Genomic DNA, 114,317 nt, shown 5'->3' on the forward strand with positions numbered 1-114,317 from the left:
GTACGTAGCGGCGGTTGCGCGTTCTTGCAGGCCTCGCGGCAACAGCTGCAGGCCGGAGCCACGCTGCAGCGTCGCTACGGGCCATGGCAGCGCCTGAGCGATGGCAGTTACTGGGCCTGCAGCAGCGATGCGCTGCTCGGGGTGCTGGTGGCAGCGGAAGAGGCCGCGGTGTGGTTGATGTGGCAACAGCCGGTTGCCACGCAGCGTCGCCACCGCAGCTGGTTGCGCTGAGCCGCGGTGGCGTGGCGGCACGATGCGCTCGGCTCGCTTACCATGGCCGGCATGACCGGTGCTTCCCTCAGTGTTGAAGCGGTGAGCGGCAACGCGGTGTTGCCGTACCTGGATGCGGTGGCGCAGCTGCGCATCGCGGTGTTTCGCGCATGGCCGTATCTGTACGACGGCGATGCCGATTACGAACGCGGCTATCTGGCGGCATATGCGGCCTCGCCACGAAGCGTGTTCGTGCTGGCGCGCGATGGCGATGCGGTGGTCGGCGCCTCCACCGGCCTGCCGCTGCTCGACGATAGCGATGCCTTCCACGCACCGTTCCGCGCAGCCGGCATCGACCCGGCCAGCGTGTTCTATTTCGGCGAGTCGGTGCTGCTGCCTGCGTACCGCGGGCGTGGCATCGGCCATGCGTTCTTCGATCGCCGCGAGGCGCATGCGCGGGCGCTGGGACGCTTTGCGCTGACCGCCTTCTGCTCGGTGGATCGTGCACCAGACGATCCGCGCAAGCCCGCCGATTACCGTCCCAACGATGCGTTCTGGCGCAAGCGCGGCTATGCGCCGCAGCCGCACATGCAGGTGCGGCTGGTGTGGGCAGAGTTGCAGTTGGGCGAGATCGACCACAGCTTGAGCGTCTGGACACGCACGTTGGCAGACTAGTCGCGCTTGCACCGTCTGCGTTGTCTGGCTGCGACCATTGCCCGCCCGCGTGTCTCCACTGCCGCCACAGGACCCAGCCCATGAATGCGCCGCTCACCATTGCCGTTGCCAAGTACCCGATCGGCCGCCCGGCGGATTTCGATGCGTTTGCCGTTCGCGTCTCGGCCCTTGTCGGCGAGGCTGCCTTGGCCGGTGCCCGCGTGGCGGTGTTGCCGGAATACCTGTCGCTGGAGCTGGGCGCGACCTTCGGCACGCAGATTTCCGCCGGCCTGCCGGAATCCTTGGCCGCCATCCAGGCCTTGCGCGCGCCATGGCTCGAACTCTTCGCCGGCCTGGCGCGCCAGCACCGGCTGCACCTGGTACCCGGCAGTTTCCTGCTGGATACGGGCCAGGGCCGCTACCGCAATCGCAGCGACTGGTTCACTCCCGATGGCCGCCACGGCTGGCAGGACAAGCTGCAACTCACCGGTTTCGAAAAGGCCACCGGGCTGATCGACCCAGGCGATGCGCTCAAGGTGTTCGACGTCGATGGCGTGCGCGCGGCGATCGCGATCTGCTACGACAGCGAATTCCCGCTGCCGGTGCGCGCGCAGTACGAGGCCGGTGCACGCCTGCTGATCGTGCCCAGTTGTACCGACACTGCCGCTGGCGCCACCCGCGTACGCATCGGCTGCCTGGCGCGCGCGCTGGAAAACCGCATGTTCGTCGCCCAGTCGGTCACCGCCGGCCAGGCGCCCTGGAGCCCGGCGCTGGATATCAATACCGGCGAGGCGGCGGTGTTCGCGCCGATGGACGTGGGCTTTCCGGATGACGGCGTGCTGGCACAGACCGCAGGCGAGACGGTGTGGGCGTATGTGGCGCTGGATTTCGATGCCTTCGAGGCCAGCCGCGCGCAGGCGCAGGTGGCCAACGACCGCGATTGGCCCGGGCAGTGGGCGGCGGATCTGGCGCGCGCCCGGCTGGCGGCGTGGGAGTGAGCCTGCGTCGATCGCGGCGGTGGAGTGGGCCAGGGACTGGCTTCAGCGCCACATCGCCTCTGTCCGCACTGTCACGCCAGCGCCCACCAATGCCGCGGTCGTGGTGTACTGGCTGTCTTCTCCCGTAAGATCGCCCACCCGCTCATGGCCAAGAAAACCCTGATTCCGCGCAGCGTCCGGCTTGAGTTCACGCCCGGCGCACTGGTGCACAGCAATCTCTCCGGCGCGGCGTTCACCGACGACTGGCTGTGGGTGGCCGGCGACGAAGCCTGCGCCGTGGACCGGTTGCGCAGGCTGCCGCCCGGCCAGCGCGAGACCTTGCGCTTCGGCCAGGGGCAGAGTTTTCCGCTGGCCGAGCTGCTGGACCTGCCGGGCGAAGACGCCGAGGAAGCCGACCTGGAAGGCATGGGGCTGTCGGATGGATATTTGTGGGTGGTCGGCTCGCATGGGTTGAAGCGCAAGAATGCCAAGCCCGGCCGCGACGACGCCGACAACGCCAAGCGCCTGACCAAGCTCAAGCTCGATGCCAACCGCCGCCTGCTGGCCTGCCTGCCGGTCGAACGCGACGACGATGGCACGCCGCGGCTGGTGCGGCAGACCGCCGACGGCCGCCGCGCATTGCGGCTCAAGGGCGATGCCAAGCACAACCAGCTCACCGAGCTGCTGGCCGACGACCTGCATTTCGGCCCGTTCCTGAAGATTCCCGGCAAGGACAACGGCTTCGATATCGAAGGCATCGTGGCCGATGGTCAGCGCCTGTTGCTGGGCCTGCGCGGGCCGGTGCTGCGTGGCTGGTCGGCGCTGCTGGAAATCCAGGTGGAGGCGCATGGCGATCATCTGCGCCTGACGCCGCTGGACGACGACGGCACCCTGCTGCGCAAGCACTTCCTGCAACTCGGTGGCCTAGGCGTGCGCGACCTGCATTACTCCGGCGACGATCTGTACCTGCTGGCCGGGCCGACCATGGTGTTGAACGGCGAGATCCGCCTATTCAAATGGCCGGACGCGCGCAAGCAACTGGCCGCCAACCGGGAACCGGTGCGCTTCCAGCACACGCTGCTGGAGTCGGCCGTGCTGCCGCACGGCACCGACAGCGACCGCGCCGAGGCGATCTGCAACCTGCCGCCGCAGCTGGCCGGCAAGACGCCCAGCTGGCTGGTGCTGTACGACGCACCCGGCCCGGCGCGCAGCGGCGGCGAGTGCGTGGTGTACGGCGACCTGCTGCGCAACCGCTGAACCGGCGGGCCGGGCAGGGCCGCGCCGCGCAAGGTAAAATCGGCCCATCCCACGTTTGCCCGAGCGCTCCATGACCTGCCGCACCCGCTTTGCCCCCAGCCCCACCGGTTACCTGCATATCGGCGGCGCCCGCACCGCCCTGTATTGCTGGCTGGAGGCACGTCGTCGCGGCGGGCAGTTCGTGCTGCGCATCGAAGACACCGACCGCGAACGCAGCACCCAGGCGGCCATCGACGCCATCCTGGAAGCGATGGACTGGCTGGGCCTGGACTACGACGAAGGCCCGGTCTACCAGACCCAGCGCATCGCGCGCTACCAGGAAGTGGCCGAGCAGCTGCTGGCGCAGGGCAAGGCGTATTACGCCTACGAGACCCGCGAAGAACTCGATGCCATGCGCGAGGCGGCGATGGCCAAACAGGAAAAGCCGCGCTACAACGGCGCCGCCCGCGAGCAGAACCTGCCGCACCGCGACGACCCCAACCGCGTCATCCGCTTCAAGAATCCGCTCGACGGCAGCGTGGTGTTCGACGACCTGATCAAGGGCCGCATCGAGATCGCCAACAGCGAGCTCGACGACATGGTGATCTTCCGCCCGGACGGCTACCCCACCTACAACTTCGCGGTGGTGGTGGACGACTGGGACATGGGCATCACCGAGGTGATCCGCGGCGACGACCACATCAACAACACCCCGCGCCAGATCAACATCTACCAAGCGCTGGGTGCGCCGGTGCCGCGTTTCGGCCACATGCCGATGATCCTGGACGAGGAGGGCGCCAAGCTCTCCAAGCGCACCGGCGCGGCCGACGTGATGCAGTACAGGGACGCCGGCTACCTGCCGCACGCCCTGATCAACTACCTGGCCCGCCTGGGCTGGTCGCATGGCGACCAGGAGCTGTTCAGCCGCCAGGAGCTGCTGGACCTGTTCGACATCACCGACGTCAATTCCAAGGCCGCGCGGCTGGACATGGCCAAGCTCGGCTGGGTCAACCAGCATTATCTCAAGACCGACGACCCGGCCAGCATCGCGCCGCAGCTGGAATACCAGCTGGGCAAGCTCGGCATCGACGTGGCCGATGGCCCGGCCGCTGCCGATGTGGTGGTGGCGCTGCGCGAGCGTGTGCAGACGCTCAAGGACATGGCAGAAAAGGCGGTGGTCTGGTACCGGCCGCTGGAGGTCTACGACGAGGCGGCGGTGATCAAGCACCTGAAGCTGGGGGCCGAAGTGCCGCTGGGCAAGGCGCGCGAGCTGCTGGCGGCACAGCGCGAATGGACCGTGGAGAGCGTCTCGGCCGCGCTGCACGATGCCGCCGCGGCGCTGGAGCTGGGCATGGGCAAGGTGGCCCAGCCGCTGCGCGTGGCCATCACCGGCACCCAGGTCAGCCCGGACATTTCGCAGACGGTGTACCTGGCCGGCCGCGAGGGTGCCTTGAAACGCATCGATGCGGCACTCATCAAGATAGGAGCGGCCTGACGCCGGAGCCTGTATGACCAAGCACACCCACGCGCAGGAGCATGCCTGCACCGAACCGCATCACCACGTCGACGACGCCAACAGCTTCGTGCGCGCGGTGGAGCGCGCCTGCAGCGAGCGCGGCCTGCGGCTGACGCCGATCCGCGCCAACGTCCTGCGGCTGATCGCCGATGCCGGCAAACCGGTCAAGGCCTACGAACTGCTGGACTGGGTGCGCGAAGGCAAGGGCGTGGGCGCCGATGCGCCGCCCACGGTGTACCGCGCGCTGGATTTCCTGATGGCCAACGGCTTCGTGCACAAGCTCGAATCGGTCAATGCCTTCGTCGCCTGCCATCACCCCAACAGCGCCCAGCATTCGGTGCCGTTTTTGATCTGCGATCGCTGCCATAGCGCGGTGGAGCTGGAAGACCGCGACGTGGTCTCGCAACTGGAAGCCCGCGCCAAGGCGCTGGGTTTCCAGCCGCAGGCGCAGACGCTGGAAGTGCATGGCCTGTGCGCCAAGTGTGCAGTGGTGGAGTCGGCGCTGCCGGCCTGACGCCAGCAGTGGCGCGTGGCGCGGCGTCGGCGCGTTGCATGGAGCCGGTGATACGCGCGCGCGGGTGCGGCAACAGGCCGGTGACCAGGCCCGGCATCGTAGTCGCCACGGGTGGATGAAGCGCGCGTGCCGGTGCGGACAGTCCAGCCCGCGTGTGCGTCGAACGCGCGGCGGCCGGCAGCGCATGGTCGTCGCGCCTGCATTGATGCATGCGGTTTCTAACGGCATGCGCGATTGGGGGCTAACTGCCGGATGCCATGCGCGCTACAGTGCAGGCAGCTGGATCGAAGGCCCCGTGCAATCCCCTTGACCCGCACGTCGGGCACCGCTCCCGGCTGCCGTCGGCGATATCGATCATGGCCTTGACCGTGGTCGGAAGACACATGGTCGAGGCCGCGCACATCACACTCCAGGAGCACTGCAATGCATCTGTCCGCCACGGTCATGTCGTTGACGATGATGGCCGCCACCACGCCGGGCCTCGAGGCCCCTGCCGACGACAAAGGCGCGCCGATCCGCGTGAACAAGGCCGGTAGCGCCGCATCGTCGGTGGGCCCGGCCGCGTATTTCACTGGCAAGGTGCGCATCGATGCACCGTTCCAGGCCGATGCGCCAGCGCGGGTCGGCGGCGCCACCGTGACCTTCGAGCCGGGTGCGCGCACCGCATGGCACACGCATCCGCTGGGGCAGACGTTGATCGTCACTGCCGGCGCCGGGCGTGTGCAGGAGTGGGGCAAGCCGGCGCAGGAGCTTCGCCCCGGCGATATCGTGTGGATTCCGCCGGGCGTCAAGCATTGGCATGGCGCCAACGCGACCGTGGCGATGTCGCATATCGCCATCGCCGAGGCCGTGGATGGCTCGCCGGTCACCTGGCTGGAGCAGGTGACGGATGCGCAGTACGCCGCCGATTGAGCGAGCCGCCCGCCGATAGCGCGATGCCGCGATGCGGGCGACGTGGCGGCCAGCGCACTGGCGCCGAGTGCGCGACCACCGCGCGGGGATGCGCGCCGTGATCCGCATGTGCTTGGCGCGCTGTCTTCGCGCAGGGCGGCTGGCCGTGCTCACGCCAGCTCGGTGGCCGTGGGCGTGCTGGCGCGCAGCCGCTGCGCATCGCGCGCTGGCGGCTCGCCCAGGATGCGCGCGTAGTCGCGGCTGAACTGCGAGGCGCTTTCGTAGCCCACCCGGAAGCCGGCATCGGCAGCGGTGAGCGCTTCGGCCACCATCAGCCGGCGCGCCTCGTGGACGCGCAGGTGCGAGCGATATTCCAGCGGCGTCATCGAGGTCACTGCCTTGAAATGCGCATGGAAGGTGGAACGGCTCATCGCCGACAGGTCGGCGATCTGCTCGATGCTGAAGCGCTGCGCGTAGTGTTCGCGCAGCCATACGATGGCCTTGGAAATCTGGTTGAGCCGGCTGTCGGCGACCGCCATCTGCCGGACCACCGCGTTGGCGGGATCGGCCATCAGGCGGTACAGCAGTTCGCGCGTCACCAGCGGGGCCAACGCGGCGATTTCGTGCGGCTGGTCGAGCAGACGCGCCAGCCGCACGGCGGTGTCCTGCAGTTGCGGCGTGCTGCGGTTGAGCAATAGTCCGGCGGGCGCGGCGTCGCGTTGCGGCTCGGCGAGCTCGGGATGGTGGATGGCCAGCTCGCTGAGGATTGCCGTGTCCAGGTCCAGGCAGAAGCACAGATACGGTTGCTCGGCGCTGGCTTCGATCACCGAGCCGACGATGGGCAGGTCCACCGAGGCCACCAGATACATCTCGGGATGATAGTGAAACGCCTGCGCGCCCAGCATCGCCCGTTTGCGCCCCTGCGCCACCAGGCACAGCATCGGCGTGTAGATGGTAGGGATGGACACTGTTCGGGTGGAGCTGCGCATGATCTGCAGCCCGGCGATCGGGGTGGCATGCATCCCGTCGGCAGGTGCGTGGCGCAGTAGCAGGGTGCTCAGCTCGGTCAGCGAAGACATGCGGAACCCGTCGATGGTCCAAGGCGGCCTGGCCGCGATGGGCCGATCGTACAAGAGCGCCGGTCATGCAGACGCCAAGGACCCACCGCCGAGCCGGGCACGCGGCCGGTGGCAGTCACCGGCGCGGCCCATGCAATGCCCGCGGCGGCGGTGATAGGGCGCTCACGTACGGGCCGTATCATGGTCTTCCCGCCAGTGCCTGCAGCGCCCAATGCCCGCCAAACCTTCGATCCTGCCGACGCCGACCAGCCCCGCCGAGTGGAAACGGCTCGAAGCCGCCGCCACCGCCGAGCTCGCTCGCCGCACCGAGCAGGCACATCTGCAGATCGTTGGGCTGTTGACCACGCACGGCCACCTGTTGAGCGATGCGCAGCGTCGCAGTCTGCACAAGCGGCTGCGGCGCGCCGGTCGCTGACGGTTCGGCGCGCAGGGATAGCGCGCGATCCTGATCCCTGCGCGTGGCGCAGCCCGTAGAGCCTGGCGCTCTGATCGAAGCGGGCGTGCTCGTCGCAGACGCCGGCCTGCAGGATGGGCCGATCCAGCCGGAGTTCCAGCTGCGACAGGATGCCTTCGCCTGTTCGGACCTGGCATGGATACGACAGGGCCGCGCGGCCGTCGGTTCAGTGTCCCAGGATGCGGAGTTTGAAGTTTTGCAGCGCGGCCTCGGTCGTTGGGTCGCTCATGTCGGCGACTTCCAGCGTCCACGCCCCTTGCGCCTGCTCGTCGAGAAACGCGTTGCTCGAGGTCAGGTCGACATAGAAACCGGTCAGGGCGTAGGCGCGCGCATCCAGCGCCGAAAACGGCGTGAGCACATAGCTGCGCGTACCGCTGGGCGACTGCAACACCACGCGTAGGTTGGTCGGGTTGCGATGCGATGTGGCAAAGGAGAGTTGCGCGCCTTCCACCTTCATCGCCTGTGTGATGTGGATGCGGTGTTTGGCCGGACGCGCAGGGCCGCCGATCTGGCTGGGAGCGACGGTCGATGTCACCCATTGGGTATCGCGCACGGCAGGCAACGGCGTGAAGTAGCGGGCTTGGTAGACGGCAGCCGCACCATCGGCCAAGCCGAAGCCGTACCAATTGCTGAAACGATGGCCGGCGGCATTGGTGATCCAGCCTGGATCGATCACGCTGCCCTGATAGACCGCCGGTGGTTGCCACGGATCGACCTGGCGTGCGGTCGTGGCCAGGATGTACTTGACTTCACGTGCGCTCAAGCGCGGATTGACGCTCAACATGAGCGCAGTGACCCCCGCCACCGTGGGAGCGGCGGCCGAAGTCCCTGTCATGAGCGCGCTGTAGTTGCACGTTGCATCGATGGGCGAGGTACTGGTGTCCAGTGCATTGACAGCCGGTCCGTTGCTATCGGCATTGGAGCCTTGATCGCAGCCGGCCAGGTCGGTCGTGACGATGGCAGGATCGTACGCAAACCGGCCCCGCAGCGGACCCAGCTCTTGCTCCGCGTTGGGAGCATACTGACGTTGATACCCGACAAGCCCGCCGATACCCGAGATCCAGATCGCCGACCCCGGCGACGAATAGACGGCGCGCTTACCTTGGGCATCAAGACTGGCAACCGCGATCGTGCCTGGAAGGTTTGCGAGAATCTCCAGGTTGGCCAATGCGCAACCCACTTTCAACGCGCGCGCAATGTCCTGACACAGGTCGATCGGGTTTCCGTCAGCATCACTGCCGAACAGATTGTTGAAGCTGTTGCCTGCAGCCTTGATGTAAACGCCGCCCAGGCCATGACGGGTCGAGCGCATCAATGCTTCCCACATGCGTTGGTCTTCGACGGGGAAGTCCTGATAAAACGGTGTAAAGCTGCCCCAGCTATTGTTGAAGACGTCGATTCTTTTCGACTCGGGTCCGTCTCCCCAAAAGTAGCGAACCGACGCCGGACCGGTTACCGACCACTCACCGAAGTCGAACCCGGCCAACGAAGCCTCCGGTGCGACGCCGCGCCCGCCGCGGCCATTCCATCCAACCGCTGCGATGATGCCGCCAACGGCAGTGCCGTGATCGTCCCCGTTGGTGGGAGTGGGGTCGTGCGAGCCGTCCCTGAAGCTGTAAGAGCCATTCGGAATCACGTTTGCTGCCAGGTCTTCATGGCGAATGTCCAGGCCGATGTCCACGACGGCAACCTTGACGTGCCTGCCACGGATGCCCAAGGCCTGCAGGTGATCCACATCCATGTCGACTCCTGGCACGGGGCGGCTATCGCCGATGACGGCCTGCCCGTGATTGGAGATGTGCCATTGGTATCGCAGCAGTGGGTCGCTCTCCTGGGAAGTTGCCGTTGCTGCCGCCAGGATTCGCGGCGGCTGTTGGCTGGGAAGCAGTCACGATGAAGCCACTGCCGATCAGCAGCGAAAGCGCGTGTTTGGGTGAAATACGCATGGGTGGCTCCAGTCAATGCCGGGGAAGGCTTGTCGATCACAGCAGTGCGCATGGCAGATCGTGGCCGGCTCACCTGCAGTGCAAGCCGGCCATGCTCGGCGGTCGCCGTCGTGGCGTTGAACGGTAGGGCAAGATTGCAGGTAGGGATCTGCGTTTGAGAAGGCAGCTACATTGGTTGCATGACCGATTGCGCCACCACCAGCGAGATCTGCACGCTACCGCTAGTGCCCTGCAGTCGGCTCAATGCCTGTTGCGTTTTCTCGATTGAGGGATAGGCGATCACCGCGCTGTGATCGATCGTGGAGGTGTAGACGATGCGTCCACCGGAGCTGCTTGCCAGCGCAGTAGCGCTGGTTGGCGTGGTGTTGGTCAGTCTGAGTTGCGGTTGCACGAGCACCACGCGTCCGTTGCGCTCGTTCACCGCCGCGGCGAGTGGACGTTCCGCGGCGGCTGTGGACGGGGAGGCCAGCGTGGACGCGTTGCGTGCAGCACTGCTGGACAGAAGGATCACGGCATACGGGCCGATCCGCGCGGCGACCTTGCCATCGATGGTCGCTGCGCTGGCGGTGCGCGCCTGTGCGGCAAGCCGGGGGGCAACGTCGGTGGGGTCATTGGCGACCGGGTCCGACACCACCGTGCCGGGCAGCATGCGGTACGTATCGCGTCCGGATTTGAAGCGCTCGCCAGTGGCCGCGGCGCTAAGCGCCTGCGCATCCATGTATTGGCCAGCGTAAGCGATACCGCAGGTAGCCAATGATGCGATCAATGCCGAGCTGAGAAATGTGGTCTTCATGTCAGTGCCCCAGGATGCGAAGTTTGAAGTTCTGTAGTGCTGCGGTGGATGTCGGCTCGGTCATGTCCGTTACTTCCAGGGTCCAGACGCCTTGCGCCCGCTCATCGAGAAATGCGTTGCTGGAGGTGAGATCGAGATAGAACCCGGTCTTCGCATAAGCGGCCGGGTCCAGTATCGAGAACGGCGTGAGGACGTAGCTACGCGTTCCGCTGGGAGATTCCAGCACCACGCGCAGATTGGTCGGAGTGCGATGCGATGTGGCAAGCGACAGTTGCACGCCTTCCACCTTCATGGCCTGGGTGATGCGGATGCGTTGTTTGGCTGGTCGCGCAGGGCCGCCGATCTGGCTTGCGGCAGCAGTGGAGGCGACCCATTGGGTATCGCGGACCGGGGGCAGTGGCTTGAAGTACCTTGCTTCATAAACGGCTGCGGCGCCATCGACCAGGCCGAAGCCGTACCAGTTGCTGAAACGGTGTCCTGCCGCATTGGTGATCCAGCCGGGGTCGATCACACTCCCCTGGTAGACCGCAGCAGGCTGCCAGGGATCGACCTGCCGCGCGGTCTTGGCCAGGATGTACTTGACGTCGCGCGCGCTCAGGCTTGGGTTTGTGCTCAATATCAGGGCCGCGACGCCGGAGACGGTGGGTGCAGCAGCCGATGTGCCGTTCATGATGGCGTTGTAGTTGCATGACGCATCGATCTTGGACTTGCTGCCGTCCAAGGCATTGTCGACCAAGGAGTCATCCACGTTTTCGCCCGCGTTGCAGCCGCTGAGATCGGTGGTGACGATGGCCGGATCGTAGGCGAACGGCGCCGTATCGGCGCCGAACAGCAGCGCCGCGTTGGGATAGAACTTGCGCTGACGTCCGAACTCGCCACCCAGGCCTGAAATCCACAATGCGGAGCCGGAGGACGAGTACGAGGCGCGATGCCCGCTGGCATCGACGCTGGCGACAACGATGGTGCCAGGCAGATTGTTTGTTGAGTCGACATTGCTCAGCGAACAGCCAACGTTCAATGAGCGCGAAAGTTCGCTGCAGATGTTGACGATGCGTCCATCCGCATCGCGTATGCGAAAACGCTTGAAGCTGTTGCCTGCGGACTTGATGTAGATGCCGCCGAGACCGCCGCGCGTCGAGCGCATCAAAGCCTCCCAGGACCGCTGTTCCTCGACCGGAAAATCGGGGTAGGACGGCAGCAGCGATCCCCAGCTATTGTTGAAGATATCGATGGTGCGCGCTTCTGGCCCATCGCCCCACCCGTAGCGGACGCTTGCATCATTGTTGGACGATGCTCGGGCCAGAAAGTCGAACCCGGCCAGCAAGGCGTCGGGCGCAACGCCGCGCCCGCCACGTCCATTCCAGCCGACCGCCGCGATGATGCCTGCAACAGAAGTGCCGTGGCCGTTATCCGGATCGACGGGCGTCGTGTCGTGGGATCCATCGCCAAAGTTGTACGACCCGTTTGGCAGGATGTTGTCGGCCAGGTCTTCATGGCGTAGCTCCAGCCCGTCGTCCACCACACCGACCCGCACGCCGCGGCCGCGGATGTTCAAGCCGTGCAGGATATCCACGTCCAGATCCACGTCGGGCACCGGACGTCTGTCGCCGATCACGGCCTGGCCCTGGTTGGAGAGATGCCACTGATAGCGATACAAGGGGTCGCTATCCTGGGATCTGGCGGAAGCGGTAATGGCATTGATTGCATTGCTGGTGGCGGCCGTGACCGGTGGTGTAGCCAGCGCCGAGAGTGAGCTGCTACCGATCAACAGGGCGCCGATCGACAGTGCGAGGGATTGCCTGCGAAAAGAGTTCATTCCGTTTGATTCCAGTCAAGGGTAGGCGCGGTCGAAGCGACACGGTCCTCCGTTCGGTCGATCGCACGATCGGCCGTTGCAGCTGCGCCACTCCCTCGGGACGCGCCTGAGGCCCGAGTCGTTGGAGCCGGAAGATGTGTTTTCGGTCGAAAGGCCCGGCGCGATCGCCCGGGTCAGGAAACGCTCGTCAGGCAACCTCGCCTGCAGGCGGGTTGCACCACAGGGTGGCCGCCGGCGTGCGGCGATGACGGGATGCGAGAGGAAGCAGTCCAGCAGCGGCAGCGACAGGAGTCATGTCCGTTTATCCCAAGAGAGCTACACAGCGCATCGGTCCGGCGATGGAGTAGATGCAGTTAGATGGTTTGTCGGCTCCCCTGTGCGCCGCGACGCAGCCGATGTTGACGATGCATCTGCAGCGTCAACGCCTCGATTAAAGATGGGGAAATCATGGCCTGCAAGGCACGCGACGTACGCCGCCTGCGTGACACATCGCGCAGTTTATGGCTGGCATGCAGATTTGTGCGGTGCATGCGAAGTTTTTCGCATAGATGCCGTCGAAGAATTTTCCAGATGCGATCGTATCGATCGAAATAACACATCGCGATGCGTCGTTCTGCTTCGCAGCGGATTCCGCCGAGACAGTGGCCATCACCTGACTGCACTGCACGCGTCGTACAGGAGCTGGCAGGCTCGCTGCGCAGGGTGTTCTGCGACCACTGCAACGACCGTCGCCGATGCCTGGTACAACACAAGGATGCATGGCGACAAGGGCACCGCGAGGCCTGTTGCAAGGCTCCGCGCAGTGGCATTGCGCCGCTGCGCGGGCCAGTCGCCGATGGACCTACCAGCGATACGCCACCGACATCTGGTACTGCCGCCCGGCGATCGGCCGGCCCATGAACACGCCGCCGGTGGCCGCGCCGGGCACCCGCACATTGCCTTCGGTCAGGCCCAGCGTATCGGTCACATTGCTGCCGCTGGCGGTCACTTCCCAGTGGTCGCCCACGTGCAGGTTGGCGCCGATATCCAGCATGTCGTAGGAGGGCAGGCGCTGGCTGTTGGCCAGGTCCGCGAAGCGGTCGCCGATGTAGGAATAGGTGGCAAACACTTTCAGGTCGCCGAACGGCAGCATCCAGTAGTAGCTCGGCGTCAGCCGGAACTGCCGCTTTGGCTGGCGCATCACCTGGTTGCCGGTGAACTCGCGATAGTTGCGATATTTCGCATCCAGCCACACGCCGGTGCCGGCCAGCTCGAAGCCACCGAACGGGCGGATGGCTGCTTCCACCTCCAGGCCGCGTGCGCGCGAATCGCCCACCGCAGTGAAGTTTTCGCCATTGGCCAGGAATGCCTGGAACGGCGAGTTCTTGAACGTGTTGTGGAACGCGGTCAGATACAGGTCGTAGCTGCTGGCGCCCGATTTCAGGCCCAGCTCGTACTGGTCCACTTCCTGCACGCGGTTCTGTCCATCGCGCAGATTGTCGAAGCCGGGAAACTTCACCCCGGAATTGACGCGCGCGAACAGGCTGTTGCTTTCGTTGAGCTTGAAGTTCAGGCCCGCCGTCCACGAGAACGCCTCATCGTCCTGATCGATGCGGCGGGTGGTCGCCAGCGCCAGCGATGTGGCGTTGTCGTAGAGCGTGGCCGGGTTGCCGTCCAGATCCACCGTGCGGGTGTCGTGCACATTGCCGGTGACGCTCTGGCGCTCGTAGCGCGCGCCCAGGTCCAGGCGCAGGCGTTCGTTGAGTTCCCATTCGTCGGCAACGAAGGCGGCGATGTTCTCGCCGTCGTAGTCGGCGCGCAGGTTGAAGAACGCAGTGCTGGTGAAACCCTGGCGCGTGGCCTGGCGGCCATCGGCCAGATCCACGTCGATGCGGCGCGCGTTGTTCTGTGCGGTGAGCAGCATGGTGTTGCCCAGGTACCAGGTGTCGGCCGAGGAATACTTGGCGTAATACGTGCCTACGGTCAGCGTGTTGCCGGCGAACAGCTCGCGGCTCAGGCGCAGATCGTTGGTGACCGAGTTCAGGCGCTTGTCCACCGACCACCAACCGGCTTCCAGCACTTGCTGATTGGGGTCGACCGCGCCGCCGCCGTTGCTGAATCTGCCACTGCCGGTGGTGCCGTAGCCGCCAATGAAGTCGCTCAACCGCAGTGGTGCGTCGCCGGTGAACAGCGCATAGGTCGGCGCGCTGCCACTCATCACGTTGAAGCGATCGGCGATGGTCCAGTCGCCCACTTCCCAATTCAATTCGCCGCCGAACACATCGATGTTGACACCGCGCCCGTCGGCCAGGTCGCGTTGCAGGCTCTGGCCGTTCGGGCCGACCAGCAGATCCACGTTGCGGAAATCGCGGCCAAGCAGGGTGCCGGTCTGCGCGTTCAGACCGGGAAAGCTGGACAGGTCGTTGCCGTTGTTGCGCGACAGCAGCGGGATCGCGGTGTAGAAGGCGTTGTTGTCGTCGGTGTGGCGCGCGTAGAACGACAGTTCGCCGCTGTCCCAGCGTTTGCTCAAGGTGGCACTGAACTGGCCGCCCTTGTCGGCGGAAAATTGCGGGTCGCGCACGCCATCGGTCTCGCGGAAGAAACCGCCTACGCTGTAGTACCAGCCATTGCCCATCGGGCCGCTGTTGAACACATCGATGCGGCGCAGCGCGTTGTTGCCGCCAGTCAGGCGCACGCTGCCTTCCGGTTCGTCCTGGCCCTTCTTCTGGATGAAATTGACCGTCAGCCCCGGCTGGCCGTTGGAGAAGATCGGGCTGGAGCCGCCACGCAGCACTTCCATGCGCTCGACGGTGTCATCCACCCGGAACAGCGTGGAATTTTCCAGGAACGACAGCGTGGGCGGCGGAAACAGCGGCGAGCCATCCAGTTGCATGGTCACGAATGGCGCATCGCCTTCGGAGGGCATGCCGCGCACGAAGATGTTGGCGCCGGTGCCGCCACCGCTGGGCTCGGCCCACACGCCCGGCACGATCTTCAACAGGTCGGCGGTACTTTGCGGGACGGCCTGCTGGATCTGCTCGGGACTGGCGGTGGTGATCGAAAAACTGGCATCGCGCTTGGCCAGGCCCTTGAAGCGCGCCGTTCCGCTGACGATCACCGCATCCAGCGTGGTGGCGTCGCTGCGCGGCTCGGCGGTGGACGTCTGCGCGTGCGCGGCGGGCGCAAGCAGGGCGCCGATGGCAAGGGACAGGGCATAGCGGGGCATCGATGCGGTCATGAAAGCTCTCCTGGGATGACGTCGCAGCTGGTGGCAATGCGCGCACGCGTGCACGCGTGCAAAGGGTGACCGCCAGCACATGGCGGGGTCAGTCGTGCGACATCGCGACACATGCCGCTCCATCGTTCTAACGGAGTTGCCTGCAAAACCTGTTGTGCGCTGCGGCACTCGGCGCGGGCGATATGCTCGCTATCGATCAACGCGGCAAGGCGCCAGGTAGCACCTGCGCAGTGCACGCGTGTCGCTATCGGGCTGCGTGTGGGGCCGTTCAGCGCGAACCATAACGGCAGCCGATGGATCCATCGCGGCGGCATGATCGGCTTTGCGCAGGCGCTGCCAGGCACCATGCAATGGCGCAGCGATGTCGCTGCACGCAGGCCGATAGGCAGGCGCGCTTGCGCCTGTTCTACGCCGCTGCGCGGACCGGTGCCGCCTCCCGGATCGGCAGGTTGATCAGTGCGGCCACCACTGCCAGCAGCATGTCGGCGTACCACATCCAGCTGTAATCGCCGAAGCGCTCCAGCGCCAGTCCACCCAGCCACGCACCGAAGAAGCCGCCGATCTGATGCGACAACAAGGTCAGCCCGAACAAGGTGCCCAGGTAGCGCGGGCCGAACAGTTTGCCGATCAGGCCGGCTGTCGGCGGTACCGTGCCCAACCAGGTGGAGCCCAGTGCTGCGGCAAACAGATAAAAGGTCAGCGGCGTCGGCGGCGCGACCAGGTACGCACCGATCAGCAGCGCACGGCTGGCATACAGGGCGCACAGCAACCACTTCATGCGCACGTATTCGCCGAGTTTGCCGGCGACCAGGCTGCCGGCCACATTGAACAGGCCGATCAAGGCGATCGACAGCGCCGACACGCTGGCAGGCAGGCCGCACAGGGCGATTTCCCCGGGCAGGTGCGTGACCAGGAACGCGATATGCACCCCGCAAGTGAAAAAGCCCAGGTGCAGGCACCAGTAACTACGATCGCGCATGGCCAGATGCAATTGCGCAGGCAAGCCGATGCCCTCGTCCGCGATCGAGGTGCGCACGTCGATCGCGGACGAGCGCCGTCGCAGCGGCCATGCCAGCGGCAATGTCAGCAATGAAATCATTGCCAGTCCGGTCATCGCCCTGGCCCAGCCGGCGGCGCCGATCATCGATTGCACCAGTGGCGCGAACACGAACTGACCGAGCGAGCCGCCGGCATTGATCAGCCCGGCCGCGAACGAACGCCGCTCCGGCGCAATACGGCTGGCCGTGGCGCCGATCAGCACCGAAAAACTGCCGGCACCCGCACCGGCGGCGGCCAGGACCCCCAGCGAGACGATCAGTCCCCAATCGCTGGCCATCCACGGACTCAGTGCCAGGCCCAGCGATAGCAGCACGCCGCCCACCAGCAACACCGGCAATGGACCGCGCGCATCGGCAATCGCGCCGAACACCGGCTGCACCGCACCCCAGACCAGTTGGCCCACCGCCAGCGCGAAGCTGATCGAGGCGATGCCGATCCCGGTCTGGCGATGGATCGGCTCCACGAACAGGCCGGTGGTCTGGCGCGCGCCCATGGTCAGCATCAGCATGGCCGAGGCGGTGAGCAGCAACCCCCACTGCGCGCTGGTGCGTGCGCTCGCAGACGTGTTCAAGCGGCCGCCCCTGCGTCCAGGGCCGCATCCAGCTGCATCAGGCTGGCATGCAGCTGTTTGGTGGACGCGCTACCGAACAGCGTTTCCAGCTGCGTTTGCGCGCGCTGCCAATGCGGTAACGCGCGCACCAGCAGCCCGCGCCCGCTGCGACTCAAGGCCACCACCTTCAGGCGCGCATCCTCGCCGCGACGTGACTGCACCCAGCCCGCTTCCAGCAGCGGCTTGAGGTTGCGGGTCAGCGTGGTCCGATCCATGCCCAACGAGTGCGCCAGAGCCCCCAGCGACTGCGGCTCGATGAGCCGGCGCAGGATCGAATACTCGTTGAGGCTCAGTCCCACCTGCGCCAACGCGTGGTCGTACACCTGCGAAGTGCGCCGTGCGGCGCGGCGCAGGTGGAAGCAGGTGCAGCGGCTGGTCTCGGACATGCGGTGCTCCATGCGGATACCCTGCACTTTGCGTGCATATGCACGTATTGGCAAGCACGGCTGGGAGCGAACCCGCCACACAGGTCGCGCAGGCACGGTGGTCGGCAGCGCGAGGCGGTGCGCTCGCCTGGCGTGCACCGGTCCACTGCCGCAGCGGAACCAGCGCCGTCGCCGCCCAAATCCGTCCCTGGCCGCCACGCACCGGGGCGCAAGCGGCATCGCCAGAAATGACGAGGCCGCCCGTGGGCGGCCTCGCTTCCAGTCGGCGGGGGAGAGAGTCCGCCGTCAGAAGAACAACCGCACGCCGAACGAGGCGTTGCGGCCAGGAAGCATCACATCGTCCTTGAGGAAGGACGTGTGCACGCGTGCATCCTGGTTGGTGAGGTTGTTGCCATCCAGGAACACTTCCCATGCGGTGCTGCCATGGTCCATGTGATACGCCAGGTGCGCATCGACGAAGGTGTAGCCGTCGGTCGGGGTTTCGTTCACGGCTACCTTGTCCTGCTTCAGGGTGCGGGTGGCGCCGATCGAGGCGCGCCATGCATCGGCATTCCAGCGCATCTGTGCGCCGACCCGGCCGGGCGCGATGCGCGGTAAGTTGCCGCCATCGCTCAGGCGCGCACGCACGGTGTCGCCGAACACGCGCAGGTCCCAGGCGCCGGTGTCGTTGTTGGCCAGGTGGAAGGTCGCTTCGCCTTCGAAGCCATGGAAGATCGCATCGGCCTGCGTCCACTGGCGGATCGGCAGGAAGTCGTTGTCTTCCTCGTTGAACCATTGGCCGCCGGTGTCGACGATGTAGACGAAGTCGTTGTAGCGGTTGTAGTACGCCGCCACCTTGGCATCCACCCAGTCGTTCTGGAAGTTCAGGCCCAGCTCGGCCTGGTTGGCCTTCTCGGTCTTCAGGTCGGCGTCGCCGATCTCGAAGGCGAGGGTGGCGATGTGCGGGCCGTTGGCGAACAGTTCTTCCTCGGCCGGTGCGCGTTCGGCGTGGTCCAGGTTGGCGGTCAGGCGCCACTGTTCGTTGAAGCGGAAGCTGCCGCTGGCCGAGAAGCTGGTCGGGGTGAAATCGCGGTCCACGCCGGTGTCGGTCTGGTACTTGACCTTGTCCACGCGTGCGCCGACCTCGGCGCTCACCCGTTCCCAGCTGTTGCGCGCCACCGCGAAGGCGCCGAGCGAGCGGGTATCGGTCTTGGGCACGAAGGATTCTTCGCCGATCGCCTGGAAAGTGGTGTCGCTGCCCTGCAGGCCGAACGCGGTCTGCCAGCCGCCGCCGAAGGTAAAGGAGGCTTCCACGCGGCCCTCGTTGGCGCGCTTGGTGAACACGGTGCCCACTTCGTCGCCTTCGAACTCGGTATGCGCGTAGTCGGTGTGGCCGAAGCTGTAGCGCAGCGCACTGCCTTCGCCCCATGGATCGGTGAGCCCGCCCTTGAGGTCGTAGCGGTCCTGCTGCAGCTTCAACGACACGCCGCGCTCGCCGATGGACGGATCACCCGGCTCGCCCGGATTGCCGTAGTTGTCGCGGAAGCGCGATGCGGACACGCCGACGAAACCCCAGTCGCCGGACAGCGAGGCGCCGATCGAGCCGACCTTGGAATCGATCCAGCTGTTGAGCTGGCGGCCCTGCGGCGTGTCGTAGTCGTTCTGGTTGCGGTACACGCCGTCGGCGTGGATCGACAGGCCGCTGCCGTTGCCGGCATCGACGCGGAACATGTCGGTATTGCCGTCCTTGTCGCCGCCGTCGAAGCGCACTTCGGCGCGCCCGCTGAAGCCGTCCACCGGGGTCTCGGCGATGCGCCCGTCGACCACGTTGACCACGCCGCCGATCGCGCCGGAGCCGTAGAGCAGGGTGGATGGACCCTTGAGCACTTCGATCTGGTTGGCCAAGAACGGCTCGATGGCCGGCGAATGGTCCTGGCTGACCGTGGACACGTCCTGGGTGGACAGGCCGTCGCGCAGCACTGCCACGCGCGGGCCATCCAGGCCACGGATGATCGGCCGGCCCACGCCCGGGCCGAAGTTGGAACTCTGCACGCCCGGCAGGCTGGCCACGGTTTCGCCCAGGCTCTCGCTGCGCACTTCGTCCAGACGCTCGCCGGCGAGTACCTCGACCGGGCGGCTCAGCTCGCCGGCGGCATCGCGCAGCGGGCTGGCGGTCACCACGACCTTGTCCAGATCCTTGATATGGCGGCCGCTGGACGGGCTGGCGTCGTGCCGCGTATCCGACGACGGCGGAGTCTGTGGATCGGGAGATGCCGGGGCATCCTCGGCCATGGCCAGGGCGGGCGTCAGCAGGCTGGTCAGTGCCAGCGACAGGGTGGAGCGGCGCAGCGAGGTAGCGAGGGAGGGGGACATATCGACCGAACTCTCGGAAATGTTACTGTATATCAATGGGATGGCGCAGCTTGCCTGCTGTGCCGACGGACAAGTCCCACGCTGCGCGATGCAGTGGTGCGGGCCTGGGACGAGGAAGATGTTATATTATTCCACGTCGCTGCGAGCCCCTGCTGGAAGTCATGCCGTTACGTACCCTTCGCCACTTTTTGGACCGCTTCGGTGCCACCGGCTCGCTGCTGTGCGCCGTGCACTGCGCGGTATTGCCGCTGGTGCTGGCCCTGGCACCGTCGCTGGGCCTGTCGTTCTGGCTGGGCGATGGAGTGGAGCTGGCCATCGTCGTGTTCGTCAGCCTGCTGGGCTTGTTCAGCCTGGTGCTGGGCTATCGCCGCCACAAGGCCTTGCACGCCCTGGCGCTACTGCTGCCGGGCCTGGCGCTGCTGTGGCTGGGCCTGCTGTACGACCCGCTGCATCATTCGGTGGTGCCGCATGCGGTGGTGATGACACTGGGCGGTGCGCTGGTCGGCATCGCGCACCTGGTCAACCTGCGTCTCAACCATGGACATGGCCATGTCCACGACGCCAGCTGCGCGCACTGACACGCGTTGAAGCACGGCCGCGCCGCGGCTTGCTTGGGCGCCGACATTCGCTGCGACAATGCACCCAGGTTCCGGCGGTCGTTGTTCCTTCCCCGGGGCCGGGCGGTCGCTGAAGCAGGGCGGAGCAAGCTGCGCCGCCCGCGGGCGACGTGATAGTCTTGCCGGCCTTGCGCGAGGGCGCCGCTCGGTGCAACCCTCGCCAGACCCGTGCCAGCACGGGAATTTGTATTCACATTCAGGAGTCGACGAAATGGGTAAGGGTGACCGTAAGACCGCCAAGGGCAAGCGCTACAACGCCAGCTACGGCAATTCGCGTTCGCACGCGGTGAGCAAGGTTGTCGTGGGTGCAGCTGCGCCGGTTGCCAAGAAGGGCGTGGTCAAGGCCCCGGCCAAGAAGGCTGTTGCCAAGAAGACCGTTGCCAAGGCCAGCTGATTCCAGCCCGCTTTGCGACCTGAAGAACGCGGCGCTTGCGCCGCGTTTTTTTATGTCCGAGGTCAGCGCAACATGCTGTTGGTCTGCCTGCTGGCGAGCCTGGAGCGAGGCTGCTCCGCGTGGACCCGCCGGCGCGTCAGCGCCACCGGCCGCCGTTGCGAATCGGCGCAAGACACTCGATGGTGGCTCGCGCCATGGCATCCATGGCTGCTGTCGGTGATGCATCGAGCACCGCCTGCGCGCCTCAATGGCGCGGCCTCGCTAGTGAGCTCGGCCCGCTGCCGGCACTGGCTGTTTGGCCGCCGGGGTCAGCAACTGTTCGGCCAGCCCGCGATAGATCGGCGTCTTGCACACCAGCCCGGATACCGCACGGGCGATCAGCACCGTGGCCAGGATCGGCAGCAGCATCTGGCCGGTGTCGGTGAGCTCCAGCGAGATCACCGCCGAGGTCAGCGGCGCCTGGGTCACGCCGGTCAGGTAGGCGCACATGCCCAGCAGCACGAAGGTGCGCGGGTCCACGCCGGGCATCAGCACCGACAGGTTGTGGCCGATGCCCGCGCCCACCGCCAGCGCCGGCGAGAACAGGCCGCCCGGGATGCCGGCCAGGTAAGACACCAGGTTGGCGAGAAGCTTCATCAGGCCGAATTCGTGGCCGACCACCGCATGCCCCTGCACCAGGCTGCGCGCCTGCTCGTAGCCGGTGCCGAAGGCGCCTTGCCCGAACACCAGCGCCAAGCCGACCAGCGCCAAGCCGCACACGGCGGCCAGCAGCACCGGATGGCGCCGCCGCAACGCACCCAGCCAGCGCGGCTTGCCGCTGACGCTGGCCAGCACCAGCCGCGCGAACACGCCGCCGAGCAGGCCGGCCACACTGCCGCACAACCCGATCGCCAGCCATGCACGGCCCAACGGCAGCGCCACCGCCACCTTGCCGAAATACGTGTAGCTGCCCAGCAGGCCCAGCGACACCACGCCACCGACGATCACCGCAGTGAGCAAGGTGCCGGAGAAGCGGTGCTCGAAGCGCCCGCTCAGTTCCTCGATCGCAAACACCACGCCGGCCAGCGGGGTGTTGAACGCCGCCGCGATGCCGGCCGCACCACCGGCCAGCAGGAAGTGCGAGAGCTCGCGCGGATCGTGGAAGCCGAACCAGCGCCCGAACACATGCATCAGGCTGGCGCCCACATGCACGGTGGGGCCTTCGCGCCCGACCGAGGCGCCGCCCAGCAGCGACAGGGTGGTCAAGGCGAGCTTGCCGACCGACACGCGCAGCGACAGGTTGCTGTCGCGAAACGCCGGGTCCGGATGCTCCAGCGCGGCGATGACCTGCGGAATGCCGCTGCCGCGGGTGGGCCGCAAGGCGCCGGAGGTGAGCCAGGCGAGCAGGGCGAAGATGCCTGGGGTCAGCAGCAGCGCCCACCAGATCGAATGCGCGGTGATGCGCTGGAACAGGTGGAAGGCGGCATCGCTGGCCTTGGCGAACACGATGGCGACCAAGGCCACCGCGATCGCGCCGCCCCACAATGCGGCGCGGCGACGCCAGCCTTCGCTGGACAACAACGGCCGCAGGCGACGCGGCAATGGGTCGGGAGCAGACATCGCGCCATTGTCGCACCGACGCGGCGGTGGCGGGTCAACGCGCCGGAGGTGGCTGCACGCGCAATGCCGGCAACAGTGCGGCCGGGTCGCCGTCGTTGGGCGCGGCCTCGATGCCCAGCAGGCGCGTCATCAGCGGATACACATCGACATTGTCCAAACCCGGCAAGGTCTTGCCCTGCGCCAGATCCGGGCCTTGCGCCACGAACACCGCGCGCATCGACGGCAGCGCCGGATCGAAGCCGTGCGAGCCGCGCATGCCCTGCTGCGGACGCTTGGCCAGTTTGTCCGGGAACAGTGCATCCCAGCCTTCGTGCATCTGGCACACGATGGGCGCAATGCGCGGGTGCGTGCCGTAATGCCAGCGCGCCGGCAATTGCGCCTTGCGCCAGCAGTCGTAGTGCGCATGCGCGCCGAGCAGGTGTGCTTCGGCCTTGGCCTGTTGTCCCGGCAGTGGCACGAAGCCGATCACCTGGCCGTCGGTGGTGGCGGTGGCCAGGCTGGGCGGCGCCATGGCCTCCACGCCGATGGCATGGCCGGGCGGCACCTCGGCCATGCCGTGGTCGGAGACCACGATGATGTTGGTGCGCGCGCGGGTGCCGTCGCGCTGCATGCCGTCCAGCAGCCTGCCGATGGCCGCATCCACTGCGCGCACGCTGTCGGCGTATTGGTGCGATTCCGGGCCGTGGTCGTGGCCGGCTTCGTCCACGTGTTCGAAGTACAGCGTGACCAGGCGATTGCGCTGGGCACCGTCGGCCTTGAGCCAGCCGCGCACCGCGTCCACGCGTGCGTCCAGGCTCACGCCTTCTTCGTAATGGCGCCACTGCGAGGGGCGCACGCCCTGGATCGCCGCTTCGCTGCCCGGCCATGACCAGGTGGCCGCACGCAGGCCGGCGCGCTCGGCGCCCACCCACAGCGGTTCGCCGCCCCACCAGCGTGCATCGCCCACCGCCTCCTGGTTGCTCAGCCAGAAGCCGCCCAGTGCCGGGTCGCGCATGCTGTTGTGCACGATGCCGTGGTGGTCGGGCCGCAGGCCGGTGATCAGCGTGTAGTGGTTGGGAAACGTCAGCGACGGATACGACGGCGTCATCCAGCGCGCACGCACGCCATCGCGCGCCAGCTGCGACAGCGTCGGGGTGATGCCGCGATCGAGCATGTCCGCACGCAGGCCATCGATGGAGATCAGCAGCAAGGTATGCGGGGCATCATTGGCTGCCGCCGTGGCGGCCGGCGGCGCCGATGCGCTGGCGGGCGGCGCCGTGGCGTCGCGCTGGAGGGGCTGGCTGGAACAGGCCGCGAGCAGGGCCGTGGCCGCCGCGGTGAACACAAGACGTCGTTGGATCATGCCGGCCAGTGTACGGCGCTGCGATGACGTCGCGAAGTCATCGCGAGTGTGCGCCGGGAGCGCCGGCGAACAGATCGCCCGCGCGTGCGATCGGCTGCGGCGACCAACCTTCCAGTTGCAGCAAGGCCTGTTTGGTCGGCAGTCCGCCGCCGAAACCGGTCAACGCCCCGTTGGCGCCGATCACCCGATGGCAGGGCAGCACGATCGGCAGCGGATTGCGCCCGTTGGCCGCGCCTACCGCGCGGCTGGCAGCGGGGCGGCCCACCGCCTGCGCCAGCTGCGCATAGCTCCAGGTCTGGCCGAACGGAATCTGCGCCAGCGTGTGCCAGACCTCGAGCTGGAAGGGCGTGCCCAGCGGCGCCAGCGGCAGGTCGAACCGGCGCCGCCCGCCATGCAGATAATCGAGCAATTGCTCGCGTGCCTCGCGCACCAGCGCGGCGTCCGGATCGTGCACCCAGCGTGCGCGTCCGGCGGCGTCGTAACGGTTCTGTGCGAACAGGATATGGCGCACGCCGGCCTGGTCGGCGGCCACGGTGAGCGCTCCGATCGGCGACGGGAAGATGTCGTAATGCACGGTGCTCATGGGCGGGATTCCTTGCGGTCGGCGGCGAGATGCCACAGGTGCAGCACGGCGTAGGCGCGCCACGGGCGCCAGGCCTGCGAGCGCGCCTCGGTAGCACGTTCGCTCAGCCGCAGCGGCGCGCCGAGCACCTGCTGCAGGATCAGGTCGCCGGCCGGAAACGCATCCGGGTGCGAGAGCGCACGCATGGCGATGTAGTGCGCCGTCCACGGCCCGATCCCGGGCAGGGCGACGCATGCGGCGACGAACTCGGACAGGCGCTGGCCGGCGCCGAAATGCAGCCGGCCCTGTGCGCAGGCGCAGGCCAGTGCGCGCAACGTGGCGGCGCGTGCGCCGGGCAGCCCCAGCTGTTCCAGCGGCGCCTCGGCCAGTTGCTCGGGCGTGGGAAAACTGCGATCCAGACCCGGCGGCATGTCGGCGTGCCGGCCGCCGTGGCGCTCCACCAGCCGCGCCGCCAGCGTGGCCGCACCGGCCACGCTGATCTGCTGGCCCAACACCGCGCGCACCGCGGTCTCGAAACCATCCCAGCCGCCGGGCACGCGCAGGCCGGGCCGGCGTGCGATTGCCTCGGCCAGCAGCGGTTCGGCCGCAAGCGTGGCGTGCACGGCCTGCAGGTCGGCATCCAGGTCGAACACGCGGCGCACGCGGCGCACGATCTGCGGAATCCGGCGCGGATCGGTGGCGCCGATGCGCAGCAGCAGTTCTGCGCGCTGCGGCGCCGGCGCGACCTCGATCGAGGTGGCGTGGCCGGGCGAGCCGATCACCCGCCGGTAGCTGCCGGCATCGACCTGCTCGATGCCGGGGATCGCCCGGCGCTGCAGAAATGCCAGCATCGCCGGCCAGTCCAGCGGCGGCCGATAGCTCAGGCGCAGCGTGAGTTCGCCGCCCGGCACCTCGGCGCGCTGCTTGCGCAACGCCGACGGCGGCATTCCGCAGCCTTCCAGGAACGCCGCGTTGAACCGACGCAGGCTGTTGAAGCCAGCTGCCAGCGCGACCTCGGTCACCGGCAAGGCGGTCTCGGTGAGCAACTGCTTTGCCAGCAGCAGCCGGCGCGTGCCGTGCACCTGGATCGGCGTGGCGCCGAGCTGCTGCACGAACTGCCGTTGCAGCTGCCGTGCGCTCATACCCACCGCATCGGCCAGGCGCTGCACCGGCTGCTCCTGCAACACGCCGTCGGCGATCATCGCCAAGGCGCGCTGCACGCTCTCTTCGCCCAGATGCTGCTGCGCCTGCGGCGACAACTCCGGCCGGCAGCGCAGGCACGGCCGGTAGCCGGCCGCGCTGGCTGCAGCAGCGGTGGGGTAGTAACTGACATTGGCCGGCTTTGGCGGCGGCGCCGGACACACCGGACGGCAATAGATCCCGGTGCTGCGCACCGCGGTGAAGAACAGCCCGTCGAAGCGCGCATCGCGCGCCAGGCGGGCGCGGTCGCATTGGGTCCGGTCGGGCGTGATCATCTGCATGGCGCAAGTCTATGCCCTTGCCACCGCACCGGCTGGCCGTTTTCGGACAGGATTGCGCAAGCGTGGCGTGCTCCAGATGGAGCATGTTCATGGCGCGGTCAAATCCTTGACCGCTTCAGCCATAGACTGAAAGTGATCTCCGTCGCGTTCCCACCCCCGCTCATGCTCAAACCGTTTTGCCTGTCACTTGCCTGCGTGTTCCTGCTGGTTGCCTGCGACCGCGGCGGTACGTCCGCCGATGCTGCCGAGGCGCAGCAGACCGGAGTGACGCAGGTCGGCGACGGCGACCATATGGTGTCGGTGGATACGCCCGAGCCGGTCGCGCCGCCGCGCCTGCATGCGCAGGTTGGCGAGGCGGGTTGGCCGAAGGCGGAACTGGAAGCGGGCCAGGCTTGGATCAGCTGCGCCACCGATTACGGCAAGGAGGCCGGCGATGGCACCTTACTGCCGGCGCTGGACCGCGCCAGCGTCGAGGCGGCGCTGGCGCCATGCCGCGAGACCGGTCTGGTGCGGGTACGCTACGCGGGCAAGATCAATGCCGGTTTCGCGGCGCTGGTGTGGCGGCTGGCCGCAGTGGCCGAGCAGTGGAAATTGCCGCATCGCATCCTGGACCTGGATTCCAGCGGCGGCCAGGTGGAAGCGGCGATCCGCGCCGGCGACACCATCGGCGAATCCAGCTGGACCATCTGGGTGCGCGAAGGCTCGATCTGCCACAGCGCCTGCGTGTTCGTGCTGGCGGCCGGCGACAACCGCCTGGTGGCGGGCAAGGTGGGCATCCACCGCATGATGCGGATCAGCTCCAAGGCGACCTCGCGGGCGGAGCTCAATCGCGAGCTGCGCGAGGTCTACGGCAACGTCAAGGATTATCTGGAGCGCAACGGCGTGGCGGTGGCAGTGGCGGATTTGATGATGACCGTGCCCAACCGCAGCCTGCGCCTGCTCACTATGGAAAAGTTGCGCGAATACGGCCTGGACGGCACCAATGCCGTGCAGGACGATCTGGAACGCATCCGCCAGATGCGCAAGTGTGGCGATGCGTTCGTGCGCCGCAAGGACGCGTTCCTGGTGGCGTTCGACCAGAAGTGCAAAGGCGAGGGTGCGGATCTGGATGCGGTCAACGCCTGCGGTCTGGCCCTGAAACAGCGCTTCGGCTTTCCCGATGCGGCCTGCCCGGAAGAAAGCCCGCTGGCCGAAACCGATGCGGCGGCCCTGCCGGTCACGCCGGCGCTGGATACGCAAACTGGGGCGCCGGCCGATGCCATGCAGCCGCCCGCGCCGGCCGCCGAACCGGCCCGGGATGCTGCACAGGCAGATCCTTCGACGCCTGCGCCCGCCGGCGGTTGAGGCCGCTGCAGCTTTCACGCGTATCGCACTGGGCGCTGCTTATGGTCGCCGCATACAACCGGGTCGGGGGGCAGTATGCGAGGCAAGACCAAAGGCGTTTTACTGGCGTACCTGCCATCGGCGTTGCTGGTGCTGGTCGGTTTCGGCGTGGCCGAACTGCTGCGTCTGGCCGCCGAGGCGATGCGCGAGCAATGGCCGGCCACGCTGGCGATGTGGCTGAGCCTGGCGGCATTGATCGCGGCCATTGCGCGCGCGTTCTGGGTGAGCTGGCGACTGTGGCGGCCGCGCGGCGTGGCGGCGGTACCACCGGCACCGGGAGGCGAGGCCTAGGGCAGTTGCCACAGCGACTGCACAGGTCTCGGGCCGATGCGGCAGCGGCTTGAAATCCTCACGTATCAGGCGCGCTCCAGCTCCTGCGCGCCGTCCAGGCATTGATGACTGCTGGCGATGTTTCATCAGCCACGCCTGCGCACCTCCAGCGGCAACTGCACTCGACCGTTCCCCGAACGCATTGGTCCTGAGTCCGCCACCCGTCCGATTCGACCGGCGATCTGCCGGGTGTGTCGCTCATTGCAGGTGATCGCACTCGTTGCTTGTTTTGCACAGGGCGCGGCATAGACTGCGCCACTGGTCGCACGGTGTGCGGCTCACCCTTTCATCCGATCCAGTACAAGGTGCTTGTCCATGCGTCGTCCTCGTTTGCTTGTTGCGCTGGTGTTCGCTCCAGCGCTGGTGTTTGCGCAACAACCGCAGCCTTCCAGCCGCGCCGCCACCGCAGCTGCGGCACAACCGGCACCTGCCACGCGGACTGCGGCCACGCCGCAACCAGCGGCTGCGGCGAACACGCCGGCAGCGCCGGCGCTGAGCCCTGCTCAACAGGCACAGGTGGCCAAGCAGGACGTGGAGATGACCCAGGCCGCCCTGCGCGTGGCGCAGATGGTCGACACCAACAAGGCCGACGCGATCTGGGATGGCGCCTCCCGCGTGGCCAAGACTGCGGTCAAGCGCGATGCCTTCGTGGCGCAGTTGGGCGGCGAGCGCGCGCGCCTGGGGGCAGTCGTCGGGCGCGGCCAGAGCTCGGTGACACGGGTGAAATACGGTCCTGGCGCACAGGTGCCCGAAGGGCTGTACGTCAACGTCAGTTTCCCGACCCGGTTCGCCAATGCGCCGCAGCCGGTGCGCGAGCTGGTGTCGTTCCGTCTGGACGAGGACAAGACCTGGCGTGTGGCGGGCTACAGCCTGCGTACGGCGGTGAAATGATGCGGCATTCGGCCAGGAGACGCGCATGCAAATGACGATCGAACTGCAGATGCTGGGCTGGGCCATGGTGCTCGGCCTGGTGCAGCTGCTGGCCGCCTCGGCCAGCATGACCGCCCAGCGCGGCACCAAGTGGAACGCGAGCGCCCGCGATGGCGACGCCAAGCCGCTGACCGGTGTGGCGGCCCGCCTGGACCGCGCATTCCGCAACTATCTGGAGACCTTTCCGATCTTCGCAGCTGCGGTGCTGGCGGTGAGCGTGGCGGGGCGTACCAGCGCGGAGACTGCACTGGCGGTGCAGCTGTACCTGTGGGCGCGCGTGGCCTATGTGCCGGTCTATGCGGTCGGGATTCCCTACCTGCGCAGTGCGATCTGGGTGGTGTCGTTCTGGGGCATCATCAAACTGGTGCGTGCGCTGCTGGGTATCTGATCCGACGCCGGCCGCGATGCTGGCGCTGTCTGGCCAGCGCTGGCGGCGCGGGTCGACGGGCTGCAAACACGCCTGGGCGATGCAGCGCTTGATCTGGATCAAGCGCTGCGCAGGCTGCCGGCTCTAGACTTGCTGCATCGATACTCATGGATGCACAGCATGCAAAAGGTGGATATCGCGATCGTTGGTGCAGGTCCGGTGGGTCTGAGTTTTGCGCGCGCGCTGGCTGGCACCGGCCTGTCGGTGCTGCTGGTCGATCAGCAGCCGTATGCGCAGCTGGCCGACCCCGCCTTCGATGGGCGCGAGATCGCGCTGACCCATGCCTCGCGCGCCCTGCTGCAGCAATCTGGCAGCTGGCAGCGATTCGCGGCTGAAGCAGTGTCGCCTCTGCGCGATGCGCGGGTCATGGACGGGCACTCGCCATTCGCGTTGACCTTCGCTGCGTCTGCGCCCGGCGCGGGCGATCTCGGCTGGCTGGTGCCCAATCACCTGATCCGGCGCGCGGCGTGGCAGGCAGTGCAGGGGCAGGCCGGGCTGGAGCTGCGTTGCGGTTGCAGCGTGCGCGCGATCGAGCATGGCGGCACCCGCGTGCACGTCGAACTGTCCGATGGCCAGCGACTGTCGGCGCGTCTGTTGGTGGCTGCCGACAGCCGGTTTTCCAGTACCCGGCGCCTGCTTGGCATCGGTGCGCAACTGCGCGACTTCGGCAAGACCATGCTGGTGTGTCGCATGCGGCATGCGCTGCCGCATCATCACGCGGCGTGGGAATGGTTCGGCTATGGCAAGACGCTGGCATTGCTGCCGCTGCATGGCCAGCGTGCTGGTGCGGTACTGACCTTGCCGCCGCGACGGATCGAGGCCTTGCTCGCGCTCGACGCCGTGCGATTCGGCGCTGCGATGACCGATGCGTTCGAGCACCGCCTGGGTCCGATGGAGCAGGAGGGCAGCCGGCATGCGTATCCGTTGATCGCCAGCTATGCACAGCGCTTCGTGAGCGCGCGCGCGGCGTTGATCGGCGATGCGGCGGTGGGCATGCATCCGGTCACCGCCCACGGATTCAACTTCGGACTGCAGAGCCAGGCACGCCTGGCCGAGCGCGTGCGTCGGGCGGCGGCCAGCGGGCGGGACATCGGCAGCGCCGCGCTGCTGCACGACTACGAGCGCGCGCATCGCTTCGCCACCCGCCCCTTGTACGAGGCCACCAATGCCCTGGCGGCGCTCTACACCGACGATCGCCTGCCGGCGCGGCTTGCCCGCAGTGGTGCGCTGCGGGCCGCGCACGCGGTGGCGCCATTCAAGCGGGCGATTGCTGCGCATCTGACCCAACGCGGCGTTTGATCCCATCACGCGATCGCGTTGAAACCATCGCATCGTGCGTCTCGCATCATGCCGGTCGGGCAAGGCGCGATGTCGCGTAGCAGGGACCGCTCACGCGCGATCGCGCGATGGGTTGGTCGATCACGCGCAGTGCCCGCAGCTTGCCGGGGGCGGGCGGCGTCAGGCCGATGCGTCCACCTGCGCAACGATCGCCTCGATCGCGGCCTGCGCATCGCCGCTGCGCAAGGCCTGTTCCAGTAGCGCAATCGCCCAGGCGCAGCCGGCCCTGGTCATCTCCGCGCGCCAGTCGCCGCACCAGCCTTCCACTTCGTGCAGGGCCAGCATGCTGCAGCCGCCACGCTCGGCATGGCCACCGCGCAGGGAGTGCTCCAACCAGAACGGCGTTGCCGAGCCGATGGCGATCGAAAACACATGGATGTCGTGCTCGGAGGCGTCGGCCGAGGGGGCGATGTTGCGCCGGCCGATCTCCACCACCTTCATTCGCTCGGCGCCGCGTCCGGGTCCATCGCCATCACGCGAATTTCCACATCTTCCAGCTGCACCACCTGGCCGGGCCGGATCTTGGCGGTCTTGCGCAGCTCCTGCGCGCCGTCGACGTTGACCGCACCGCTGGCTACGATCGCCTTGCCCTGGCCGCCGCTGTCGGCGAGGCCGGCCAGCTTGAGCAACTGGTGGAGCTCGATGTACTCGCCGTCGATGTCGAATTCCAGGATCTGCATGCTGCGCTTCTTGACCGAAAGAGGGCGATTATCCGCGTGCGGCAGCCGGCAATACCACCACCAAGCAGGGCCGCGATGCGCAGCGAAGATGGCCGTGGCGCGCTGCGGGTGCAGGCGCGCGCGCCGCCACCGCTTCCGCTCACTCGCGCCGGAAGCGCGCGATCTCCTCCAGCAGGCGGGTTGCACGGGTGATGCCGGGCCCGGCATGTGCGTCGTCCAGGCGATCCAGCCAGGGATGGCGCGCGCGCTGCAGACGCCGGTAGCCATACCAAGTGCCGACGATGCCGATCACCCCAAAGACCCCGTTGAGCAGCAGCCACCCGTGAGGCAGGCCGACACCGGTGAACCTGCGCCAGAGGCTATCGGCCACCGCCACCCACAGGACCCAAAACGCTACTCCCAGCCAGGGCGCCACCCGCGTGCGCCAGCGGCGCAACTGCGCCAGCGCCTGCTGGGTCTGCAGCAGCGGCCCGGCAAAGTCCAGCCGCGCCAGCAACTGCAGTTGCCGCACTGCCGACAGCGCCAGCGCCACGCACCACAGCTGCAGCAGTACGCCGCCGATGACCGCCGCGACGCCGTCGCTGCCGCCCCAGCTGTGTGCCACCACGCTGCCCAGCGCGACGGCGCACAGCAGCTGCGCCGATTGGCTCAGCCACAGCGGGCGCAGGCTGCTGCGCGCGGCGTGGCCGTGCAGCGCGCCACGCAGGTGGCCGATCTGCGCGGCCTGTTGGTCCAAGCGGTGTTCCAGGGTGGTCCAGGCGTGTTGCATGTCATCCAGTTCCATGACGGCTCCGGTGCGGTGGTAGGGTCAGAGGTCGGCGCGAATGCGCGCCTTCAGGCGGCTGAGTTTGGTGGCGACATTGGTCTCGCTGATGCCGAGCACCTCGCCGATCTCGCGGTAGCTGTGCTCGTCCAGATAGAGCAGCAGCAACGCACGGTTCAGCGGCGGTTGTTGCGCGATGAAGGCATAGAGCGCGTGCACCTGCTGCTCGTGGGCGGGATCGTGCGCCAGCGGATCGGCGATGCCATCGACCACCGCATCCAGCGCGACCGGTTCGCCGGGCATGCGGCTGCGGCCGCGCAGGTCGCTGATCGCCACGTTCAACGCGATGCGATACATCCAGGTGGAAAAGCGCCGGCCCGGGTCGTAGCTGGGGAATGCCCGCCACAGCTGGGCGGCGATTTCCTGGGCGAGCTCGTCGCGGTCGTCGCGGTCGCGGCAATAGCTGGCCGCCACTTTCAGCACGATGCCGCGATGCTGCTGCAGCAGGCTGCTGAAACGGGCTTGGAGGTCTGTGTCCAGGGGCATGGGGCAGGGCGTGAAGAGGAGAGAGGGACGGTTTGAAGGGATGATTCGCCGGCGCGGGCAAATCCTCACAACCTGAACGGACTGTCACGGCCCTTCGACAGCAGGGGGGGTAAGGGCGCACACTATGCTGCTTTGCGCCTGCCGGCTCCGTGCGGCGCCTCCGGAGTTACCCATGACCCAAGAATCTTCCGCGCCGCTGCTGTTTGCAGATCTCGGCCTCTCGGACGCTGTGATGAAGGCCGTTGCCGCCGTCGGCTACGAGTCCCCGTCGCCGATCCAGGCCGCCACTATTCCGGCGCTGCTGGCCGGCCGCGACGTGCTCGGCCAGGCCCAGACCGGTACCGGCAAGACCGCCGCGTTCGCGCTGCCGGTGCTGTCCAATGCCGACCTGAACCAGGTCAAGCCGCAGGCGCTGGTGCTGGCCCCCACCCGCGAGCTGGCCATCCAGGTCGCCGAGGCGTTCCAGAAATATGCCGAAGCCATTCCCGGCTTTCGCGTATTGCCGGTCTACGGCGGCCAGCCCTATGCCCAGCAGCTCAGTGCGCTCAAGCGCGGCGTGCACGTGGTGGTGGGCACCCCGGGCCGGGTGATCGATCACCTGGACCGCGGCACCCTGGACCTGTCGCAGCTGAAGACGCTGGTGCTGGACGAGGCCGACGAAATGCTGCGCATGGGCTTCATCGACGACGTCGAGGCCGTGCTCAAGAAGCTGCCCGAGCAGCGCCAGGTAGCGCTGTTCTCGGCCACCATGCCGCCGGCCATCCGCCGTATCGCGCAGACCTATCTGCAGGATCCGGCCGAAGTCACCATCGCCGCCAAGACCACCACCTCGGCCAATATCCGCCAGCGTTACTGGTGGGTGAGCGGGCTGCACAAGCTGGACGCGCTGACCCGCATCCTGGAAGTGGAGCCGTTCGACGGCATGATCATCTTCGCCCGCACCAAGGCGGCGACCGAGGAACTGGCGCAGAAGCTGCAGGCGCGCGGCATGGCCGCAGCCGCCATCAACGGCGACATGCAGCAGGCAGCCCGCGAGAAGACCATCGCCCAGCTCAAGGACGGCAAGCTGGACATCCTGGTCGCCACCGACGTGGCCGCGCGCGGCCTGGACGTGGAGCGCATCAGCCACGTGCTGAACTACGACATTCCGTACGACACCGAAAGCTATGTGCACCGCATCGGCCGTACCGGCCGTGCCGGCCGCAGCGGCGAGGCGATCCTGTTCGTCACCCCGCGCGAGAAGGGCATGCTGCGGTCGATCGAGCGCGCCACCCGCCAGCCGATCGAAGAAATGCAATTGCCCAGCGTGGATGCGGTCAACGACACCCGCGTGGCGCGCTTCATGAGCCGCATCAGCGAGACCCTGGCCGGTGGCCAGATCGAGCTGTATCGCGACCTGCTGCAGCGCTTCGAGGCCGAAAACAATGTGCCGGCGATCGACATCGCCGCCGCGCTGGCCAAGCTGCTGCAGGGCGATGCGCCATTCCTGCTGACCCCGCCGGTGCGTGCTGCGCGCGAGGACACCGCGCCGCGCGAGCGTCATGAGCGTGCCGATCGTGGCGATCGCCCGCGCTTCGAGCCCAAGTTCGAGCGCGGCCCGCGCGCCGACGGCGAGCGCGCGTCGCGTCCGCCGCGTGGCGACGTCGCCGGCGAGCGTCCGCGCCGTGAGCCGGCGCCGCGTGGCGAGCCGGAGTTCGGCATGGAGAGCTACCGCATCGAAGTGGGCCACAGCCATGGCGTGAAGCCGGCCAACATCGTCGGCGCGATTGCCAACGAGGCCGGCCTGGAAAGCCGTTACATCGGCCGCATCGACATCCAGGACGATTACTCGATCCTGGACCTGCCGGCCGACATGCCGCGCGAACTGCTGCAGCACCTGAAGAAGGTCTGGGTATCCGGCCAGCAGCTCAACATGCGCAGGCTGGAAGACGGCGAGGCGGCCGCAGGGCCGTCCAAGCCGCGCTTCCCGCGGGGCGGCAAGCCCTCCGGCCGTCCGAATGGCCCGGGGCGTCCGATGGACCGCACCGGCGCGCCGCACCGCAAGGGCCCGCCCAAGCCGCGCGGCGAGTAAGCGCGGGTCACATGCCGGCTGCGCCGCCGCCAGGCGCACGCGGCTGGTGCCGGAGATCGGCATGCACTGCGCGTGCCCCGCGGTTCCGAGTGCATCGGCCACATCCACCCCGACGGCTGATTGCGAGGTGGTATTGGCCGTTTCAGGCCGCCACCGGCAGTGGCATCGCGGGCTGGGTCCGTAGCGCATCGCCGGAATCACTATGTTCTCAATGACATAGCAGCGCCGGCGCGCCGTCCCTCGTCCCGAGGCGGTCGCACGGACCCAGGATCGACCGGCTCCGCCACCTGTACCCGCGTCCCGCCAAGCGGGCCCGGCCATACAGACTGCGCCGTGGCGGCCGCTACTGCCTACAGGCGCCCACTGGGCGCCTGAATCGCACTGGGGCAGTGAAGGACGTATGGCAATGGCACAGTCAGCGCGCAAGAGTGGTGGGCAGACCCTGCACCTGGTCCGCGGCTGGCTGACGTTGCCGCTGGCGCTGCTGATCGGCATGGCGGTGGTCATGGCAGTGGGCTCGGCGCTGGTGATCGAGATCCAGTCCGGCGCAACCGCCTGGATCGTTGGCGAAAGCCAGTGGTCCAAGGCCCAGCAGGAATCGGTCTACTGGCTGGAACGGTACCTGGGCAGCGGCGATCCGGCCGACCTGCAGGCAGCCTGCCGCGCGTTGGAAGTGCCATTGGGCGATCGCTCTGCGCGTATCGCGGTCGAGCAGCCGGTGATCGATTGGGACGCGGTGCATGCCGGCCTGGCCGCTGGCCGCAATGCCCCTGAGGACATGCCGCAGATGGTGCGGCTGTACCGCTATGGCCAGGGCGTACCGTATCTGGGCGAGGCGATTGCGCTGTGGAAGCGCACCGACGCCGACATCCTGCAACTGAGTGCGCTGGCCGACCGTGCCGCCTCGGCGCAGGCCACCGGCAAGCCGGACCCGCGCACGTTGCAGGCGCTGCGCGAGGAGTTGCACCTGCTGGACGCGCGCATGCGCAGCGACGCGGCCGAATTCCTGGTCCTGCTGACCCGTTGCGCGCGCCTGCTGCACGACGTGATGGTGATCTGCAGCCTGGCCACCTTGTTGCTGGTGCTGATCACCTGCGTGCTGGCGATGCGCCGCATCCGCGATTACCTGCTGTCGCACGAGGGCCGCTTTCGCACCGCGTTCCAGCAGGCCGCGCTGGGCATGGTCAAGTTCGACCTGCGCGGCCGCGTGCTGGACGCCAATGCGTCGCTGGCCAATATCTTGCGCTACCGCCCGGACGAACTGCCGGGCTGCACGCTGGCGCAGGTAATGCATCCGGACGACATCGTGCTGGATGGCCGCGGCATGATCGACTGGCCGCGCCTGATGCAATCGGGCGAGCTGCGCTTTCTGCGCGCCGATGGCGGGGTGATGTGGGGCCGCTGGAGCGCCTCGCTGGTGGAGCCTGGCCCGGAAGAGCCCACGCTGGTGCTGGCGGTGATCGAGGATGTCTCGCACGCGCACGAACTGGCCGACGAGGTCGCCTTCCACGCGCGCCACGATGCCTTGACCGGCCTGATCAACCGCCGCGAGATCGAGCGCCGCCTGCTGCGGCTGATCGAGCCGCCGCAATCGCCGCAGCTGTGCCATGCGTTGTGCTTCGTCGACCTGGATCATTTCAAGCTGGTCAACGACACCTTCGGGCATGCGGTCGGCGACAAGTTCCTGTGCCACTTCGCCGATGTCATCACCATGCAGCTACGTCCCGGCGATTGGCTGGGGCGGCTGGGTGGCGACGAGTTCGCGATCCTGCTGGCCAATACCGACCTGGTGCGGGCGCAAGCGCTGCTGGAGCGCATGCATGGCGTGCTCGGGCAGCCGTGGAGCCACCAGGACGGCCGGCCGCTGACGCCGAGTTGCAGCTTCGGCGTGGTGGAGATCCGCCAGGGCGCCAGCGACGTCAATGCCTTGATGACCGCGGCCGACCTGGCCTGTTTCGCGGCCAAGGAGGAAGGCCGCAACCGCATCCGTTGCCTGGACGAAAACGATCTCGCACTGGCGCGACGTCGCCACGATGGCGGCTGGATCAGCGCCGTGCAGCAGGCCATCGCCGAGGAGCGCCTGCTGCTGTATGCACAGAAGATCCAGGTGCTGAGCGACCCCGCACGGCTGCAGTACGAAGTGCTGGTGCGCATGCGCGCGCGCGACGGGCGGGTGCTGAGTCCAGGCGAATTCCTGCCGGCGGTGGAGCGCTACGGGCTGGGGCGCATGGTCGATGCCTACGTGCTGGAAACCCTGTGCGCGCAGCTGGCCGCCAACCCGATGCATGTGGCCACGCTGGACCTGTGCCACGTCAACCTGTCCGCGCAGTCGATCGCGCAGCCGGATTTCCTCGATTTCGTCTGCGCCCTGTTCGAACGCTATCCCGCGCTGGTGCCCAAGCTGTGCATGGAAATCACCGAAACCGCGGTGATCGGCGACCTGGAACATGCGCAGCGCTTCGTGCAGAGCGTGCGCGCGCGCGGCTGCCACGTCGCGCTGGACGATTTCGGCAGTGGCCTGGCCTCGTTCGGTTATCTCAAGCAGTTCACCGTGGACGTGCTGAAGATCGATTGCGGCTTCGTGCGCAACTACGCACACGATGCAGTGGACCGCGCGGCGGTGCATTCGATCGCCCAGGTCGGCCTGGCGTTGGGCATCGAAGTGGTGGCCGAGGGCGTGGAGTCTGAGTCGGATATTCCCGGCCTGCGCGAAGCGGGGGTGGGCCAGGTACAGGGATTCAGCCTGCATCGCCCGTGTCCGCTGGAAGAGCTGTTCGTGCCGCAGCCGCTGCTGATGGTGGGCGGCTAGGGCAGGTCATCGCCGTTGCCGGCGGGCCATGCGGCTCTTACGATGCCGGCAGCGGATGGGTCTGGGGAAAGCCTTTCGCGCCCGGGTGCGCTCCTACCCGAGGCGGCGGCGCGCGACGCATGGCAGTGAGCACGCAAACCTGCGTAGGAGCGGCCCAGGCCGCGAACGCGTTACCGACAGACGTCCCGACGCGTGCGGTTATCTCGGGAACGCACGCGTTGTTTGGGTAATGCGCCACTGCCGCGCAAGCCGGCACGCATGCAGGAAATGTGCTGGCGCCTGCAGCCGACGGCGCACGGCCACCGAGAATCGCCGATAATCGGCAAATGACCAACCGACTCAACAAACATATCGCCGATACCGGCTTCTGTTCGCGCCGCGAGGCCGACCGCCTGATCGGCGAACGCCGCGTCACCGTCAATGGCGTGGTGGCCGGCACCGGTGCGGTGGTGGGCGAGGACGACACCGTGCTGGTGGACGGCCAGCCGCTGCGCGCGCGCGAGGCCAGGAAACCCGGCGGCCGCAAACACGTCTATATCGCCCTCAACAAGCCGGTGGGCATCACCTGCACCACCGAGAGTTCGGTCAAGGGCAATATCGTGGAATTCGTCGGCCACGAGCAGCGTATCTTCCCGATCGGCCGGCTGGACAAGGATTCCGAAGGGCTGATCCTGATGACCAGCAACGGCAATATCGTCAACGAGATCCTGCGCGCGGAGAACCGCCACCGGAAGGAATACCTGGTGGCAGTGAACAAGCCGGTCACCGACGAGTTTTTGCGCGGCATGGCGCGCGGCGTGCGCATCCACAACGAAACCACCTTGCCGTGCCGCACGGCGCGAATCGCCAAGTTCGGGTTTCGCATCGTGCTGGAGCAGGGCTTGAACCGGCAGATCCGCCTGATGGCCGCCGAGTTCGGCTACCGTGTGACGCAGCTGCGCCGGGTGCGGATCGACAACATCAAGCTGGCCGCGCTCAAGCCCGGGCAATGGCGCAATCTCAGTGACGCCGAATTGCGCGGGCTGCTGCCGCAGCGCACCGATTGGTAAGCGTCCGGCTGGATGAACCGCAACAGCTGCGAGCAGCTGCCCGCTGGTCGCAGGCATGGCCCGGCCGATAGGGCGCCGGCATAGATGTCAGCAGCGCGGAGCAAACCGGGCATGCGCCTGCTGCTGCCGCACGCGTCGTCGTGTCGGCCCCCGGAGTGGCGGGCTGTCGGGGCGCGGACTCAGTCGACGATGTTCTTGGCTTCGGCGGTGCCCAGCAGTTCCGGGTGTACCACCTTGCGCCGCCGTTCCAGCACAGGATGCAGGAACACCGCGCCGAGGATGATCGCCACGCCGAGATAGAACTGCAGGGTCAGCTCGCGCTGCTCGCCCAGCAGCGCGATGGCCAGCACGATGGCATAGACCGGTTCCAGGTTGGTCACCAGCTGCACCGAATACGCGCTCAGATGGCGCAGTGCGACCAGGGCCAGGGCGAATGGCAGCAGGGTGCAGGCCAGCGACAGGGCCAGCAGCAGGATGCCATCGCGCAGGCCGGGGATGACCAGCAGATCGCCATGCAGCGATGGCAGCAGCAACGGCATCGCCGGCGCCAGCAGGGTCAGGGTCAACGTGCCGGCGCCCAGTTCCAGCGCGGTGACGGTGAGCGGATCGGCATGCGCGACCATGCGCTTGTTGAGCGAACCGAACAGCCCGACGAAGACGGCGGAGACCGCGCCTACCACCACGCCCGCACGCATGCCGTCCGGCACGCCGCCCACCACCAGCGCCACGCCGGGCAGCACCGCCAGGCCGAACAGCAATTCTCGCGGGCGGAACGGCCGCTGTGTCACCCAGGGCTCGATCACCGCGGTGAACACCGGCGCCAGCGCGATGCAGGTGGCCGCCACCGAGGCATTGGCCAGCTTGATCGCGCCGTAGAAGGTGAGCCAGTGCAGTGCGACCAGGGCACCGATGCCGCAATAGCCCAGCACCACCTTCCCGGACAGGCCACGCAGCCCGCGCCAGACACGCGGCCACAGCGCCAGCGCCGCGACCACGATCAACATCCGCCACCACACCAGCGGCAACGCCTGCAGCGTGATCAACTTGCCCAGGATCGCGGTGATTCCCCAGAGCAGGACGCAGAAGTGGATTTGCAGTTGCGCCTTGCGCAGGTCGGAGGTGGGCATGCGCCATTGTCGCCGAAAAGCATCGTACCGGCGCCGGGCGGCGCGGCAATCCTGCGGCGACAAGCCCCGCGCACGGAAGCCGCACCGAACCCGCTCTCCTGCCGGGCGAGGAGCTTGCCGCTGCAGGGGTCCTGCTGCAGGCGAACGAGGGACTGCAGCTTTCCCTTCTCCCGCGCGCGGGAGAAGGTGCCCCGCAGGGGCGGATGAGGGGGCGCCTCGCAAAGCTGTCACCGCCTGCGAGATCGAACGCGTCGCTACGCGCCTCCAGAAATGACACACCCAGTGGCTTGGCCTCCTCCCCTACAACCGTGCCGCAATGCCATGGGTTACGCACAGCACAAATCACCGCAAGCACGCCGCGCGGTCCGCCCGGCAGCAGCGACCACACAGAGCAAGGGCAAGCCGCAGACGCGTGCGGTCATCGCATCCGTCCTTAATCCGCCACGCACCATGGTTAAAAACGGTTGCCGCACGCACGTCAACGAGGTGCCTGATCTGCCGACAGTGCCTTCAACAGCGCCATCGCCGCTGCCGGATTGCGCTCCTTCGCCGCACTGATGAAGAACACGAACACCTCGCGCGCCGCACCGCGCGCGTTCGATGGGTGCTGGATGTGCGGCAGATCGTCCGGATCTTCCCCGCGCCGCCAGGCCTGGATGCGTTGGGCCCAGCGTGCGAGCGCAGGCGCGGGGTAACCCGCATGCAGGCGCGCCTGGCTGCGCATCAGTCGTGCGTAGACGAAGTCGGTGGACAGGTCGGCGAAGGATGGGTATTGGTCCGAATCGGTGAACACGGTCGCGACGCCATGGTCACGCACCAGCGCCAGCAGCGATGCATCCACCGCGTCCGGATCGCGGATTTCCAGCACATGGCGCAGCGTACGATCACCCGCGCGTCTGGGCAGCAGTGCCAGGAAGGCATCCAGATCGTCGGCCTGCAGGCGATGCCCGTGCTCGAACTGCCATACGAGCGGGCCCAGCGTGTCGCCGAGCTCGACAATCCCGCCGATGAAGTCCTCCACCTGGGCCTTGGTGCCTGCCAGTTTGCGCGACTGGGTGATGCGCCGCGGCGCCTTGGCGGAGAATACGAATCCCGGTGGCACCTCGTCGCGCCATTTCGCATACGTCGCCGGCTTCTGCGCGCCGTAATAGGTGCCGTTGATTTCGATGGCGGTGACCTGGCGGCTGGCGTATTCCAGCTCGCGCCGCTGCACCAACCCTTCCGGATAAAACATGCCGGCGCGCCACGGCGCGTACACCCAGCCGCCGATGCCGACGTGGATGCCCTCCAGGGCGAATGGGGTGGAAGCGAACAGATCGGTCATCGTGGTGGTACTCGCTGGCAGGGATGTGCACGATTGCGACGGCGCCGGGCAGCCCGGTCGCGGCCGCGGCTCATAGCCTTGCGCATCCGGACTGGATGGGACGTGAGAATGAGGGCACTGGGCGCGATTGTCCGCCTGTCACCGACCGCAGCGGGCGCAACCCTGGTCGCGCCCGCCATGGGCGGCGCTCCACCTGGTGCACACGTCACATCGCATCGCGACAGTGCAGGTGCCAGCGTCCGCACGCCGGCGCAGCCGGCTACCATGCCTGCAATGCCGCATGATACCGTATCGATGACCTGGACCACGCCCGATCTGTGTGACCGTTTTCCGGAAGCGAGCATCGCCGAGCCGCTATTTCGCCACTTTGGTGGGCGCGATGCGTTTTGCGGGCCTATCGCGACAGTGCGCTGCTTCGAAGACAACTCGCGGGTGCGCGAACTGGCAGCCGCGCCGGGCGAGGGTCGGGTACTGGTGGTGGACGGCCAGGGCTCGCTGAAACATGCCTTGCTGGGCGACCGGATCGCAGCGCAGGCGGTTGCCAACGGCTGGGCTGGCGTGCTGATCCACGGTTGCGTACGCGACGTCGAGATCCTGGGCAGCTTGGCGTTGGGTGTGCTGGCGCTGGCGGCCTGCCCGCGCCGCACCGAGCGGCGCGACCTCGGCGAGGTGGATGTGCCGGTGAATTTCGCCGGGGTGGCGTTCGTGCCGGGGCATTGGCTGTACGCCGATCGCAACGGGGTGCTGGTGACGGCGCTGCCACTGGCGCTGGACAGTGGCGGCGGGCTGCTCTGATCGATCCAGGGGGGAGTGGCAATGCGTGTGAACCAATGGCTGACGGGAGGCGTGCTGATGCTGGCGACCCTGGTGACAACGACGCAGGCAGCGGAGCTGCCGGCCGGCATGCAGCAGTTCGATGCGCAGATGGAGCGCGTGCGCAAGCAGTTCGACGTGCCCGGCATTGCGGTAGCCATCGTCAAGGACGGGCAGGTGGTGCTGGAGCGCGGCTATGGCGTGCGCGAGATCGGCAAACCCGAGCCGGTGCAGGCCGACACCTTGTTCGCGATCGCCTCCAACACCAAGGCGTTCACCGCGGCCTCGCTGTCGATCCTGGCCGATGAAGGCAAGCTCTCGCTGGACGACAAGGTCATCGACCACCTGCCGTGGTTCCGCATGTCCGACCCGTACGTCAGTGGAGAAATGCGCATCCGCGATCTGCTGGCGCACCGCAGTGGCCTGGGCCTGGGGGCGGGCGACCTGTTGTTCTGGCCAACCACCAGCTATACCACCGAAGAAGTGGTGCAACGGCTGGCCAAGGTACCGCTGAAGAGCGGGTTTCGCGATCGCTATGCCTACGACAACATCCTGTACGCGGTGGCGCAGAAGGTCATCGAGCAGGTTTCCGGGCAAGCCTATGACGCATTCGTGCAGCAGCGCATCTTCGCGCCGGTGGGCATGCGCGGCACGCGCTTCAATGCCGACCACCTGCAGCCCGGCGACCGGGCCGCGGTGGGGCACGCCAAGTACGACTTCACGCAATTGCGGACCGTGGCGCCGTTGACCTGGTCCAACAACTCCGGTGCCGGCGGTATCTATGCCAGCGCGCACGACATGGCGTTGTGGATGAAGGTGCAGCTGGCCGGCGGCGTGTTGCCGGATGGCCAACCGCTGTTCAGTGCCAAGCGGCAGCAGCAGATGTGGTCGATGATCACGCCGATCAACGTCGCCGAGCCCCCTGTGCCCGAACTGGCCGGCGCGCGCCCGAATTTTGCCGGCTATGGCGAGGGGTGGAGCCTGAGCGACTACCGCGGTCATCGGCTGGTGTGGCACACCGGTGGCTGGCCGGGCATGGTGTCGCGGTTGACCCTGGTGCCGGATCGGGCGCTCGGTGTGGTGGTGCTGACCAACCAGGAAGTGGGCGCGGCCTTCAACGCGGTGACGATGCAGGTGCTGGACGCGTTCTTGCAGGTGCCGCCCACCGACTGGATTGCGGCCTATGCGAAGGCGGTGGACAAGGCGGCCGGTGATGCCGACACCAGCTGGAAGCAACACCTGGAGGCACGCGCCGCACGCTCCACGCCGTCCTTGCCGCTGCGCGGCTACGCGGCCACCTATCGCGACCCATGGTACGGCGATGTGGTGATCCGCCAGGATGGCAAGCGGCTGCGCCTGCAGTTCTCCAAGACCGCACAATTGGTCGGCACGCTGGAGCACTGGCAGCACGACAGCTTCATCGTGCGCTGGGACGACCGCTCCTTGAATGCCGATGCGTTCGTCAATTTCGCGCTGACGCCCGATGGTGCGGTGCGCGAGATGCGCATGGAAGCGATCTCGCCGCTGACCGATTTCAGCTTCGATTTCCAGGACCTGGTGTTGACGCCAGTGCAGGCGAAGGCTGCTGCGCCGCAGTGATCTGGGTGGGATGGACTGCGCACAGCAGAGTCCTGTGTGCGGCAGCTGCACCGTGATCTGCGCCGATGCGTCAACTGCCCGGAATCCGTGGCCGGCCGCTGTATGGCGCTGGGAAATGAAACGACTTGCGCAAGCCGTGCCCACGCCTGATCGGGCAGGGCACGGAGCGTGCGGACTGGCGTTGGTGATAGAGATCGCTGGTGCCATGCCGCACCCCGGCTCGACACCGCTATCTGTGCCAGGCCACATTGGTGCATTGGCCTGAGGCCTGTGGCAGCTGAAGAAACGGCTGTGCAGCCCCCAGGCGGGCGCGGCCGGTGCCGGGAATCGGTATGGGCCATGCCCACGCTCCGCTTCTGAGCGCGCTGTCCATGTCGCCTGACCGCTGCTCGCTTGGTGCTGTCGCAATCCCGCGCAGCGGCAGCCAAGCGCTGTGCTTGCGCCCGGGACGGCGAGCGTCCGCATCCGGCAGGGCGCGTGCAACCTGCGCACACACGCCGCGTCCCCCGTCGGGCTACCGTCCACTGGCTAGGCTCGCTATGATCCGCGCACTTCTCAGGGACGTCGCCCGACGCATGACCACTCCGCAGATGTCGGTGTATTTTTTTCTGCAGGCCGCAGTGATCCTGCTCGTCTGTCGGTTGGTGGGCATGCTGGCCAAGCGGCTGGGACAGCCGCAGGTGGTCGGCGAGATGATCGCCGGCGTGATGCTGGGGCCTTCGTTGTTCGGCCTGATGGCGCCTGCGACGCAGGCGGCGCTGTTTCCCAAGCAGACCATGGACGTGCTGTACGTGTTCGCGCAATTCGGCGTAGGCCTGTACATGTTCCTGGTCGGCACCGATTTCCGTGGCGATCACTTCCGCGCGCGCTACCGCAGCGCGATGAGCGTGTCGCTGGCCGGCATCGCGGTGCCGTTCGCGCTGGCCTTTGCGCTGTGTCCGTGGCTGCTCACCGTGGAAGGCCTGTTCTCCGACAAGGCCAAGCTGATGGAGGCGTCGCTGTTCCTGGGCGCGGCCATTGCGATCACGGCATTTCCCATGCTGGCGCGCATCATCCACGAACGCGGTCTGACCAATAGCCCGCTGGGCACGCTGGCGTTGACCGCCGGTGCGTTCGACGACGCGGCAGCCTGGTGCATCCTGGCCGTGGTGCTGGCCAGCTTCGGCGGCAGCTGGGGGAGCGCGTACCTGGCCATCGGCGGCGGCGTGGCGTACGCGGTGTTCATGATCTTCGTCGGCCGGCATCTGCTGAGCCGGCTGGCCGACCACGTAGTGCCGGGCCAGCCGCTGGGCAACGGCGTGCTGGCGGTGATCCTGATGCTGTTCTGCGTCAGCGCCTGGGCGATGGATGCGATCGGCATCCATGCAGTGTTCGGTGGCTTCCTGCTCGGCGTCTGCCTGCCCAAGGGCGCGCTGACCGAGAAGCTGCGCGAGATGATGCAGCCGTTCGTGGTGGTGTTGCTGCTGCCGTTGTTCTTCACCTATTCGGGCCTGAAGACCCAGCTCAGCGTGCTGCTACAGCCGCAGATCATGCTGGCCGGTGTTGCGATCCTGCTTGCCTCGTTCGTGGGCAAGGGCGTGGCCTGCTGGGCCGCGGCGCGTGCCACCGGCGAGAACAACCGCGACGCGATGGCGATCGGGTCGCTGATGAACGCGCGCGGGTTGATGGAGCTGATCATCATCAACATCGGCCTGCAGGCCGGGGTGATCGAGCAAGGCCTGTTCTCGGTGCTGGTGCTGATGGCGATCCTGTCCACCCTGATGGCAACGCCCTTGTTCAACTGGATCATGCGCCGGCATGCCCACGTGAGCGATGCGGTGCCGAGTCTGCAGGGACGTTGAGTCCGATCCTGCCGCCCGACCGCACACGCCAGACGTGTGCGGACCCTCCGCAATCGAGTCGCCCCGACGGGCTGCAGAACACGCCCGCGCGCAACCTTGGGCAGGCACCGATGCCGATCCATCGGCTGCAGCTCGCGCAGATGGGCAGCGTGCTGCGCCTGTCCACCACGCATCGAGTGGTGCAGGCGGCGATCGATTACCAGGCTGTGCTGCAGATCATCGCCGATGCGAGCCATCGACCACTTGTCACAGGAACTGGCAGGGTGCCTGGATGCAGCGCACTCGATGCGACCGAGGTCGATCGATCGCGCGCGCGCGCGAATGATCTTGCTGCGAAGGGATGGAGCCGTGGGTGTCGGTCCACCGGCTCAGCCTGCTCAGGCGGCGTCCGGGATTGCAACACGGTGACCTGGCACCACGCCATCCAGTCGGCAGGACATCACCCCGGGCACTGCGGCGTGACGCCCGATCGGCTAGCCTGACGGCCCGGTAGTAGCGAAGTACGTGCAATGTTCCGCTGGTTCGAATCCCTGATCGACATCTTTCCGCCCATCGAGCGGGAGATGCCGCCACGCAATGTGTGGCGGTTCTATCTGCATTACCTGCGGCCGCTATGGCCGATCCTGCTGGCCACGCTGATCGCCGGGCTGTTGCTGGCGCTGGTGGAAGTGGCGATGTTCGACTTCCTCGGGCGCATCGTCGACATGCTGGCGGAGCGACCGGGAGCGGACTTCTTCCGCCGGCATGCCGGCGAATTGCTCTGGATGGCTGCAATCACGCTGGTGGCGCGGCCGCTGTTCACCGGGCTGCACAACCTGCTGGTCAACCAGGCCATCGTGCCCGGCCTGAGCAACCGCTCGCGCTGGCTGATGCACAACTACGTGGTGCGGCAGAGCCTGGGTTTCTTCAACAACGATTTTGCCGGCCGCATCGCCAACCGGGTGATGCAGACCGGCACCTCGTTGCGCGAGTCGGCGGTGCAGATGGTCGATGCGCTCTGGTACATCGTGGTCTATACCGGCAGCGCGTTGTGGCTGTTCGCCCAGGCCGACCCGTGGTTGATGGCGCCACTGCTGATCTGGCTGGTGGTGTATGTCGCGTTGATGGCGTTCTTCGTGCCGCGCATGAAGGCGCGCGCCTGGGTGGCGTCGGACGCGCGCTCCAAGGCGACCGGGCGCATCGTCGATGGCTACACCAATATCTCCACGCTCAAGCTGTTCGCCCACGCCGGCCGCGAAGAAGCCTACGTACGCGATGCCATCGACGAGCTGGCGGTCAAGCACCGCCGGCAGACGCGGGTGACTACCGCGATGGACACCGCCATCGCCATGGCCAACGGCTTCCTGATCGTGGGTACCTGCGCATTGGCGTTGTGGCTGTGGAGCCGTGGCCAGATCAGCGTGGGCGCGATCACCCTGGCCACCGGCCTGGTGATCCGCATCCACAACATGTCCGGCTGGATCATGTGGACGGTCAACGGCATCTTCGAAGATATCGGCAGCGTGCAGGACGGCATGCAGACCATCTCCCAGCCGGTGCAGGTGCAGGACGCGTCCGATGCGGTGCCGCTGCGCGTGACGCAGGGGCAGGTAAGGTTCGAGCAGATCCATTTCCATTACGGCAAGCGCGGCGGGGTGATCGCCGGGTTGGACCTGCAGGTGCGCGCAGGCGAGAAGATCGGCCTGGTAGGGCCCTCCGGCTCCGGCAAGTCCACCCTGGTCAACGTGCTGCTGCGGCTATACGACCTGGAACAGGGACGCATCCTGATCGACGGGCAGGACATCGCGCAGGTCACGCAAGAGAGCTTGCGCGGGCAGATCGGACTGGTGACGCAGGACACCTCGCTGCTGCATCGGTCGATCCGCGACAACCTGCTGTACGGCCGGCCGCAGGCCAGCGACGCGCAGATCCTGGATGCGGTGCGCAAGGCGCGCGCGGAAGGCTTCATCGAGACGCTGGTGGACGGCGAGGGGCGGCGCGGCTTCGATGCGCACGTAGGTGAGCGCGGGGTCAAGCTGTCCGGCGGGCAACGCCAACGCATCGCCATCGCCCGCGTGCTGCTCAAGGACGCACCGATCCTGATCCTGGACGAGGCGACCTCGGCGCTGGATTCGGAAGTGGAAGCGGCGATCCAGGACAGCCTGGACGCACTAATGGGCGACAAGACGGTGATTGCGATCGCGCACCGGCTCTCGACCATCGCACGCATGGACCGGCTGGTGGTGATGGACGCCGGACGCATCGTCGAGACCGGCACGCATGCGGAGCTGATCGCGCAGGGCGGGCTGTATGCACGCCTGTGGGCGCGGCAGACCGGTGGATTCGTTGCCGCGGATGCGTGACGGGACGCTGTGTGCGAGAGCCGCGTGACTGGCGAGCGCAGATTCGCAACTCGTCAGAAGGACGTTAGCAACTGCGGCGGCAAGCCCCTCTCCCGACGGGAGAGGGGTTGGGGTGAGGGTACGGGCGAAGCCACTTGGTGTGTCATTTCTGAAGGCGCGTGGCGACGCGTTGGACCTCGCAGGCAGTGACGACTTCGCGAGGCGCCCCTCATCCGCCCCTGCGGGGCACCTTCTCCCGCGTGCGGGAGAAGGAAGAACTGGAGTCCTTCGTTTGCCTGCAGCGGCAAGCCCCTCTCCTGCGGGAGAGGGGGTGGGGTGAGGGTACGGGGCGAAGCCACTCGCCAGTTGTGCCACACGAGGCTTCGTCCGTACCCTCATCCGCCCCTGTGGGGCACCTTCTCCCGCGTGCGGGAGAAGGAAGAACTGCAGTCCTTCGTTCGCCTGCAGCGGCAAGCCTCTCTCCTGCGGGAGAGGGGTTGGGGTGAGGGTACGGGGCGAAGCCACTCGCCAGTTGTGCCACACGAGGCTTCGTCCGTACCCTCATCCGCCCCTGCGGGGCACCTTCTCCCGCGTGCGGGAGAAGGAAGAACGATTCATCACTCGATCGGCTGATCCAGCATCAGTTCGCGCGCAAAGCGCACCGGCGGCGCACCATAAGACAGCATCTTGTCGTGATATTCCTTGAGGTTGAACTTGTCGCTCAGCTTCTCCTGCACCGCCTTGCGCGTATCCAGATGCTCCTGCACGCCGACGAAGTAGGTCGGCAGCTGCGCCGACGACAGCTGCGCGCGCACCCATTTGCCAGCCGCCTCGCTTTCCTGCTGGAAGGTGTCGTGGGTCATCAGGTGCATCGCCTTGTCGCGATCCCAGCCGTCCACATGCACGCCCTGGTCGAGGATGGCATTGGCGATGGTGCGCAGGTAGAACTTCAACTGCACCAGGTGGAACAGCGGGTCGTTATCCAGATAGCCCTGTTCCTGCATCATGCGTTCGGTGTACACCGCCCAGCCCTCGGCGAACATGCCCGAGCGCAGCACCGCGCGCAGCGTGGATGGGAACTTGGCCGAATGCCAGCCCTCCAGGTAATGGCCCGGCGTGCCTTCGTGGATGCTCAGCAGGTGGATCATGCGGGTGTTGTATTCGCGCAGGAACGAGTCGACCTGCTTGTCGTTCCAGTCGTCGGGAATCGGCGACACCGCGTAGAAGGTCTTCAGGTTCTTGTCGAGCGGGCCGGGCGAATCGCAATAGGCCACCGCCACGCCACGCTGGAATTCCGGCATCAGGATGATGTCCACCGGCGAATCGGGCAGCGTCATCAAATCCTTCTGGCGCACGAATTCGGTGGACTGCGCCAGCGCCGCCTTGGCCTGGTCCACCACCTTGTCGCGCGCGGGCTTGTCGGCATAGGCCAGTTCCAGCGCGGCCTCGATCGCGGCCTGCTGCTGCACGTCAGTCGGCGTTTCGGGCAGCTTGGGAGCGCCGGGCTTGTCCTTGAGCACGCTGCGCGCAATGCCATACATCTGGCCCCGCACGCGCTTGAGTTCGGACTCGGCACGCTGCTTGATGTCGGCACGCGACAGCGACGACAGCAGGGCGAATTTCAGCTTCTGGTCGTACTTTTCCGCGCCGACACGGAAATCGCCCTTGGCGTTGGGCACCAGCACGGTGTCCAGCCAGGTCTGCTGCTCGGCGACTGCCTTCTTCAGGTTGTCGATGGCCGCTTGCGCGCGCGCCGCTTCGATCGGGCCCAGCTGGCTGATGTTGGGCGCGATGAAGGTGTCGACGATGCTGAGGATGCCCTTGTTCTGTTTGGCCACCGTCTCTGCATGGATCTTCGGCACGCGTGCCGGGTCCAGGTTGGCACGCGCCTGCGCGAAGATGCTGGGAATCTTTTCCATGCGCTGCGTGGCCGCGCTCAGGCGCTCTGGCAGCGGTGCGAATTCGCGCGCCATCAGGCCATACAGGGCGCTGCCGGCCAGGCTGTTATAGACCTGCGGGTCCCAGGCCCAGCTCTGCAGCACCTCGGTGTTCCAGATCTCCGATTGCAGCTGGTTGCGCAGGATGGCGGCGTCCACCTGGTTCTCGCGCGACAGCTTGGCGACATCGACCGCATCCAGTTCGTTCAACAACGTCTTGTTGGCTTCCAGGCTGCGCTGGCGGCCGCCGTCGCTGAGGTCGTCGATCTGCGCGTCGAAGCGGTGGTCGCCAGTCTGCGTGGCCGTGACCGGCGACAGCTGCATCCAGGTGTCGAGCGCACGCTTGGAGAGCGCGGCGAACCGCGCATCCGGGGTCTGCGCATCCTGCGCGCCGGCAGCCGGGGGAGCGTCGGCGCGCGGGGATTCGGGCTGCTGCTGGCAGGCAGCGAGGCCGGCAAGCAGGGCAAGGACAAGCAGGCGTTGACGCATCGTGGATCCTGGATGAGAGCAAACCGCCAGCATAGGCATCTGTGCGCCCGTTCGCATCCGCCATTGGTTTAGAGTGGCCAGCGAGCGGTCCCCGACCCGATCAGGCGGGCGCGACCGCACGCTGGTGCCGGGACGGCGCTGTCGCTGGCCGCACGCAGGGCCGGAGGCGCATCGGCAACGGTCCATGAGTCACGCCCGACTCGCACTGTTTTCCAAGGAGGAAACCATGCAGTACGCCGGCAGCTGTCATTGCGGACGCATCGCGTTCGAGCTCGAGACCGATGCGCCGATCACCGAAGTCTACGATTGCAACTGCTCGCTGTGCCGCCGTCGCGGCGGGCTGCTGTGGTTTGGTACACGCTCGCAGCTGCAGTTGCAAGCGGCCGCGCAGGAGATGGGCAGCTACCGCTTCAATCGGCAGCATATCGCCCATCACTACTGCATGGACTGCGGCATTGCGCCGTTCAGCGAGGGCGCCAATCCCAACACCGGGCAAGCCAATATCGCTGTCAACGTGCGCTGCATTCCCGACCTGGATCTGTCCACGCTGAGCGTGCAGAAGGTCGATGGAGCGCGCCTGTGAGGCCCGGCATGCCGCGTTACGCGGCGCTATTGCTGATCGGGTGGATGGTGGCGGGCTGTGCGCGGCCGCAGGGCGACATGGCTGCGGACGGGGACGCCGCGGCACCGCCGGCGCCGGTTCCATCCGGTGCGGCATTGGCCTACGAACACGATGTCCGCATCGAACTGCCTGTCGATCAGATCGGCGAGCGCATCGCCGCGGTGCGTAGCGCCTGCCAGAGCGCGCAATACGGCAGCTGCGCATTGCTGGCGGTGGAACAGAATGGCGGGCGCACTCCTGGCGGCAGCGTCAGCGTGCGGCTGGTGCCCGAGGGCGTCGAGCCGATGGTGCAACTGGCTGGCCAGCAGGGCGATGTGGCCGCGCGCAGCACGCGCGCCGAGGATCTGGCCGAGCAGATCGCCGATACCGGCCTGGCGCAGGCGCGGTTGCAGAAGGAACATGCGCGCCTGCTGGAGCTGCAGCAACGCCGCGATCTGGCGGTGGGTGACCTGCTGGCGGTGTCCAAGCGCCTGGCCGACATCGAGGCCGAGGCGCAACAGACCCAGCAGGAAGCCGCGCAACAGCAACGTCGCGTGCGCACCCAGTTGCTGACGCTGCACTTCAGCAGTACCGGGGGCGAACAGGGCAGGGGTGAGATCGCCGAGGCGGCAGCCGAGTTCGGCCAGGTGTTCGCGGCCAGCGTGGCGTTCGTGATTCGCGCGGTGGCGGCGCTGCTGCCGGTGGGCGTGGTCGCCGCAGTGGCCGGCTGGCTGGCGCTGCAGGCCTGGCGCTGGCGTCAACGGCGTCGCAGGATGTCGTAAACACGCGCGAGGCGATCTGCAACGCCACCGAGAGGGCGCCTGCGCATCGGGGCCACGCAGGATCGCTGCGACGATACCCGGCGTTTCAAGCGAATGTGCCGCCTGCACCTGCAGGCGGCGCGAGGCAAGCGCGGTCGAAGTCGCCGTCGCATGCGGCATGGTGACGCGCGCATGCGGCGATGGCCACGTGCGGTGCTCAGCCTTCGTCGTACTCGTATTCGACAAACACATCCAGTTGCAGCGCCAGCTCCTGCACTGCGTCGCGCACCTTCTGCGCGGTGGCTTCGTTGCCGGCATCCACTTCGAACTCGTGGCTGCCCGGACCTTCGTCGTCCGACAGGCCGGCCGAGCTGGAATCGTCGTCGTCCAGGTGCGGCATCAGGTCGTCGACCTCTTCCACGTGCTCGATGCCTTCGATGCTCTGCAGCAGGTTGGCGATGGCGCGCGCGTCGTCGTCGGTACCGGTGATACGCAGGCGAAGAGTGGGCATGGACGTGTCCTGGGGATTGGGGACCCCAAGCCTAGGCAGCGCCAGGACAAAACGAGGTGATGGCGCCGCCGTCTCCGTTCACGGCGAATGCGCCAGCCAGGCATCGCTTGCGGCCTGTTCTGCATGCAGCAGGCGCTGCGCTGCGGCGCGCAGCATGCTCGGCACGATGTAGTGGTGATGCACGTGATGGATGGACGCCATGTACACGCGTCCCAGCCAGTTGCGGCAGCTGACCTGGGTGGCCATGGTCAGTGCGATGCGATGCTCGCCAATGCGACGCAACCCGATCGAGGAACGAAAACGCAGGTGCTTGTCGTCGGCACCGAGGACGACCTGGACCTGCTGCCCATCGGCATCGCTGCGTTGCGCCAGCACCGGAAAGCGCCCGGCAAACAGCTGCGTTGCAGACCGATCGAGCAAGGACGACACCGGGCAGCCCAGGCGCGAGGTGCGCAGCCCCAGCGGCTTGACCATCAGGTTGCGTAGCCGCATCAACCCGCTCACCCCGCTCGGCGGCTGATCCACGAACGCCTGCAGCAGATCGCAGAGCACGCCCTGCAGGCTGTCGCTGCGCAACCGGCGCGTGTCCAGCTGCAGCTGGTGGCTGTCTTCGAAATGCACGGCGCTGCCCAACTGGCCGTGCAGCAACGCATCGGCAGGCAGGCTTGGCAGCGGACGGATCGGCGGTATGCCCAGACGGGTAGCCACGAAGCCCGGCCCAGGAGCGTGCGGCAAGGCCTGCCGCAGCCGGCCGCTCCAACGGCGCACGCGGCTGCAGGCGCGTTGTTTCCAGCTTTCCGGCCTGACATGCAGCGACAGCGACACGGTGGGAATATCGCTGTCAGCAGGCGGCGCAGCCTGCAGCAGTGCCGTCACCGAGGCCGGCAGCAGTTCGGTGAGGCTGGCGATGGTGGCCTGGCCCTGGCTGACCAATGCCTGCTGCGCGTCGCTCAGCGCGCCGCCGGTTTCGTCCGGGTGGCAGGACAACGCAAAGAAGGCCGAATGCGCGGCATCGCCCTGCGCCGGTGCGAACTGATGCCAGGTGCCGCCGCCGAAGCGCACGGTGAACAGGCTGTCGCCGGGCAGGTTCACATGACGCAGCGCGCGGATGAACGCATGCGGGTCGGCTTGGATCTGCTGCGGCGAGGCGGTGGAAAAGCGCAGCTGCGCACCGCCGCTTCCGGTGATGGCGGTGAATACGCGGTTGCCGGCGTGGCAGTGGAACGGGTGTCCCTGAGGGCCCACCGAAAACGAGAACAACGAGGTGGGGTCGCCATGACGCAGGTCCGGTGCCGACAACTGCGCGGAGGGTTCGTCCAGCGCGTCGTGATGCGCCGGGTGCTGCCGCTGCCGTTCCACCGTCTGCGCGATCAGGCTGTCGCCTGCGCCGGGATCGAGCTGGGCGATCAGCATCACTTCCACCGGCCGGCCGCCGCTGTACGAGGGCAGCGCGACGCGCGGAAAACTGCGGTCGGAAACAATCCGTTGGTGGTCCATGGCAACTCCTTGCGGCGGGAGGCGGGCGTCAGCTGGATTTCTTGGCCAATCGGCGCGATTCGCGCTGCAGCGGGCCGGCGACCGGGCAAACCTCGAAGGCAAACCCGCTGAGCGTATTGACCATGTTGTCCGGGGTCAGCCGGTACACCACGAACTGCCCGCGCCGCTCGCTGCTGACCAGGCCGGCCGCCAACAGCACCGACAGGTGGCGCGAGATGGCCGGGGCGCTCATCGCAAAACGTTCGCCGATCTGACCGGCGGTCAGTTCCTGCGCGGACAGGTAGGCCAGGATTTCCCGGCGCGGGCGCGAGGCGAGGGCTTCGAAGATGCGGTCGGCGGACATGGTTGTGCTTAGATTATTAACGAATTAGCTAATTAATGATCTTGATGAGTGCGGCTGTCAAGCGATTTCTCCTCGGCCTGCTGCCCGACGTCCCGAAAGCGCCTTTCCCTGCGGGGCGAGAGGGCACAGCTTGCGCGCCACTGGCGCGCGTGCCTTGGAGCGCCCGCGCCGCAAGCCTGGGCCGGGGCGCGGAGCAGGGGGGATACGGGGCGAGGCCACACGCCTACCCTGACTCCACTAGGCTTCGCTCTCACCCTCATCCGCCCCTTCGGAACACCTTCTCCTCCATGAGGCAGGACACTGTCCCGCGGAGAGAAGGGACAGCGGGATGTTTCACGCACCGCCAGGATTTCAGTGCTGCTTTAATCCGCTGCCGATGCCTTACGCGAATTCCGACGCCCCCGCAGTTCCCGCACGCTTTCGCTCGGCGGCAATGTCACCAGCTCGGCGGGCAGCGCCGGCATCGGCGTGCGCTCGTCCAGCGCTTCGCGCTTGAGCCAGTCGATGAACACCGCGGCCGCGGGGCTGGGCTCGCGATGGCTGGGATGCACGATGTAGTAGGCATAGCGCGCCTTGAGCGTGGGCCCGGGCAGGCGCACCAGCTCGTAGCGCTGCAGATAGGGCTGGGCGATGTGCTTGCGTGCCAGTACCGCGCCCAGGCCGTAGACGGCGGCACGCATGGCGTCGGTGCTGTCGTTGAAGGTGTGCATCGGCGGCAGCGTGGTGCCGCGCACCTGCGCGGCGCGGAACCAGTCGCGCCAGCCCTGCGGGGACATGTCGCTCAGTAGCGGCAACTGCGCGATCTGCGCGGCGGTACGCAGCGCGGCCACTTCCGGCAGCGATGGCGATGCCACCGGAAACAGCTCGTCGTCCATCAGGTGATGCGAGGTCAGGCCCGGCCAGGCGCCCTGTCCGTAGCGAATGCCCAACTCGGGGCCGCCTTCTTCGAAACGGGAGAACGCCGGGTCCGACTGCAGGTCCAGGCGGATATGCGGATGCGCGCGGCAGAAGCGCGGCAACCGCGGCAGCAACCAGCAATACGACAGCGAGCGCAGCGTGGTGACGCGTAGCGGAATGGCGTCTTCGCGCGGATGCAGGTTGCCGGCCACCGCCGCGATCTCGGCCAGTGCGGCGGAGGCGGCATCGGCCAGTTGGCGCCCCTCGGCGGTGAGCTTGACCCCGCGCGGCAGCCGCTGGAACAGGGTGACGCCCAGCAGCGCTTCGAGCTTGCGCACATGGTGGCTGACCGCGCTGGCGGTCAGGTGCAGCTCTTCGGCCGCGTGCGCGAAATTCTGGTGGCGGGCGGCTGCGGCGAACACGCCCAACGCGGGCAACAGGGTGGGGCGCAGATTCATCGCAGACATGAGTCAGATTTGTGGCTGACTGCGATACTACGCGCTTGTCGCGCCTGCGGCCGCAGCCGATGCTGCACCCTCCCATCGCGACGATCGTGCCATGCCTGCGTACCTGCCGGATGTTGTCCTTTGCCTTTGCAGAACACGGCATGCCACCGGGGCGCGGCGATGAGCGCGCAGCCGTCGATGCAGCCGGCCGTCGCTGCGCGTGACTGGCGCACTCCGCTGGAGCTGGCGTTCCTGGGGGTGGTCTGGGGGTGCTCGTTCCTGTTCATGCGCGTGGCCGCACCCAGGTTCGGCACGGTGGTGCTGGTGGAAATTCGCCTGGCGCTGGGCGCGCTGGTGCTGTTGCCGTTCCTGTGGCTGGCGCGCGAACGCTTCCCGCTGCATCGGTGGCCGATGCTGGCCGCCATCGGTGTGTTGAACTCTGCACTGCCGTTTCTGTTGTTCGCCTGGGGCGCGCAGCACGCGCCCGCCGCCATCGGTGCGATCTGCAATGCGATGACGGTGTTGTTCACCGCGCTGATCGCGTTCCTGTTCTTTGGCGAGAAGATCGGCACGCGCCGCGCGCTGGCCTTGCTGGTAGGCTTTATCGGCGTGCTGGTGCTGGCCACCGGCAAGTCGGCCGGCCTGAGCGTGGGCCCGGCCGCACTGGCCGGTGCGACGGCCTCGCTGTTGTACGGCATCGGCTACAACCTGGTGAAGCGCCACATGGGCGACCTGCCACCGGCGGCATCGGCGGCCTCCACGCTGGGCTGCAGTGCGTTGCTGCTGGCACCGTTGGCCTGGTGGCAGTGGCCGACCACGCCGGTGCCGGCAGTGGCCTGGGCCTGCGCGACCGCGTTGGGCGTGGTCTGCACCGGGTTGGCATTCCTGATGTACTACCGGCTGATCCAGCGCATCGGCCCGGCGCGTGCATCCACCGTGACCTACTTGGTGCCGGTGTTCGGCGCACTGCTGGCGTGGTCGCTGCTGGGCGAACCGCTGACCTGGACCATGCTGGTCGCCGCAGTGCTGATCCTGGGCAGCGTCGCCTTCAGCCAGCGCGCCCGTTGATAACAGCGAACAAGGCCCGCGCGCGCGGCACTCGGTACCCGCTGGGGAGAGGACCAATTGCCACTGCGGCTCCGAAAGCGTGGCGAGCAGTCATCAGGCGAGTGCAGGCGTCGCGGAGGAATCGGAGTGTGCGAGTGGTACATGCCAATTCCGAGCACCGGCCGCGCAGTAGTCTGTTAGCCGCTCCAAACCGTACATACCCGCCTGACGACGGCTCGCGACCTCTCTGAACCGCGCCAAGCCACGCGCCGCCGCGTTCACGAATCCCCAATCCCGACTCCCGAATCCCGATTCACCCAGCAGGCGGCGTCCGCACCGGCAGCGGCACGTTACACAGATCGATATGCCCGGCCGGGCGCTTGTAGAAATCGTCCTTGCGGTTGCGGCGCGCCTCGGCCACCTCGCGGAAGGTGGGGCTGTCGGTGCGCAACAGCTGCAGCGGCGTGCGTTCGGGTGCCGGCACCTCGCTGGCCAGGCGGATCGCGCGGATCGGTGAGCGTTGCGCCGCATCTGCATAGAAGCCCATCGGGTCCGGCCCACGCGGGATCACGCTCAGCAACTCCATGCTCTTGACCACGCGGCCGACCACGGTGATGTTGCGGTCCAACTGGCGCGGCGATTGCCCGGTGACCACATACAGTTCGGCGCCGATGCTGCTGTCTTCGTCGTTGTTGCGGCCTGCGCCCAGGGTGCCGTAGCAATGCGCCAGCCAGGTCTTGCCGCTGGCGGGGTCGCGCCCGACCGGGAAGCCGTCGACGAAGCCGACCTGCGGTGCCCAGCCATCGCTGTCGGGCAGGCGCTGAAACTCCAGGCCCTGCGAAGCGCGTTCGAACTCGGCCGGCAGATGCGTCCTGGCCGACCCGAGCGATTTGGCCTTGCCCGGCGTCTCGCCATCCGGGTCGCCGAACTGCACCACGAAATTGTCCTGCGAGCGATAGATGCTCAGTCCGTCCCAGAAGCGCTCATGCGCCAGCGTGCGGATATTGGCGACATGCTGGGGTGCGAACTGCGGCGCCAGTTCGATGATCACCCGCCCGCTGTCCAGTTCCAGGTACAGGGTGCGCTCGGGATCGAGCACGCGCCATGCGCTGGCCGGCGAACTGTCCAGTATCTGTTGCGGGCTGCGATAGGCCGCGTTGGCGGCGGCGGGCAGGAGCAGGGCGAGCAGACAGGCGGAAGCAGCGGTGCGCAGCGGCATGAAGGCGACCAGTCGGGAAGATGCCCGATTCTTGACCAATGCGCGCAAGGACGCAAAGCGCGGTTTCGCAGCGTGCGCCATCGGCGGCATGCGCACAGCGGATGCCGGTCCAGACATGCCTGCTTGCGGCGGGGTCGGGGTCGGTGCCACGCTGGCGCTGCAACCGTATCGGTCAGCGCGCCGGCTTGCGTTTGACGTAGAGCTGCTTGCGCACGCGTGCCACGACTTCGCCATCGCGGTTGTGCACCTCGTTCTCGAACCAGCGCAGGTGCTTCTCGCCGCCGGCGGTGGCCTCGCGCAGCTCGCTCAGCATGCGGTCGTCGATGACGAAGTCCGCGCTCACCGTGCCGCGGCCGGGTTTGACGAAGTCGATGCTGCCGGCCTTGTCCCAGACGTAGTAGTCGCGGCCCAGGTTCTGCATCACCAGCAGCATCCAGAACGGGTCGGTCATGGCGAACAGGCTGCCGCCGAAATGGGTGCCGACGTAGTTGCGGTTCCAGGGCCGCTGCCGCAGTTCCACCCGTGCGAAGCGATAGTCGGCCGAAAGCACGGTGACGTGGATGCCGGCGAACAGATACGGCGGCCAGAGGTTGATACCGAGCTTGAACAGTGGGGCGCGCATGCGGGCCGGAATCCGTGGCGGGGCGGGATGCGCAGCATAACATTCGCATGCGTATGGTGGGCCCGCCGCCAAGGGGCGTAGGAGCGGCCCGGGCAGCGACAGCGCGTTACCACGGATGCGTCGTCACGACCGCGCCTGTCGCGTCGCGGCCGGGGCCGCTCCTACGCATGCAGGAAGTGGCGCGTGCCCGGACCCGCGATCGACACGCTGCAGTGCCCGTGGCGTCAGAACACCAATGCCGACATCTTGCGGCGATAGCGGCCTACCAGGTCTTCGTCCTCGATCACGCGGAACGCGTCGATCAGGCTGCGGCGCGGCAGGTTGTCGTCGAAGCTGCGGTCCTGGCGCAGCATCTCCAGGAACTGTTCCAGCGCCGCTTCGTCGTTGCCGTCGAGCAGATGGCGCACGCCCAGCAGGTGACGTGCGCGCAGGTCGACGCCGTTGGCATCCACGCTGGCCTGCAGTGCGCCCGCGTCCGGCGCATCCTTGAGCACGTTGGCGAAGCCCAGCCGGGCCTTGGCACGCACCGCGCGGTCGTCGGTGGCCAGATTGGCGGGCAGCGCATCGATCAGCTGTTCGGCCTCGGCGGTATCGCCGGTCTTGAGCAAGGCCAGCGCCAGGTCCAGCTTGAGTTCGTCCTTGTCCGGCTCGGCGGCGATCGCCTCGCGCAGCGCGGCGGCCTGCGCCTGCGGGTCCAGCGGTGCCGCGGGCAGCGGCGCTTCGGCAACCTGCGGCTCGGCCGGCAGCACGCCGTGCTGGGTCAGGAATTCGCGGATCTGGCCCTCGGGCATCGCGCCCGGGAAGCCGTCCACCAGCTCGCCGCCCTTGACCAGGAATACCGTCGGCACCGAGCGGATCTGGAAGGCGGCGGCGATCTGCTGCTCCTTGTCCACATCGACCTTGGCCAGCTCGAAGGCGCCGTGGTAGTCGGCGGCCAGCTTCTCCAGGATCGGCGTCAGGGTCTTGCATGGCCCGCACCAGGTGGCCCAGAAGTCCACCAGCACCGGTGTCGTCAACGATTTCTGCAGGACCTCGGTCTCGAAGGTGTCGGTGGTGACATCGAATACATGCGGTTTGTCGGACATGGGTTTCCTGGAAGTGAGAACGCAACAGTGGACCGTAATGGTGGCAAACCCGGCCGACACAAGGCCGGGGCAGGGGGTTCACGCCACGTCCGCCCGGCCCGACAATGCCGCGTCCTGGTGGCGCACGGCGCCCCGATGCGGAGCAGCACAATGGGAAGTACCGACGGCGCGCAGCGCTACCTGGGCCTGGTCGCGGCGAGCGTGTTCGTGCTGGCGGTCGCCGGCTTCGGCGCCACGTTGCCGGGCTATCTGCAGGCCAGCCACCCGGTCGCGTTGCTGGGCGCCGCGGGGGTGCCGCATGCCCTGGGCTTCAACTTGCTGGCCTTCGTGCTGGTCGGCGCGCTGGGCATGGTGACGGGGGTCAGCCTGTTGGCGCGCATGCCGCCCAGGGCCGGCTGGGGCCAGCGCGTGGGCGGACAGCTGGTGGTGTTGGCTGGCCTGGCCTTCCTCGGCATGGGCATGTTGCCGCTGGATCCCACCGACCTGGATGGCCGCGCCAGCCAGGCGCATGCCACCGCCTGGCTGCTGTGGGCGGTGGCCTTCGTGCCGGCCATGCTGCTGATCGCCGCCGCGCTGCTCAACGCCCCCGGCACCCGTGGCCTGGCCTGGCTCAGCCTGGCCGCCGGCCTGCTGGTGGCGGTGCTGGCATTCGGTCCGCCCGGGCTGCTGCGGCAGGCCATCGCCCAGCGCCTGGCCTTCCTGGCCTGGGTCGGCTGGCTGGCGGCGGCGGCGTGGGGTTGGCCGGCCAAGTCGCCCGCGCTGCGGTAACGGTTTGGAGCACCTGCTGCACTGCGGTACCCTGTACCGCTTTGCACCGCCCGAGCATCCGCTCCCAATGTCCACCGTCGAACCGAACGCCTACGACCCGCAGCAGGTCGAATCCTCCGCCCAGCAGTTCTGGGACGCCACCCGCGCCTTCCAGGTCGACGAAACTTCGGACAAGCCGAAGTTCTATTGCCTGTCGATGCTGCCGTACCCGTCCGGTGCGCTGCACATGGGCCATGTGCGCAACTACACCATCTCCGATGTGGTCAGCCGCTACAAGCGCATGACCGGCCACAACGTGATGCAGCCGATGGGCTGGGACGCGTTCGGCCTGCCGGCCGAAAACGCCGCGATCAAGAACAAGACCGCGCCGGCCAAGTGGACCTACGCCAACATCGACCACATGCGCGGCCAGCTGAAATCGCTGGGCTACGCCATCGACTGGTCCCGCGAGTTCGCCACCTGCACGCCGGACTACTACGTCCACGAGCAGCGCATGTTCACCCGCCTGATGCGCAAGGGCCTGGCCTACCGCCGCAACGCGGTGGTGAACTGGGACCCGATCGACCAGACCGTGCTGGCCAACGAGCAGGTGATCGACGGCCGCGGCTGGCGCTCCGGCGCGCTGGTGGAAAAGCGCGAGATTCCGCAGTGGTTCCTGCGCATCACCGATTACGCGCAGGAACTGCTGGACGGCCTGGACCAGCTGGACGGCTGGCCGGAGTCGGTCAAGACCATGCAGCGCAACTGGATCGGCCGCTCCGAAGGCCTGGAAATCCAGTTCGACGTGCGCGATACCGACGGGGCCGCGCTGGACCCGCTGCGTGTGTTCACCACCCGCCCGGACACGCTGATGGGCGTGACCTTCGTGTCGATCGCTGCCGAGCACCCGCTGGCGCTGCATGCGGCCAAATCCAATCCGGAACTGGCGCGCCTGCTGGAAGAGCTCAAGCACGGCGGCGTGTCCGAAGCCGAGCTGGAAACCCAGGAAAAACGCGGCATGGCCACCGGCCTGACCGCGGTGCACCCGATCAGCGGCGAGCAGGTGCCGGTGTGGGTGGCCAACTTCGTGCTGATGGGCTACGGCACCGGCGCAGTGATGGCCGTACCCGGCCACGACCAGCGCGATTTCGAATTCGCCAACAAGTACGGCCTGCCGATCGTGCAGGTGGTCAAGCTGCGCGAGCCGCGCAACGACGAAGAGCAGAGTTGGGACGCCAGCCAGTGGCGCGACTGGTACACCGACAAGAGCCGCGCGCTGGAGCTGATCAATTCGGCCGAGTTCGATGGCCTGGATTTCGGCGGTGCCTTCGAAGCGCTGGCCGAGCGCTTCGAGCGCAAGGGCCAGGGCCAGCGCCGGGTCAATTACCGCCTGCGCGACTGGGGCGTGAGCCGCCAGCGCTACTGGGGCTGCCCGATTCCGGTGATCTACTGCGCCAAGTGCGGCGCGGTACCGGTGCCGGAAGACCAGCTGCCGGTGGTGCTGCCGGAGAACGTGGAGTTCGCCGGGACCGGTTCGCCGATCAAGACCGACCCGACCTGGCGCCAGACCACCTGCCCGGACTGCGGTGGCCCGGCCGAGCGCGAGACCGACACCTTCGACACCTTCATGGAATCGAGCTGGTACGTGGCGCGCTACACCAGCCCGAACGCACGCGACATGGTCGACCGCCGCGCCAACTACTGGATGCCGGCCGACCTGTACGTGGGCGGCATCGAGCACGCCATCCTGCACCTGATGTACTTCCGCTTCTATCACAAGCTCATGCGCGACGCGCGGCTGGTGGACAGCGACGAGCCGGTGACCAACCTGCTCACACAGGGCATGGTCATCGCCGATACCTTCTATCGCGACGCCGACAACGGCGGCAAGGACTGGATCAACCCGGCCGACGTGGAGATCCAGCGCGACGAGCGCGGCCGCGTCACCGGCGCGGTGCTGATCGCCGATGGCGAGCCGGTGCACATCGGCGGCACCGAGAAGATGTCCAAGTCCAAGAACAACGGCGTGGACCCGCAGTCGATGGTGGCCAAGTACGGCGCCGACACGGTGCGGCTGTTCTCGATGTTCGCCGCACCGCCCGAGCAATCGCTGGAGTGGAACGAGGCCGGCGTGGACGGCATGACGCGCTTCCTGCGCCGGCTGTGGGTGCAGGTGCACAAGCATGTGGGCGAGGGCGCTGCTGTTGCGCTGGATGCTGCAAGCCTGAGCGCCGAACAGAAGGCCGTGCGCCGCAAGACCCACGAAACCATCGGCAAGGTCGGCGACGACTATGGCCGCCGCCACAGTTTCAACACCGCCATTGCCGCGGTGATGGAGTTGTCCAACGCGCTGGCCAGGTTCGACGACGCCAGCGACCAGGGCAGGGCGGTGCGCCAGGAGGCGCTGGAAGCGATGGTGCTGCTGCTCAACCCGATCACCCCGCATGCCAGCCATGCGCTGTGGCAGGTGCTGGGCCGCGGGCAGACGCTGCTGGAAGACGTGCCGTTCCCGCAGGCCGACGCCAGCGCGCTGGTGCGCGACGCGCTGACCCTGGCGGTGCAGATCAACGGCAAGCTGCGCGGCACCATCGAGGTGGCGGCGGACGCGGCGCGCGAGCAGGTCGAAGCGCTGGCGCAGGCCGAACCCAATGCGGCGAAATTCCTCGACGGGCTGACGATCCGCAAGATCATCATCGTGCCGGGCAAGATCGTGAATATCGTGGCAGGCTGATGCCGGCGCCTGTCGGTGCGGCTACCACCCGGTAGCGCACTGCACAGGCGTGCGCCACGCGTCGGCCCGTCCTCGCCGGTGCCGCGGCATCGGTAACACCGGCGCGTGGCAACCTGCAGGCAGGCGTGCGTGATGCGTCATTGCCCCTTGGCGCGGCGACGCGCGGGCGGATCGCTGCGACAGTTGCTGGCGATCGACCGTCATGGCGCGTGGCGACGCGCCGCCGGGTGTCCGTCATGGTCCCGGTGATCCATTGCAAGGGCGCGTGGCGACGCGTTTGCCATCCCTGGGCACCGCGTTTTTTCGCGGCGCCCTATCAAGCCCCGTTCACGCGGGCTGCGTCAGGCTAGCCGCCTGTTGCCGCCACCGGGGCGCTCCTCCAGACTGTGCCCATGATCCGATTTCCTACTGCCTTCGCCGCCTCCCTCGTGCTGGTTTCGAGCCTTACCGCCTGCGGCTTTCATTTGCGCAATTCGCTCGCGTTGCCGCCGGACACTCCCGCGGTGAAGGTGCAGTCCACCGTGCAGTACAGCGAGCTGGCCAAGCTGCTGCGTCGAGGTCTCAAGGCCGCCGGTGCCACCGTGGCCGACGAAGATGCCAAGACCGGCTTTGCGCAGTTGCAGGTATTGTCCGAACGCTGGGGCGACCTGCCGATCGCCATCGACAGCCAGGGCCGTGCGCAGGAATACAGCCTGCGCTACGCCGCCATCTTCACCCTTACCACCGCCAACGGTTCGGTGCTGGTGCCGCAGCAGGTGATCGAACTCTCGCGCGACTACGTGTCGCCGCCGGTGGACGCCACCGGTACCGCGACCGAGCGCGAGATCCTCGCCGACGAGCTGCGCAAGGACATGTCCGCCTCGATCCTGCGCCGGATCGACAGCGTGGTGCGCGCGCGCGTGCAGCGGGGCGAGGGCCTGGAAAGCACGCCGACCGCGCCGCTGCCGCCGGCCACCACCCCGCCGGCGCAGCCGTCCACGCCCGAGTCGAGCGTGCCGGCCTCGCTGCCGCCCGTCTCTTCGTCGAATAATTGAGCCGGTGGTGGGCAGTCCTTCCGCGCAGTTGCCGGGCAGCCGCGCCCGGTGTCCGGAATCGGCCTGTGCGGAACGCGGGTGGCAGCTGCCGCATGGCGATGACGGCATGTCGATCGCTACCGCCGCCGTCCTGTCGCTAATGTTTGACTTGCACGCGCATTCGTAGTCATGGAACTTCGCCCAGAACAGCTGGCCGGCCAGTCCAACCAGCCCTTGCAGCCGGTCTATCTGATCGCCGGCCCGGAAACCTTGCGCGTGCTCGAAGCGGCCGACGCCGTGCGTGCCCGCGCGCGCGCCGAAGGCATCAGCGAGCGCGAGGTGTTCGATGCCGATGGCCGCGAGTTCGACTGGAACCAGCTCGACGCCAGCTTCAACGCGCCCAGCCTGTTCAGCCCGCGCCGGCTGGTGGAAGTGCGCCTGCCCAGCGGCAAGCCGGGCAAGGACGGCGCCGAGGTCATCACCCGGTTCTGCGCCAACCCGCCGCCGGACGTGGTGCTGCTGATCACCGCCAACGATTGGAGCAAGGCGCACCAGGGCAAGTGGGCCGATGCGGTGGGCCGTCTCGGCACCATCGCGGTGGCCTGGGCGATCAAGCCGCACGAACTGTCCGACTGGATCGAACGCCGTCTGCGCAGCCAGGGCCTGCGCGCCGACGCCGCCGCGGTGCAGCGGTTGAGCGAACGGGTGGAAGGCAACCTGCTGGCCGCCGCGCAGGAAATCGACAAGCTCGCGCTGCTGGCCGACGGCAAGACGCTGGATCTGGACGCGATGGAATCGCTGGTGGCCGACGCGGCGCGTTACGACGTGTTCCGGCTGGCCGAGACCGTGTTTTCCGGCCAGCCGGTCGCAGCGGTCCGCATGCTGGCCGGCCTGCGCGCCGAGGGCGAGGCGGTGGCTGCGCTGATGCCGATCCTGATCAAGGAGCTGCTGCGCACCGCCGCGCTGGCCAAGGTGCAGGCCAACGGCGGCAACCTGGCCGCCGAAATGAAATCGCAGGGCATCTGGGAATCCCGCCAGGCCCCGTTCAAGCGCGCGCTGCAGCGCCACCCCGAACCACGCCGCTGGGAGCGTTTCGTCGCCGAGGCCGGGTTGGTCGACCGCATGGCCAAGGGCCGTGCCGACGGCGATGCCTGGGTCGGCCTGGAACGCCTGCTGGTCGCGGTAGCCGAAGCGCGCGCGGTGAGATTGCTGGCGTGAGGGCGGGAAGAGCCGGGGGAGCCGGGACCGGGGACCGGGGACCGGGGACCGGGGAAGGGCAGAAGCAACCGCAGCAGCAACCGCAGCAGCCGCAACGCGATCAGCGTGCGGCCTTCGGCGTTACGCCTGGCTCGTCCGGGTCCCCGGTCCCGGGTCCCCAGCCCCCATTCGAGCAAGGGCTAGCGCAGCACCAGCAGCCCGACCAGCGTGCGGCTGCCGATTCCGCATCCCACTCTCCCGGGTCCCCGGTCCCCGGTCCCCGGTCCCGGCTCCCCCAGCTCCATCTTTACTACGGAGGCACCTTCGACCCGGTCCACCTGGGCCACCTGGCCATCGCCTGCGCCGCGCGCGACGAACTGGACGCAGTCCTGCACCTGGTGCCGGCCGCCGATCCGCCGCATCGCCCCGCACCCGGTGCCAGCGCCGTGCAACGCGCGCAGATGCTGGCACTGGCGCTGGCCGGCCAGCCCGGCCTGGTGCTCGATGAGCGCGAGTTGCAGCGCGCCTGCGCCGGTGGCGCGCCGTCGTATACGGTGGAGACACTGCGCGAGTTGCGCGCAGCGCTCGGCCCGCAAACGCCGATCGCCTGGTTGCTGGGCGCCGACGCCTTCGTCGAGTTGAGCCAATGGCATCAATGGGAAGCGCTGTTCGGGCTGGCGCATTTCGTGATCGCCGCGCGCCCGGGCACTGCGCTGGATCTGGCCCACGCCCCGGCACTGGCAGCGGCGGTGCAGGGCAGGTGGGCGGCTCGCGTGGACGAACTGGCCACTTCACCGGCCGGCCGTCTGTGGCGGCTGCGGCAGCCGTTGCGTGGCGAGTCGGCCAGCGCAGTGCGTGCCCGCATCGCCAGCGGCGCCGATTGGCAGGCGCTGGTGCCGGCCGCCGTGGCCGGTTTTATCGGCCAGCACGGCCTCTACGGGTGTGCCCGCCCGGCTAGCTGAACACGCGCTCGCCCGGACCGGCCTATAATTCGCGCCAATTCCATCGAGTTGCCGCTTTGACCAGTCCAGCCCAAGTCATCAAGACCTCCATTCCGAATCCGCCGCCGTCCGTGCCGGCCCTGTTGGCCACCGTGCGCGACGCCGTCGAGGAACTGAAAGCCAAGGACGTGGTCGAGATCGATGTGCGCGGCAAGTCCAGCGTCTGCGATTACATGGTGATCGCGTCCGGGACTTCGACCCGTCACGTCAAGTCGATCGCCGACGAAGTGGTCAAGTTCGCCAAGCGCCTGGACGTGATGCCGCTGGGCGTGGAAGGCGAGCGCGAGGCCGAGTGGGTGCTGGTGGACCTGGGCGATGTCGTGCTGCACGTGATGCTGCCGCGTGTGCGCGAGTTCTATGCGCTGGAACGCCTGTGGACAGTGGGCGACCAGCGCCCGGACGAAGCGTCTTCTGCCGATTCCGAGTAAGCGATCCACCAAGTCATCGATCCTCCATGCCCAAAACTACGGCTGCATCTCCTTCCAACGCACCCGCGTCCACGGCATTGCAGCAACTGAGTCGGCAATCCGGTGATGTCGGTGGTCGGGAAATGTCGCCCGCCCGCAAGCGCTTCGACCGGCTGTTGCGTGATCTGCAGCGCCATCGCACCGAGCTGCATGACTGGCGCGAGGCGGTGGAGCAGTGGCGCGCACGCTATCAAGCCGAAGTGCTGCCGCTGTTCGAGCAACAACGGGTGCTGGAGATCGAGCAGATCCATCTGCTCGATCGCATCGATGCCACGGTCAAACTGAGCAGGATCGATCGGGACTTCGTGTCCGATGAGATCTGCGATCTGGCCGCTCCGCTGATCGAGGCCGGTCATGTCGAGCTCAAGCCCGTCTACGAACGCCACAACGAGGTCGGCTTCGACGAGGAGCTCGATGAATCGGATGCGGTGATGAAACAGGTCATCGGTCAACTGTATGGACTGGATCCGGAGGAGCTGGCCTCGGTCGATTCGCCTGATGAACTCTTCGAACGCATCAATGCGCGCCTGGACCAGGCGCAGGCTGATGCCGACGCTGCCGGCGAGCACGCCAAGCAACCAGGCGCCGGTGAGCGGCGGCGTCGCCCAGAGAAAAAAACCGCCAAGGCCAAGGCCCAGGCCGAGCCGCCGCCGCTGCGCGAGCTGTATCGCAAGCTGGCGAGCAATCTGCATCCGGATCGCGCCAGTGACCCGGGCGATCACGCCACGCGCACCGAGCTGATGCAGCGGCTCAATGCCGCTTACAAGGGCAACGACCTGCTTGGCCTGCTCGAACTGCAGGCGGAGATCGGCCTGCTCGATGCCCAGGGCGTGGACGCGATCAACCCGACGCGTCTGAAGGAGTACAACCGCGAGCTTGACCGCCAGTGCAAGGAACTCAAGTACCAGCTGACCCAGCACGCAATGGATTTCTGCTACGCCTACGATCTGGATCTGCCGACGCAACCCAAGCCCGAGGGGCTGGACAAACTGTTGACCAAGTTCAAGCGTCAGGTCGCCAACGAGGTCATCTACCGGCAGCAGCAGCTGCGCGAGATACGCGAGTTGAAAGACACAAAGGCGATCAAGCGCTGGATCAAACTGCAGCGCGACAGCGTCGGGTTCTACTGACTGCCGCTGCAGCTAGGTGGCCTACCCGCGGTGGGTAGCCGCTGGCCTGGACCAAGCCATGGCGTGTGCGACGTTGTGACAGGAATGCAGACGCCCGTTGCCTGAGCGTCTCGACGTGGGCAAGCGTTGCCGGCAGAACGCCAGCGGGGCGGCCGCTGCCTGAAGGGTGCCCGGCCTTCAGACAGCGGCCACTGCCTTACAGCGGTCCGCGCTCCCACGGCCCGGTGATCGCCAGGGTGATGCCCGGGGTCTGGATGTTGACGAACAGGGTGCGCGCCAGCGGGTCCCAGCAGGCGCCGCAGAACTCGGTGTCGCGGTAGTCGCCCTCGGCGATGGTCTTGCCGGCGTCGGCGATCTGCTGCGAGGTCAGCTGCACGTTGTTCTTTGCCAGGTAGAACGACTCGCCCTGGCGGGTCAGGCCCAGCAGGCGTGCGCCGGGGCCGTATTCGTCCGGGCTTTCGCCGCCGTCCTCGCACAGCACCACGCCGCCGCGTGCGCTGACGGTGACGTTGTCCGGGTTGTGCGCGGCCAGCTGGTTGCCGCTGACGAACAGCGCGCTCAGGCGCTGGGTGAACAGGTCCAGCACCCACACCGCGCCATTGCCGTAGCCGCGCCGCCCCTGCGCATCCACCCCGGTGCTGGTGTCGACGATGAACAGCTTGCCGTAGCTGTACCAGATGCCCTCGCCGCGGCTCATGCGCAGCGCGCCATCGGCCCAGGCCTGCGCGAACGGGCCGCTCAAGGTGTCGTTGGCGCCGATATCGGCAAAGCCTGCCGGCGCGGCGATGCCGTCCAGATCCGGTTCTTCGATATCCACCCATTCCAGCTGGAACTGCTGGCCGATGCTGGCCACGGTCAGATCGGCGTTGCGGCGCCCACGCACGCGTGCGGCCTGCAGGCGGCCACCGTTTTCCAGCGATCCGTTACGCCTACGGCGGTCGTTGGGAATGAAGCGGTACAGCCCGGCCTTGTTGCGGTCGTCCTCGGTGAGATAGACGATGCCGGTGCGCGGGTCGATCGCCACCGCCTCGTGGCTGAAACGGCCCAGGCCCACCAGCGGCCGGCCGGTGGTGCGGTGGCTGTCCGGGTCCACTTCGAACACGTAGCCGTGCTTGCGGCCGGTGCTGGACACTGCATTGGTCTTGATCTCTTCGCAACTCAGCCAGGTGCCCCACGGGGTCGGGCCGCCGGCGCAGTTGACCAGGGTGCCGCCCAGGCTCGGTTCCAGGCTGCCCCAGCCGCGCCGGCCGTAGCTCAGCGTGGTGGTGCCGCCGCCGGCCTGCTGGGTGCCGCTGACGATACCGGTGTCGTACATGGCGGGCGCGCGGAACGGGCTGCCGGCGCCGCGTTCGTGATTGCGGATCAACACGTATTCCAGGCCGCGCAGCGGGTCGCTGCCGGGGCGCCAGTCGGGCCGGCGCAGGCCGACCACGGCCATGCCGTCGTGACGGTCGGGGCAGGGCTGGCCATCGTCCATGCGGTCGCCGCTCCAGCCGAACGAGCGGTAGCTGAAACCGCGCGGCAGCTGCAGCAATGGCAGCCCGGTGCTCTGGTCGGCTACCGGTGCCAGCGGGCCATAGCGGCTGGGAACCGGGGCAAGCCGCGCCGACGGGACGCTGGCGGCCTGCGCCTGGCGCGATTGCAAGGCACTCAAGCTGCCAAGGGCACCGGCGGCCATCACGGCGGCGCTTCCCTTGAGAACCTGGCGGCGGGCGGGATCGAAAATCGGCATCGAACGACTCCTGCGGGCTGGGTGGTCGAGCGACACTAATTGCCGGCTGTAACCACACCATGACACCCGGCGACAAACCGTCGCGCGATGCCCGGGCTGTGACGCGGATATCATGTCGCGATGAAATGCCGATTGATCGCCACTGGCGAACGCGCCCCGTCGTGGGTGGCGCAGGGGTTTGCCGAATATCAGAAACGTCTCTCGCACTGGATGCCGCTGGAGCTGGTCGAGATCGAACCCGGCCTGCGTGGCAAGGGGCGCGACGGGCAACGTGCCATCGACGACGAAGGCCGCCGCGTGCTGGCGGCGTTGCCGAAGAACGCGCATGTGGTGGCGCTGGACGTGCCGGGGCGCCCGCTCAGCTCGGAGCAGCTGGCCCAGCGCATGGAGCATTGGCGCAGCCAGGGGCGCGACCTGGCACTGCTCATCGGCGGCCCGGAAGGCCACGCCGCCGATGTGCTGAAAAGCGCCAGCGAAAGCTGGTCGATCGGCCCGCTGACCCTGCCGCACATGCTGGTACGCCTGATCGTGGCCGAGCAGCTGTACCGCGCGGCCGCCATGTTGGCCAATCATCCCTACCACCGCGCCTGAGTGGCCGGCGCGCGGTGACGCTGCGCATGGCTGCAGCAGCGCGTCGCAGGTGCCAGCTCGTCAGGGCGGTCGGGCCGCGCGGGAACGATCATCCACTCTGATTGCAGGTGGCCATACGCCCGTCGCCGGTCACGCATCTGCATTGGCGACGAAGCAACAACCGTTGCGCGCCTTCCGGCGGTTTCGGGCATGACGCGATCGCGGCATCGTGATCGGAAGGACGTCGAGGCTGCGACACCAGCGTCAGTGGACGATCGCTCGCTGCGTCGCCGTCAGGATCTGCGCCGTCGCAGTGAGCTTGTCGTTGGCGCTCGCTCCACACCACGACCTTGTGCAGGGGATGGGGGGGATGGCTTGCGCAGCGCCCGAAGAGGCGGCGGCCCGGGAACCGGGCCACCGCAGTGGACCGCTCATCAGTTCAGCGAAAAACTCACCGGCACCAGACCGTAGGCCTGCACCGCCTGGCCGTTCTGCATCGCCGGCTGGAAGCGCCAGCTGCGCAGCACCTGGCTACGCGCTGCCAGGTCGAGCGCGCGATGCCCGCTGCTGGTCTGCACGCTGACCTCGGTGGGACGCCCGTCGGTGCCGACCAGCACCCGCAGCAGCACCGTGCCCTGCTGTCCCGCACGCAGCGCCGCCACCGGATAACTCGGTGCCGGCGAACTGAGGTACTGCAGTTGGCCTGCCTCGACCGGTCCGCTGCTGGGTGTCGTTGCCACCGGTGCAGTCTCGCCCACCGGATCGGCTGCGGCAGGAAGTGCCACCGATGCGGTGTCCACCACCGGCGCTTCACTGATCACAGGGGTCTGCACCTGCACAGTCACCGGCGTGGACGGGACATGCGTCTTCGGAGTGAACTCCACCTCGACCGGAATCACCTTTGGTGGCTCCGGCGGGGTCTCGATGGTGATCGGCATGACCCAGCGCGGTTCCGGCGCGGGCTGCGGAACCGCCCGATACGACAGCGGAATCAACAACAAACCGCCGGCCAGCAAATGCAATGCCACGGCGGTACTCATCGCCAGGACGCGCGAGACATCGATGCCTGTGGGACGGAGGGAAACCTGCGATTGCGTGCGAACCATCATCCACCTCCAGAACGGAACTGCGGAAAGGACCAGCGCGGCCCGGACGCACTACACCATCCGGTAGCGTAGGTTTACCGCAGCGCGCGCGGCTGCACAAGCACGGCGCGCATCGCCGAAGGATGCGCCACCCTGCCAGGGATGCCGGAGCGAGTTCGCCCTCATGTCGATCCCGCTGAGCAGCCGGCGTTCGAGGCGGCATTACACACGAGTACTGGCACGCAAACGCCCAGCCGAAGCCGGGCGTTGTTGGAGAAAAGCCCAGCCCGTGACCGGGCTGGGCAAACGACGCTGACGGGAGAGGGCGTCAGTAGTCGTACGACACCGAGAACATGGCATAGCGCGGTTGGGTGAAGAACCGGCCGATGTCATAGGTGTTGGAGAGCGTGAAGGTGTCGTCTTCCCAGGTGGAATCGACCTGCAGCGGCTTGCGCTCGTTGAAGATGTTGAAGGCCTGCAGGGTCATGGCGAGCTTGTTGTCCGCGAAGGCAGGGCGGTAGGTCAGGCCGAGGTCCACGACCTTGGTCCAGGGCAGGCGCCCGGCATCGCCGGGACGCGACGGCTGGCCATTGCAGGTGTGGTACGCCGAGCCATAGCCCACCGGATCGCCGGCATCGGAATCTTCGCTGATGCCATTGATGCTGACATAGCCCAGGCAGGACTTCGGCGTGCCGGACAGCACGCGGATGTTGCCGGCGATCAGCCATTCGGGGGCGATCTGGTAGGAGCCGTAGATCTTGATCTGGTGCCGTCGATCGTTGGCCAGGTAACCGCCCGAATACCACATCAACGCAGCCGCATCCCAGTCCTGCGTCTTGGACACATCGGTCTGGCCGATATCGGACTTCACCTGGCCTTCGGTGTTGCCGAAGTTGCGCGACCAGGTGTAGTCGATGCGGCCTTCCCATTTGCCATCGAAGGGGTGCTGCAGGAACAGGTCCACCGCCATGTAGGTGCGCTTGGCCTTCTTGTCGAAGCCCCAGTCCGACGGCGACATCGACACCGAGGTGCGGCCGGAGCCGTCCAGGTTGGCCAGGCTGAAGGAATTGGTTTCGCCGGGATTGAAGATGATGCAACCGGGCACGTTGACAGTGCCGGGATCCACGCCGATCGCAGTCAACTTGGTGCGCATCCGGTCGGCGTCGCAGACGTCGTCGATGGCGGCCCCCAGCGAGCGATAGGTGGCCTTGGCGCCGGTGACCCAGCTGTCGCCCAGCGTCTTGTCGAAGCCGAGCATGAACTCGTCCTGGTACATCGACTTCAGGTTGGTCGCGGCGATGCCGGCCGCATCCGGTGCCTGACCGCATTCCAGGTTGGACGAGACGATATTGCCCGAGCAGGAGAATCCGGCGCTGGGATCCACCGCCACAGGCGTCCGTCCGGTGGGGTTGCCCTGCGCATCGATGCCCGAATAGGTGAAGTATTCGCGCGTGAACGTGGATGGCGATGCGCCGCGGATCGCCACGCTGTTGGGAAGCGCAAGGTAGTAACGGCCCGCGTTGCCATAAACCTTGAGCGAGGAGTCGCCGAACACGTCCCAGCTCAATCCCAGGCGAGGCGCCCACTGATCGCCGCTGGTGACATACGGAGCACCGACGTCGTTGAAGTTGGTGAACTTGTCGTTGCGGATGCCTAGCGTCAGCAGCACGGTGTCATTGACCTGCCATTTGTCTTCCAGGAAGTAGGCCTTCTGCTGGACAGACATGCTGGTGGCGGTGTTGAACACCGATTGATAGACGTAATACCCGTTGCCGCCAGCCGGGCCAACGCCCAGCGATGCGCTGATGGGAGAGGTCGGACGCGAGGAGCGGCCGTAGATCCAGCGGTAACCGGGGCCGGTGGTGATGACGCCTTCGTTGCTGGCATTGAAATACATGTTGTCCACACCCGCGGTGAGGGTGTGGCTGCCCAGCACGTATTCCAGGTCTATGCGCAGGCCACGGGTGGTGTTCTCGCCGTCGCGGGCCTGGCTGGACGTCTGGTTGTTGCGGATCTCGCCGCCACCGGTGATGGCCGGATCCTGCAGATTCGTACCGGTCAGCAACGGAGCCGTGCTGGGATTGTTGCGGAAGTCGGTCTGACGGCTTTTGCCGTAGGTGGCGCTCAGGGTCAGGTCATCGGTGAGATAGCTGGTGTACTTGCCGATGTAATAGCGGTCGTTGACCTTGACCGTATCGGCGAACGCGCCGTTGGAGTCGCCGTCGACTCCGGCGTAGCCGGAAAAATCGGTGTAATAGCCGGCCTCGCGGTAGTTGTTCTTGACGCCGGTCAGTTCCAGGATGTTGTTGTCGTTGATGTTCCAGTCGATCTTGGCGTAGACCTTGGGCTCGTCGATGCGGTAGTTGTTGCGGCCGATGACCGGGTCGTCCCGACGCGCCGTGGACACGCCTTCGCTACGTTCCTGTTCGGCAGCCACGAACACGAACAGCCGGTCCTCGATCAGCGGTCCGCCGGCATAGGCGGTGTAGACCATGTTCCAGAAGCGGTCGTCCCTGCGGCTGCGGTACAGGGTGCCGGGCAGTGTCGGGTCGCTGTATTCGTACCCGTCTGGCGGCGCGGTATCGGGATACATCACGTTCTTGTCGGTGCTGGAGAGCGACTTCGGGCGCCACAGGGTCTGCGCACCGAAATGCCACTCGTTGGTGCCGCGCTTGCCGACCTGGCTGAGCACGCCGCCGGCCGAACGCCCGTAGCGCGCGCTGTAACCGCCGGTATAGGTTTCCTGCTGGTCGATGGCGCCGAACGGAAGGGTGACCCCGCCGATATTGGAAGCGGGTTGGAGCTGAGGTACCCGTTGAGGTAATAGGCGTTTTCGGTGATGCCGGCGCCGCCGAACGAAATCGCATTGCCGAAATAGCCACTGCCCTGCACGGCACCTGGCGACAACAGTGCGATGGCCTCGCCCGAGCGCGCCAGCGGCAAGCGCTGCAGTTGTTCGGCAGTGATCACCGTGCGCGAGGCGGTAGCGGAAACATCCACCGGCGAGATGTTCTTGCCGGTCACCGTGATGGTTCCCAGGGTGGCGGTATCGCCGGACGCATTGCTGCCGAAGGACACATCGGTGCCGGCGCCGACGCGCAGGGCAATGTTCCGTCGCGTTTCTGCGGCCTGGCCTACGCGCTGCAGGGTGACGGTATAGGTGCCTACCGGGAGATTGCCGATCGCGTAACGACCATTGGCGTCTACGGTCGCCGTCCGGGTGAAGCCGGTGTCACTCTGCGCGGTGACGGTGGCGCCGCTGTCTGCGGGCGCGCTGCCGTAGATGCCGGCAGTGGTGCTCTGGGCGGCAGCAGTGCCGGTGGTCAGAAGGCCCACGGCGCCGCTGAGTGCAAGCGCCAGCACGCTGATACGGCACAGGCGTGCATGCGATGGCGGGCGGGAGGGGAGCTGCGAAACAAGGCGGGCGGTCATCATCTCTCTCCAGATGGGCACCATCACGAATGTGACGGTGCGCTGACAATCGATGCTAGAGAGTGGTAGCGCTCGCTTAAAGAATATTTTCCTTAAATTTCATTTTTTTTAAGCAAAAAAGCCAATTAGTGCCTATTCATGATGTTGTAATGTGACTTGGGGCACTTGCAGGTGACCGGCGTTTTGCATCACTTGGTGATGATGGGCCAAGTGGCCATTGTCTGCCACGCAAAAAAAAAACTGCCCCCCGGAGAGGGCAGTTCGAGGACGGCAATGACATGGTGGAGCCTGGCGACAGCCTCAACGTCCCAATTCGAACGTCACATCCAGGTTGACCGACAGCGTGCTTTCGCCCGGAGACACCGGTGTGTCCATCTCGGCCTTGGCCGAGCGCATCGAGGCGGCCATCATCATCGGGCGCACGCCGCCGCCACTGCGTCCTTCGGAGACGCTGACGATGCGGCGTACCTTCAGGCCCAGCGACTTGGCGTAGGTCTCGGCGCGGGTCTGGGCCTTCTTCAGTGCGGCCACGCGGGCTTCGTCGTACACCGGTTCGGGCTGGTCGATCGAGAAGCTGGGGCCGTTGATGTCGTTGGCGCCATTGGCGACCAGGGCGTCGAGCACCTTGCCCAGCTTGGCGATGTCGCGCACCTTCAGGCTGACGGTGTTGCTGGCCTGGTAGCCGTTGATCTTCGGCGCTTCGTTTTCCTTGTAGGTGTACTGCGGGCTGAGATTGATGCCGCTGGTCTGCACGTCCTTGTCGGCGATGCCGGCGGCCTTCACCGCGCTCATGACCTTGCTCATCTGCTCGGCGTTCTGGCGCAGCGCGGCGTTGCCGTCGGTGGCCTGGGTGACTACGCCGGCCGACAACGTGGCGACGTCCGGTACGCGCTTGGCCTCGGCCTCGGCCGAGATGTTGAGCAGGGTGCCGTCATTGGGAAGGGCGTAGCTCGGCGCGGGTTGGGCGTGGGCGGTCATGGCGGTTCCGGCAGCGAGGGACAGGGCCAGCAGCAACGGCTTGAAGGTGGTACGCATGGGATCTCCTTGTCTGTGCTGCGAGCGTGTTGGGAGGTCGATGAACATGTTGTGAGTCGCACGTGGCACAGCGGCAACACCCCTGCGCGAAGCAAGCGGGCGAGGACGGGCAACAGGTATGCTGGGCGGATGCTCTATCTCGCCTCCCGTTCGCCCCGTCGACAAGAACTGCTGCAGCGCCTGGATGTGCCGTTTCAGACCCTGGAACTGGACGTGCCCGAGCTGCGCGCGCCGGGCGAACCGCCCGACCGCTACGTGCAGCGCGTGGCGCTGGACAAGGCGCGTGCCGGCCTGGCGCAGGTGCAGGCCAGCGACCCGGATGCGATCGTGCTGGGCTCCGATACCGAGGTGGTGCTGGGCGAGCGGGTGTTCGGCAAGCCGGCCGATGTGGACGATGCGATCGCCATGCTGCGCGCGTTGTCCGGACGCACCCACCAGGTACTCACGGCGGTGGTCCTAGTCTGCGCACAGCGCGCCCCGGCGCAGGCGTTGGTGGTGTCCGAGGTGACCTTTGCCGCCCTCGACGACGCGCAGATCGCCGCCTATGCCGCCTGCGGCGAGCCGATGGGCAAGGCCGGCGCGTATGCGATCCAGGGGCGCGCGGAACGTTTCATCACCCACCTGTCCGGCAGCTATTCCGGCGTGATGGGATTGCCGTTGTTTCATACCTCGCAGTTGCTCACAGCCTTCGGAGCGCATTGATGTCGGAAGAGATTTTGGTCAACGTCACCCCGCGCGAGACCCGTGTGGCGGTGATCGAGAACGGCATGCTGCAGGAACTGCATATCGAGCGCGGCTGGCGCCGGGGCGTGGTGGGCAATATCTACAAGGGCAAGGTGCAGCGGGTAATGCCGGGCATGCAGGCGGCCTTCGTCGAAGTGGGGCTGGAGCGCGCGGCGTTCCTGCACGCCAACGACGTGGTGCGCCCGGTGCCGGCACCGGCCAGCGTGGTCGACACCGAAGAAACCCCGCTGCCGCCGCCGCCGGCCACCTCGGTTCCCATCGTCGAGCTGTTGCGCGACGGCCAGGACATCGTGGTGCAGGTGGTCAAGGACCCCATTGGCACCAAGGGTGCGCGCCTGACCACCCAGATCAGCATTCCCTCGCGCTATCTGGTGCTGCTGCCGCAGTCCAAGATCGTCGGGGTGTCGGCGCGGATCGAGGACGAGGCCGAGCGGCTGCGCCTGAAGACCATCGTCAGCGAGGTCTCGGCCCAGCATGGCGGCTTCGGCTACATCATCCGCACCAACGCCGAGGGCCAGCCGGCCGAGGCGCTGGCCGAGGACATCGCCTACCTGTCGCGAGTCTGGAACGTGGTCGAGCGGCGCGGCCGCGAAGCGCCGCCGTGCAGCATCATCTATGAGGACCTGAGCCTGCCGCTGCGGGCGGTGCGCGACCTGATCCGCAAGGACGTGGAGAAGGTCAAGGTCGATTCCAACGAGACCTTCGTGCAGCTGCAGGCCTTCGTGGCCAAGTACATGCCGGTGCTGGCCGAGCGGCTGGAGCTGTACACCGGCGACCGGCCGATCTTCGACCTGTACGGCGTGGAGGACGAGATCGGGCGCGCCTTGAACAAGCAGGTGCCGCTGAAGTCCGGCGGCTACCTGGTGATCGACCAGACCGAGGCGATGACCACCATCGACGTCAATACCGGTTCGTTCGTGGGGCAGCGCAACCTGGAAGAAACCGTGTTCCGCACCAACCTGGAGGCGGCGCAGGCGGTGGCGCGGCAGCTGCGGCTGCGCAACCTGGGCGGCATCATCATCATCGACTTCATCGATATGGACGATGCGGAGCACCGCCGGCAGGTGCTGCGCACGCTGGAGAAAGCGCTGGCACGTGACCACGCCAAGACCACCGTGTACGAGTTCTCGCCGCTGGGCCTGGTGGAGATGACCCGCAAGCGCACCGTCGAAAGCCTGGAGCGGCAGCTGTCGGAAACCTGCGGCCACTGCGGCGGGCGCGGCACCATCAAGACCGCCGAAACGGTGACCTACGAGATCTTCCGCGAGATCACCCGCGCGGTCCGCCAGTTCGATGCCGCCCGGTTGCTGGTGATCGCCTCGTCCAAGGTGGTGGCACGTATCACCGACGAGGAGTCGGCGGCGGTGGCCGAGCTGGAAGAGTTCCTCGGCAAGAGCATCCGCTTCCAGTCCGACGACCAGTATCTGCAGGAGCAGTTCGATGTGGTGCTGCTGTGAGGCCGGGATTAGGGAGTCGAAATTCGGGATTTGTAAAAGCCGGCGCCGTCATGATGTACGGCAAGCAGGGACGTTGACGTTGCCGTGCTTGGACAAGCTGTGACCAATCCCCACTCCCCAATGCCCAATCCCCGCCCCTGATGCCGACCCCGCTGCGCCGCCGTCTGCGGCTGTTCCGCCGCTATGCGATCACTGCCGCCGCGCTGGCGGTGGTGGCGATTGCGTTGCTGGTCGGTGCGGCCAGTCAGGCGTTGCCGCTGGCGGAGGAGCATCCGCAGCAGATCGCCGATTGGTTGAGCCAGCGCGCCGGGCAGGCGATCGCTTTCGATCGGCTGGACACCGAATGGACGCGGCGCGGGCCGTTGCTGCGGCTGGATGGCCTGCGGATCGGGCCGCATGGCGAAGTGCGGGTGGGGCAGGCGGAAGTCCTGCTGGCGCTGTATGCCGGGCTGTTGCCCGGGCATTCGCTGACCGAAGTACGCCTGCGCGGGCTGGCGCTGACCCTGCAACGCAGCGACGACGGCGTCTGGTCGGTGCAGGGCTTGCCGGCCGGGCGGCGTTCTGACCCGTTGGAAGCGCTGCGCCGTCTCGGCGAGATCCAGGTAGCGGAGGCGCGTCTGCGCGTGGCCGCGCCGTCGATCGGCGTGGACACCACGCTGCCGCGCATCGACCTGCGCCTGCGCGTCAGCGGTTCCACGGTCAAGGTGGGGAGCCGCAGCTGGATCGATCTCGAGCGCGCGCCGCTGACCACGGTGCTGGAGTTCGACCGCGACAGCGGCGACGGCAGCGCCTATGCGCAGGCCGATCCGGCCGACCTGGCGGCCTGGGCGTCGTTGCTGCAGCTCGGCGGCATGCGCCTGGATGGCGGCGGCGGGCGGTTGCAGGCCTGGGCGCAGCTGCGGGCACGCCGGGTGACCGCGGTCACCGTGGATGCCGATCTCGCCCAGCTGCAGTTGTCCGGTACCGCACTGCCGGACGAAACCGCCCGCCGCACGCTGCGTTGGGAGCGGCTGCAGGCGCGTGCGCGCTGGCAGACCATCGACGGCGGCTGGCGGCTGGATGCGCCGCTGCTGCGGCTGGGTGATGCGGCAAACCTGCAGCGCCTGGATGGGCTGAGCGTTGCCGGCGGGCGTCGCTATGCGATGGCCGTCCGCCAGGCGGATGTCTCGGGGCTGATCGCCGCCGCCGCGCTGAGCGACCAGCTAGCGCCGGGCCTGCGCCGCTGGCTCACCCTGGCCAGGCCGCAATTGCGGGTGGCCGACCTGCAGCTTGCCGGCGAGCAGGGCGGGCCGGTCCGCGCGCAAGGCCGCATCGACGAGCTCGGCTTCCTGCCGGTGGGCAATGCGCCGGGCATCAGCGGCCTGCGCGGCCGTATCGATGGCGATGCGCAGGGCGGCGAACTGGAAACCGCGCCCGATGCCACGGTGCGCTTCGACTGGCCCACCGGCTTCGGAGTGGTGCATCAGATCCAGCTGGCCGGCAAGATCGTCGGCTGGCGCGAGGGCGCCGGCTGGCAGGTGGCCACCCCGGCGTTGCGTGTGCAGGCCAGCGACTACGGCGCCAACGTGCGCGGCGGGCTGTGGTTCCAGAACGACGGCAGCCGCCCGCGCATGCAGCTGGCCGCGCAGTTGGACGAGGTGGCGCTGCCGGTGGCGCGCAAGTTCTGGATCCGCTCCAAGATGAGCAAGGCCGCCATCGACTGGCTGGACATGGCCGTGGCCGACGGCGTGGTCACCGGCGGCACCGGTCTGGTCAGCGGCGATCTGGACGACTGGCCGTTCGACAACAACGATGGGCGCTTCGAGGCGTTCGGGCACATCCGCGATGGCGTGATCCGCTTCCAGCCGGATTGGCCGGCGATGGAGCAGGTGCAGGCCGATCTGAGCTTTATCGGCAACGGCTTCTCGTTGCAGGGGCAGGGCGATCTTGCCGGCACCCCGATCGCGCAGCTGGACGCGGGAATCCCCAGCTTCAAGACCTCCGAGCTCTACGTGCGCGCCTCCACCCAGGCCGACGCGGCGCAGCTGCTGGGCATGCTGCGACAGAGTCCGCTGGAGCGCCGTTATGGCGACACCTTGCGCAACCTCACCGTGTCCGGCCCGGCGGCGGTGAGCTTCGACCTGCTGCGCCCGTTGCGCACCAAGGGCGTGGGCGGGCATCTGCAGGGCACGGTGGCTCTGCAGGGCGCAAAGCTGGCCGATGCGCGCTGGAACCTGGCCTTCGACCAGGTCAGCGGGCAGGCCGAGTACCGCGACAGCGGCTTTGCGGCCGAGCGGTTGAGCGTGCAGCACCAGGGCCGCAGCGGTGAGCTGGCGCTGCGTGCCGGCGGCTTCGTGCAGGACCCGGCGCAAGCCTTCGAAGCACGCCTGAATGCCACCCTGGACGCCAAGGAGTTGTTCGACCGGGCGCCGCAGATGGAGTGGTTGCGCCCCTACGTGCATGGCAGTGCGCCATGGCAGGTGGGGGTGGACGTGCCGCTGCCCACGCCGGGCCAGCCGGATGCGCAGGCGCTGCTGACGCTGCGCTCGGACCTGGTCGGCACCACGCTGGATCTGCCGGCGCCCCTGGACAAGCCGGCGACCCGTCCGCTGGACACCCAGGTCAAGGTGGCCTTGCCGGTGGGCGATGGCGACATCGATGTGGCCTTCGGCAAGCTGGTGGCGTTGAAGGCCAGCAGCCATGGCGACCAGACCGGCGTGCGCGTGGTCATGGGCACCGATACGGTGAGCGAGCGCCCGCCCGCCAATGGACTGGTGGTGACCGGCCGCACTGCCTCGCTGGATGCGATCGACTGGATCAGCCTGGCGCGTGGCAGCAGCGATCAGGACATGCCACCGCTGCCGGGCCAGCCGGTACCCCCCAAGAAAGACGCAGTACCGTTGCAGCAGGTGGATGTGCAGGCCGACAAGCTGCTGATGATCGGCGGCGTGTTCCCGCAGACGCGGCTACGGCTACGCCCGACCCGCGATGCGGTGGCGGTGACCCTGGACGGCCCCTCGCTGGCCGGGCAGCTCACCGTGCCCAACGCCGAGGGCGGCACCGTGCAAGGCAAGCTCAGCACGGTGCGCTGGCAGCCGGTGGCCGATGCGCCGACACCCGCCGTGCCCGAGCCGGGCGACCCGCTGGCAGGTGCCTTGCCGGAACCGGCACGCCGCGCGGTGGCCGAGTTCGATCCGGTGTCGATCCCGCCGCTGGCACTGGACATCGACGATCTGCGGGTCGGCAAGATGACCCTGGGCGCGGCGATCCTGCGCAGCAGCCGGCTGACCGATGGCATGCAGGTGGATCAGTTGCAGCTGCGCTCGGACGACCAGAGCATCGGCCTGACCGGCGCGTGGCGCGGCAAGGGCGAGGCCGCCAGCACGCGGCTGTCCGCTCGCGTGGACAGCCGCAACCTGGGCAACCTGCTGCAGAACCTCACCCTGGGCGGACAGCTGCGCGGCGGCGAAGGCCAGCTGGAGCTCAACGCCGGCTGGCAGGGCTCGCCGACCGGCTTCGCGCTTGGCTCGCTGGACGGCAACCTCAAGGTGGACATCCGCAATGGCCAGTTGCTGGAAGTGGAGCCGGGTGCCGGGCGTGTGCTCGGCCTGCTCAGTGTGGCGCAGCTGCCGCGCCGGCTGATGTTCGACTTCCGCGATTTCTTCTCCAAGGGGCTGGCCTTCAATACGCTGGATGGCGAGGTGCGCTTTGGCGAGGGCTTCGCGCGTACCGATGCCATCCGCATTGCCGGTCCGGCCGCCGATATCGCCATCCGCGGGCAGACCGATCTGCGCGCGCAGACCTTCGACCAGACCGTGGACGTCAACCCCAAGGCCGGCAACCTGCTGACCGTGGTTGGCGCGGTGGCCGGCGGCCCGGTGGGTGCGGCGGTGGGCGCTGCTGCCAACGCGGTGCTCGGCAAGCCGCTGGGTGCGATCGGCGCCAAGACCTATCACGTCACCGGACCTTGGAAGGACCCGCAGGTGGATGTGGTCGAACGCGAGCGTGATCGCGAACGTGCGCCGAGCAAGCCGGCGCCTGCCGGCAAACCTGCTACGCCTGCTGGACAGGCGCGCTGACGCCACCTGGCGCTGTAGTGCAGCGTGCGCGGATGGTCTGACAGGGGTATTCCCAAGCGATACGGAGCTGGGCTGCCGAGCTGCCGGCCTGGCTGCCAGCACGACCGGCCGGTCCGCCACCGGCCGCCTCGCACGCGCCTCGATGCGCAGCGTCTGCTCAGTCGCCTGCCGCGTCCTCGCCGCTGCCGGCGCGGGTGAACATCGGCAGGCGCAGGCGGGCACGGTGGCCCGGTTGCGGCGTCTGGTCTGCTCCGGCGACGCCGCGGAAATAGCCGCGCTGCCACTTTTCGCGCGCCGCCGCCGATTGCGCGTCGGGCAGTTCCTGCAGAAAGCGGGTGCGGCTGTGTGTCCAGTCGGCATGCTGTTGCGCCAGCTGCGGCGCTTCGGACAGCGGCTTCCACTGCGGTTGCACCTGCTCGATCAACTGCCGCTGCAGCGGGAACAGATGGCAGAACGGCTCGCCGGCCGCAAAGCGCACCTTGCCGGGCCGGGTGAAACGCCAGTTCATGGTGAAGGTGGAGGGGCTCCAGTCGGTTTCCACCAGGCCGCTCAAGGCGCCGATACCATCCTTGGGCCGGTTCAACGGGCCGGTGACGAACAGGTCGACCCCGCTGTCGGTGCGGAACAGGCAGGGCACATGGAAGGTCAGCACGCCGTAGCCGAAGTGGCTGATCGCCGGCGCGGCGGTACCGGCATCGGCGCTGATGGCAATGGCGTCCAGTCCATCGCTGCCATCCCACTGCGCCTGGAAGCCGGACTGGCACAGCAGCTCCCAGCCATGCGCATTGGCGATCGCCAACGGCAGGCAACGGTAGGCGTAGCGCTGGTCGGTGGCATCCATCCAGTCGCGCGCGTGCGGGGCAGGGCGGATGTCCAGCGTGTGGCCGTCCAGGACGTGGGCGATGAGCTTCATGCGCAGGCGCAGCGAAAGGAACGATCCGGCGATGATAGCGGCGCGCCCGATTCAGCCGGACGACTTGTCTCCCCGGCGCGCGGGCCCCATCCTGATCGCATGACCGATAACGCTCTCACCCTGGCCGAAACCCGGCTGCTGCTTCCTTCCGGCTTGGACGCCGGCCATCTGGACCGCACCTTCGGCGCCCTGCTGGGCCCCGGTATCGACTTCGGCGACCTGTATTTCCAGCATTCGCGGCGCGAGAGCTGGAGCGTGGAAGACGGCATCGTCAAGGACGGCGCGCATTCCATCGAGCAAGGCGTGGGCGTGCGAGCGATCGCCGGCGAAAAGACCGGATTTGCGTACTCCGACGATATCCAGCGCGACACACTGCTGGAAGCGGCGCAATCGGCGCGCGCCATTTCGCGCGATGGCGGTGCGCACCCCAGCCGCGCGCTGGTGCGTGGCAATGGCCGTGCGTTGTACCCGGCCACCGACCCGATCGACGACATGGACAGCGCCACCAAGGTGGACCTGCTGCGCCGCATCGACCAGTTCCTGCGCGCCGCCGACCCGCGCGTCAAGCAGGTGATGGTGAGCCTGTCCGGCGGCGTGGATACCGTACTGATCGCGCGCAGCGATGGCGTGCTGGCGGCCGACGTGCGCCCGCTGGTACGGCTGAACGTGCAGGTCATCGTCGAGCACAACGGCCGCCGCGAGTCCGGCTACTCAGGTGGTGGCGGCCGCTATGGCTATGCCGAACTGTTCGCCGATGGCCGCCCGGAAGGTTTTGCGCGCGAGGCCCTGCGCCAGGCGCTGGTCAATCTGGATGCCATCCCCGCACCGGCCGGCGTGATGCCGGTCGTGCTCGGTCCGGGCTGGCCCGGCGTGTTGCTGCACGAGGCGGTCGGCCACGGGCTGGAAGGCGATTTCAATCGCAAGGGCACCAGCGTCTACGCCGGGCGCATCGGCGAGCGCGTGGCCTCGCCGGGCGTGACCATCGTCGACGACGGCACCCTGGACGGGCGTCGCGGCTCGCTCAACATCGACGACGAAGGCACGCCCAGCCAGTGCACCACCCTGATCGAGGACGGCGTGCTGGTGGGCTACATGCAGGACAGCCACAACGCCCGCCTGATGGGCGTGGCGCCCACCGGCAACGGCCGTCGCGAATCGTTCGCGCACCTGACCATGCCGCGCATGACCAATACCTACATGCGCGCCGGCCAGCACGATCCGCAGGAAATGATCCGCTCGGTCAAGAAGGGCATCTATGCAGTGAATTTCGGCGGCGGCCAGGTCGACATCACCAGCGGCAAGTACGTGTTCTCCGCCACCGAGGCCTACCTGATCGAAGACGGCAAGGTCACCGCGCCGGTGAAGGGCGCCACCCTGATCGGCAACGGCCCGGAAACCATGCAGAAGGTGCGCATGATCGGCAATGACCTGGCGCTGGACGAAGGCGTGGGCGTCTGCGGCAAGGACGGCCAGAGCGTGCCGGTGGGCGTGGGCCAGCCGTCGCTGCTGATCGACGGCATTACGGTTGGCGGAACGCAGGCCTGAGATGCGGGGATTTGGGAGCCGGGATTCGGGATTCGTAACGGCAGGAGCGGGGCCCCATGTGGCCGTGCCCTGTGCTGCGTCGGGCTTGATACCGGGAATCGGGATCGGAGCATCGGGAGGCGCAGCGGTAGAGGCGCGTAGCGTCCTCGGTGCTCAGGTGTCGCCTACCCAGCTTGCTGATGCTGGACGCATGCTGCCGCGGTTGGCTGCGGCGGAGGCGCTGGTTGAGCTGCTCCGCGATTGTGGCCGCCAGGCGCTATTCGTCGTCTTCCAGATTCTGCTCGTCGTCCAATCCCGAATCACCACTCTCCAATCCCTGCGCTCGAGACAGATCGCGCAGCACCTGGAACAGCTCGCGATAGGCGCGCGGGGGTTTGTTCTTGGCGCGTTCGTGGATCGCGTTGCGCACCAGCTGGCGCAGTTGCTGGCGGTCGGCGTCCGGGTAGGTTTCCAGCAGTTCGGCCAGCGCGGTGTCGCCTTCGGCGAGCAGGCGTTCGCGCCAGCGCTCGACACGGTGGATCGCGGCCACTTCGCGGCGCGCGGTGTCGCTGTTGGCATCCAGCGCCTCGCGGATCGCGTCCAGGGTTTCGTCGTCCTCGCGGCGCATGTGCTTGGCCAGAAACGCCAGTTGCCGCTTGTGGGCGATATGCGAGGTGATGCGCTTGCTTTCTTCGATATGCGGAATCAGCGATTCGGGCACCGGCAGCTTGGCCAGCTGGGCCGGCGTGAGCGCGACCAGCTTTTCGCCCAGCGCAAAGATCTCCAGCGCTTCGCGCCGCTGCTGGCTGCGGCTGGCGCCGCGAAATTCACCGGTTTCTTCATCGCGTCCGCGCATCGCCACTACATCCCAAAACTTGGTTGATAAACATCTCCGGCCATGAACGGCCGGGTTCTTGCGGACGGATCCGCATCCAAATCAGACAGTCCGGCCAGGGATGGCCGGGTTCTTGCGGACGGATCCGCTGCCAAAGGATAAAGCATTGAACGCACTTGCCCCCGAAACCCGTGTCACCGACGACAGCCTGCAGCGCCTGGATGCGCTGACCGACATCTCCCAGCGCCTGCTCGAGCGCGCCCGCGCCGCCGGCGCCACCCAGGCCGAGGTGAGCTGCAGCGAAGAGCGCGGCCTGGATGTGAACGTGCGCCTGGGCGAGGTGGAAACCGTCGAATCCACCCGCGACCGCGGTATCGCGGTGACGGTGTATTTCGGCAAGCGCAAGGGCAGCGCCAGCACCGCCGATCTGCAGGAGGCGAGCCTGGAAGCCACGGTGGCACAGGCCTGCGCGATCGCGCGCTATACCGAAGACGATCCGGCCGCCGGCCTGGCCGACCCGGAGTTGATGGCGCAGGCGTTTCCCGAGCTCGACAGCTGGCACCCGTGGGCGCTGGATGCAGACACCGCGGTGGACCTGGCCTTGGCCTGCGAAACCGCCGGGCGCGATGCCGATGCGCGCATCAGCAATTCCGACGGCGCCTCGGCCAGCACCGGTCTCAGCCTGTCGGTGTATGCCAACTCGCATGGCTTCGTGGGTCGCGAGCGCGGCACCCACCATTCGATCAGCTGCGCGCTGATCGCCGGGCAGGGCGACGGCATGCAGCGCGATGGCTGGTACAGCAGCGCACTGGCGCGCGAAGACCTGGAGGCGCCGGATGCCATCGGCCGGCATGCCGCCGAGCGTACCGTGGCGCGGTTGCAGCCGCGTTCGCTGCCCACCGGCCCGTTGCCGGTGCTGTTCGCGCCGGAAGTGGCGCGCTCGCTGGTGGGGCATCTGCTGGGCGCGGTGTCCGGCGGCGCGCTGTATCGCCGCGCCAGCTTTCTGCTCGACAGCGTCGGCACCAAGCTGTTCCCGGACTGGTTCAACATCGAGGAACTACCGCATCTGCGCCGCGGGCTGCGCTCGGCCGCATTCGATGGCGAAGGCGTGGCGACGCGGCGCTCGGCCCTGATCACCGACGGTGTGCTGCAGCGCTACGTGTTGGGCAGTTATTCGGCGCGCAAGCTGGGGCTGCAAACCACCGCCAACGCCGGCGGCGTGCACAACCTGCAGGTCAGCGCCAACGCCGGCGATCTGGCATCGATGATCGCCGGCATGTCGCGCGGTCTGTTGGTCACCGAGCTGATGGGCAATGGCGTGAACCCGGTGACTGGCGATTACTCGCGCGGTGCCGGCGGCTTCTGGATCGAGGACGGCGCCATCGCCTATCCGGTGGACGGGCTCACCATCGCCGGCAATCTGCGCGAGATGTTCGCCGGCATCGAAGCGGTGGGCAGCGATGTCGATCCGCGCTCGCACGTCAGGATCGGCTCGGTGCTGGTCGGCAGGATGACGGTGGCTGGCAACGAATGACCGAAGCCATGCGCCAACGCCCACCCATGACGATGGCGCAGCCAACGCCAGGACCGGTAGTCCTGCGTCGATAGAACAGCGCACTTTGCGGCAGTACACATTTCGGCGCGGATCGGCCGCTCTCCGCCATTGGCACGGTGCACCTGTGAGGCTGTGCGCTGTGGTGGCTGGTGTGTCATGGCTGCTACCGGCTGCGGCGCAGATGGTGAGGCGGGATAGGCGGCTGCGCTCTGCGTAGCAGGCCCGGAAGGCAGTGGTGCTGGGCAATCGGGCCGTTGGTGGCGAGCGCGCTGCTGTCGGTGTCGATGCTGGGGATCTGGCGTCGGGTGGTTGGTCCGACCGATCTCGATCCTCATCCGGATGCTGCTGGCGGCGGTGGCGTAATGCACTTGCGACAGCAGCAGGTGGCGACATTATCGCTCCCGCTACCGGCCGCCATCACCCCGCCTCGCCGCCGGCGTGAGCGTGCGGCCCGGGCATCCGTATCGCGCCGAATGCAGGGATGAAAGCGGGACCATGTCTTCCCACACTGGTGGCTGGCTGAATCGTTGTTATAGTCCGCCGCACCACAATCATGTTTGGGGAGACAGATGAGCGAATTCGAGACACACACCGCACCACCGCCGCCGCCGATCGGAACCGGTGCACCGTCCGGGGAGCGCACCCTTGCCCTGGCAGCGCATCTGCTGGGCATCCTGACCTATTTCATCGGTGCCCTGGTGATCTGGCTGATCAGCAAGGATGCGAGTCCTTCCAAGCCGTTCGCCACCGATCAGGCCAAGGAAGCGTTGAATTTCCAGATCACGGTGACTCTGGCGATGATCGTGGCGGTGGTCATCGCCACGGTGACGTTCGGTCTGCTGTTCTTCCTGCCGACCCTGGTGTGGATCGCCAGCCTGGTGTTCTGCATCCTGGCCGCGGTCAAGGCCAACAACGGCGAGCACTACCGCTATCCGTTCGCGCTGCGCCTGATCAAGTAATCGCGCACTGCGTAAATACAAAGGCCCGGCAGCAATGCCGGGCCTTTGTCGTTTCAACGCCTGTGCACTCAGTTCTGCGCCGGCGTGTTTTCGGCGAAGTACTCGTGGCTGTCGGCATTGGTGATCGCCTGCGCCGGGTTGCTGATGGCCAGGCTACGCGCCCCCGATTGTCCGTAGACGCGGTCCTGGGTGCCTGCCACCACGGTGAAGTGGCTGGTTTCGTGCACCAGCGTGCCGGCCTTGGAGTCGGTACCGGTCGTGGCCGCACTCCAGAACGCGTTGCACACGTGGATCTCGTACGGCTGGTTAGGATAGACGTAGGCGAAGGCATCGGCCAGATCCGCCTCGCAGCTGCAGTTGATCGTCAGCTGGCCGTTGTTCTGGTCCAGTGCGTTGTCGATGTTGACGAAGTTGGAGCTGACCCGGCTGTAGCGCGAGGCGTTGTAGGCACCGAACCAGGTGGTGTAGCGCGCGCCGGTGCTGCCGGCATTGAGATAGTTGCGTGCGTTCTGCGAATAGTTGCGTGCGGCAGTGACGGCGCTGGCGGCCTGGTTGGTGCGGGTGGTGCTGCAGTTGAGGTAGTTGATGCCGTTGACCACGGCGGTCGGGCCAATGGCCAGCTGGCGCTGCACGCCGCGATTGACGCCGTCCAGCCAGACGGTGAGCGGGGTGCTGGTGGCCACGGCCGGCTGACCGTTGGCGGCCTTCATCAGGCTGCCGTCCGACAGCGAGGCGTACTGCAGCGACGAGCGCACCTGGATGGTGTAGTTGCCGCTGGTGGACAGGTCGTAGGCGCCGGCGAGATCGACCTGGCCCTTGACGCTCTGGCCCGGCTGCAGAATGGTGAAATCCGCGGCCTTCGGCAGGCCACGCTTGACCAGACGTCCGGTGTACTTCACCGGCGCGCCGTCACGGCTGACTTCCAGGATGCCGTTGTCCAGCGACTTCAGCGGTAATTGATAGGTCGGCACGCGGGCGATCTGGCTGCCGTTGTTGGTGACCGTGACGGCGATCTTGCCCTGGTGTCGACCGGCCTGGTCGGCCACTGGCGACAGTTCGATGGTCAACGGAACCGGGCCGCGCAACGACTGCGCCTGCGCCGAACCGAGCACGCCAACGACGGCGAGCGTGCCTGCTGCAAACGATGCAAGAAAAACATTCTTCACCAGTGACTCTCCTTGGTCGGGGGACGCCCGCGAGCGCGGGCGATCCAAACCTAGGCAGAGCGAGCGGGCGCGACAAGTCGTTCAATTAGCGATATTTTTGGATGTCGTGCATCGGTTATGCCTGCTGATACATCACCGATGCAGATAATTCAGCAATAAAGCGTGCCGGAGGTCATGAAATGCGGTTGGTTATGTGTCGCCTGCTGACACAAATGCTGGCGACCAATATGTCGTTTTGTGACCAGGCTCGCCTGTTGCATGAATGAACCCAGGTGATCGACCGTGCGGTGGCGCACGGAATGCGCAAAGGTGTCGTGTAACGCGAACTTGGGGGTGCATGCGGCACACGCTGTCCATGCGCTGGCAGTGGCGTTGCCGTGATGTGGCACGGAGCTATGCATTGGATGCCGCCACACGGCATGAGTACCGGGCAACGGCGGGCCGAGGTGCGCTGGGGCGTCTGGCATACCGCGTACGGCGACGCTTTCGGCCTCGGACTCCCGGCACGTGCAATCGCGGCCGGAATCAGGCGCTCAATCCGCTTTGGATGCAGCGATGGTCGTCAGTCCTGGCCTGTTTGCATGCGCACCCGGGCGGTAGGCGAAGGTGGGAGCGGCTGTCGGTGAGTGTGGGAAGGGCCGGGAAGCGTGACCTACGAATGCACGGCATGAGATCCAGGCAACGGCTGCCCCGCATGTCAGGAACTGGCGTCTTTGTCTGTTGCGCATGCAGCCACTTCCAACCCCTCTGCGCGATCAACCGACAACAGACTGGCGCAGCCGCGATTCGGAATCGGCATGTGTCGCTCAGCACTGCTGCCCTTGCACCGTCAAGCGCCTGGCGGCCGGTCACACGCTCGGTCAGCCGCGCCTAGTGCGCGCGATCCACCGCAAACCGGCCCAGGGTCGCCAGGGTTTCGCCGGGCGCACCATAGGGCTGCAGCACGTCGTGCATGCGTGTCGCCAGCTCGGCCAGCTTGGCCTTGGCACCGTCCATGCCGAGCAGGGCGGGGTAGGTGGATTTGGCTTGTGCGGCATCCTTGCCTGCGGTCTTGCCCAACTGCGCCGAACTCGATTCCACGTCCAGGATGTCGTCGCGGACCTGGAACGCCAGCCCCAGCGCTTCGGCAAAGTCGTCCAGGCGCTGCTGGTCGGCCGACGCAGCTGCACCACCGAGGGCGCCCATGCGCACTGCCGCGCGGATCAGTGCGCCGGTCTTGAGCGCATGCATGCGCTGCAGCGCGTGCAGGGATTGCACCTGGCCGGTGGCGTCGATATCCAGCGCCTGGCCACCGCACATGCCGGCGGCGCCCGCGGCGGTAGCCAGACTCTGCAACCAGCCGACCCGCAGCTCGGCGCTCACCGGTGCCATGGCCAGCAGTTCGAACGCACGGGCCTGCAGGGCGTCGCCGGCCAGGATCGCGGTGGCTTCGTCGAAGGCGATGTGCACGGTGGGCTGGCCGCGGCGCAGGGCATCGTCGTCCATCGCCGGCAGGTCGTCATGCACCAATGAATAGGCGTGAATCAGCTCCACCGCCACGGCGGGCGTGTCCAGCAGGTCTTCCGCAGCGTCGAACAACGCGCCGCTGGCGTACACCAGCAGCGGCCGCATGCGCTTGCCGCCGCCCAGTACCGCGTGCCGCATCGCCGCGTGCAAACGCTGCGGCGGTCGCGTTGCCATGGGCAGGCAGGCATCCAGATTGCGCTCGGTGCGAGCGATCCAGTGGTCGAACACGCTGGACCTCACCTCAGCCGCCGTCCTGTGCGGGCGGTTCGAAGGGTTCGGCGAGCTCGGGACGTGCGGGGTCGGTCAGCATGCGCACGCGCAGTTCGGCGTGTTCCAGCGCCTGTTGGCAATCGCGGTACAAGCCGATGCCGCGTTCGTAGGCGCTGAGCGACTGCTCCAGGCTCAGGTCGCCGACCTCCATTTTCTGCACCAGTTGCTCGAGCTCTTCCAGCGACTGTTCGAAGCGGGCAACCGGGGACGTTTCGTTCAAGGACTTCTTGGCCATCGTGGAAGTGTGCGGGGCGCAGCCAGGGCGGTCAATTCGCCTGGCTGCTTGCCTGCCAGTGCAGGCTGGCGTGGTTGTCCTGCAGCCAGGCGTGCAGGGCGCCCGAAACGATGCGATCGCCGGCGGCCAGCACTTGCGCACCGTCGCACAGGATGGGCAGGCGCTCGCGTTGCCACGGCGGCAGGTCCGAGGCCTGCAGCAGGTGCTTGAGCCGATGCGAGTGACTGCGCTGCGGCAGCACGATGCGCTCGCCGCCGTGACGGGCGCGCACCAGCAACGGGTGAGCGAAGCGCAGCGCTTGAGGCGCGTGCAGGGCGAGCTCTGCACCATCGGGCAGCTGCAAGGGCTGGGCGCCGTCCCAGTACGCGGACCACTGCGCTGGCCAGGTTGCCGTGGGGCGGAGCAGATACAGACACTGGCGCCAGCGTCGCACCTGGACTTGCTGCCAGGCGAAGCAGGCCTGGCGGTCGGGCGCGGGGAGGTCGATCTCCCGCAGCAACGCTGCCACGCCTTGCGCAGGGAGCGGCGGCGCGCCCGCCGCGTTCGCCCAGGCGCGCAACAGGCGCGGCTGGCGTGCGGCGGGCTGCGCCGCGAGCAATTGCAGATCCAGCGCGCCACGTCGGGTGAGCAGGGCCGGCAGCAGCGCCAGATCGTCGTGCAGCAGCAGGTCGCCGGCGTCGGCGCTCAGTTGCGCGCTGCGTGCCAGGGCCTCGCTGGCCTGCGGCCACCGTTGCTGCAACACCGGCAGCACGGCGGTGCGCAGGAAATTGCGGTCGTAACGTGGGTCGGCGTTGCTGGAATCGTCGATCCACCGCAGGCCGTGCGCGTGTGCGTAGGCATGCAGCTCGGTGCGTGCGTGCGCCAGCAACGGGCGCCACAACGTGCCGGCGGCGAATGGCCGCTGCGCGCGCATGGCCGCCAGCCCATCCGGGCCGGAGGCACGCAGGGCGCGCAGCAGGAAGGTCTCTGCCTGGTCGTCGCGATGATGCGCCAGCGCCAGCCATTGGCCGCATGCAAGGGCGTCGGCAAAGGCGGCGTGGCGCGCCTGGCGGGCGGCCGCTTCCAGTCCCAGGCCGCTATCGCGTGCGACCTGCACGTGCACGATCTGCAGCGGGACGCCCAATGCGTCGCAGGTCCGCTGGCACTGCGCCGCCCAAGCATCGGCATCGGCGTGCAGGCCATGATGCACGTGCAGCGCGCGCAGGCCGTGGTCGCGATAGGCCTGCATGGCGGCCAGGGCATGCAGCAGCACCGTCGAGTCCATGCCGCCGCTGTAGGCGATGAGTACCGGGCCGGGGGGTGTTACAGGCAGCAGTGACAGCGTGGCAGTCATCAAGGCCTCGCGCTGCGCAAGGATCCCATGGTGCAGACGACACGCGGCCGGCCGGCGATCGATTGCATCCCGCGGGCTGGCTGAGTCCGCACACCCGCCTTGCAACGACGTGCACCGATGGCGTGCCGGCCGCCGCCAATGGCCAAGCACCGATCCGCCCATCGCGCGGCGCGCGCGCCTGTCCGTTGCCGCACTCCGGCCGGCATCTCAGCGCCTGCCCGCCGCCTCGAACGTGGCCGGCTTGGGCAGTTCCACCGGTACCCCGGCGGCATCGCAGGTGCCGGCCTTGCACAGGCGTTCGCGCAGCCGCGGGGTGGCCTGCACGATCACGTGGTAGATCACGTTCTCCTCCAGCGTGCCGCGGAACGCGGCGCTGCCCGGGCCGGTGGCCCAGATGCCGACGTCTTCGCCGCCGTGGGTTTCGGACTTGGTCGCCACCAATGCTTCCTGCATGTAGCCGGGCGCTTCGGTGTCGACGTGGGTCAGGTCCGGGCGGCCGGATGCCGGCTCGCTGCTGCTGGGTTCGTGCGGGTATTTCTTGGAGCCGGCCGGCTGCGCGTTGCTGGCGCCGGTGTAGCCGGGGCCATTGGCGTAGCTGAGCGTGGTGTAGGGCTGGCCGGCCATGTCGGTGGCCAGCTGGGTGCGGTCGCCTTCCTCGCCGCCGGTACCGCGCACCTTGCCCAGAATCGGGTTGCCGCGCACCGGATAGCCCACGAAATTGAGCGTGTGCGAATGGTCGGCGGTGACGATGATCAAGGTGTCCGGCGGTGCGGTCTGCACGGCAGTGCGTACCGCATCGGACAGCGACACCGTTTCGTCCAGCGCGCGATACGCGTTGCCGGCGTGGTTGGCGTGGTCGATGCGGCCACCTTCGACCATCAGCACGAAGCCGTTGGGGTCGCGCGACAGCGACTGGATGGCGGTGCGGGTCATCTCGGTCAGGCTGGGCTCGCCCTGCGGGGTGCGGTTGCGGTCGTGGTCGAACTGCATGTGGTCCGGTTCGAACAGCCCCAGCAATGCCGGTGCGCCGGCTGCGGCCTGCAGCTGCTGCTGGTTCCAGACATAGGCGCCCTGCGGGTGCGCCTGCTTCCATTCGGCGACCAGATCGCGCCCGTCCAGGCGCAGGCCGACCTTGTCGTCGTACTCGGGGTCGCGCTCCTGCACGGTCTGGAACTGGCTACGGCCGCCGCCCAGCACCACCTGCGGGCCGCGGCCGTAGCGGGCGGTGGACAGCAGCTGCTGGGCGATGTCCTGGCAGCCGGCAGCGCGCGCGGCCTCGGGCAGGTCGGTGTCGTTTTCCCAGTTGCGCTCTGGCGAGTGCGCGTAGGTGGCCGCTGGGGTGGCATGAGTGATCCGGGTGGTGGTGACGATACCGGTGGCCATGCCGGCGCTGTCGGCCAGCTGCAACCAGCTCAGCAGGCCCTTGTTCAAGCTGTCGGCGCAGTCGCTGCGGCTGCCGCTGCTGACGCCGATCGCGCCCATGTGCGACTTCACGCCAGTGGTGATGGAGGTCATGGTGCCGGCCGAATCGGGGGTCTGCGAATCGGTGTTGTAGGTCTTGCTGAAGGCGGTGGCGGGGAACTGTTCCCACGACAGCAGATTCTCTTCGCCCGGGCCGCCCTTGCGCTGGCCATCCAGGATGCGCGCGGCCGCCACCGTGGTCAGGCTCATGCCATCGCCCAGGAACAGGATCACATTGCGTGCCTTGCCTGCCATCGCGCCGTTGCCGGCCGCACGCGCCGCGCCGGAGCGGTACCACCACTGCGGGGTCTCGCCGGCTGGATGCGTCACCGGCGGCACGTCCACCTTGATCGCAGCGGGTGCGGAGGCGATAGTGCCGGAGGAGGCGCAGGCGGCCACGCACAGCGTGGTCAGGGTGGCGAGGACGGGCAGGCGGTAACGCATCGGGTTCGAACTCGTGACTGAATCAGTGTCCATTATGCCGGCCCGTGTCCGTCGCACAGATGACACGCCGCTGTTCCAGTCCTGGCCTCGCGGGCAAGGCGCCCCTGCGATAAGGTGCATGCACTCTCCCCCCGGATGATTCGACGACATGAGACTGGTTGCGGCCTGGTTGCGCATTCCGTTCTGGCAGCGCGTGGTGGCCGGCTTCGTCCTGGGCGCGCTGGCTGGCTGGGCCATGGGGCCGGCGGCCGAGGTGTGGTTCGGTCCCCTGGGCGATCTGTACGTCACCTTGATCAAGATGATCGCCGTGCCGCTGGTGTTCTTCGCGGTGATCAATGCGATCTCCTCGCTGCACGGGCAGAAGTCGGTGGCGGCGCTGGGCGGGCGCACCTTCGTGTGGTTCGTGATCACCGCGGCCTTGGCCGTTGGCGTGGGGCTGGCGGTGGGCACGCTGCTGCAGCCGGGCGCCGGCCACTTCAATCTGAGCGTGGACTCCAGCTGGAAACCGCGCGATGTGCCCAGCCCGATCAAGGTGCTGCTGGACGTGGTGCCGTCCAATCCGTTCTACGCGCTGACCGGCATCGGCACCAAGACCAATGCCGCCGGCGAAACCGTGCTGGCGGCCGGGCGCGGCTCGATCCTGCCGGTGATCTTCTTCGCCGCGCTGTTGGGCTTTGCGATGGTCAAGCTCGGCGAGCGCGTGGCCGATGCCCGCAAGCTCACCGCGCAGATGAGCGACATCATGATCCAGGTCACGCGCTTCGTCCTGGAGATGACCCCGCTCGGCACCTTCGGCCTGATCGCCGGGCTGGTCGGCAGCTATGGCTTCCAGAAGCTGCTGCCGTTCGGCAGTTTCGTGCTGGCGCTGTACCTGGCCTGCGCGATCCACATCGTGGTGGTCTATAGCAGCCTGTTGCTGGTGCATGGGCTGAATCCGTGGAAGTTCTTCCGCGGCGCAGCGCCGGGCATGCAGGTGGCGTTCGTCAGTTCGTCGAGCTTTGCCGCGATGCCGGTGGCGATGCGTTCGATCACGCATAACCTGGGCGTGAGCAAGGACTACGCCGCGTTCGCGGTGCCGCTGGGCGCCAGCATCAAGATGGATGGCTGCGGTGCGATCTTCCCGGCGTTGTGCGCGGTGTTCATCGCCCAATACACCGGCGTGCCATTGACCGCCAACCAGTATTTCGTGGTGCTGATCGCCTCGGTGCTGGGCAGTTTCGGCACCGCCGGCGTGCCGGGTACGGCAGTGATCATGGCCACGGTGGTGCTGAGCGCGGCCAACCTGCCGCTGGAAGTGATCGGGTACCTGTATGCGATCGATCGCGTGCTCGACATGATGCGCACCATGACCAACGTGACCGGGCAGATGCTGGTGCCGGTACTGGTGGCCAAGGAAACCGGCCTGCTCGACAAGACCGTGTACGACGCCGCTTCCACCAATGTGGGGTTGGAAGATCCGCCGGCGGACAGCGCCAAGCCGCTTCGCTGAGCGCGGCCGATGACGGTTGGATTTCCCGTGCTGCGCGAGCGCCTGGCGCAAGTGAACGAGCTGGAGATGGTCGACGGCGTGTTCGTGCAGCGCAGCCTGGCTGCGGATCCGTTCGAGGACCGCTACCTGCAGGTGCGCCGGCAGGAAGGCCGGGTGTATACCGATGCCCAGGTCCGCAGCCTGCCGCATCCGGGCGGCACGTTGGGTGCCAGCCTCGAATGGCAGGTGCGCGCGCTGTCCAGCGCGTTGCTGGTGCAACACCTGCGCACGCAGGCGGGCGAGGGCGCCATCCTGGAACTGGGCTGTGGCAACGGCTGGCTGTCGCACCTGCTGGCACGGGCGCTGCAACGCGACGTCTGCGGCGTCGACGTCAACCGCACCGAGCTCGCCCAGGCCGCACGCGTGTTCGGCCACGAGCAACGTCTCAGTTTCGTCGCCGCCGATATCCAGACCGTGGCGCTGCCACGCGATGCGTTCGATGTCATCGTGATGCCGGCCTGCATCCAGTATTTCCAGGATCCGGCCGCCTTGGTACGTCACCTGCTGGCCCAGCTACGCGATGACGGCGAACTGCATATTCTCGACAGCCCCCTCTATGCGGATCGACAGCGCGCCGCCGAGAGCGCCGCGCGCAGCCTGCGCTATTTCACCGGGCTGGGTGTGCCGGCGTTGGCCGGGCAGTACCACCAGCACACCTACGCCACCTTCGACCCATTCCAGGTGCACTGGCTGTTCGATCCGCGCCGGCCCGCCGCGCGACTTGGGCGATTGCTCAGACGGCGACAGCCGCACTTTCCCTGGCTGTGTCTTCGCAAGCAGGACAACGTGGGGCGGTGACTGGACGGCGGCGTCATCGCGCCCGTATCGCCTCCATCACCGTGCTGGCTTCAGGCACCTTGTGCTGGGCAACTGCGCCGACGACCATGAAGAATGCCAGTACGCCGACGAACGGCCAGATCGTGTGGCGCACGCACACCCACCACCAGCCCTGAACCTGCACGCCGCGCATCCGTCGATACAGGCCCCCCGCCAGCGCGGCGTCCACCAGCAGCTCGGCCATCAATACCGGTGCCGACCACACCACCCAGGCCGCAGCAACCACCGCGACTGCGGCGGCGGCCAGCAATGCCACGATCGCCAGGGCCGGCAATCCAGCATCGCCATCGATGAAGTCCGGAAGCGCGTTGTCGCCCGAAATTTCCGGGGCCGATGCTGGTGGCGCGCTCCATGCGCCGGAACTACCTGCGCCTGCGGAACTGCCCCCGTGTCCGGCCCAGGCGGAAGGATCCTGCGCGGCGTCACCGCCAAGGTCGACGCAGTCGCCCACCAGGTCGCCGTCCATATGGCGGCGCCAGTGCACCCACATCCACATCAGCAGCAGAAACAGGCTGTAGGCGGCAAGCGTCGCCATCGGATAGCGCACCACCATCGCGTCGACTCCGGCATTGCGTAGCAGGAACGACGCCAGCAACCCACCGGTGGCGGTGAGCAAGACAATGGCGCCCATCTGCAACCGCGGCCATCCGTCGCGTTCCAGTTGCTGGCGTGCATGGTCGATGTTGAATCGTCTTCGTTGCGATCTCACACATTGCTTCCTGCTGCGGGCAACCGCTTGCCCGGATGCCGAGAGTAAGTGACTCTCGAGGGTGCCTGCACACGAACCGATCAAGCCGCGCCTGCTTCCGGCCGCGCATTGCTGGCCGTCAAAGGTTTGATGGGTCCGAATCTGGCAAGTTTCGGATACCCGGTCATGGAAGGCGCATCGCCGGCATCTCGTTGCCAGTACACACTGTCAGCTGGGAGAAGCCACGGCGCGGGCCATGGCCGTCCTCTTTTGCCAATGCATCGGGAGATGCGTGCCATCCCTCCATCGCACGCGCACATGGCACACTTTCCAGCCCATCCCCCAGCGAGAGCGTGCAGTGATTGGCCAACAGCGTGATCTGACATTTCGTTTCCTGGCCGAGCCCAGCGACGTCAATTTCGGCGGCAAGGTGCACGGCGGGGTGGTGATGAAATGGATCGACCAGGTCGGCTTTGCCGCCGCCAGCGGCTGGAGCGGGCATTACTGCGTGACCGTGGCGGTGGGCGGTATCCGCTTCGTGGCGCCGGTGCGTATCGGCGATCTGGTCGCGGTGTCGGCCAAGCTGGTCTACACCGGGCGCAGCAGCATGCATTTCGCCATCGACGTGCGTGCACGCAGCCCGATGGGCGGCGACTCGCGCCTTTGCACCCACTGCATCATCGTGTTCGTGGCGATGGACCCGGACGGCGTCACGCCGGTGGAAGTGCCTTCCTGGCGGCCGGATACGCCCGAAGATCAGCGCCTGGCCGAGTACGCGCTCAAGGTGATGGAGCTGAGCAAGGGCATCGAGGACACCATGGCCCATTACAAGGCCGATGCCTCGGGTTAATCGATAGGCCGTGAGTCAGGGGCCATCCGGCCCGGTGGCAGGCACGTGGTGGATGCATCGCGTGGCCCGGCCCGCCTGGCCGTACCGACAGCTGGGCGCCAGCGATGGCAGAGGGCATTGCCACATGGCAGTCACATGACCGGTGTCGCGCCTGCATTGCGCCACGCAACGCATAAAAAAGGCCGCGGGAGTGCCGCAGCCTTCTATCGTCGACGCAGAGCGCCCGGGACGTTACAGCACCCGGCGCGCCTGGATGAACTTCTCGCTCCAGTAGCCGCTGGCGAGCGAATCCACGCGCACGTCCTTGCCGCGGCTGGGCGCATGCAGGAACTTGCCGTCGCCGACCACCAGGCCGACATGATCGATGCGGCCGCGCTTGCCGAAGAACACCAGGTCGCCAGCCTTCAGCGCGTTCGGGTCCTTGATCAGTTCGGCCGATTCGTCGCGGGCGATGTCACGCGAGACGCGTGGCAGGTCGATGCCCAGTGCGGTCTTGAACACATAGCCGACCAGGCCGCTGCAGTCGAAGCCTTCGGTGGATTCGCCACCCCACACGTACGGGGTGCCAAGCAGGGCCATGGCGCGCTGCAGGATCACCTGCACGCGGCTATCGGCCACGGCGTTCTGGGCAGCGTTGGCCGCGCTCTGCGACACGTCGTAGTTGGCGAGCAGGCGGCTGAGGTCGCCGGCGAACATCGCCGAACGGTCCATCAACGGAATGGCGTCGTTGGCAGCAAGGTGCGGAAGCAGGGCTGCCAGGGTAGCGGTGGCAGCGGCGTCGGCGCGGCTGCGGGTAGCGGCTTTCTCGGCGGCGACGGCGCTGTCTGGCGTGGTCGTCTGCGGAGCGGATGGGGCGCTGTTGGCGGTTTGCGCCAGAGCGGGCAGTGCGGCAATCCAGAGGGCGGTGGCGCAAAGCAGGCGGAGCGGTTTCCGGAGCGGAAGCGGGGCGGCGCCAGGGTTGATCTGTTCGTCGTTCGTCACGCGGGAATCACAATTCTGCTGTCGATGCGGGATGATGCCCTGGTGAACGAATCGTTACGTTCAAAAAAAGTTAACTTTCCGTTTTATGACTTGTGATTTGCGTCACACTTCAGTGCAAAACCCGCTTCGAACCTGAATAATGGTCACGCCAGTAAGCTCCGTCGAGGAAATCCAAGCGGACCGTACCGCCAGTGGTCGGGGCGTGCACGAAGCGGCCTTCCCCCACATAAATTCCGACGTGGGTCACGCTGCCGCCGGAGCCGAAAAAGACCAGGTCGCCGGTTGCCAGCTTCTCGGGTGAAATCCGCGGTCCCTGGATGGCGGCCAGGTCACGCGAGGTGCGCGGCAGCGACAGCGCCAGCACGTCCTTGTAGACGTAGGTGACCAATCCGCTGCAGTCGAAACCGGTGTCCGGCGTGTTGCCGCCGTAGCGGTAAGGCGTGCCGACCAAGCCAAGGGCACGCATCAGGATGTTGTTGGCGGCGGCCGGGTCGGCCGGCGTCACCTGCGGCCACACCCGCGCCGACGGCGGCGGAGCGGACGGACGTCGCACCTGCGGCTTTGACGAACAGCCGCCCAGCAGGAGCAGGCCCAGCAGCAGACAGGCCGTCGCGCGGTGCGCGCGAGCGGCGAAAACTGGCGTGATATGCATGGAGCCGGGATAATGGGCGGTTCGGAAGGTCGCCATGATGGCGGCGCACCCGGCGGCCGACAAGCCGTCCTTCACCCTCTGCCACCGGGCAGCCTCATCCAGAGCCACGCATGAAGATCGAAAAAGACAGCGTTGTCCGCTTCCACTACACCGTTTCGGAGATCGGCCAGGAGCCGATCGAAAGCTCCAAGGAGCGCGATCCGTTGGCGATCCTGATCGGCCACGGCAACATCATTCCCGGCCTGGAAGCGGCCATGATGGACAAGCAAGCCGGCGAAAGCTTCGGCGTCGACGTCAAGGCTGCCGAGGCCTATGGCGAATACCGCGAAGGCCTGAGCCAGCGCGTGCCCAAGAAGCACTTTGGTGCCACCAAGCTGGTGCCGGGCACGCAGGTGGTGCTGCAGACCAATTTCGGCCCGCGCGCGGTCACTGTGCAGAAGGTCGGCCTGAGCGTGGTCGACGTCGACCTCAATCATCCGATGGCCGGCAAGGACCTGCATTTCGATGTGGAGATCATCGAAGTGCGCGAGGCCTCGCAGGAAGAGCGCGACCACGGGCATGTCCACGGCGACGGCGGACATCACCACTGACAGCGGCCACCAAAGCGACTGTGCAGCCGCCAGGCGTGGCCGGTGTGCGGAATCGGCAGGTGCCCTCGTTCACACCGGTTCCGCCGCGCCGCCGGCACCCACCTGTCGACTGTTGACGACGTTTTGTCATCTTTCCCTAGCACAGCGAACAGCACACCTGCGCCACCACGCGTGGGCGACGGTGGCTGGTCCGGTTCGGCCGGTGCCACGCCTGCATCCAGGCGCCCAGACTTGGCCGATGCCCGCTGCTTGCTGCGCAACGCCCGATTGACGCGCTCGATAAGGGCCGTGTCCCCGACGGCCCGCCATTCGGCGGGCCGTTTGCATTGTGCGCGGCCACCGTGCGCCCTGATGTCTGAGCTGCGATGACGCCACGCGACCTGCTGTTACCCACTGCCGCACACGAACGCATCGCCGTGCTGGATGTGCTGCGCGGCTTTGCGCTGCTCGGCATCCTGCTGATGAATATCGAAGCCTTCGTCGGCCCGCTCGACTTGGCCATCAGCGGCGTGGAGCCGCACTGGCACGGCGCCGACCGCCTGGCCGATGCGCTGGTCTACTTCTTCGTGCAGGGCAAGTTCTACACCTTGTTTTCGCTGTTGTTCGGCATGGGCTTTGCGGTGATGGCGCAGCGTGCCGAACAGGCCAGGCGCGGTTTCTACGGAATGTATCTGCGTCGCACCGCCGGCTTGCTGGCGATCGGCCTGGTCCACGCGCTGCTGTTGTGGTCCGGCGACATCCTGGTGACCTACGCGCTGTTGGCGGTAGTGCTGCTGAGCACGCGCAGCGCACCGGTGGCGGCATTGCCATGGCTGGCCGCGCTGGTCTACGCCGGCGCGCCTGCGTTGGCGTTGGTGTCCGGTTTCGTCGGTGCGATGTTGCAGGCCGATCCGGCATCGGCGGTGGAGTGGAAGGCCGCCATGGCCGAGGTGGCGCAGCAGAGCGTGGCCAATGTGCAAGCGCAACGCGCCGCATTCGGCAGCGGCAGCTATCTGCAGGCCACCGCGCAGCGCTGGCAGGATCTGCGCCATGCACTGAGCGGGCTCAGCATCAACGCCCCGGCCATGCTCGGCATGTTTCTGCTGGGCGGCTGGTTCGTGCGCAGCGGTGCAATCGCCGCGCCCGACCGCTTCCCGCGCCTGTTCCGCGCGTTGCGCTACGGCGCCTTGCCGTTGGGATTGGCGGTGATGCTGCTGAGTTACGCGCTGGCGCCGTGGATGGACCCGGCGGACCTGGGCATGCGGGTGTGCACGGCCTTCGCGCTGGCACTGGTTGCAGGGCCGCTGATGAGTCTCGGCTACGCGGCGTGGGTGATCCGTTTCGCATCGCATCTGGCCTGGCTTGCGCCTGCCGGGCGCATGGCCTTGAGCAACTACCTGCTGCAGTCGCTGCTGTGTACCTGGATTTTCTACGGCTACGGGTTGGGCTATTTCGAACAGCTGCCGCGCGTGTGGCAGCTGCCGTTCGCAGTGGGGGTGTTCGCCGTGCAGGTGGTGGTGAGCCGGTGCTGGTTGCGTTGGTTCCGCTTCGGGCCGGTGGAATGGCTGTGGCGCAGCGCAACCTATCTGCGGGTTCCGCCGATGTGGCGCGGCCAGGCGCCTAGCCAGTAGCGGCTGGCGGGCGCGAGAACGTGGCGGTGATCGGTGCCGGTGGAAGTGGTCCGGCGGTGCGTGTCCTTGCTGCGCTTTGTGCACCGGTGAGTGCGTGCGACTGGCAGTCCAGCGCGCAGGCGTGCGGCGTTGCTGCGCGATACGCGCCAGCGCCTGGAAGACCAGGTGGCGCACTTCCTGCCATGACGCCAGCTCACTGTCACGCGCCTGGCGGCGCTGGAGCGTGCGGCGGACACGTACCTGCACGTGCCCTGCGAGCTGGTGGTGATCGGGCGTCGGCAAGGGTGGCGGCCGACGACCTGGAACGATGCACCGGTGCTGGGCGCGATAGTGGGCCGTCCTCACGTCTGGCTCGCAGCCGGACATGGCATGCTCGGAATCGGCACGAGCACTGCAAGCGGACAACTAATGACCGATCTGATCACCGGCCGCGCACCTGCGCTGCATCCGCATCGCGACCGGGCGGGGCGCGAGGCATGAGTGCGCGTTACGACTACGACGTGCTGGTTCTGGGGGGCGGCTCCGGCGGTCTGGCCGCAGGATTTCGTGCCGCCAAGCATGGCGCACGAGTGGCGATCATGGAGCCTGGCGAGCTTGGCGGCACCTGCGTCAATCTCGGATGCGTGCCAAAAAAAGCCATGTGGCTGGCGGCAGACCTGGCCGGCAAGATCGAACTGGCCAGCGCACTCGGCTTCGATGTGCCGCGGCCGACACTGACGTGGGAAGAGCTGGTTACGCACCGGCAAGGCTATATCGCCAACATCCACGCCAGTTATCGGCGTCGCCTCAACGAGGACGGCGTGGTGCTGATTCCGCAACGCGGCGTCCTGCAGGACCGCCATACCGTGATGGGCGGCGATGGCATCGCAGTGACCGCCGAGCACATCGTGATCGCAACCGGCGCGCATCCCGTGCGCCCGGACGTGGACGGTGCCGAACACGGCGAGGTATCGGACGATTTCTTCAATCTCTGCCATGCACCGGCGCAGGTGGCGATCATCGGCGGTGGTTACATCGCGGTGGAAATCGCCGGCCTGCTGCAGGCGCTTGGCAGCCGTGTGCATCTCTACGTGCAGGGCGAGCGCTTGCTGGAGCGCTTCGACGCCGAGCTCACTCTGCAGTTGGCCGACAATCTGCGCCACTTGGGCGTGCGCCTGCACTTCGGGTTCACCACCACCGGCCTGGAACGCGATGCGCAGGGCGGCTTGCGTGTGCATGGCCATCCGCTGCACCCCCGCGAGCAGGGCAACGACGTGTTCGACAAGGTGTTCTTCGCCGTGGGCCGGCGCGGCAATACCGCCGGCCTGGGGCTGGAGGCCGTCGGCGTGAGAGTGGGAGACAAGGGCGAGGTACTGGTGGACGATGCGCAGAGCACCAACGTGCCCACGATCCACGCGATCGGCGATGTGGCGGGCAAGGTCGGGCTGACGCCGGTGGCGATCGCGGCAGGGCGCAAGTTGATGGATCGGCTGTTCGGCAATCAGCCCGATGCGCGCATGGATTACGAAAACGTACCGAGCGTGGTGTTTTCGCATCCGCCGCTCGGCCACGTGGGATTGACCGAAGAGCAGGCGCGCGCACGTTACACCGGTGCGGTGCGCGTGTACCGCAGCAATTTCCGTCCGATGCTGCATGCGCTGGCCGACGCTCCGCAGCGCAGCCTGTTCAAGCTGGTCTGTGTGGGCGACGAAGAGCGCGTGGTCGGTGTGCACCTGCTGGGCGAAAGCGCCGACGAGATGCTGCAAGGCTTTGCGGTGGCGGTGAAGATGGGCGCCACCAAGCGCGACTTCGACGAGACGGTGGCCATCCATCCCACCTCGTCCGAAGAGATCGTGTTGATGCATTGAGTGGGTGTGGACGGTAGCGGGGAATCAAAGCCCCTTTCCCTGCGGGAGAGATAAGGGGCTCGAACGACACCCCTTCTCCCTGGGGGACATCGTCCTCCTTCATGGGGGAGGAGGGGCCCCGAAGGGGCGGATGAGGGTACGGGCGCAGCCTCGTGTCCTTTCCACCCTGGGCAGCTTCGCCGCCACCTACCCTCACCCCAAAGCCTCTCCCGAGGGGGGAGAGGCTTGCAGTTTTTCCATTGCGAGGCTTGTCACCTCCCTTCGCTTGGAAGGATTCGATGCGCACGCTTACGTCCATCAGCTGGCATGCTTGCGCGATGTCGACATCTCGCCGTTCCATGCCGTCCCCATCTGCCAGTCCTGTCAGGCGAGTCGCCTCCAAGGAGGAGGCGCTGTCCGGCGAGCAGGCGCGGCTGCGAATTCTCGAGGTGATCCACGCGATTCCGGCGGGCGAGGTCGCCGGATACGGGGAAGTCGCCCGGCGCGCCGGCCTGCCGGGCCGTGCGCGGTTGGTGGCGCGCGTACTCAGCGGCAACGAGGACCCGCAGTTGCCCTGGCACCGCGTATTGCGCAGCGATGGGCGGATCGCGCTGCCCGAAGGCTCGGCAGGCTATCGCGAGCAATGCCAGCGCCTGCGCGCCGAAGGCGTGCAGGTGATGCAGGGGCGGGTGCGGCGCGCCACGGCCGCGCAACGGCTGGATGCGGCCGTGTGGGGGCCTTCATAAGCCTGCCGCTATCATGGGCAGCCTTCCGAAGGATGCCGCCATGCCTCAATTGCCGCCCGTCACCAAAGCATTGTTGATCGCCAACATCGGCCTGTTCCTGTTGCAATGGGCTGTGGGCGACCTGGGCGCTGGCGTTCTGCCATCCGATAGCGTCCTGTCGTGGCTGATGCTGTGGCCGCTGTCCAATGGCTTCGACGCGTTCTCGCCGGGCGCCAGCTTCATGCCCTGGCAGTTGTTGACCTACGCGTTTTTGCACGGTGGCTTCAATCATCTGTTCTTCAACATGCTGGCGCTTTTCATGTTCGGTGCGCCATTGGAGCAGACCTGGGGCCAGAAGCGCTTTCTGACCTACTACCTGGTGAGCGTGGCCGGCGCCGGTGTGTGCCAGTTGCTGATGGCGTGGTTCACCCAGAGCGGTGCGCCGGTGGTCGGCGCATCCGGTGGCGTGTTCGGTCTGCTGCTGGCCTACGGCATGCTGTTCCCCAATCAGCGCGTGATGCTGCTATTTCCGCCGATTCCGATGAAGGCACGCACCTTCGTCATCGTGTTCGGTGCGATCGAATTGTTCCTGGGCGCAACCGGCTGGCAGCCGGGCGTGGCGCATTTCGCGCACCTGGGCGGCATGCTGTTCGGCTGGTTGATGATCCGCTACTGGCGCGGCCAGCCGCCGTTCGGTGGTGGCAAGGGCGGCCGCAAGGGGCGCAAGCCGCCGCTGCGCGTGGTGCGCTGAGCGAAGCGGCACGCTGCCGGAATCCACATAACCCCGTAGGAGCGGCCCAGGCCGCGATGGGGCTCTACCGGTGGTGCCTGTCGCGGCCGGGGCCGCTCCTACAAGATGGCTTACTGGATTACGCGCGCGGTTGAGAGTGCGCAGTTGGCGCGTGATCCGCATAACCCCGCAGGAGCGGCCCAGGCCGCGATGGGGCTTTATCGATAGTGCCGGTCGCGGCCCGGGCCGCTCCTACGGAATTTCGCCGGCGGTGGACACAAAAAAAGAGCGCGGATTCCGCGCTCTTTCTGTTGCCACCTGCGAGATGGATCAGCGCCAGATCTTGATCTGGTCCGCATCCACGCGCTGCATCGGCTGACCGGCCTTGCAACTGAAGGCCGCACCGAACTCCGGCAGGTTGGACAGCGGGCCGTTGGTGCGCCACTGGCCGGGTGCGCGGATATCGGCGCTGGCGCGCTGCACCGCTTCATTCGGCGACAGCTGCTGCGCCCACAGGCCGGCCCAGGCGGTGAAGAATGCCTGCTTGTCGGCCTCGGTGGCCGCCGGCTGCGCCTTGCTGAAGGCCTGCCAGGCCAGTTCGACGCCGGCCAGGTCGGCTAGGTTCTCTTCGGCCGTCTGGGCGCCATTGACCTTGGCATTGGGCACGCCCGGGTACGGGTAGGCAGCGAACTGGTTGGCCACCTTGCCGGTCAGCTGGGTCCACAGCGCCTTCTCGGCCGGGGTCCACCAGTTGCGCAGTTCGCCCTTGGCATCGACCAGCGCGCCCTTGGCATCGATGGCACGGGTGAGTTCGTGCGCCACCAGCGCGCCGTAGGCGCCGTATTGCGCGGCCGGCGTGCTGCCGGCGCCCAGCACCGGGGCCTGCAGGACCGCGGCGGTGACGATCAGCCGGTTCTGCGCGATGTCGTAGGCCACGGCGGGCTGCTGCGGCAGGACGTCCCAGCGCCGGTCGGCATTGCCCTTGCCGATGCGCTTCATTTCCTCGCGATGACGCCAGGTCGAGGCGATCAGCATGTTGCCGCCGAAGCTGCCGCGGCCCATCGGCTGCACGGTGTAGTCCAGATCGCGGCGCGGCGCGCCGACTTCGATCTTGGTCGCGGCCAGCTTGGCCTTGGCTTCGGCAACCGCCTGGCCGTTGCCCCAGCCGGTGCGGTCCAGCGCGGCCAGCTGCGCATCGCGCACCTGGTCGGCGATGGCCTCGGCCTGGCGGCGGGTGTCGCTGCTCAGGTAACGCGCCACGTACTCGCGGCCGAGCATCGGGCCGGCGGCCACGTTGATCGCGTCCAGCACCTGCTGCCAGCGTTGCGGCGGCACCGCGTCGCCACGCAGCAGACGGCCGCGGAACTGGTATTCGGCATCGTGGAAGCTCTTGGACAGGTACGGCGCCATGGCATCGCCCACGCGCCAGCGCAGGTAGGCCTTCCACTGTTCCGGCTTGATGCTGACGATCATGCTGTCCAGCTGCTTGAACATGGCCGGGTCGGCCATGGACACCAGGTCGTCCTTGACGCCCTGCGCTTCCAGGAAGTCGGCCAGGCGCAGGTTTTTGTACTGCTTGGTCAGCTCCTTGGTGGCGATCGGGGCGTAGTTGTTGAACGGGTTGTTGATGCCCTGTAGCGACTGCGCGCTACGTGCCAGTGCGGTTTCGATCTGCAGCACCGAGGCGGCGTCGGCGTCGAGCTTGTCGGCGGCGGTGCCGGTGAGCGCCAGGATCTGCTTGACGTAGGCGCGGTAGCGGCCCATCAGCGCCTGGGTGTCGGCATCGGTGCGGGTGTAGAAGGCCGGGTCGGGCAGGCCCATGCCGCCCTGCATGAAGTAGCCGATATGACGGTCCAGCGCCTTGAGGTCCACATCCGGGCCGAAGTTGAAGCCGACCGGGATGCCCACCTGGTGCAATGCAGCGATCGAGGCAGGCACGTCCTTGGCCTTCTTGATCGCGTCGATGCGCGAGAGCAGGGGGGCGATCGGATTGGAGCCGTCCTTTTCGACGCCTGCTTCGTCCAGGCCGCTGGCCCAGAAATCGCCCAGCAGCTTCTGCACATTGCCCTGCGGTGTTTTCATCGCGGCGTCCAGCAACTCGCGTTGCTGCTGCAGCGCACGGTCGGACAGCTGGCCCAGTGCGGTCACCGCACCGGTCTGCGGCACCGGGTTGGCCTTCAGCCAGCTGGCATTGGCGTAGTCGTAGAAGTTGGTGCAGGCGGCGGACACGGCCGGCGCCTTGGGCGCGGCCTTCTTCTTGCGAGCGGCGTCGGCGTCGGGGGCGGACAGCAGCGCGATCAGGCTGAAGCCAAGAGCGAGGGCAAGCGGGCGAATGGTGGGCATCGAGAAGAAGGGTGGCCAGAGTAAAGTCGGCGGAGTTTAGCAAGGCCGGAGGCTGCGCAGGCAGGCCGCAACGCCGGCTCGTCCGTGTCGCGCGCCGTCGGCATGAACGCGACAGGCCCGCGGATGCGGGCCTGTGCGTACAGCGCGTTGGTGGAAGCGCTTGCAGCCGCTTACCAGATCACCACGCGGTCCTTGTCCGGCCGCACCATCGCATCGCCTGCCTTGCAGGAGAATGCCTGGGCGAACTGCGGCATGTTGGAGGGCGAGGCATTGGCACGCAGGTGATCGGGCGCATGCGGGTCGCTGGCCAGGTAGACCAGTTGCTGCTGCTTGCGCACCTGCCCGCGCCAGCTCAATGCGAAGCTCAGGAAAAAGCGTTGATCCGGGGTGTAGCCGTCGATGGTGACGGCCCGCTCCGGATGCGCACGCAATGCGCTCTGCAGGGCGTCGTAGGCGACATTGATGCCGCCCAGGTCTGCGATGTTTTCGCCCAGGGTGAGCTTGCCATTGACGTGCAGGTCGGGGCGGTCGGGCAGTGGGGTATAGGCATCGAACTGTTTGACCAGTGCTTCGGCCCGCTGCTCGAAGGCCTTGCGATCCTGCGGCGTCCACCAGTTGACGTTGTTGCCTGCGCCATCGAACTGGCTGCCCTGATCGTCGAAGCCATGCGTGGCTTCATGCCCGATGACGGCTCCGATGCTGCCGTAGTTCAGCGCATCGTCGGCCTTGGCGTCGAAGAACGGCGGTTGCAGGATGCCTGCCGGAAAGTTGATGGAGTTGGTGCTGGGGTCGTAATAGGCGTTGACGGTCTGTGGCGTCATCATCCAACGCGTGCGGTCGGTGGGCTTGCCGATCTGAGCGATGTCGTAGCGATAGTTGAACTTGGACGCCGCCTGCAGATTGCGGTAGTACGCGCCGGGAACGATCTCCAGCCCGGACCAGTCGCGCCAGGTGTCGGGGTAGCCGATCTTGGGAAGGAAGGTTTCCCACTTGGCGAGCGCCTTGGCCCTGGTTTGCGCGCTCATCCAATCGACATTCTCGATACGCGCCTTGAGCGCAGCGCGGATGTTGTCGACCAGTTCGCCGGCGCGCTGTTTGGCCGCGGGCGTAAAGACCTTGGCCACGTAGAGCTGGCCCAGGCCTTCGCCCATGCTGGTGTTGACGCTACGCAGCACACGCTTCCAGCGTGGCTGTTGTTCCGGTTGGCCGGACAAGGTCTTGCCGTAGAACGCGAAGTTGTTGTCGACGAAGACCTTGCTGAGCTGTTTGGATGCGTCGTCGATGGTATGAAAGCGCAGATAGGCCTGCCATTGCGCGATCGGTGCGCTGGCGAGCTGGCGGTCGAATTCTGCGAAGAAGCGCGGCTGCGATAGCGAGAAGCCGGAACCTGCGTCCACGCCCTGAGCGGCGAAGAATCGCGTCCAGGAAAAGTGCGGCGTCAGCTTGTCCGCCTCGGCCAGGCTGACGAAGTGGTACTGATTCTGTGGCTTGCGTGCATCGACCCGGCTCAACGATGCGGCCGCCAGACGCGTTTCCAGCGCCAGCACATCGTTGGCTTGCGCCAGCGCTGCGTCCTTGGCGCTGCCGGTGAGTTCGAACGACTTGGCGATGTAGTCCAGATACGCCGCACGGATGGGCGCGTACTCGGCGGCGCTGTAGTACTCCTTGGTCGGCAATCCCAGGCCGGCCTCGGTGGCGAAGGCGATCTGCATGTCCGCCTTGCGGAAGTCTGCGCCGGCGCCGAAGTTGAAGACCTGCCCGTCGCCTTCGACGTAGCGGCTGGTGATGTACTCGGCCACCTGCTGGCCGGAGCTCAGTGCGGCGATGGCCTGCAGTTGCGGCCGGATCGGCTGATCCCCCGCGGCCTCGATTGCGGCTTCGTCCATGCCCGCCGCGTACAGCATGCCGATCTTGCTGGCTACCGGATCGGTGTGTGCGCCGGCCTGTTTGGCTGCGTTCTCGACAAGCTCGCGCTGCGTGAGCAGGCTTTGTTCCACCAGCACGTCGCTGACGCCCCAGCTGACGCGATCTGCCGGAATAGGATTGGCCTTGCGCCATTTTTCGTTGACGAAGTCATCCAGGTCCTGGCACGCGCTGGTGGACGCATCCAGCGCGCTGACGTCCAGCGTCGGCACCGCCGCCGCCTGCGCGTGCGGCGCTGCGGCCGGCGTGGTTGCTTGCTTGGGGGCGTGGCTCTCATTGGCGGGCTTGCAGCCGGCCAGAGCGACCAGCAGGGCCAGGGCGAGGGTGGAGGTCTTGAGCGGCGGCATGCGGATCGCTTCGATGAAAGAGCCAGGAGCATAAGCGTGCGCCACCGTGGCGGGGCGCGGGTTGAGATTTATTGAGACTTATCGGTCGCTGCGCGGCGACCTGCGTGGCGTGATCGGCACTGTTGAGGCTTTGGACGCCACCGACGTGTTTCATGGGTACGGCGCTACAGGCGCGCAGGAGCTACCGGGCGTGGCGCACGGCACCTAGAGCCGCTAGCAAAACGACTGCGCGGCCGCCAGGCGGGCGCGGTCGGTGCTCGGTGCGGCATGTACCACTCGTATATTGCGGTTCCTCCGCGCCGTCCGTACCCAGCTGACGAGCGCTCGCTACGTTTTGTTAGCCGCCCTCAGGCTGGTCGGCGACCAAGCCGATGTCTGATCGCTGGCGCTTTGTACGGCCACAGCCGCCGGCACTTGCGCCGACCCGCGCATCGCAAAAAAAAGCGGCGCTCCTTCGAGCGCCGCCCGTCACTGCATCACGTGGCAATTACCAGATCACCACCTGCTTGTCGCCCTGACGCACCATCGCATCGCCCGGCTTGCACGAGAATGCGGCGGCGAAGGCCGGCATGTTCGACGGCGCACCGATGGCGCGGAAATTGGCCGGCGCATGCGGGTCGGTCTTCAGGCGCACCACCAGTTCTTCCGGAGTGAAGTTGCGGCGCCACACCGTGGCCCAGTTGAGGAAGAAGCGCTGGTCGCGGGTGATGCCGTCGGTCTTGGGATCGTCCTTGCCGGCGGTGGCGGTCTTCATCGCGTCATAGGCAGTGTTGAGGCCGCCCAGGTCGGCGATGTTCTCGCCCAGGGTCAGGTCGCCCTTGACCTTGTCGCCGGCCGGCGTGCGGTAGCTGTCGAACTGCGCCACCAGCTTGCCGGTGCGGGCCTTGAACGCGTCCAGGTCCTTCTGCGTCCACCAGCCCGGATCCGGGATGAAGTTGCCATCGGCACCGAAGCGGCTGCCCTGGTCGTCGTAGCCATGGGTCATCTCATGGCCGATCACCGCGCCGATCCCGCCGTAGTTCATTTCCTCCGGCGCGTCCGGGTCGAAGAACGGCGGCTGCAGGATGGCGGCCGGGAACACGATCTCGTTCTGCAGCGGGCTGTAGTAGGCGTTGACCGTCTGCGGGCTCATGCCCCATTCGGTCCTGTCCACCGGCTTGCCGATCTTGGACAGGTTCCACTTGTAGTTGAATTCCTGCGCCGCCAGCACGTTGCCCAGGTAGCTGTCGCGGCCGGTGCTCAGGCCGTTCCAGTCGCGCCATTTTTCCGGGTAGCCGATCTTGGGCGTGAAGCTCTCCCATTTGGCGATCGCCTTGGCCTTGGTCTCCGGGCTCATCCAGTCCAGCTTTTCGATGCGGGCCTTGAGCGCAGTGCGCAGGTTGGTGACCAGGGTTTCCATCTTGGCCTTGGAATCGGCCGGGAAGGCCACCTTGACGTACATCTGGCCCAGCGTCTCGCCGGCCTGATTGTTGATGGTGGCCAGCACGCGCTTCCAGCGCGGCTTGATTTCCTTCTGGCCGCGCATGGTCTTGTTGTAGAACGCGAAGTTCTCGTCCACGAACGGCTGGCTCAGGAACGGCGAGGCGCCATCGACGGTGTGGAAGCGCAGGTACGCGCGCCAGATCGCCGGGTCGGTGTCGGCGATCATCTTGCTCACTTCCTGATGGAAGGCCGGGATCGCCAACGAGAACATCTCCGGCGTGGCCACGCCCTGCGATTTGAAGAACTCGGTCCACGACCAGTTCGGGGTCAGCTTGTCGGCTTCGGCCGGGGTGACCGGGTTGTAGGCCAGCTTGGCGTCGCGCGACATTTCGGTGCTGGTCTTGGAGACCTTGGCCAGGCGGGTCTCGAAGGCCACGACCTGCTTGGCCTGGGTGGCGGCATCGGCCGCGGCCACGCCGGACAGCTCCAGCACCTTGGCGATATGCGCCTGATAGGCCTCCAGCTTGGCCTTGTTGCCGGCGCTGGTGTAGTACTCCGGATCCGGCAGGCCCAGCCCGCCCTGCATGGCGTAGGCGATGTTTTGGCTGGACTTGTTGAAGTCCGCCTCGGCGCCGAAGCCGAACAGTTCGTTGTTGCCCTTGGCGGCGCTGCTGCGCAGGTAGTCGACCAGCTTGGCCTGGTCGCTGATGGCGTCGATGGCGGCCAGTTCCGGCTTCAGCGGCTCGATGCCCTGCGCATTGATCTTGGCTTCGTCCATGCCGGTGGACCACAGGTCGCCGACGATCTTTTCCACGCCGGTGGCGCCGGTATCGGCAGCGGCCTGTTCGGCCAGCTGTTGCTGGATCGCATTGGAGCGCTCGTCGAGCATTTCGAATGCGCCCCAGCTGGTGCGGTCGCCCGGCACCGGGTTGGCGGCCAGGAACTTGGCATTCGCGTAGGCATTGAGGTCGGTACAGGCATTGCCGTTGGGGTCCAGATCGGCCGCGCTGAAGCGGTTCACCGCCGGCAGCTTGCTCTGGTCCAGGGTCAGGGTCTTGGGGGCCGCCGGGGTGGTGGCCGCAGCGTCGCCCGCGGGGGCCGCAGGCGCGGTGTCTTCAGGCTTCTTGCAGCCGCTCAGCGCGGCGGCCACGGCCAGGGTCAGCGTCAGTAGATGAGGTGTTCGAATCACAAAGGCTCCGGGAGCAGCAGTCGATTGGGAGGCTCCGTCACCACAGAGCCGTGCCGGCACTCTACCGTTCTGTACGATTCGGCGCATGGGTGTCGAAGGTCATGGATGCCGCGTGCAGAAGCCATCTCTGCGAGGGTGACGATCCCGGCGCAGACCCATGCAGCATTGGCCACGTTCCGCCCGAACGGGCAGGCAGCAGCGGGCGCGAGGCACTGACGTTGCCTGGCGCCGAGCCGCTCATCGTGGATCGGCCATCGCAGCGGTTGCGGCTCGCCGAGCCTGGCCGGGTTGGTCGCTGGCCCTGCGACGCGTCAGCCCGGGCAGGTCTGGTAGACCCGGCGCCGACACATGGCGCTGCCAGCGCCAACGGGGGCGCTGCGCATCGCCTGCCGCGGCGGCGTGTGCTCGCAGCGCCCGGGCCGCGGTGGGCAGTCTTAGAGCGGCTAACAAAACGTAGCGAGCGGTCGTCAGGTGGGTGCGGACGGCGCGGAGGAACCGCAGTGTACGCGTGGTACATGAGGATTCCGAGCACCGACCGCGCCCGCCTGGCGGCCGCGCAGTCGTTTTGCTAGCTGCTCTTAATGATCTGTCACCCCTGCACAGCTCGGCGAGCCAGGCCCGACGCGTGGCCCGCGGGGACTGGCGATGCTATATACACGCGCATGTCGACCCGCGACCTACCCCTGGATGCGCTGATCATCGGCGCCGGGCACAACGGCCTGGTGTGCGCCGCCTATCTGGCGCGCGCCGGCAAACGCGTGCTGGTGCTGGAGGCGCGTGAGGTGGTCGGCGGTGCGGCGGTCACCGAAGAGTTCCATCCGGGCTTTCGCAATTCCGTCGCGGCGTACACGGTGTCGTTGCTGCAACCCAAGGTCATCGACGAGCTGGCATTGGAACGGCACGGCTTACGCGTGGTGCCGCGACGCATCAACAACTTCCTGCCGCTCCCCGATGGCCGCTATCTGCTGGCCGGCGCGGGGCGGACGGCGCAGGAAGTCGCCAAGTTTTCCGCGCGCGATGCAGCGGGATTGCCCGCCTACGAAGCGCGGCTGGAACAATTGGCCGATGTCCTGCGCGCGCTGGCCTTGCAGGCGCCGCCGGAGGTGACCGAGGGCGGCTGGTTGCAGGCATTACCGCAGCTATGGCGCGCCGGCAAGGTCGGCATGCAGCTGCAGGGGTTGCCGCTGGCACTACGACGCGAGTTGCTCGACCTGTTCACCATCTCCGCTGCCGAGTATCTGGAACGCTGGTTCGAGAGTGCGCCGATCAAGGCGCTGTTCGGCTTCGACGGCATCGTCGGCAACTACGCCAGCCCGTATACGCCGGGCACCGCGTACGTGTTGTTGCATCACGTGTTCGGGCAGAGCAATGGCGTCAAGGGCGCCTGGGGACACGCCATCGGTGGGATGGGCGCGATCACCCAGGCCATGGCGGCCAGCGCCCGTGCAGCCGGTGCGCAGATCAGCACGGCGTGCGCAGTGGACCGCGTGCTGGTGGAGCGCGGCCACGCCGTGGGCGTGGTCACCGCCGATGGCCAGACCCTGCGCGCGGCGTGCGTGGTAGCCAACGTCAATCCGAAACTGTTGTACCAGCGGCTGATGCGTACCGAGGACGTGCCTGAGGACACGCGCGAGCGCATTGCGCATTACCGCTGCGGCTCGGGCACCTTTCGCATGAATGTCGCGCTGTCGCGCTTGCCGGACTTCACCGCCTTGCCGGGCGAGGGCGACCATCTCACCGCCGGCATCATCCTGGCACCGAGCCTGGACTACATGGACCGTGCCTGGCAGGACGCGCGCGCCTTCGGATGGTCACGCGAACCGGTGGTGGAACTGCTGATTCCCAGCACGCTGGACGACTCGTTGGCACCGCCTGGGCAGCACGTGGCTAGTTTGTTTTGTCAGCACGTCGCCCCGCAGTTACCGGACGGCCGCCATTGGGACGACCATCGCGAGGAAGCGGCCGACCTGATGATCGCCACCGTCGAACACTACGCGCCCGGCTTTGCCGCATCGGTACTGGGCCGACAAATTCTGAGCCCGCTCGATCTGGAACGCATCTTCGGCCTGGTCGGTGGCGACATCTTCCACGGCGCCCTCAGCCTCAATCAACTCTTCAGCGCACGCCCGCTGCTGGGGCAGGGCGCGTATCGCGGTGCAGTTCCCGGGCTGTACCTGTGCGGGTCTGGCACGCATCCGGGCGGCGGGGTGACCGGCGCGCCTGGGCATAATGCCGCGCGGGTGATTCTGGGTGGGTGATGCCGATCATGTCGACTGCCGCACGGCATCATCGAAAATCAAAAAGGCCCTGAAAATCAGGGCCGTTTCTTAAACGACTTTCTCAACCCGAGCGCCGTAATGGCGCCCGGGTTCCTGCGATCAGAAATCGTAGGCTGCGGTGAGGCGAACAAAGCGCGGAGTGTTGTAGTTATAAGGTTCCGTGCCAATGCCGTAGGTGTTACGTACGGTGTAAGGCGCGGTGTTATAGCGGCTTTCGACACGGTTTACCGAGCGGTCGTTCAATACGTTGAAGACCTGAAGGCCCAGTGCCAACTTGTGGTCGGCAAAGGACGGCCGGTATGTAATGCCGAGATCCAGGTTCTTGATCCACGGAGTACGTCCGGCGTCGCCCGGGGGCGAGGCCTGACCACCGCAGTAGTGGTATGCGGAACCGTAGCCGATCGGGTTACCTTCATTCGATCCGAAGTAGCCCAGGCAGGAGATCGGCGTTCCCGACATGACGCGCAAGGTTGCAGACGCCATCCATTCCGGCGTGAGCTGATACGCACCAAAGGCCTTGAGCTGATGCCGGCGATCATTTGCCAGGCTGCCACCCGCGTAGTACATCAACTCAGCTGCATCCCAGTCCTGAGTCTTGGACACATCGGACTGACCGATATCGGACTTCACCTGACCTTCGGTGTTTCCGTAGCTGCGCGACCAGGTGTAGTCCACTCGGCCGTACC

The 114,317-nt window shown here is 67.2% G+C and carries 92 protein-coding genes, 4 other RNA genes and 2 pseudogenes (2 of these 98 cut by a window edge); 52 read left to right on the top strand and 46 right to left on the bottom strand.

Annotated elements, in window-relative coordinates; genetic code table 11:
- The 7 genes from XcodCFBP4690_RS06070 to XcodCFBP4690_RS06100 form a co-directional block, all read left to right on the top strand.
- On the top strand, positions 1-231 hold the 3' portion of the coding sequence (locus XcodCFBP4690_RS06070) for a hypothetical protein (protein ID WP_104540104.1). The gene continues 189 nt to the left of window position 1, outside the view; the window shows 231 of its 420 coding nt (coding positions 190-420); the start codon falls outside the window, past its left edge; it ends in the stop codon at positions 229-231.
- Positions 232-273: 42 nt separating this feature from the next.
- Entirely contained in the window at positions 274-885 is a 612-nt protein-coding gene (locus tag XcodCFBP4690_RS06075; protein WP_104540105.1) for a GNAT family N-acetyltransferase, read from the top strand.
- A gap of 80 nt (positions 886-965) precedes the next feature.
- Positions 966-1,862 carry a carbon-nitrogen hydrolase family protein gene (locus XcodCFBP4690_RS06080; protein WP_104540106.1) on the top strand — a complete coding sequence of 299 codons (897 nt, stop codon included), beginning with the start codon at positions 966-968 and terminating at the stop codon, positions 1,860-1,862.
- A 144-nt stretch (positions 1,863-2,006) separates the two neighbouring features.
- Positions 2,007-3,098, top strand: a complete 1,092-nt coding sequence (locus XcodCFBP4690_RS06085; RefSeq protein ID WP_104540107.1) for a DUF3616 domain-containing protein — start codon at positions 2,007-2,009, stop codon at positions 3,096-3,098.
- A 70-nt stretch (positions 3,099-3,168) separates the two neighbouring features.
- A complete protein-coding gene (gltX, locus tag XcodCFBP4690_RS06090) occupies positions 3,169-4,572 on the top strand; it encodes a glutamate--tRNA ligase (RefSeq protein ID WP_104540108.1) in 1,404 nt (467 codons plus the stop codon).
- 13 nt (positions 4,573-4,585) lie between these two features.
- Positions 4,586-5,107 (top strand): transcriptional repressor, encoded by a 522-nt coding sequence (locus XcodCFBP4690_RS06095; protein WP_104540109.1) that lies wholly within the window; start codon positions 4,586-4,588, stop codon positions 5,105-5,107.
- Positions 5,108-5,530: 423 nt separating this feature from the next.
- Positions 5,531-6,019 carry a (R)-mandelonitrile lyase gene (locus tag XcodCFBP4690_RS06100; protein ID WP_104540110.1) on the top strand — a complete coding sequence of 163 codons (489 nt, stop codon included), beginning with the start codon at positions 5,531-5,533 and terminating at the stop codon, positions 6,017-6,019.
- A gap of 149 nt (positions 6,020-6,168) precedes the next feature.
- Here the strand turns inward: XcodCFBP4690_RS06100 and XcodCFBP4690_RS06105 are convergent, their stop codons facing one another.
- The gene (locus XcodCFBP4690_RS06105) at positions 6,169-7,077 is read right to left on the bottom strand and encodes an AraC family transcriptional regulator (RefSeq protein WP_104540111.1); all 909 of its coding nucleotides are present in this window, start codon (positions 7,075-7,077) and stop codon (positions 6,169-6,171) included.
- 211 nt (positions 7,078-7,288) lie between these two features.
- Here XcodCFBP4690_RS06105 and XcodCFBP4690_RS06110 point away from each other — a divergent pair, with 211 nt between their 5' ends.
- Positions 7,289-7,492, top strand: coding sequence for a hypothetical protein (locus XcodCFBP4690_RS06110; protein ID WP_104540112.1), 204 nt, complete (start codon positions 7,289-7,291; stop codon positions 7,490-7,492).
- A 205-nt stretch (positions 7,493-7,697) separates the two neighbouring features.
- On the opposite strand, the gene XcodCFBP4690_RS06115 is transcribed toward XcodCFBP4690_RS06110, so the two are convergent.
- The 7 genes from XcodCFBP4690_RS06115 to XcodCFBP4690_RS06145 form a co-directional block, all read right to left on the bottom strand.
- Entirely contained in the window at positions 7,698-9,419 is a 1,722-nt protein-coding gene (locus XcodCFBP4690_RS06115; protein WP_167394497.1) for a S8 family serine peptidase, read from the bottom strand.
- Positions 9,420-9,643: 224 nt separating this feature from the next.
- Complete coding sequence (locus XcodCFBP4690_RS06120) at positions 9,644-10,270, bottom strand: hypothetical protein (RefSeq protein WP_104540113.1); 627 nt, start codon at positions 10,268-10,270, stop codon at positions 9,644-9,646.
- 1 nt (position 10,271) lies between these two features.
- Positions 10,272-12,086 (bottom strand): S8 family serine peptidase, encoded by a 1,815-nt coding sequence (locus tag XcodCFBP4690_RS06125; protein WP_104540114.1) that lies wholly within the window; start codon positions 12,084-12,086, stop codon positions 10,272-10,274.
- Between the two features lie 841 nt (positions 12,087-12,927).
- On the bottom strand, positions 12,928-15,303 hold the full coding sequence (locus XcodCFBP4690_RS06130) for a TonB-dependent receptor (protein ID WP_104540115.1): 2,376 nt from the start codon (positions 15,301-15,303) through the stop codon (positions 12,928-12,930).
- A 406-nt stretch (positions 15,304-15,709) separates the two neighbouring features.
- Positions 15,710-16,933, bottom strand: coding sequence for an MFS transporter (locus XcodCFBP4690_RS06135; protein WP_104540116.1), 1,224 nt, complete (start codon positions 16,931-16,933; stop codon positions 15,710-15,712).
- Positions 16,930-17,358, bottom strand: a complete 429-nt coding sequence (locus tag XcodCFBP4690_RS06140) for a MarR family winged helix-turn-helix transcriptional regulator (RefSeq protein WP_104540117.1) — start codon at positions 17,356-17,358, stop codon at positions 16,930-16,932. Before XcodCFBP4690_RS06140 ends, XcodCFBP4690_RS06135 begins: the two co-directional genes overlap by 4 nt.
- A 285-nt stretch (positions 17,359-17,643) precedes the next feature.
- Complete coding sequence (locus XcodCFBP4690_RS06145) at positions 17,644-19,710, bottom strand: TonB-dependent receptor (RefSeq protein WP_104540118.1); 2,067 nt, start codon at positions 19,708-19,710, stop codon at positions 17,644-17,646.
- 161 nt (positions 19,711-19,871) lie between these two features.
- Between XcodCFBP4690_RS06145 and XcodCFBP4690_RS06150 the strand changes: the two genes are divergently transcribed.
- Complete coding sequence (locus XcodCFBP4690_RS06150) at positions 19,872-20,288, top strand: MerC domain-containing protein (protein WP_104540119.1); 417 nt, start codon at positions 19,872-19,874, stop codon at positions 20,286-20,288.
- 250 nt (positions 20,289-20,538) lie between these two features.
- Entirely contained in the window at positions 20,539-20,721 is a 183-nt protein-coding gene (locus tag XcodCFBP4690_RS06155; RefSeq protein WP_003487537.1) for a 30S ribosomal protein THX, read from the top strand.
- Positions 20,722-20,982: 261 nt separating this feature from the next.
- Here XcodCFBP4690_RS06155 and XcodCFBP4690_RS06160 read toward each other — a convergent pair whose 3' ends face one another.
- Genes XcodCFBP4690_RS06160 through XcodCFBP4690_RS06175 form a run of 4 tightly spaced genes read right to left on the bottom strand, consistent with a single transcriptional unit; the run spans position 20,983 to position 25,705 of the window.
- Positions 20,983-22,320, bottom strand: a complete 1,338-nt coding sequence (locus XcodCFBP4690_RS06160) for a chloride channel protein (protein ID WP_104540120.1) — start codon at positions 22,318-22,320, stop codon at positions 20,983-20,985.
- 34 nt (positions 22,321-22,354) lie between these two features.
- The gene (locus XcodCFBP4690_RS06165) at positions 22,355-23,662 is read right to left on the bottom strand and encodes an alkaline phosphatase family protein (protein ID WP_104540121.1); all 1,308 of its coding nucleotides are present in this window, start codon (positions 23,660-23,662) and stop codon (positions 22,355-22,357) included.
- A 37-nt stretch (positions 23,663-23,699) separates the two neighbouring features.
- Positions 23,700-24,245, bottom strand: a complete 546-nt coding sequence (locus XcodCFBP4690_RS06170) for a methylated-DNA--[protein]-cysteine S-methyltransferase (protein WP_104540122.1) — start codon at positions 24,243-24,245, stop codon at positions 23,700-23,702.
- The gene (locus XcodCFBP4690_RS06175; RefSeq protein ID WP_104540123.1) at positions 24,242-25,705 is read right to left on the bottom strand and encodes a DNA-3-methyladenine glycosylase 2; all 1,464 of its coding nucleotides are present in this window, start codon (positions 25,703-25,705) and stop codon (positions 24,242-24,244) included. The genes XcodCFBP4690_RS06170 and XcodCFBP4690_RS06175 overlap by 4 nt, the downstream gene beginning before the upstream one ends.
- 162 nt (positions 25,706-25,867) lie before the next feature.
- Between XcodCFBP4690_RS06175 and XcodCFBP4690_RS06180 the strand changes: the two genes are divergently transcribed.
- The 5 genes from XcodCFBP4690_RS06180 to ubiM all read left to right on the top strand — a co-directional run bounded on the left by XcodCFBP4690_RS06180 (position 25,868) and on the right by ubiM (position 30,074).
- The gene (locus tag XcodCFBP4690_RS06180) at positions 25,868-27,049 is read left to right on the top strand and encodes a COG3904 family protein (RefSeq protein ID WP_104540124.1); all 1,182 of its coding nucleotides are present in this window, start codon (positions 25,868-25,870) and stop codon (positions 27,047-27,049) included.
- 75 nt (positions 27,050-27,124) lie between these two features.
- Complete coding sequence (locus XcodCFBP4690_RS06185) at positions 27,125-27,379, top strand: hypothetical protein (protein ID WP_104540125.1); 255 nt, start codon at positions 27,125-27,127, stop codon at positions 27,377-27,379.
- Between the two features lie 354 nt (positions 27,380-27,733).
- Positions 27,734-28,309, top strand: a complete 576-nt coding sequence (locus XcodCFBP4690_RS06190) for a DUF4019 domain-containing protein (RefSeq protein ID WP_104540126.1) — start codon at positions 27,734-27,736, stop codon at positions 28,307-28,309.
- 25 nt (positions 28,310-28,334) lie between these two features.
- A complete protein-coding gene (locus tag XcodCFBP4690_RS06195) occupies positions 28,335-28,736 on the top strand; it encodes an MAPEG family protein (RefSeq protein ID WP_104540127.1) in 402 nt (133 codons plus the stop codon).
- Between the two features lie 159 nt (positions 28,737-28,895).
- Positions 28,896-30,074: a 5-demethoxyubiquinol-8 5-hydroxylase UbiM gene (ubiM, locus tag XcodCFBP4690_RS06200; RefSeq protein WP_104540208.1), complete on the top strand. Its 1,179-nt coding sequence runs from the start codon at positions 28,896-28,898 to the stop codon at positions 30,072-30,074.
- A gap of 159 nt (positions 30,075-30,233) precedes the next feature.
- Here ubiM and XcodCFBP4690_RS06205 read toward each other — a convergent pair whose 3' ends face one another.
- The 4 genes from XcodCFBP4690_RS06205 to XcodCFBP4690_RS06220 form a co-directional block, all read right to left on the bottom strand.
- On the bottom strand, positions 30,234-30,554 hold the full coding sequence (locus XcodCFBP4690_RS06205) for a hypothetical protein (protein ID WP_104540128.1): 321 nt from the start codon (positions 30,552-30,554) through the stop codon (positions 30,234-30,236).
- Positions 30,551-30,793: an RNA-binding S4 domain-containing protein gene (locus XcodCFBP4690_RS06210; RefSeq protein ID WP_104540129.1), complete on the bottom strand. Its 243-nt coding sequence runs from the start codon at positions 30,791-30,793 to the stop codon at positions 30,551-30,553. The genes XcodCFBP4690_RS06205 and XcodCFBP4690_RS06210 overlap by 4 nt, the downstream gene beginning before the upstream one ends.
- A gap of 139 nt (positions 30,794-30,932) precedes the next feature.
- On the bottom strand, positions 30,933-31,577 hold the full coding sequence (locus XcodCFBP4690_RS06215) for a hypothetical protein (protein ID WP_104540130.1): 645 nt from the start codon (positions 31,575-31,577) through the stop codon (positions 30,933-30,935).
- 24 nt (positions 31,578-31,601) lie between these two features.
- Positions 31,602-32,102, bottom strand: a complete 501-nt coding sequence (locus XcodCFBP4690_RS06220) for an RNA polymerase sigma factor (RefSeq protein WP_104540131.1) — start codon at positions 32,100-32,102, stop codon at positions 31,602-31,604.
- A gap of 172 nt (positions 32,103-32,274) precedes the next feature.
- Here XcodCFBP4690_RS06220 and XcodCFBP4690_RS06225 point away from each other — a divergent pair, with 172 nt between their 5' ends.
- The 3 genes from XcodCFBP4690_RS06225 to XcodCFBP4690_RS06235 all read left to right on the top strand — a co-directional run bounded on the left by XcodCFBP4690_RS06225 (position 32,275) and on the right by XcodCFBP4690_RS06235 (position 38,031).
- Positions 32,275-34,173, top strand: coding sequence for a DEAD/DEAH box helicase (locus XcodCFBP4690_RS06225; protein ID WP_104540132.1), 1,899 nt, complete (start codon positions 32,275-32,277; stop codon positions 34,171-34,173).
- A 406-nt stretch (positions 34,174-34,579) separates the two neighbouring features.
- Entirely contained in the window at positions 34,580-36,982 is a 2,403-nt protein-coding gene (locus XcodCFBP4690_RS06230; RefSeq protein ID WP_146091849.1) for a putative bifunctional diguanylate cyclase/phosphodiesterase, read from the top strand.
- Positions 36,983-37,308: 326 nt separating this feature from the next.
- Positions 37,309-38,031, top strand: coding sequence for a pseudouridine synthase (locus tag XcodCFBP4690_RS06235; RefSeq protein ID WP_104540133.1), 723 nt, complete (start codon positions 37,309-37,311; stop codon positions 38,029-38,031).
- Between the two features lie 179 nt (positions 38,032-38,210).
- On the opposite strand, the gene XcodCFBP4690_RS06240 is transcribed toward XcodCFBP4690_RS06235, so the two are convergent.
- Entirely contained in the window at positions 38,211-39,158 is a 948-nt protein-coding gene (locus XcodCFBP4690_RS06240) for a DMT family transporter (RefSeq protein WP_104540134.1), read from the bottom strand.
- Between the two features lie 478 nt (positions 39,159-39,636).
- Positions 39,637-40,482 carry a DUF72 domain-containing protein gene (locus tag XcodCFBP4690_RS06245; RefSeq protein WP_104540135.1) on the bottom strand — a complete coding sequence of 282 codons (846 nt, stop codon included), beginning with the start codon at positions 40,480-40,482 and terminating at the stop codon, positions 39,637-39,639.
- Between the two features lie 294 nt (positions 40,483-40,776).
- Here XcodCFBP4690_RS06245 and rraA point away from each other — a divergent pair, with 294 nt between their 5' ends.
- The 5 genes from rraA to XcodCFBP4690_RS06265 all read left to right on the top strand — a co-directional run bounded on the left by rraA (position 40,777) and on the right by XcodCFBP4690_RS06265 (position 47,077).
- Positions 40,777-41,277 carry a ribonuclease E activity regulator RraA gene (gene rraA / locus XcodCFBP4690_RS06250; protein ID WP_104540210.1) on the top strand — a complete coding sequence of 167 codons (501 nt, stop codon included), beginning with the start codon at positions 40,777-40,779 and terminating at the stop codon, positions 41,275-41,277.
- A gap of 21 nt (positions 41,278-41,298) precedes the next feature.
- Entirely contained in the window at positions 41,299-42,894 is a 1,596-nt protein-coding gene (locus XcodCFBP4690_RS06255) for a serine hydrolase (protein ID WP_146091850.1), read from the top strand.
- A 575-nt stretch (positions 42,895-43,469) separates the two neighbouring features.
- Entirely contained in the window at positions 43,470-44,735 is a 1,266-nt protein-coding gene (locus XcodCFBP4690_RS06260) for a cation:proton antiporter (RefSeq protein WP_104540136.1), read from the top strand.
- Positions 44,732-45,217 (top strand): hypothetical protein, encoded by a 486-nt coding sequence (locus tag XcodCFBP4690_RS22370; RefSeq protein ID WP_146091851.1) that lies wholly within the window; start codon positions 44,732-44,734, stop codon positions 45,215-45,217. Before XcodCFBP4690_RS06260 ends, XcodCFBP4690_RS22370 begins: the two co-directional genes overlap by 4 nt.
- Before the next feature lie 27 nt (positions 45,218-45,244).
- Complete coding sequence (locus XcodCFBP4690_RS06265) at positions 45,245-47,077, top strand: ABC transporter ATP-binding protein (RefSeq protein WP_104540137.1); 1,833 nt, start codon at positions 45,245-45,247, stop codon at positions 47,075-47,077.
- A gap of 596 nt (positions 47,078-47,673) precedes the next feature.
- On the opposite strand, the gene XcodCFBP4690_RS06270 is transcribed toward XcodCFBP4690_RS06265, so the two are convergent.
- Positions 47,674-49,482 (bottom strand): DUF885 domain-containing protein, encoded by a 1,809-nt coding sequence (locus XcodCFBP4690_RS06270; protein ID WP_104540138.1) that lies wholly within the window; start codon positions 49,480-49,482, stop codon positions 47,674-47,676.
- A 226-nt stretch (positions 49,483-49,708) separates the two neighbouring features.
- Here XcodCFBP4690_RS06270 and XcodCFBP4690_RS06275 point away from each other — a divergent pair, with 226 nt between their 5' ends.
- Together XcodCFBP4690_RS06275 and XcodCFBP4690_RS06280 are read left to right on the top strand one after the other, a co-directional pair.
- Positions 49,709-50,065, top strand: a complete 357-nt coding sequence (locus tag XcodCFBP4690_RS06275; protein WP_104540212.1) for a GFA family protein — start codon at positions 49,709-49,711, stop codon at positions 50,063-50,065.
- Positions 50,066-50,073: 8 nt separating this feature from the next.
- A complete protein-coding gene (locus tag XcodCFBP4690_RS06280; RefSeq protein WP_104540139.1) occupies positions 50,074-50,865 on the top strand; it encodes a DUF4349 domain-containing protein in 792 nt (263 codons plus the stop codon).
- A 196-nt stretch (positions 50,866-51,061) separates the two neighbouring features.
- On the opposite strand, the gene XcodCFBP4690_RS06285 is transcribed toward XcodCFBP4690_RS06280, so the two are convergent.
- The 4 genes from XcodCFBP4690_RS06285 to XcodCFBP4690_RS06300 form a co-directional block, all read right to left on the bottom strand.
- Positions 51,062-51,355: a hypothetical protein gene (locus XcodCFBP4690_RS06285; protein WP_029220654.1), complete on the bottom strand. Its 294-nt coding sequence runs from the start codon at positions 51,353-51,355 to the stop codon at positions 51,062-51,064.
- 78 nt (positions 51,356-51,433) lie between these two features.
- A complete protein-coding gene (locus XcodCFBP4690_RS06290; protein ID WP_104540213.1) occupies positions 51,434-52,768 on the bottom strand; it encodes a DUF2867 domain-containing protein in 1,335 nt (444 codons plus the stop codon).
- A 112-nt stretch (positions 52,769-52,880) separates the two neighbouring features.
- Complete coding sequence (locus tag XcodCFBP4690_RS06295; protein ID WP_104540140.1) at positions 52,881-53,195, bottom strand: metalloregulator ArsR/SmtB family transcription factor; 315 nt, start codon at positions 53,193-53,195, stop codon at positions 52,881-52,883.
- Positions 53,196-53,557: 362 nt separating this feature from the next.
- Positions 53,558-54,550, bottom strand: a complete 993-nt coding sequence (locus tag XcodCFBP4690_RS06300; protein ID WP_104540141.1) for a LysR substrate-binding domain-containing protein — start codon at positions 54,548-54,550, stop codon at positions 53,558-53,560.
- A 168-nt stretch (positions 54,551-54,718) separates the two neighbouring features.
- Between XcodCFBP4690_RS06300 and XcodCFBP4690_RS06305 the strand changes: the two genes are divergently transcribed.
- Entirely contained in the window at positions 54,719-55,606 is an 888-nt protein-coding gene (locus tag XcodCFBP4690_RS06305) for a DMT family transporter (RefSeq protein ID WP_104540142.1), read from the top strand.
- A gap of 67 nt (positions 55,607-55,673) precedes the next feature.
- Here the strand turns inward: XcodCFBP4690_RS06305 and XcodCFBP4690_RS06310 are convergent.
- The 4 genes from XcodCFBP4690_RS06310 to trxA form a co-directional block, all read right to left on the bottom strand.
- Positions 55,674-55,749, bottom strand: a non-coding RNA gene (locus XcodCFBP4690_RS06310) — sX9 sRNA.
- Between the two features lie 149 nt (positions 55,750-55,898).
- Complete coding sequence (locus XcodCFBP4690_RS06315; protein WP_104540214.1) at positions 55,899-56,804, bottom strand: peptidylprolyl isomerase; 906 nt, start codon at positions 56,802-56,804, stop codon at positions 55,899-55,901.
- Between the two features lie 172 nt (positions 56,805-56,976).
- Positions 56,977-57,426 carry a DUF4442 domain-containing protein gene (locus XcodCFBP4690_RS06320; protein ID WP_104540143.1) on the bottom strand — a complete coding sequence of 150 codons (450 nt, stop codon included), beginning with the start codon at positions 57,424-57,426 and terminating at the stop codon, positions 56,977-56,979.
- A gap of 224 nt (positions 57,427-57,650) precedes the next feature.
- On the bottom strand, positions 57,651-58,511 hold the full coding sequence (gene trxA / locus XcodCFBP4690_RS06325) for a thioredoxin (RefSeq protein WP_104540144.1): 861 nt from the start codon (positions 58,509-58,511) through the stop codon (positions 57,651-57,653).
- Positions 58,512-58,661: 150 nt separating this feature from the next.
- On the opposite strand from trxA, the gene XcodCFBP4690_RS06330 reads away from it, so the two are divergent.
- The 7 genes from XcodCFBP4690_RS06330 (at position 58,662) to XcodCFBP4690_RS06360 (ending at position 66,797) form a co-directional block, all read left to right on the top strand.
- Positions 58,662-59,279, top strand: coding sequence for a DUF998 domain-containing protein (locus tag XcodCFBP4690_RS06330; protein ID WP_104540145.1), 618 nt, complete (start codon positions 58,662-58,664; stop codon positions 59,277-59,279).
- Positions 59,280-59,346: 67 nt separating this feature from the next.
- A complete protein-coding gene (gene leuS / locus XcodCFBP4690_RS06335) occupies positions 59,347-61,989 on the top strand; it encodes a leucine--tRNA ligase (RefSeq protein ID WP_104540215.1) in 2,643 nt (880 codons plus the stop codon).
- Positions 61,990-62,381: 392 nt separating this feature from the next.
- Positions 62,382-63,023 (top strand): LPS-assembly lipoprotein LptE, encoded by a 642-nt coding sequence (locus tag XcodCFBP4690_RS06340; RefSeq protein ID WP_104540146.1) that lies wholly within the window; start codon positions 62,382-62,384, stop codon positions 63,021-63,023.
- Between the two features lie 168 nt (positions 63,024-63,191).
- Positions 63,192-64,220 carry a DNA polymerase III subunit delta gene (gene holA, locus XcodCFBP4690_RS06345; protein WP_104540147.1) on the top strand — a complete coding sequence of 343 codons (1,029 nt, stop codon included), beginning with the start codon at positions 63,192-63,194 and terminating at the stop codon, positions 64,218-64,220.
- Positions 64,217-65,161 (top strand): nicotinate-nucleotide adenylyltransferase, encoded by a 945-nt coding sequence (gene nadD / locus XcodCFBP4690_RS06350; protein WP_104540148.1) that lies wholly within the window; start codon positions 64,217-64,219, stop codon positions 65,159-65,161. Before holA ends, nadD begins: the two co-directional genes overlap by 4 nt.
- 56 nt (positions 65,162-65,217) lie before the next feature.
- The gene (gene rsfS / locus XcodCFBP4690_RS06355; protein WP_104540149.1) at positions 65,218-65,628 is read left to right on the top strand and encodes a ribosome silencing factor; all 411 of its coding nucleotides are present in this window, start codon (positions 65,218-65,220) and stop codon (positions 65,626-65,628) included.
- A gap of 122 nt (positions 65,629-65,750) precedes the next feature.
- Entirely contained in the window at positions 65,751-66,797 is a 1,047-nt protein-coding gene (locus tag XcodCFBP4690_RS06360) for a J domain-containing protein (RefSeq protein WP_244183578.1), read from the top strand.
- Positions 66,798-66,993: 196 nt separating this feature from the next.
- On the opposite strand, the gene XcodCFBP4690_RS06365 is transcribed toward XcodCFBP4690_RS06360, so the two are convergent.
- Positions 66,994-68,529 carry an alkaline phosphatase PhoX gene (locus XcodCFBP4690_RS06365; protein WP_104540151.1) on the bottom strand — a complete coding sequence of 512 codons (1,536 nt, stop codon included), beginning with the start codon at positions 68,527-68,529 and terminating at the stop codon, positions 66,994-66,996.
- 120 nt (positions 68,530-68,649) lie between these two features.
- Between XcodCFBP4690_RS06365 and rlmH the strand changes: the two genes are divergently transcribed.
- Entirely contained in the window at positions 68,650-69,120 is a 471-nt protein-coding gene (gene rlmH / locus XcodCFBP4690_RS06370) for a 23S rRNA (pseudouridine(1915)-N(3))-methyltransferase RlmH (RefSeq protein WP_104540152.1), read from the top strand.
- Between the two features lie 413 nt (positions 69,121-69,533).
- Here rlmH and XcodCFBP4690_RS06375 read toward each other — a convergent pair whose 3' ends face one another.
- From XcodCFBP4690_RS06375 to XcodCFBP4690_RS06385, 3 genes and pseudogenes are all read right to left on the bottom strand, one after another.
- On the bottom strand, positions 69,534-70,208 hold the full coding sequence (locus tag XcodCFBP4690_RS06375; RefSeq protein ID WP_104540153.1) for an energy transducer TonB: 675 nt from the start codon (positions 70,206-70,208) through the stop codon (positions 69,534-69,536).
- 304 nt (positions 70,209-70,512) lie between these two features.
- Positions 70,513-73,619, bottom strand: a pseudogene (locus XcodCFBP4690_RS06380) (TonB-dependent receptor domain-containing protein).
- A gap of 297 nt (positions 73,620-73,916) precedes the next feature.
- Positions 73,917-74,651, bottom strand: a complete 735-nt coding sequence (locus XcodCFBP4690_RS06385; RefSeq protein WP_104540154.1) for an SIMPL domain-containing protein — start codon at positions 74,649-74,651, stop codon at positions 73,917-73,919.
- Positions 74,652-74,780: 129 nt separating this feature from the next.
- On the opposite strand from XcodCFBP4690_RS06385, the gene XcodCFBP4690_RS06390 reads away from it, so the two are divergent.
- The 3 genes from XcodCFBP4690_RS06390 to XcodCFBP4690_RS06400 all read left to right on the top strand — a co-directional run bounded on the left by XcodCFBP4690_RS06390 (position 74,781) and on the right by XcodCFBP4690_RS06400 (position 80,910).
- The gene (locus tag XcodCFBP4690_RS06390) at positions 74,781-75,353 is read left to right on the top strand and encodes a Maf-like protein (RefSeq protein ID WP_104540155.1); all 573 of its coding nucleotides are present in this window, start codon (positions 74,781-74,783) and stop codon (positions 75,351-75,353) included.
- A complete protein-coding gene (gene rng, locus XcodCFBP4690_RS06395; RefSeq protein ID WP_104540156.1) occupies positions 75,353-76,852 on the top strand; it encodes a ribonuclease G in 1,500 nt (499 codons plus the stop codon). The genes XcodCFBP4690_RS06390 and rng overlap by 1 nt, the downstream gene beginning before the upstream one ends.
- 140 nt (positions 76,853-76,992) lie before the next feature.
- Positions 76,993-80,910, top strand: a complete 3,918-nt coding sequence (locus XcodCFBP4690_RS06400; RefSeq protein ID WP_104540157.1) for a YhdP family protein — start codon at positions 76,993-76,995, stop codon at positions 80,908-80,910.
- 157 nt (positions 80,911-81,067) lie between these two features.
- Here the strand turns inward: XcodCFBP4690_RS06400 and XcodCFBP4690_RS06405 are convergent, their stop codons facing one another.
- A complete protein-coding gene (locus XcodCFBP4690_RS06405) occupies positions 81,068-81,823 on the bottom strand; it encodes a DUF6065 family protein (RefSeq protein WP_104540158.1) in 756 nt (251 codons plus the stop codon).
- Positions 81,824-81,922: 99 nt separating this feature from the next.
- On the opposite strand from XcodCFBP4690_RS06405, the gene tldD reads away from it, so the two are divergent.
- Positions 81,923-83,368 (top strand): metalloprotease TldD, encoded by a 1,446-nt coding sequence (gene tldD, locus XcodCFBP4690_RS06410; RefSeq protein WP_104540159.1) that lies wholly within the window; start codon positions 81,923-81,925, stop codon positions 83,366-83,368.
- Positions 83,369-83,624: 256 nt separating this feature from the next.
- Here the strand turns inward: tldD and yjgA are convergent, their stop codons facing one another.
- Positions 83,625-84,203, bottom strand: a complete 579-nt coding sequence (gene yjgA / locus XcodCFBP4690_RS06415) for a ribosome biogenesis factor YjgA (RefSeq protein WP_104540217.1) — start codon at positions 84,201-84,203, stop codon at positions 83,625-83,627.
- A gap of 145 nt (positions 84,204-84,348) precedes the next feature.
- Between yjgA and pmbA the strand changes: the two genes are divergently transcribed.
- On the top strand, positions 84,349-85,716 hold the full coding sequence (pmbA, locus tag XcodCFBP4690_RS06420; RefSeq protein ID WP_104540216.1) for a metalloprotease PmbA: 1,368 nt from the start codon (positions 84,349-84,351) through the stop codon (positions 85,714-85,716).
- A gap of 590 nt (positions 85,717-86,306) precedes the next feature.
- Positions 86,307-86,696, top strand: coding sequence for a DUF4870 domain-containing protein (locus tag XcodCFBP4690_RS06425; protein WP_104540160.1), 390 nt, complete (start codon positions 86,307-86,309; stop codon positions 86,694-86,696).
- A gap of 68 nt (positions 86,697-86,764) precedes the next feature.
- On the opposite strand, the gene XcodCFBP4690_RS06430 is transcribed toward XcodCFBP4690_RS06425, so the two are convergent.
- The 5 genes from XcodCFBP4690_RS06430 to XcodCFBP4690_RS06450 all read right to left on the bottom strand — a co-directional run bounded on the left by XcodCFBP4690_RS06430 (position 86,765) and on the right by XcodCFBP4690_RS06450 (position 93,144).
- Positions 86,765-87,862 carry a M35 family metalloendopeptidase gene (locus XcodCFBP4690_RS06430; protein WP_104540161.1) on the bottom strand — a complete coding sequence of 366 codons (1,098 nt, stop codon included), beginning with the start codon at positions 87,860-87,862 and terminating at the stop codon, positions 86,765-86,767.
- 870 nt (positions 87,863-88,732) lie between these two features.
- Positions 88,733-89,608, bottom strand: a complete 876-nt coding sequence (locus XcodCFBP4690_RS06435; protein WP_104540162.1) for a polyprenyl synthetase family protein — start codon at positions 89,606-89,608, stop codon at positions 88,733-88,735.
- Position 89,609: 1 nt separating this feature from the next.
- The gene (locus tag XcodCFBP4690_RS06440) at positions 89,610-89,873 is read right to left on the bottom strand and encodes an exodeoxyribonuclease VII small subunit (RefSeq protein ID WP_104540163.1); all 264 of its coding nucleotides are present in this window, start codon (positions 89,871-89,873) and stop codon (positions 89,610-89,612) included.
- 31 nt (positions 89,874-89,904) lie between these two features.
- Positions 89,905-91,206, bottom strand: a complete 1,302-nt coding sequence (gene tilS / locus XcodCFBP4690_RS06445; protein ID WP_410049703.1) for a tRNA lysidine(34) synthetase TilS — start codon at positions 91,204-91,206, stop codon at positions 89,905-89,907.
- 207 nt (positions 91,207-91,413) lie between these two features.
- The gene (locus XcodCFBP4690_RS06450) at positions 91,414-93,144 is read right to left on the bottom strand and encodes an alkaline phosphatase (protein WP_104540165.1); all 1,731 of its coding nucleotides are present in this window, start codon (positions 93,142-93,144) and stop codon (positions 91,414-91,416) included.
- A 115-nt stretch (positions 93,145-93,259) separates the two neighbouring features.
- Here XcodCFBP4690_RS06450 and XcodCFBP4690_RS06455 point away from each other — a divergent pair, with 115 nt between their 5' ends.
- On the top strand, positions 93,260-94,600 hold the full coding sequence (locus XcodCFBP4690_RS06455; RefSeq protein WP_104540166.1) for a dicarboxylate/amino acid:cation symporter: 1,341 nt from the start codon (positions 93,260-93,262) through the stop codon (positions 94,598-94,600).
- 9 nt (positions 94,601-94,609) lie between these two features.
- On the top strand, positions 94,610-95,437 hold the full coding sequence (locus XcodCFBP4690_RS06460) for a class I SAM-dependent methyltransferase (protein ID WP_104540167.1): 828 nt from the start codon (positions 94,610-94,612) through the stop codon (positions 95,435-95,437).
- Between the two features lie 13 nt (positions 95,438-95,450).
- Here the strand turns inward: XcodCFBP4690_RS06460 and XcodCFBP4690_RS06465 are convergent, their stop codons facing one another.
- The gene (locus XcodCFBP4690_RS06465; protein ID WP_104540168.1) at positions 95,451-96,185 is read right to left on the bottom strand and encodes a hypothetical protein; all 735 of its coding nucleotides are present in this window, start codon (positions 96,183-96,185) and stop codon (positions 95,451-95,453) included.
- A gap of 337 nt (positions 96,186-96,522) precedes the next feature.
- Here XcodCFBP4690_RS06465 and XcodCFBP4690_RS06470 point away from each other — a divergent pair, with 337 nt between their 5' ends.
- Complete coding sequence (locus XcodCFBP4690_RS06470) at positions 96,523-97,014, top strand: acyl-CoA thioesterase (RefSeq protein WP_104540169.1); 492 nt, start codon at positions 96,523-96,525, stop codon at positions 97,012-97,014.
- A gap of 231 nt (positions 97,015-97,245) precedes the next feature.
- Here XcodCFBP4690_RS06470 and XcodCFBP4690_RS06475 read toward each other — a convergent pair whose 3' ends face one another.
- Together XcodCFBP4690_RS06475 and XcodCFBP4690_RS06480 are read right to left on the bottom strand one after the other, a co-directional pair.
- The gene (locus tag XcodCFBP4690_RS06475) at positions 97,246-97,995 is read right to left on the bottom strand and encodes a C40 family peptidase (RefSeq protein ID WP_104540170.1); all 750 of its coding nucleotides are present in this window, start codon (positions 97,993-97,995) and stop codon (positions 97,246-97,248) included.
- A gap of 109 nt (positions 97,996-98,104) precedes the next feature.
- Positions 98,105-98,647: a C40 family peptidase gene (locus tag XcodCFBP4690_RS06480; RefSeq protein WP_146091854.1), complete on the bottom strand. Its 543-nt coding sequence runs from the start codon at positions 98,645-98,647 to the stop codon at positions 98,105-98,107.
- 110 nt (positions 98,648-98,757) lie between these two features.
- On the opposite strand from XcodCFBP4690_RS06480, the gene XcodCFBP4690_RS06485 reads away from it, so the two are divergent.
- The 7 genes and pseudogenes from XcodCFBP4690_RS06485 to XcodCFBP4690_RS06515 all read left to right on the top strand — a co-directional run bounded on the left by XcodCFBP4690_RS06485 (position 98,758) and on the right by XcodCFBP4690_RS06515 (position 104,149).
- Positions 98,758-99,237, top strand: a complete 480-nt coding sequence (locus XcodCFBP4690_RS06485) for an FKBP-type peptidyl-prolyl cis-trans isomerase (RefSeq protein WP_104540171.1) — start codon at positions 98,758-98,760, stop codon at positions 99,235-99,237.
- A 57-nt stretch (positions 99,238-99,294) separates the two neighbouring features.
- Positions 99,295-99,369, top strand: a non-coding RNA gene (locus XcodCFBP4690_RS06490) — sX9 sRNA.
- Positions 99,370-99,602: 233 nt separating this feature from the next.
- Complete coding sequence (locus XcodCFBP4690_RS06495) at positions 99,603-100,847, top strand: DUF418 domain-containing protein (protein ID WP_104540172.1); 1,245 nt, start codon at positions 99,603-99,605, stop codon at positions 100,845-100,847.
- 189 nt (positions 100,848-101,036) lie between these two features.
- Positions 101,037-101,327: pseudogene (locus tag XcodCFBP4690_RS06500) on the top strand (FAD-dependent oxidoreductase); the annotation flags it as partial.
- The gene (gene gorA, locus XcodCFBP4690_RS06505; RefSeq protein ID WP_104540173.1) at positions 101,324-102,694 is read left to right on the top strand and encodes a glutathione-disulfide reductase; all 1,371 of its coding nucleotides are present in this window, start codon (positions 101,324-101,326) and stop codon (positions 102,692-102,694) included. The pseudogene XcodCFBP4690_RS06500 and the gene gorA, both read left to right, overlap by 4 nt.
- A 317-nt stretch (positions 102,695-103,011) precedes the next feature.
- Positions 103,012-103,419: an MGMT family protein gene (locus XcodCFBP4690_RS06510; RefSeq protein ID WP_146091852.1), complete on the top strand. Its 408-nt coding sequence runs from the start codon at positions 103,012-103,014 to the stop codon at positions 103,417-103,419.
- A 40-nt stretch (positions 103,420-103,459) separates the two neighbouring features.
- Positions 103,460-104,149, top strand: a complete 690-nt coding sequence (locus tag XcodCFBP4690_RS06515; protein ID WP_104540219.1) for a rhomboid family intramembrane serine protease — start codon at positions 103,460-103,462, stop codon at positions 104,147-104,149.
- Positions 104,150-104,458: 309 nt separating this feature from the next.
- Here the strand turns inward: XcodCFBP4690_RS06515 and XcodCFBP4690_RS06520 are convergent, their stop codons facing one another.
- Both XcodCFBP4690_RS06520 and XcodCFBP4690_RS06525 read right to left on the bottom strand, forming a co-directional pair.
- Positions 104,459-106,471, bottom strand: coding sequence for a M13 family metallopeptidase (locus tag XcodCFBP4690_RS06520; RefSeq protein ID WP_104540175.1), 2,013 nt, complete (start codon positions 106,469-106,471; stop codon positions 104,459-104,461).
- A gap of 170 nt (positions 106,472-106,641) precedes the next feature.
- On the bottom strand, positions 106,642-108,741 hold the full coding sequence (locus tag XcodCFBP4690_RS06525) for a M13 family metallopeptidase (protein WP_104540176.1): 2,100 nt from the start codon (positions 108,739-108,741) through the stop codon (positions 106,642-106,644).
- Positions 108,742-109,008: 267 nt separating this feature from the next.
- On the opposite strand from XcodCFBP4690_RS06525, the gene XcodCFBP4690_RS06530 reads away from it, so the two are divergent.
- Positions 109,009-109,084, top strand: a non-coding RNA gene (locus tag XcodCFBP4690_RS06530) — sX9 sRNA.
- Between the two features lie 144 nt (positions 109,085-109,228).
- Here the strand turns inward: XcodCFBP4690_RS06530 and XcodCFBP4690_RS06535 are convergent.
- Both XcodCFBP4690_RS06535 and XcodCFBP4690_RS06540 read right to left on the bottom strand, forming a co-directional pair.
- On the bottom strand, positions 109,229-111,331 hold the full coding sequence (locus XcodCFBP4690_RS06535; protein WP_104540220.1) for a M13 family metallopeptidase: 2,103 nt from the start codon (positions 111,329-111,331) through the stop codon (positions 109,229-109,231).
- Between the two features lie 462 nt (positions 111,332-111,793).
- Positions 111,794-111,869: non-coding RNA, sX9 sRNA (locus tag XcodCFBP4690_RS06540), on the bottom strand.
- Between the two features lie 145 nt (positions 111,870-112,014).
- Here XcodCFBP4690_RS06540 and XcodCFBP4690_RS06545 point away from each other — a divergent pair.
- Positions 112,015-113,610 (top strand): phytoene desaturase family protein, encoded by a 1,596-nt coding sequence (locus XcodCFBP4690_RS06545; protein WP_104540177.1) that lies wholly within the window; start codon positions 112,015-112,017, stop codon positions 113,608-113,610.
- A gap of 120 nt (positions 113,611-113,730) precedes the next feature.
- On the opposite strand, the gene XcodCFBP4690_RS06550 is transcribed toward XcodCFBP4690_RS06545, so the two are convergent.
- A protein-coding gene (locus XcodCFBP4690_RS06550; RefSeq protein WP_104540178.1) for a TonB-dependent receptor crosses the window boundary here: on the bottom strand, positions 113,731-114,317 show its 3' portion. Its footprint extends 2,473 nt past the window's final position; the window shows 587 of its 3,060 coding nt (coding positions 2,474-3,060); the start codon falls outside the window, past its right edge; the stop codon is at positions 113,731-113,733.

Source organism: Xanthomonas codiaei, from assembly GCF_002939785.1.
GTDB lineage: Bacteria > Pseudomonadota > Gammaproteobacteria > Xanthomonadales > Xanthomonadaceae > Xanthomonas > Xanthomonas codiaei.

Coding starts and splice junctions, on each gene's coding strand:
- XcodCFBP4690_RS06195 (WP_104540127.1), top strand. CDS start 28,335: ATGCAAATGACGATCGAACTGCAGATGCTGGGCTGGGCCATGGTGCTC.
- XcodCFBP4690_RS06130 (WP_104540115.1), bottom strand. CDS start 15,303: ATGACCGCATCGATGCCCCGCTATGCCCTGTCCCTTGCCATCGGCGCC.
- XcodCFBP4690_RS06305 (WP_104540142.1), top strand. CDS start 54,719: ATGAGCGCGCAGCCGTCGATGCAGCCGGCCGTCGCTGCGCGTGACTGG.
- XcodCFBP4690_RS06360 (WP_244183578.1), top strand. CDS start 65,751: ATGTCGCCCGCCCGCAAGCGCTTCGACCGGCTGTTGCGTGATCTGCAG.
- XcodCFBP4690_RS06175 (WP_104540123.1), bottom strand. CDS start 25,705: ATGCAGATGATCACGCCCGACCGGACCCAATGCGACCGCGCCCGCCTG.
- XcodCFBP4690_RS06215 (WP_104540130.1), bottom strand. CDS start 31,577: ATGGAACTGGATGACATGCAACACGCCTGGACCACCCTGGAACACCGC.
- XcodCFBP4690_RS06460 (WP_104540167.1), top strand. CDS start 94,610: ATGACGGTTGGATTTCCCGTGCTGCGCGAGCGCCTGGCGCAAGTGAAC.
- XcodCFBP4690_RS06110 (WP_104540112.1), top strand. CDS start 7,289: ATGCCCGCCAAACCTTCGATCCTGCCGACGCCGACCAGCCCCGCCGAG.
- rlmH (WP_104540152.1), top strand. CDS start 68,650: ATGAAATGCCGATTGATCGCCACTGGCGAACGCGCCCCGTCGTGGGTG.
- XcodCFBP4690_RS06255 (WP_146091850.1), top strand. CDS start 41,299: ATGCGTGTGAACCAATGGCTGACGGGAGGCGTGCTGATGCTGGCGACC.
- XcodCFBP4690_RS06525 (WP_104540176.1), bottom strand. CDS start 108,741: ATGCCGCCGCTCAAGACCTCCACCCTCGCCCTGGCCCTGCTGGTCGCT.
- rraA (WP_104540210.1), top strand. CDS start 40,777: ATGACCTGGACCACGCCCGATCTGTGTGACCGTTTTCCGGAAGCGAGC.
- XcodCFBP4690_RS06275 (WP_104540212.1), top strand. CDS start 49,709: ATGCAGTACGCCGGCAGCTGTCATTGCGGACGCATCGCGTTCGAGCTC.
- leuS (WP_104540215.1), top strand. CDS start 59,347: ATGTCCACCGTCGAACCGAACGCCTACGACCCGCAGCAGGTCGAATCC.
- XcodCFBP4690_RS06095 (WP_104540109.1), top strand. CDS start 4,586: ATGACCAAGCACACCCACGCGCAGGAGCATGCCTGCACCGAACCGCAT.
- XcodCFBP4690_RS06480 (WP_146091854.1), bottom strand. CDS start 98,647: ATGCATATCACGCCAGTTTTCGCCGCTCGCGCGCACCGCGCGACGGCC.
- XcodCFBP4690_RS06515 (WP_104540219.1), top strand. CDS start 103,460: ATGCCTCAATTGCCGCCCGTCACCAAAGCATTGTTGATCGCCAACATC.
- gltX (WP_104540108.1), top strand. CDS start 3,169: ATGACCTGCCGCACCCGCTTTGCCCCCAGCCCCACCGGTTACCTGCAT.
- tldD (WP_104540159.1), top strand. CDS start 81,923: ATGACCGATAACGCTCTCACCCTGGCCGAAACCCGGCTGCTGCTTCCT.
- XcodCFBP4690_RS06320 (WP_104540143.1), bottom strand. CDS start 57,426: ATGCGCGCCCCACTGTTCAAGCTCGGTATCAACCTCTGGCCGCCGTAT.
- XcodCFBP4690_RS06510 (WP_146091852.1), top strand. CDS start 103,012: ATGTCGACATCTCGCCGTTCCATGCCGTCCCCATCTGCCAGTCCTGTC.
- XcodCFBP4690_RS06340 (WP_104540146.1), top strand. CDS start 62,382: ATGATCCGATTTCCTACTGCCTTCGCCGCCTCCCTCGTGCTGGTTTCG.
- gorA (WP_104540173.1), top strand. CDS start 101,324: ATGAGTGCGCGTTACGACTACGACGTGCTGGTTCTGGGGGGCGGCTCC.
- XcodCFBP4690_RS06220 (WP_104540131.1), bottom strand. CDS start 32,102: ATGCCCCTGGACACAGACCTCCAAGCCCGTTTCAGCAGCCTGCTGCAG.
- XcodCFBP4690_RS06105 (WP_104540111.1), bottom strand. CDS start 7,077: ATGTCTTCGCTGACCGAGCTGAGCACCCTGCTACTGCGCCACGCACCT.
- XcodCFBP4690_RS06385 (WP_104540154.1), bottom strand. CDS start 74,651: ATGCGTACCACCTTCAAGCCGTTGCTGCTGGCCCTGTCCCTCGCTGCC.
- XcodCFBP4690_RS06390 (WP_104540155.1), top strand. CDS start 74,781: ATGCTCTATCTCGCCTCCCGTTCGCCCCGTCGACAAGAACTGCTGCAG.
- XcodCFBP4690_RS06125 (WP_104540114.1), bottom strand. CDS start 12,086: ATGAACTCTTTTCGCAGGCAATCCCTCGCACTGTCGATCGGCGCCCTG.
- XcodCFBP4690_RS06210 (WP_104540129.1), bottom strand. CDS start 30,793: ATGCAGATCCTGGAATTCGACATCGACGGCGAGTACATCGAGCTCCAC.
- tilS (WP_410049703.1), bottom strand. CDS start 91,206: ATGACTGCCACGCTGTCACTGCTGCCTGTAACACCCCCCGGCCCGGTA.
- XcodCFBP4690_RS06495 (WP_104540172.1), top strand. CDS start 99,603: ATGACGCCACGCGACCTGCTGTTACCCACTGCCGCACACGAACGCATC.
- XcodCFBP4690_RS06245 (WP_104540135.1), bottom strand. CDS start 40,482: ATGACCGATCTGTTCGCTTCCACCCCATTCGCCCTGGAGGGCATCCAC.
- XcodCFBP4690_RS06425 (WP_104540160.1), top strand. CDS start 86,307: ATGAGCGAATTCGAGACACACACCGCACCACCGCCGCCGCCGATCGGA.
- XcodCFBP4690_RS06440 (WP_104540163.1), bottom strand. CDS start 89,873: ATGGCCAAGAAGTCCTTGAACGAAACGTCCCCGGTTGCCCGCTTCGAA.
- XcodCFBP4690_RS06120 (WP_104540113.1), bottom strand. CDS start 10,270: ATGAAGACCACATTTCTCAGCTCGGCATTGATCGCATCATTGGCTACC.
- XcodCFBP4690_RS06190 (WP_104540126.1), top strand. CDS start 27,734: ATGCGTCGTCCTCGTTTGCTTGTTGCGCTGGTGTTCGCTCCAGCGCTG.
- XcodCFBP4690_RS06155 (WP_003487537.1), top strand. CDS start 20,539: ATGGGTAAGGGTGACCGTAAGACCGCCAAGGGCAAGCGCTACAACGCC.
- XcodCFBP4690_RS06100 (WP_104540110.1), top strand. CDS start 5,531: ATGCATCTGTCCGCCACGGTCATGTCGTTGACGATGATGGCCGCCACC.
- XcodCFBP4690_RS06450 (WP_104540165.1), bottom strand. CDS start 93,144: ATGGACACTGATTCAGTCACGAGTTCGAACCCGATGCGTTACCGCCTG.
- XcodCFBP4690_RS06160 (WP_104540120.1), bottom strand. CDS start 22,320: ATGTCTGCTCCCGACCCATTGCCGCGTCGCCTGCGGCCGTTGTTGTCC.
- XcodCFBP4690_RS06140 (WP_104540117.1), bottom strand. CDS start 17,358: ATGTCCGAGACCAGCCGCTGCACCTGCTTCCACCTGCGCCGCGCCGCA.
- rng (WP_104540156.1), top strand. CDS start 75,353: ATGTCGGAAGAGATTTTGGTCAACGTCACCCCGCGCGAGACCCGTGTG.
- XcodCFBP4690_RS06290 (WP_104540213.1), bottom strand. CDS start 52,768: ATGCTGATCGCCCAGCTCGATCCCGGCGCAGGCGACAGCCTGATCGCG.
- ubiM (WP_104540208.1), top strand. CDS start 28,896: ATGCAAAAGGTGGATATCGCGATCGTTGGTGCAGGTCCGGTGGGTCTG.
- XcodCFBP4690_RS06270 (WP_104540138.1), bottom strand. CDS start 49,482: ATGCGTCAACGCCTGCTTGTCCTTGCCCTGCTTGCCGGCCTCGCTGCC.
- XcodCFBP4690_RS06240 (WP_104540134.1), bottom strand. CDS start 39,158: ATGCCCACCTCCGACCTGCGCAAGGCGCAACTGCAAATCCACTTCTGC.
- XcodCFBP4690_RS06085 (WP_104540107.1), top strand. CDS start 2,007: ATGGCCAAGAAAACCCTGATTCCGCGCAGCGTCCGGCTTGAGTTCACG.
- trxA (WP_104540144.1), bottom strand. CDS start 58,511: ATGTCCGACAAACCGCATGTATTCGATGTCACCACCGACACCTTCGAG.
- XcodCFBP4690_RS06400 (WP_104540157.1), top strand. CDS start 76,993: ATGCCGACCCCGCTGCGCCGCCGTCTGCGGCTGTTCCGCCGCTATGCG.
- yjgA (WP_104540217.1), bottom strand. CDS start 84,203: ATGCGCGGACGCGATGAAGAAACCGGTGAATTTCGCGGCGCCAGCCGC.
- XcodCFBP4690_RS06185 (WP_104540125.1), top strand. CDS start 27,125: ATGCGAGGCAAGACCAAAGGCGTTTTACTGGCGTACCTGCCATCGGCG.
- XcodCFBP4690_RS06365 (WP_104540151.1), bottom strand. CDS start 68,529: ATGCCGATTTTCGATCCCGCCCGCCGCCAGGTTCTCAAGGGAAGCGCC.
- XcodCFBP4690_RS06080 (WP_104540106.1), top strand. CDS start 966: ATGAATGCGCCGCTCACCATTGCCGTTGCCAAGTACCCGATCGGCCGC.
- XcodCFBP4690_RS06170 (WP_104540122.1), bottom strand. CDS start 24,245: ATGAGCACCGTGCATTACGACATCTTCCCGTCGCCGATCGGAGCGCTC.
- XcodCFBP4690_RS06205 (WP_104540128.1), bottom strand. CDS start 30,554: ATGAAGGTGGTGGAGATCGGCCGGCGCAACATCGCCCCCTCGGCCGAC.
- XcodCFBP4690_RS06280 (WP_104540139.1), top strand. CDS start 50,074: ATGCCGCGTTACGCGGCGCTATTGCTGATCGGGTGGATGGTGGCGGGC.
- XcodCFBP4690_RS06165 (WP_104540121.1), bottom strand. CDS start 23,662: ATGATCCAACGACGTCTTGTGTTCACCGCGGCGGCCACGGCCCTGCTC.
- XcodCFBP4690_RS06265 (WP_104540137.1), top strand. CDS start 45,245: ATGTTCCGCTGGTTCGAATCCCTGATCGACATCTTTCCGCCCATCGAG.
- XcodCFBP4690_RS06485 (WP_104540171.1), top strand. CDS start 98,758: ATGAAGATCGAAAAAGACAGCGTTGTCCGCTTCCACTACACCGTTTCG.
- XcodCFBP4690_RS06285 (WP_029220654.1), bottom strand. CDS start 51,355: ATGCCCACTCTTCGCCTGCGTATCACCGGTACCGACGACGACGCGCGC.
- XcodCFBP4690_RS06235 (WP_104540133.1), top strand. CDS start 37,309: ATGACCAACCGACTCAACAAACATATCGCCGATACCGGCTTCTGTTCG.
- XcodCFBP4690_RS06330 (WP_104540145.1), top strand. CDS start 58,662: ATGGGAAGTACCGACGGCGCGCAGCGCTACCTGGGCCTGGTCGCGGCG.
- XcodCFBP4690_RS06145 (WP_104540118.1), bottom strand. CDS start 19,710: ATGTCCCCCTCCCTCGCTACCTCGCTGCGCCGCTCCACCCTGTCGCTG.
- XcodCFBP4690_RS06405 (WP_104540158.1), bottom strand. CDS start 81,823: ATGAAGCTCATCGCCCACGTCCTGGACGGCCACACGCTGGACATCCGC.
- XcodCFBP4690_RS06225 (WP_104540132.1), top strand. CDS start 32,275: ATGACCCAAGAATCTTCCGCGCCGCTGCTGTTTGCAGATCTCGGCCTC.
- XcodCFBP4690_RS06150 (WP_104540119.1), top strand. CDS start 19,872: ATGCCGTTACGTACCCTTCGCCACTTTTTGGACCGCTTCGGTGCCACC.
- XcodCFBP4690_RS06375 (WP_104540153.1), bottom strand. CDS start 70,208: ATGATGGTTCGCACGCAATCGCAGGTTTCCCTCCGTCCCACAGGCATC.
- XcodCFBP4690_RS06455 (WP_104540166.1), top strand. CDS start 93,260: ATGAGACTGGTTGCGGCCTGGTTGCGCATTCCGTTCTGGCAGCGCGTG.
- XcodCFBP4690_RS06260 (WP_104540136.1), top strand. CDS start 43,470: ATGACCACTCCGCAGATGTCGGTGTATTTTTTTCTGCAGGCCGCAGTG.
- holA (WP_104540147.1), top strand. CDS start 63,192: ATGGAACTTCGCCCAGAACAGCTGGCCGGCCAGTCCAACCAGCCCTTG.
- XcodCFBP4690_RS06520 (WP_104540175.1), bottom strand. CDS start 106,471: ATGCCCACCATTCGCCCGCTTGCCCTCGCTCTTGGCTTCAGCCTGATC.
- XcodCFBP4690_RS06545 (WP_104540177.1), top strand. CDS start 112,015: ATGTCGACCCGCGACCTACCCCTGGATGCGCTGATCATCGGCGCCGGG.
- XcodCFBP4690_RS06300 (WP_104540141.1), bottom strand. CDS start 54,550: ATGAATCTGCGCCCCACCCTGTTGCCCGCGTTGGGCGTGTTCGCCGCA.
- XcodCFBP4690_RS06075 (WP_104540105.1), top strand. CDS start 274: ATGGCCGGCATGACCGGTGCTTCCCTCAGTGTTGAAGCGGTGAGCGGC.
- XcodCFBP4690_RS06315 (WP_104540214.1), bottom strand. CDS start 56,804: ATGCCGCTGCGCACCGCTGCTTCCGCCTGTCTGCTCGCCCTGCTCCTG.
- XcodCFBP4690_RS06295 (WP_104540140.1), bottom strand. CDS start 53,195: ATGTCCGCCGACCGCATCTTCGAAGCCCTCGCCTCGCGCCCGCGCCGG.
- XcodCFBP4690_RS06180 (WP_104540124.1), top strand. CDS start 25,868: ATGCTCAAACCGTTTTGCCTGTCACTTGCCTGCGTGTTCCTGCTGGTT.
- XcodCFBP4690_RS06230 (WP_146091849.1), top strand. CDS start 34,580: ATGGCACAGTCAGCGCGCAAGAGTGGTGGGCAGACCCTGCACCTGGTC.